Below are 113,224 nucleotides of genomic sequence, written 5' to 3' on the forward strand. Positions count from 1 at the left end.
GATCAAAGTCAAGGTCGGCTGCAGCACCCGAGTGGCCGTGGCCGAGCCCGAAACCCTGGCACGGTCCTCCGGCAAACTGCGGCGCATCTATGACAAGCGCCCACGGTGACCCTCACTCAGGGGCTACCCTTGGTGCTGACCGTGTGACGACCAGGAAAGCCCGATAAGGAGCCCCATTGGACCCCCTGTCCCCGACAGCACCGTCCACCAGCACGACCCGGAAGAACGGCAACTCGACCAGACGCGGCCGCCCTGGCTACGACCGGGAGACCCTGCTGCGGGTATGCGTAGAAGTCTTCAACCGACATGGGTACGAGGGCACTTCCATGGGTGTGCTCGCTGAAGAGCTCGGCATCTCCAAATCAGCCATCTATCACCATGTGAAGTCCAAGGAAGAGATCCTCGACACTGCACTGAGCCACTCACTGAGCGAACTGGAGCGCGTAGTGGCCGAAGCGGAGGCCCTCAACGCCGATCCCGTGGCAGAGCTGGAGACCATCATCCGCGAATCGGTCAATGTGCTCACCCGCTCGCTGCCCTATGTCACCCTTCTGCTGCGGCTGCGCGGCAACTCCGAGCTGGAGACCGCCGCCCTGCGCCGGCGCAGGGAGATCACTCTGCGCATCGCAGCCCTCATCAGGCAGGCTCAGCAGGACGGCGCCCTGCGCAGTGATATCGACGCCCGGACCGCCTCCCGGCTTGCCATGGGCATGGTCAACTCGATCGTGGACTGGTACCGTCCCGAGCGCGTGGACCCCGGCAGCCCGGTGGCAGAGACAGTGGTCCACCTGCTGCTGGGCGGCTTACGCGCACCCCGTCCCTGAAAGAGCCGGCCCTGCCGCTAAACTGGTCGGAACCCTGGGTATCCTGACACACGAGATCCGCGACCTGGCGGCAGAGGCATGAGCATCAGCAGCAGGCGCAGTAAGGCGGGTTCAAGCAATGCACGACTGGTTGATGGCGGTCCTGGTGGTGCTGGCTGTGACGCTTGCGGTGGTGGGGTGGCACTTCTATGACAAGCATGTGGGCAAACCCAGGAGCAGGCGCAAGGCGCTGGAGAGCAGCCTGGACACTTTGGCAGAGCACAACGTGGACATTGCTCATCACGGCACGAGCAAGCGCATCGAACAGGCAAAGCACCTCAAGAGCACTGATCAGCCCATTTCTGTCATCGATGTGCTGAACCGTGACTCACGGCTGAACCAGAGCGGGGACTGGAAGAAGCTCACCTTCCATGAGGGCTTTCACCAGGGCCCGTTCGCCGATGAGCTCACCGACCAGGAATGGCAGTTCGTCCATCAGCGCTATACACAGCTGATCGAGGAGAAGACCTCACACCGGGTCAAAGTCGAAACCCATCAACGTCTCCTGAAGGAGAATGAGAGCCGGGTCGACAAACTCACCAAAGCCTATGTGGAACAGGCCAAAGCCATTGCCGAACAGGGCGGTGACCACGACAGCGACACCTGGAACGACGAGTTCGAAACCCTGACCCGCGACGACGAGACACCGTAGCCAGGCTTCGAAAGCCCCCGCTAGCAGCCTGCGTCGTCCGGGAACACCACCGGGGCGTTTCTGCACACTCAGCCAGATCGTCGTGCGTGCTTGTTGTATATCTCACACCCCCTGTTATACTGAACGAACGGTCAGTAATTCGGGAGGTATGGCAATGGCAACTCACACACCACAGCTGCACGCAGTCGATGCGCCGGGTGAGCAGATCACCGCAGAGGCTCAGCGGGCCGCCGACGACGCCCGCCTGGGCTGGGAGCGCTTCCAGGAGCTCATCGAACAGGACAAGCGCGTCGAGCCGCGTGACTGGATGCCCAACAACTACCGGAAGACTCTTGTCCGGCAGGTCTCTCAGCATGCCCACTCCGAGATCATCGGCATGCAGCCGGAGGGCAACTGGATCACCCGCGCACCCTCGCTGAAGCGCAAGGCCGTTCTGATGGCCAAGGTGCAGGATGAGGCCGGCCATGGGCTCTATCTCTACTCCGCGGCAGAGACCCTCGGCACCTCCCGGGATCAGATGTACCAGCAGCTCTACACCGGACAGGCGAAGTACTCCTCCATCTTCAACTACCCCGCCCGCACCTGGGCAGACATCGGCGCCATCGGATGGCTGGTCGACGGAGCGGCCATCACCAACCAGGTCCCGCTGTGCCGCGCCTCCTACGGCCCCTACGGACGGGCCATGGTCCGCATCTGCAAGGAGGAGTCCTTCCACCAGCGGCAGGGCTGGGAGATCCTCTACACCCTCTCCCACGGCACCGAAGAGCAGAAGCAGATGGCCCAGAACGCAGTAGACCGTTTCTACGGCCCCGCACTGCAGATGTTCGGCCCGCCGGATGATGAGTCGCCAAACTCCCAGCAGTCCATGGCCTGGAAGATCAAGCGGTTCTCCAATGATGACCTGCGCCAGCGGTTCGTGGATATGATCGTCCCCCAGGCCGAGGCGCTGGGCCTGACCCTCCCAGACCCGGACCTGAAGTGGAACCAGAAGCGCGGCCACTACGACTACGGCGACCTGGACTGGGAGGAGTTCTTCAGCGTGGTCAAGGGCACAGGCCCGCTGAGCCACCAGCGGCTGGCCCACTACCGGGCCGCACGCGACGACGGCGCCTGGGTGCGTGAAGCGGCTGCGGCCTATGCGGCGAAACAGGCCGAAGCCGACCGCGGCAGCGCCCTGCTCCGCGCCTGAAACCGAGCGCGCCTGAGACCGAGCGCACCCGAAGCCTGCTGTGATCACCCCACGCACCCAAGGAGAGACTATTGATGTCCAAGCCGACCACAGACCAGGTCCCCGACGGCGGCGTCGTCGCCGAGGATCCGGCTGACCACAGCGTCTGGCCGCTCTGGGAGGTCTTTGTCCGATCGTCGCGCGGACTGTCCCACGTCCACGCAGGCTCGCTGCACGCTCCAGACCCGGCCATGGCGCTGCGCAACGCACGCGATCTCTACACCCGCCGCAATGAGGGCACCTCCCTCTGGGTAGTTCCGGCCGCCGAGATCACTGCCTCAGATCCGGACGCCAAGGGTGGGTATTTCGAATCTGCGCAGGGCAAGAGCTACCGCCACGCGACCTACTACACCCAGTCCGAGGGGGTGCCGCACCTATGAGCGAGGCGTTGGGATTCACCGCTGCTGACTCCGCCACCCGGATCTCCGCCGGTGAGGCCATCACCCCGGAGGAACTGCGCTCCGCAGGAGCACAGGCCGATGAGGACACCGCCCGCTACGCCCTCATCCTCGGCGACGACTCGCTCATTCTGGCGCAGCGCCTGGGGCACTGGATCTCCCGAGCCCCTGAGCTGGAGGAGGACATCGCGCTGGGCAACATCGCCCTGGACCTGTTGGGACACGCCCGGTTCTTCCTGACCTACGCCGGCACCGCCTGGGGCAAGACCGAAGACGACCTGGCCTATTTCCGTGAAGAAGACGAGTTCCGCTCAGCCCGGCTGGTGGAGCAGGACAACGGCGACTTCGCCAAGACCATTGCCCGGCAGCTGGTCTTCAGCTTTTACGCCCACGAGCTCTACCGGCGCCTGGTGGATTCCTCGGACCAGACCCTGGCCGCGATCGCTGACAAAGCCCTCAAAGAGGTCGCCTACCACCAGGATCACGCCGGGCAGTGGCTGCTGCGGCTGGCCGGGGGCACCGACGAGTCCCGGCAGCGCATGCAGGCCGGGCTGGAAGCCGTCTGGGCTTATGTGGAGGAGCTCTTCGCCGATGTGGAGCCTACCGCGGAGCTTGCCGGCACCGGCGTGGCCGTTCTGCCCTCCTCCCTCCGTGAGAACGTGATGAACGGTCTGCGACACCTCATCGATCAGGCCGGGCTGGAGATGCCCGATGTCAAGGCAGCCTTCGGCGCAGACCGGACCGGCCGGTTCTCTGAACAGCGCGGTCATATCCTGACTGAGATGCAGGTCCTGGCCCGGCGTCACCCCGGTGCCACATGGTGAGAGGAGCAGCGATGACCATCTCCGAAACCCCCAAGCTCGCTCCCGACGGTGTACGGCCCACCGCTGCAGCCGATGCCGCTGTCTGGGATGCTGCCGCGCAGGTCACCGATCCTGAGATCCCGGTGCTGACCATTGCCGACCTCGGCATTCTCCGGGCAGCTGCAGCCACCGACGACGACGGCGCCATCGTGGTCATCACCCCCACCTACTCGGGCTGTCCGGCCATGGAGACGATCACCTCTGATCTCCGCACAGCTCTGCAGCGGGCCGGCTATGCGCCCGTGAAGGTGGAGACTGTGCTGAAGCCGGCCTGGACCACCGACTGGATGACCCAGCAGGGGCGGCACAAACTGCGCGAGTACGGGATATCCCCGCCCAGCGGCTCAGCCCCGGTGCGGGACTCACCGGTGAAGGTGACCCTGAGCGTGAAATGCCCGCGCTGCGACTCACTGGACACCCGTGAGCTCTCCCGCTTCGGCTCCACCGCCTGCAAGGCGCTGTACCAGTGCCGCGGCTGCCTGGAACCCTTCGACTACTTCAAGGTGCTGTGATGACAGTAGACACCCCCGCTGCTGAGGCAGCCGCCGGAACCCGCCGCCGGGCGACCTTCAACACCCTTCGCGTCCGGGAGGTGCGGCGGCTGACCGCCGACTCGGTGGAGGTCAGCTTTGAGGTGCCCGAACACCTACAGGAGGATTTCGACTACGCCCCGGGCCAGTACGTGGCCCTGCGGGCCGAGATCGACGGCAAAGAGGTGCGCCGTTCCTATTCAATCTGCACCGAGCCGGAACCGGGCGAGATCCGGGTCGCGGTCAAGCGCGACATCGGCGGGATCTTCTCCACCTGGGTCAATGAGCAGCTGACCCCCGGTCATACCCTGGAGGTCATGAACCCCTCCGGGGCATTCGTCTCCAAAACGGCGATCACCTCGATGAACCACCCCGAGGAGCTGGCCGAGGATGCGGTGGCCCGGCGTCACGACGCCCGCCTGGTGGCCTTCGCCGCCGGCTCCGGGATCACTCCCATCATGGCCATCGCCCGGGCGGTGCTGCGCGCTTCGCCCTCGTCCACCTTTGAGCTGGTCTACGCCAACCGGTCGGCCTCCGAGGTGATGTTCGCCGAGGAGATCGGCGACCTCAAGGACCGCTACCCCTCCCGGTTCGCCGTCCACCACGTCCTGTCCCGCGAGCAGCGGCTGAACCCACTGCTGACCGGACGGATCGATCATGAGAAGCTCGGTGCCCTGCTGGAGCATGTGCTGCAGACCGGCACCACCGACGAGTGGTTCCTCTGCGGCCCCTTCGAACTGGTGCAGCTGGTCCGGGACGAGCTTGAGGCCAGGGAAGTGCCAGCGGACAAAGTGCGGTTCGAGCTGTTCACCACCGGCCGCCCCGACCGGCCCGGCGGACAGCAGGGCCGCAGGGTGCAGGCTGACCCCGGCGGGAAGACGGTGGAGATCGAATTCACCCTGGACGGGCTCACCGGGCAGGTGGAGACCCCGGCCAGCGCGCAGGAGACTGTGCTCAACGCGGCGCTGCGGTCCCGTTCCGATGTGCCGTTCGCCTGCGCGGGTGGCGTCTGCGGCACCTGCCGGGCCAAGGTGGTCTCCGGGGACTTCGAGATGCAGGAGAACTACGCACTGGAGTCTGATGAGGTGGAAGCCGGATACGTGTTGACCTGTCAGACCCGGCCCACCTCCGAAAAGCTTGTGGTCAACTACGACGCATGACCGCCGCCGGATTCCCAGCACACAAGGGGAGCAACTGATGATTGACCTGAATATTGACCACGGTGTGGCCGAAGTGGTGCTCAACGCCCCGAAGAAGCTGAACTCGTTGGATGAACAGGCCTTGGCCGAACTCGACGCCGCCTACCGGGAGGCCGAGGCCTCCGGCGTGCGCGCACTGCTGCTGCGTGGTGAGGGCCGCGGCTTCTGCGCCGGTCGGGACATCTCTGGTGTCACCCCGGCCGACGACGACGTCCAGGGCTACCTGGGCGAGAAAGTCACCCCGCTGCTGCGCAGGATGGCGACCTTTGAGGCTCCGACCTTTGCCGCAGTCCACGGGCCCTGCCTGGGGGTGGGACTGGGCCTGGCGATTGCCACTGATGTTGTCTATGTGGCCGAGGACGCCAGAATCGGCTCGCCGTTCGCCTCCCTGGGGGCCACCCTGGACTCCGGGGGGCACGCCCTGTTCGTGGAGCGCCTCGGCGCCCACCGCACCTTGGACCTGATCTACACCGCAGAACTGATCTCCGGGGCCGAAGCGGTGGCCTCCGGACTGTTCTCACGGGCCGTGCCGGCCGATCAGCTGGTGGAGTTCACCCGCCAGAAGGCCCGTACAGCCGCTGAAGGGGCAACCCTGGCCTTCCGGGAGTCCAAGAAGCTGGTCGCCCGGATCCGCGATGAGCGCATCGGCCTGTGGGAGTCCCTGGACGAGGAGAACCGCGCCCAGGCCGCGCTCTGCTCCTCTGCCGACTATGCCGAGGGCTTCGACGCCTTCCAGTCTAAACGCGCACCTCAGTTCCACGGAAGATAGCTCCTTGCTGATCCTGCACTACTGAGACAGCCTGAGGCTGAGCTGCACATCGCACTGCCTGCGGAGCACCGCTTAGCCGAACAGGACGACGTCTCTGTGGAGAGCCTGCGCGGGGAGCCGATGGTGTCCTACCCCAGTGACTCGGCGGTCGCGATGATCACTCATGAGCTCTGCCGCGCGGCGTGGTTCAAGCCCAAGGTGCTGCAGGTGGTTAGTGAAACCTCCACCCTGATATCGCTGGTTGCCGGCGGCAGTTGTGTGGCGGTGGTTCCTCAACCTGTTTCCGCACTGGGCACACCCGGTGTGGTCTTCCGCAGAATCAGGGGCAGTCCGAGCGTCGATCTCGCCGTCGCCTGGCGCAGTGGAGACCGGCGCCCGCTGCTCGAAGCGCTGATCGATGTCATCCGGGCCTCCGTGCAGCATGCAGAATCGGCCCATTCGTCTCCGACCCGCAGTCTTGCGTCACCCCACGGGGCGGCCGAGGCAGCAACCCCCTTCAACAATGACAGTGAGAGCCAGCGATGAAGATCACCGCTATCGAATCAGTTCCCTACACGATTCCGTCCACCCGGCCGTTGAGGTTCGCATCGGGAGAAGTCACCGAAGCTAATCATGTGTTGGTGAAGATCCACACCGACACCGGCATCAGCGGAGTATCGGACACCCCTCCGCGTCCGTTTACCTACGGCGAGACTCAGGGTTCTGTGATCTCAGTGATCCAGGACATCTTCGCCCCACAACTTGTCGGGATGAACCCCCTCGATCGGGAGAAAGCTCGATCAGTGATGGCACGCACCCTCAACAACGCCACAGCAAAAGGCTCGCTGGACATTGCCCTGTGGGATATTCTCGGCAAAATTCTCCAGATTCCAGTCAGCCAGATGCTGGGTGGCTTCACCGACCGACTGGCAGTCTCCCACATGCTGGGCTTCAAAGCAGCCGATGAGCTGGTGGACGAAGCGGTGCAGATGCGCGAAAGCTATGGCATCTCGACCTTTAAGCTCAAGGTTGGACGGAGGCCCGTCGCCCGCGATGTGGAGGCCGCCCGAGCCCTGAGGGGTTTCTTCGGTGACAAGGTTGATCTGTACATGGACGCCAACCGGGGATGGACCGCAGCCGAGACTGGGCGGGTGCTGGAACAGATCACAGAGCTGGACATTCAGTTTTTTGGAGGAACCGAACGACGCCGCCCAACATCTGGGACGCCGCTGGGTGACCTCACGTGCGGCAATCCCCATCGCCGCTGACGAATCAGCTCCCGACCTCGCCTCAGCAGCCCGCGAATTAACCACCGCCGGGGCTGATCTCTTGACGATCAAGACCGCCCGCACCGGCTTCACCGATTCCAGTCGAATCGTGGGGTTGGCAGAGATGGGCTGGGAGTGGAACTCTACATCGGCAACCAGATCGACATCCGAGTCGGCAGCGCGGCCTCGGTCGCTTTCGGCGCAGCTTTCGCGTCAAGGTCTCGACGTGCTGCAGAGCTGGCCAACTTCCTCGATATGGAAAACGACCTCATTGCCGAACCGTTGACGATCGTGAATGGCTCGATCTTGATCCGGGAGACCCCCGGCGTGGGAAACGCCATTGATGAAGACAAACTTCAGCACTATAGAACAGACTGAACCGATCCCCGTCCCGAGTGTGTGAGGAGAACTCCGATGAAGTACCTAGTACAGATGAATGTCGACATTCCCCGAGAATTGCCCGCCCAGGAACGCAGCGAGATCGTCGCCAGGGAGAAGGAGTACTCCCAGCAGCTTCAGCATCAGGGAAAATGACCAGGAATCTGGCGAGTAGTCGGTGAATACTCCAACTATTCGATCTTTGACGTCGGCGGACACGACGAGCTGCACCAGATACTGCAGGGGCTTCCGCTGTTCCGGTATATGGCTATCCGCGTCACCCCCTTGGCCCAGCATCCCTCCGACATCAAAGCTGAGGAATTATAAGGCTTTCTGCCGTCGTTGGCGCCCAGCAAGTGTCGAGCAGCCGAAAGTCTGGGGGCTCACCAGGCCCTTCGAGATCGACGGGCGGGTCAGGAGGCTGACACCAGAACCGCCGAGAACCTGCAGACCCCCTGCTGATGCACGGTGCGGGAATCATCGTAGATCTACCAGAGTGAAGAACTCTGATGTTCTCCAGCCCAGACTCGGGGCCGAGGATTCTAGAAGGGAGTCGTGCCGGTGATCGCCGCAGCGGCTTTCTCGCCGATGAGCACCGATGGCGCATTGGTATTTCCGGAGGTCACCTGCGGCATGATGGAAGCATCAGCGACTCGCAGTCCCTTCACTCCCTGTACTCGCAGTGTTTCCGGGTCAATCACAGACATTTCGCTGGTACCCATGGCGCAGGTCCCTACCTGGTGGTGATAGGTCGTCGTGGTGTTGCGGATATAGTCGATCAGCTCATCGTCGGAGTCGCCGACATCGGGGCCCGGGAAGATCTCCCGCGCTTCCCATTCGCCCAAGGCCGGCTGAGACGCGATGGACCGGCACTGGCGCAACGAGTAGAGCATCGCCTCCAAGTCCTGGGACTCGGTGTAAGCACCCAGCCGGATCTGTATCGGATCGTCGGGATCTGGCCCTGACAGCGTCAGAGAGCCGCGGGAGACCGGGCGCACAATCCCCGCCAGAAGCGAGAACCCTTCTTCCGGACCCTCCATCAGGGTTCCGGCGGTGTTGGTGTACATCGGCACAGAGAAGAAGATCGGCTGCGTATCCGGTACTGGTTTCTCAGCGCTGGACCTGTCCCAGTAATGGACTTGGGCAGCCGCGACCTCAGGGGGCGGAAGTTGCTTCTCAGTAGTGCACACCACAGGGGTGAGCAGGTGATCATGGAGGTTTTGTCCGACTCCGGGCGACTCCACGGCACTTTCTATGCCCACCTCCTGCAGGTGTTCTGCTGGTCCGATCCCGGACCGCAGCAGAAGCTCAGGAGAGCCAATGGCTCCAGCGCTCAGCACCACCTCATCAGCGGTGTAGGTGAAAACCTGACCGTCCTTGTCGAACTCGGCACCAGTCACAGCGCCGTCGCTGATCAGCAGCTTCCGCGCTCGAGTTCGAGGGTTCACGCTCAGCCTGGGGTGATCCAGCACCGGCTTGAGGTAAGCGCGCCAGGTATTGAACCTGATGCCATCTCGAATATTGAGCTGCATCCAGCCCACACCGTCAACCGAACCGGCATTGTAATCGCGGTTCTCTGGGATGCCCTCCTGGACGGTGGCTTCGTACATCGCCTTCTGGATCGGGTGACGGGGATAGTCAGTGGTGACGTCCAGCAACCCATGGCGCCCTCGCACCTGGGGATCTCCGTCTACGAAAGACTCGATGGCCTTGAAGTAGGGCAACACCTCATCCCAGGACCAGCCGGTGCAGCCAGATTCTGCCCACGCGTCATAGTCCCACCGGTCACCACGAACCCATATGGTGGCATTCAGCGCGTGTGAACCTCCCAGCACCTTGCCCCGGGGGATGTGCACTTGGCGGCCGTTGAGCTCTGGCTCAGGCTCGGTGAAGTAGTTCCAATCCTCAGGTGCGCCCCACAGCATCCCCAGTCGTGATACGTCATCGATATCAGGATTGCTGTCTTCACCGCCAGCTTCAACCATCCGGACGCTGTGTCCGGCGTCTAGGAGCCGCCGGGCCAGCACACAACCGGCCGATCCTGCACCGATGATCAGAAAATCAGTATGGGTGTCCATGGAGAGTCCCTTTCGAACGTGAACGGTGGCTACTGGCTGATGATGTGGGGTTGGCTGACTTCTTTGAGGCCTTCGAGGCCGAATTCGAGGCCGAAGCCGGATTCGCGGGCTCCGCCGAAGGGCACCCGGGGGTCGATGGCGCCGTGTTTGTTGATCCAGGTGGTGCCAGCCACCAAGCGGGAAGCCACTTCCTCAGCCCGGTCAGGGTTGGAGGACCAGACCGAGGAGCCCAGGGCCTCGGTCAGGGAGTTGGCCCATTCAATGGCCTGGTCGAGGTCGGTGTATTTGATGATCGGCAGAGCCGGGCCGAACTGCTCCTCGACCACCAGCGGGTTCTGCGGGTCAATATCAGCGATCAGTGTGGTGGGATAGAAATAACCGGCGGTGTTGCGCTCTGGCTCTGCGCCGATCAGCACCCGCGCCCCGGAGTCCTTGGCGGCGGTGACCAGACGGTCGACGATCTCCCACTGGGCTTTGTTCTGCAGCGGGCCCAGGACGTTCTGTTCCTCCAGCCCCACCCCCATGGGCATATTCTTGGCGACCTCCACCAGCGCCTGGCAGACCTGGTCATAGAGCGGCTCGGGGACATAGAGGCGTTTCAGCGCGGCACAGGTCTGACCGGTGTTGATGAACGCTCCCCAGAACAGGTCTTCGGCGATGGCCTCGGGGTCGGCATCCTCCAGCACGATCCCGGCATCATTGCCGCCCAGTTCCATAGTCAGCCGCTTCACCGTATCAGCGGCGGCCTTGATGATGCTCCTACCAGTTGCAGTGGAGCCGGTGAACATGATCTTGGCAACATCAGGGTGCCGGCTAAGCCGGTCTCCCACCTCTCCTCGGCCGGGTACGGCGATGAGCACCTCCTGCGGCAGTGCGGTGTTGAGCACCTCCACCAGGGCCAGCACACTCAGCGGGGTGTAGCCGGAGGGCTTGATCACCACGGTGTTGCCCTGACGCAACGACGGGGCGAGCTGCCAGATCGAGATCATCATCGGCCAGTTCCATGGCCCGATGGCACCCACCACGCCCAAGGGGCGCCAATGCAGAACAGCCTTACCGGAATCGTCATCGACCAGGACCTCAGGCTCCAGGGTGAACTCCGCAGTAGCACGCAGCCAGGCCACACATGCACCCACCTCAAACCGGGCGTTGGGGCCGTTGAGCGGCTTGCCCTGCTCCTGGGAGAGCAGACGGGCCAGCCCCTCAGCATGGGTCTCGATGGCATCAGCAGCAGAGTGAAGGAGCTGAGAACGCTGCTGGTCACTGCGGGCCGCCCATCCCGGCTGAGCCGCCTTGGCCCGTGCCACAGCGGCATCAAGATCCTCGACAGAGGCCTCAGGTGCGCGCCCCACCGATTCCCCGGTGGCCGGATCAAAGACCTCACGGCCGCCCTCGGCCGGCTGGACACGTCTGAACAGGTCTTGAAAGTCAGCAGTCTGCGCACTCATGAATCGGGCTCCTAACAGCGGTGTCTGTTCTGGTGATCACTCTCAGACTGTCCGACATGAAGGTCTTATTCTCGACACCTGGCGCACAGAACTGTGCTCAAGACGCATTTATGTGTTGCGCATCACAGAGCATGGAATGATGGGCAGAGCAGTAACGTCGGAGAAAGGTCAATTCACCATGGGGACCGCATCGCTCGCACCGTCATCATTCACCAGCACCTCCCTGGCCCCCGCCGAGCGGTTCGATGCATGGCAGAGTGCGGTCAGCTCCGCTTTCGTGCCGCTGAAAGCCGCCGCCCAGGATCCCGAGTCGTTTGACGGTTACCTCCGGGGTCAGGCGCTGGGCCTGGTGGCGGTCACCGAAGTCGGCGGTGACCCGGTGTACGTGAAGCGGAACCGCCAAAGCATCGCTGCGGGCAATCCCGGAGTGTACAAGTTTGCCCTGCAGCGTACCGGGACCTGCTTGGTGCGCCAAGGCCAGCGCGAGGCACTGCTGACCCCCGGAGACCTGGTCGTCTATGACACGACTCGTCCTTACGACCTCACCTTCGGCGGCCACTACAGCATGTTCGTGGTCCAGATTCCGCACGAGAATCTGGGATTGAGCCAGGAGCAGGCCGGCGCACTCATGGCTCAGAGAATTCCCGGCGGAGAAGGACTCGGAGCACTGACCTCTTCGTTGCTGACCAGTCTCAGTCAGCAGCTTGAGAAGGAGGAGATGGCCGCGGACCCACGAGCTGCGGCGGCAGTGCTGCAGCTGGTTCAGGCAACATTATTGGCATCTGTGCGGCCCACCCCAGGGGTGCCGACTCGAGACGTGGTCTATCTCGAGGCAGTCAGCTACATCGACAAGCATTTGAGAGATCCGGGGCTCTCTGTCAGCTCAGTGGCCCACTCACTGCATGTCTCGATCCGCTACCTCCAGATGGTCTTTGCCGATGAAGGCACCACATTCAGTGAGTGGGTGCGGCGGCGGCGCCTGGAGCACTGCCGCGTGGAGCTCAGCGACGCCGGTCAACGGTCTCGACCAGTCAGCGCCATCGCAGCCCGCTGGGGATACGCTGATGCCTCAAGTTTCGCCCGTTCGTTCAGAAGCGCCTACGGAACGACGCCGACGGAGTACCGTGACAGCGTCCTGGACGAGCCTTCGGAGCCGCGGCGTCATTGAGCCCAGCCAGGAGTCTCCTTGGCAACTCGGGTGAGCACATCGTAGGTGGCCACGATCTCGTCGTTCTGGTTGTGCAGCACCGTGTCCCACCGGACCTCTCCGTAGTCGTCGGTCTCCCGCGGGGTGATCTGTTTAGCAGTCAAGGTGACACGGATAGCGTCGTCGTAGGTCACCGGGGTGAGGAAGCTGAGATTCTCCAGTCCGGTGTTGGCCAGCACCGGACCCGGGGCGGGCTCCACGAACAGCCCTGCGGCCCAGGAGACTAGCAGGTAGCCGTGGGCCACCCGGCGGGGGAAGAACGGGTTCGCCGTGGCCGCCTCCTCATTGGTGTGGGCATAGAACGTATCCCCGGTGAACTCAGCGAAAGCGTTGATGTCCTCCAGCCGGACCTCACGCAGCCCGGAGGCGAACTGGTCACCGATGCGCAGCTCAGAGAGCGGTTTGCGGAACGGGTGCACAGCACTGCCGTCGGCCACAGTCGCCGGTGTGACGGTGCGCGCTTCGGCACCCCGGTGCCAGACCCCGGTAATGCCGGTGAGCAGATCCGGGGTGCCCTGGAGAGCAGTGCGCTGCATGTAGTGCTTGACTCCGCGCATTCCGCCAAGCTCCTCCCCACCGCCGGCGCGGCCAGGACCACCATGCACCAGATGCGGGAGAGGGGAGCCATGCCCTGTGGAGGTCTTGGCGTCATCGCGGTCCAGCAGGTGAACCCTGCCGTGGTGGGAGCCGATGCCACGGACGAACCGCCCGGCGATCTCCGGATCATGGGTGCACACCGTGGCCACCAGGGAACCACCGCCCAGGGCAGCCAGCTCCACGGCGTCGTCGATATCGGTGTACCCCAGCACCGAGGTGACCGGCCCGAAGGCCTCCACCTGATGCACCTCAGGGGTACGGGCATCACTGAACCTCAGGGTGGTGACCGGATAGAAGGCCCCCTCCGCGGGGTATTGACCAGTGGCCTCCGGCCCACCGAAACAGACCTCTCCCCCAGCCCCGACCAGACGCTTCACCGCCTGTGAGACTTCCTGCTGCTGATCCTTCGACGCCAGGGCTCCCACAGTGGTGGCAGCATCACGCGGGTCACCGAGCACCGCCCGGGACTCCACCCGGGTGCGCAGCGCGGTCACGACGGCGTCGACGTGCTCGCTGGGCACGATGGTGCGCCGGATCGCCGTGCACTTCTGGCCAGCCTTGACTGTCATTTCCTGCACCACCGCCTTGATGAAGGCCTCAAACTCCGGGGTGCCCGGCCCAGCATCGGGACCGAGGATAGCCGCGTTGAGGGAATCGGTCTCGGCGGTGAAGCGTACGCCCTCATCCTGCACATTCGGATGCGAGCGCAGAACGTTGGCCGTGCCCGCCGACCCGGTGAAGGCCACGTGATCACGGTAGTCCAGGTGGTCCAGCAGATCACGGGCAGACCCGGAGATCAGCTGCAGTGCCCCCTGGGGCAGCAGTCCGGAGTCCAGCATGATCCGGACACAGGCCTCTGTCACATAGGCGGTCTGGCTGGCCGGCTTGACGATAGTGGGCACTCCGGCGATGAGACTGGGGGCGAGTTTCTCCAGCATGCCCCAGACCGGGAAGTTGAAGGCGTTGATCTGTACGGCCACCCCGGTGAGCCGGGTGTAGATATGCTCGCCGATGAAGCTGCCGTCGCGGGAGAGCTGCTCAACGTTCCCGTCGATGATCACATTGGAGTTGGGGAGTTCCTTCCGCGCCTTGGATGAGTAGGCGAAGAGCGTTCCGATGCCGCCGTCGACATCGACCAGATGATCTTTTCGGGTCGCACCGGTCTTGTCCGAGAGGTCATAGAGCAGATCCTTGTGCTCACCGAGGTGAAGGGCCAGTTGCTTCAGCAGCAGTGCGCGCTGGTGGAAGGTCAGCTCCCCCAGACCACGCTGACCCACCGAACGGGCGTACTCCACCGCCGATGAGGTGCTCAGTCCGTCTGTGGAGACACGGCTGACCAGCTCACCTGTGGAGGCATCAAGGACTTCTGTGACCCGCTGCGGTTCTTCCGGGACCCACCAGCTGCCGGCGATGTAACTGGGGAGGACTCGCAAGCTCTCCGACACTGAACTGTTTGCTCGCGCTGAACTGTCGACGGTCATGTATGTCCTCATTCCACTCTTACGGCTCTCGGCACTACGCGATACCGACCAATCGGTCAGTATTTATGGCATCTTACCGTGCCCTCTGTCACATTTCGAATGAGACTGAGCAGATCAGGAGGGAAGAGGGTTCGGACCAGTATGGACATGCTGGAAGTGGTCGTCGAAGATCAGCGCCGTCTGAGTGCTCTGCACACACTGCAAGGACTGTATCCGCTCAAAGATGACCCGGCGCAGATCCTCCACTGTCCGAGTGCGGACCAGGAGAACGGCGTCATACTGTCCGCCGACCAAGGCCACATGGCGCACAGCCGGATCTTCTGCCAGTGCACTGCGGAGAACCTCCCAATCGTCCTGCTTCAACGTCACGAAGACATAAGCCGCCGTCTCCAATCCGGCGGCACGGGGGTCGATCACCGCCGTATACCCCTGCAGCACCCCGGCCGAGCGCAGACCCGCGATCCGCTCATAGGCGCTGGCCCGGGAGAGATGCAGCTCCTGGGCGATGCTTGTCACAGACTTTCGCGCATCCCTGCTCAGCGCAGTGAGGATCGCATGGTCGGTGGCGTCCAGGTCCCGCCTCGTCTTCGCCGAGCCTGTGCTAGTCGGCAACGAGGTCGCCTTGCTGTCCAGCATGCCATTCATAGTTTTGGACACTATCAGCACAGGACCACCTGATCGAATCATTTCGTCCAGATTTATCCACCTGGTAGAAGAAGAAGTCTGCTATTCGCCCAAATGGTGGCGGACACTCTGATCGATCACCCACACTTAAAAACAGCTATGAGTCAGGTCACATATGCAGACGAGAGGGCGAGATGACCGACAACACGACACCCCACGCATCACCACCCTCGGCGGACAACAGGGCCGACACCTCGCCGACGGCCGTAGACTCCGGGCCACACAGCCTGGTCTCTCCCGCTGCCGGTCACGAGAAGGCCGAGCACGCCTCCAGGATTCTGGAAGCCAGCCGGAGCTTCGGCATCACTGCGGAGCAGTACATGCTTCCGGCGCAGCAGCAGATCCGGATGCTGGACCCGGACGGCAGCCTGGTTCCCGAGGAGCAGCAGGGCACCGGCCCCGGGCACGAATACCCGATCCCGGAGGACGATGTGCTGCTGAAGGCATACACCTCCCTGGTGGCCGGCCGCCGCATCAATGATCAGAACTACGCCTTGGTCCGGCAGGGCCGGATGGCTGTCTACCCCTCCTCGCACGGCCAGGAAGCCTGCCAGGTGGGCGCCGCACTGTGCCTGGGCGAGGGCGACTGGATGTTTCCCACCTACCGCGACTCAGTAGCCGTGATCTCCCGCGGAGTGGACCCGCTGGACGTGATGGTCTCCTTCCGCGGGGACTGGCACTGCGGCTACGATCCCAAGGCCTACCGGGTGGGAGCGATGTCCACCCCGCTGACCACCCAGCTGCTGCACGCGGTCGGTGTGGCCCATGCCGCCAAGCTGCGCGGTGAGGACACCGTGGTGCTTGCCATGTGCGGCGACGGGGCCACTTCCGAGGGCGACTTCCACGAGGCGCTGAACTTCGCCGCCGTCTTCGAGGTGCCGGTGGTGTTCTTTGTGCAGAACAACGGCTATGCCATCTCGGTGCCGCTGTCCAATCAGTCCGCCGCCCCCTCCCTGGCGCATAAGGCCATCGGCTACGGGCTCGCCGGGGAGCAGGTGGACGGCAATGACATGGTGGCCGTGCTGGCCACCCTGCGCCGGGCAGTGCACCTGGCCCGGGAGAACTCCATGCCGCTGCTGCTGGAAGCCGTCACCTACCGGATGCAGGCCCACACCAACGCCGATGATGAGACCCGCTACCGCGACCGGGAGGAAGTGGAGCAGTGGAAGCGCAAGGATCCGCTGCTGCGCATGCAGAAGCTCCTCACCGCCAAGGGGCTGCTGGACGAGGCCGCCGAGACCCAGATCGCCGCAGCCGCCGAGGAGGTGGCCGCCTCACTGCGCCAGGCGATGTCCGCCGAGCCGGAGGAGGATCCGCTGGAGATCTTCGACCACGTCTACACCGAACCCACTGCCCAGCTGAGCGCCCAGCGGTCACAGCTGGCCGATGAACTGGCAGGCGTCGACGCCGAGGAGGGCACCCGCTGATGAGCACCGCGACAGCAACGGAAGCCACCACCTTCGCCTCCGCCCTGAACACCGCGATGTCTGACGCCATGGAGGAAGATGACTCCGTGGTGGTCTTCGGCGAGGACGTCGGCACCCTGGGCGGGGTCTTCCGGATCACCGACGGGCTGACCACACGCTTCGGGGAGAACCGCTGCTTCGACACCCCGCTGGCCGAGTCCGGAATCGCCGGAACTGCGGTGGGCATGGCCATCAACGGGATGCGCCCGGTGATCGAGATGCAGTTCGACGCCTTCGCCTACCCGGCCCTGGAACAGGTCTTCAGCCATATCGCCAAGATGGCCAACCGCACCCGGGGACGGGTCCGCCTGCCGATCGTCATCCGCATTCCCTACGGCGGCGGAGTGGGCGGGGTGGAGCACCACTGCGACTCCTCCGAGGCCTACTACGCACACACCGCCGGACTGAAGGTCTTCACCCCAGCCACCGTGGCCGATGCTTACCTGATGCTGCGCGAGGCCATCGACACCGAGGATCCGGTGGTGTTCTTCGAGCCTAAGAAGCTCTACTGGTCCAAGGCCGGCGAGGACCTCTCCGCGCTGCGCCAGCAGTACGAATCCTCCGCGGATACCGCCGGAGCCGAGAGTCCGCGGGTGGGACCCACCGGCAATGCCAAGGTGGTCCGTGAGGGCACCGATGTCTCGATCATCAGCTACGGGCCCTCGGTCTCCACTGTGCTGAAGGCTGCTGAAGCCGCCGCTGAGGACGGGATCTCCGCCGAGGTGCTGGACCTGCGTTCCGTGGTGCCCTTCGATGAGGAGGCCCTGGTGTCCACTGTGGAGAAGACCGGCCGCGCCGTGGTGGTGGCCGAGGCCCAGGGCTTCGTCTCAGTGGCCAGCGAGATCACCGCCCGGATCCAGGAGCGCTGCTTCCATTCCCTGGCCTCTCCGGTGCTCCGGGTCACCGGCTTCGATATTCCCTATCCGGCGCCGAAGCTGGAGGAGCACCACCTTCCCAGTGTGGACCGGATCCTCGATGCCCTCGACGAACTCCAGTGGGAGGACTGAGCATGACCACTTTCAATCTGCCCGATCTGGGCGAGGGCCTCACCGAGGCCGTGCTGCTGAACTGGCTGGTGACCGAGGGGGATCCCGTGGAGGTGGACCAGCCCATCGCAGAGGTGGAGACTGCCAAATCCGCCATTGAGGTACCTTCCCCCTATGCCGGTACGGTCCAGACCCTGCACGGCGAGGTCGGAGAGACTCTCGAGGTGGACAAACCGCTGATCACGGTCACGACAAAGGGCGACGACGCACCATCAGCTGCCGCTGACAAAGGCGCAGGTGCCTTGTCCTACCGTGAGGAGGAGCGCGCAGGCACCGCCGCGCCTGAGGAAGCTGAATCGGAAGGCTCCGGGAACGTGCTGATCGGTTACGGCACCTCAGCATCCAGCAACGGACGACGACGCCGCCGCAGACGGCAGGTGCCCACGCAGGCCGCACCGGGCGAGACTGCCCCGGGCGAACCCCAGCTGGTGGAGGCCACCCCTACTCAGACTCCACCCGTGGAGGCCACGCCCTCCGGTTCGGCCAAGGCGCCCCGGGTCTCCTCTCCCCTGGTGCGCAAACTGGCTCGGGAGCAGGGCGTGGCCCTGGACTCGCTGCCCGGCAGTGGGCCGGACGGGCTGATCATGCGCCAGGACGTGCTCACTGCCGCTGGCGCTTCCGCCGACGGGGTGGCCGGCTCTCCAAGTGAGCCTGTCGCAGCCCGGGCCGCTGGGGCGTCGTCGTCGGCTGATACCGACCCGGCCACAGGATTGGCCGTGCGTGAGCAGACCCCGGTGACCGGGATCCGCAAGGCGATCGCCACCAAGCTTTCGCAGTCACGGGCCGAGATCCCGGAGGCCACCGTTTGGCAGGACATCGATGTCACCGCGCTGCTGGACCTCCGCACACGGCTGAAGGCCTCGGATCAGGGGGCGCCCTCGGTGCTGGCGTTCCTCTCCCGGTTCGTGATCGCCGGGCTGCAGCGCCACCCTGAGCTGAACTCCCGGATCGACTCCGATGGGACTGGTGAGACCATCACCCAGTTCCAAGGGGTGAACCTGGGCTTCGCCGCACAGACGCCTAAGGGGCTGCTGGTTCCGGTGCTGCGTCACGCGGAGCAGCACTCCGCCCGGGTGCTGCATACCGAGATTCGCCGGCTGGCTGAGGCCGGCCGGGAAGGCACACTCTCCGGCACAGAGCTCTCCGGCGGTACGTTCACGGTGAACAATTATGGGGTCTTCGGCTCCGACGGAGCCACCCCCATCATCAACCATCCGGAGGCCGCGATCCTGGGCATCGGCCGCATTATGGACCGGCCTTGGGCGGTGGACGGTCAGCTTGCTGTGCGCAAGGTGACCACCTTGACCCTGGCCTTTGACCACCGCGTCTGCGACGGCGGGGCAGCAGGCGGGTTCCTGGATTTCGTGGCCACCTGCATGGAGAACCCCGCTGCCGCATTGACAGATCTGTGAGCATCCCGTCAGCTGCTTGCACTCCAGGCATCACGGCCAGGCTGCAGAGCCGTGTGATTGACGCCATAGTCAGCTCATGACAAGGTATTAGTGAACGGTCGGTCAGTAAATCGGAGGTTCTCACCGTGACTCACGCTGCTTTTCTGGTGTCAGGGACCCGCACGCCGGTGGGCCGCTACGGCGGCGCGCTCTCTTCGGTGCGGCCCGATGACCTCGCCGCCCTGGTGATCCGCCAGGTGGTAGAAGACTCCGGGGTGCCTTCGGCGGAGGTCGACGAGGTGATCCTCGGCAATGCCAACGGGGCAGGCGAGGAGAACCGCAATGTCGCCCGGATGGCCTGGCTGCTGGCCGGCTTCGAGGACTCAGTGCCGGGGATCACGGTCAACCGACTGTGCGCCTCCGGGCTCTCCGCCATCGCCGCCGCCCAGCAGATGATCGCCGCCGGGGCTGCCGATATCGTCGTCACCGGCGGGGTCGAGTCGATGTCGCGGGCACCGTGGGTGCTGGCGAAGCCGGAGAAGCCCTTCGCCAAGCCCGGTGAGCTGGTAGACACCTCCATCGGCTGGCGGTTCATCAACTCTGAGCACCTCAAACATGACAAACGCACCTTTTCTATGCCGGAGACCGCCGAGGAGGTCGCTCGGGTGGACGGAATCTCTCGGGAGGAGGCCGACGCCTTTGCCCTGCGCTCCCAACGGCGCGCCTGCGCCGCGCAGGAAGCCGGACACCTGCGCCGTGAGATCACTCCGGTCCAGGTCCCCGGCCGTAGGGGCTCGGTCACCGTGGTCGACACCGACGAAGGGCCGCGTCCTGAGACGACCGCGGAAGCGCTGGCCGGGCTGCGACCGGTGGTGGCCGGCGGAGCTGTGGTCACCGCCGGGAACTCTTCATCGCTGAATGACGGCGCCTCGGCCGTCATCGTCGCTTCCGAGCGTGCGGTGCAGAAGTACGGGCTGACTCCGCGAGCCCGTGTGGTCGGCTCTGCCAACGCCGGTGTTCCTCCCGAAGTCATGGGCATTGGCCCGGTGCCGGCCACCCAGAGAGTCTTGGAACGTGCCGGCTGGCAGTTGGAGGATCTGCAGGCCGTTGAGCTCAATGAGGCCTTCGCCACCCAGTCTCTGGCCTGCATCCGCCGGCTGGGCCTGGATGAGGAGATCGTCAACGCTGACGGCGGTGCCATCGCCCTGGGCCACCCGCTGGGGTCCTCAGGTTCACGGATCGCCCTGACTCTGCTGCGGCGGATGGAGGACGATGGCCTGACCCGGGGGCTGGCCACCATGTGCGTGGGAGTCGGTCAGGGCTCGGCCATGCTGCTGGAAAGGGTGTGACCATGACTGTGCTGGAACCCGAGAGCTTCTCCACGCTGCAGCTCAATGAGTCCGCAGACCGGGTCTATGCCCGGTTGGAACGGCCCGCCAAGCGCAATGCCATCGACTCAGAGATGATCGCGGAGCTGCACACGCTCTGCGCCTATCTGGAGGAACAGCCGAAGATCCTGGTCCTTTCGGGCACTGAGGTCAACGGCAAGGGGATCTTCGCCTCCGGGGCTGATATCGGTCAGTTGCGCGAACGCCGTCGCGCCGATGCCCTGCGGGGTATCAACTCTGCCTGCTTTGACCGGCTGGCTAAGCTTCCCATGCCAGTGATCGCCGCCATCGACGGCTATGCCCTGGGCGGCGGGGCAGAACTGGCCTGGGCCGCTGATTTCCGGGTCGCCACTTCTCGGGTCAAAGTCGGCCAGCCGGAGACCGGCCTGGGCATCATTCCCGCTGCAGGGGCCCTGTGGCGACTCAAGGAGCTCTCCGGTGAGTCTTTGGCCAAGGAGATTCTGTTCGCAGGCCTCATCCTCAGCGCCGACGAGGCGCTGGCCCACGGTCTGGTCAGCTCAGTGCACGAGCCCGACGATCTGCTCGAGGCCGCAGACGCTCTGGCAGACCGCATCGCTGATCAGGACCCGCTGGCTGTCCAAGTCTCCAAGCGGGTTTTCGCCATGCCCCGGGAGGCCCATCCGCATGTGGATGACCTGGCCCAGGCCATCCTGTTTGAGTCTCAGGCCAAGTTCGACCGCATGCAGGCATTCCTCGATCGGAAGAACACCGGCGGCACCAACTCTGACCGCCAGAAGACTGAACGCAAAGAAACATCCTCCGAGGAGTCCACAGCATGACCGCTTCACTTCCATCACATGCCGGTGTTCTGGGCGGCGGACGTATGGGCGGCGGGATCGCCCACGCGTTGCTGATCTCAGGTGCCGCCGAGGTGGTCGTCGTCGAAGTCAACGACGACGCCGCAGAGGCCGCACGTGAGCGCATCACCGCTGACGTGCAAGCTTCCCTGGACCGGGGCAAGATCTCTGGAGAGCTCACCGAGTGGTCCGGCAAGCTGACTATGAGCACCGACTACGCAGATTTCTCCCGCTGCGGACTGGTCATTGAGGCCGTGCCTGAGGATCAGGGCCTCAAAGTCGCTGCCCTGACCCGGGTGGAGCAGCAATTGGGCACAGACGCCTATCTGGCGACGAACACCTCATCGATCGCCGTCACCGACCTCGCGAAGAACCTGCAGCGTCCCGAGCAGTTCTGCGGTCTGCACTTCTTCAACCCGGTGCCGGCCTCCACACTGGTCGAGGTCGTCCTCGCCGAACAGACCGGATCCGAGCTCAAAGCCCTAGCACCCGGCTGGGTGGAGGCTCTGGGCAAGACCCCGGTAGCGGTCAAGGACGCTCCCGGCTTCGCCTCCTCCCGGCTGGGCGTAGCCATCGGCCTGGAGGCCATCCGCATGCTGGAGGAGGGGGTCGCCAGCGCTGAGGACATCGACAATGCCATGGTGCTGGGCTATAAGTTCCCCATCGGTCCCCTGGCGCTGACTGACATCGTGGGCCTGGATGTGCGCCTAGGAATAGCCGAGTACCTGCACTCCACCCTGGGTGAGCGGTTCGCGCCCCCGCAGCTGATGCGCGATATGGTCAGCCGCGGGGAGCTGGGCCGTAAGACCGGCAGAGGCTTTTACACCTACGAGTAGATCTGGGCTGGCCACCTGCATCGCCGCAAAGGTGCTGGCTCACTGGATCTGGAGCGGGCTGATTTCAGCGAGATAGCCGAAATCACGATTCCTGTGAAGCAACGGCACACCGCGCCTCAGGGCCACCGCTGCGATGAGGCAGTCAACGAGACTGCGCATCGGATGGCCGTTCCGCCTGGATGCCACGAACAATTTCGCTGAGGCACGGTAGTCAAGCCGAGAATCAACAGCGAGCATTGTCAGCCCGTCGACAAGCGTGCTGATATCGCGTTCCAACCTCGCAGTGCTGGCTCCTGCAAGCAGCTCCATCATGATCGGCTCCGTCACTGCTAGCTCGGCCTCGCCTTCGATCAGGCGAGTCAGCCGCTCCACAGACGCATCACTGGTGTCGCGGAGATACTCTACCCACACCGAGGTGTCCACGAGGATCATTCCTCCGCCCACGGATCGTCCTCCGCACGCAGCGCGTCGAGATCTCCGTCCCATCCGATACCGCGGAGATCGAGCAAGAACTCTTTGTGAAGGCTGCTGGCTCCTATGCGTTCAGTTTCTGATGGGCAGGAAGATGCCGGAGAAGAACTCGGCCAGTTCCTCGGTGGCGGTCAGCGGCAGCACCTGGGCCACATACTGGTCGGGACGGACAACGACGACGGCACCCCAACGGCTGATACTGCGCTGGTCAAAGATGTCCTGGTGCGGGTGAATGCCGAAGACGTCGTTGTAGTAGGTCAGCCGGAACGGCCCCACCTTCGGTGTGAACGCATCAGGGACAGCATTGATGTCGACTTCCGGGTGCCGCTGCTGGTAAATCACCTTGGTGTCGAAGACCGCGTCGTCGTCGCCGTCGGCAGGGGTGAACCGCACCAACGGCGAGTCTGGTGAGGTCTTGAACCATTCGGCCCAGCGGCTGAGCTGGGACTCCTCCCCGGCAGCGGGCTGATCGGCGAAGGCGTAGATCCGCCACCGACCATCGGCGGTGGCCAGATGTCCCAGATGCAGCGGGTTTCCGTCGCAGACCCGGGAGACCCGAGCAGATTTGAAGCGCTTGCCGACGGTGAAGCCCTCCGCCAGCTCCTGGTGTGCGCCGGTGCCGGTGATCATCGAGGGCTGGTACTCGGTCATGAACCCTGCGGGGAACTCAAAGGTCTTGACGTAGAAGTCCTCCAGCACCGAGGGGTCTTCCATCTCCTCGGGCTTCTTGGCCATCAGCGTAGACCACTCCTTGTCGAAGTCGATGAGGTTCTGTGCGACCACCTGGCGCTCTTCCGAGTAGGTGTCCAGCAGAGATTCGGGACTGCGACCGGTGACCACCTGACCCAGCTTCCAGGCGAGATTGAACCCATCCTGCATAGAGACATTCATTCCTTGCCCGGCCTTGGCGCTGTGGGTGTGGCAGGCGTCGCCGGCGATGAACACCCGCGGCGGGCGGCGGCCGGTCAGCTCCTCCGGGACCTCGTCGAATTTGTCGGTGACGCGGTGGCCGACCTCGTAGACGCTGTGCCAGGCCACATGCCTGACCTCCAGGGTGTAGGGGGTCAGGATCGCGTTGGCCTTGGCGGTGATCTGTTCCAGGCTGGTCTGCCGGACCTGGCCGGCGTCGCCGTCGGCGACTTCGCCCAGATCCACATACATTCTGAACAGATGGCCACCTTCGCGCGGAATGAGGAGGATGTTGCCGCCGGAGCGGGACTGGATGGCGCATTTGAGGCGGATATCGGGGAAATCAGTCTCCGCCAGGACGTCCATCACGCCCCAGGCGTGCTTTGCGGTGTCTCCTTTGAGGCTGCGGCCGATGCTGCGGCGGACCCGGCTGCGTGCCCCATCAGCGCCGAGCACGTACTTGGCCCGCACTGTCCGTTGCTGACCCTCACGCTCACCGGTGAGGTGACGGACGGTGACCTCCACCGGGTATTCAGCGTGGTCGGTGACCTTGAGGTCGAGAAACTCGACGCCGTAGTCGGGCCGCAGCCGTGAGGGGGAGCGCTCCATCGACTCAGCGAAGTAATCAAGGACACGAGCCTGGTTGACGATCAGGTGCGGGAACTCGCTGATCCCGTGCTCATCGTCCAGGGGCCGGGAGGTACGCATAATGTTATCCGGGTTCTGCGGGTCCGGCTTCCAGAAGGCCATCTCGGTGATGTGATAGGCCTCATTGCTGATTTCATCGGCGAACCCGAAGGCCTGGAAGGTCTCGACACTGCGCGCTTGGATGCCATCGGCCTGGCCGACCTCCAGACGTCCGGAGCGCTGCTCGATGATGCGGGTATGCACCTGCGGGTACTGAGCCAGCTGTGCGGCAGCGATCATCCCCGCAGGACCGGTGCCGACAATGAGCACATCCATCTGATCGGGCAGTTCCTCAGGCCTGTTCAGCCCGATGCCGGCCGGGGATTGGATGCGCGGGTCAGCAGTGACATAGCCGTGGTGGTGGAAGTGCATCATCGCTCCTTGCCGTGGGTGTTCACAGGGGTGCTGTCCGTGCCGATGAAATCCGCGGCAAGCTTCTCTGAACCGCGGGCCAGCAGCGCGACGTCAGCGCCCACCAGCACCCATGATGCCCCAGCATCGACGTAGTCTCTGGCTGCGGTGGGGTCGAAGGCGTTGACACCTGCGGGCTTACCAGACTCGGTAATGGCTGTGAAGGCGGTTGTGACGGACGCGACGACGTCAGGGTGGGTCTGCTGGCCGATCAGCCCCATGGAGGCTGCCAGGTCGCTGGGGCCCAGGAAGACGCCGTCGATCCCTTCGACTGCGGCGATCTCCGCAGCGTTGACGATGCCTTCTGCGGTTTCGATCTGTACGAAGACCGAGACGTGATCAGCACCGTTCTGCAGATAACCCTCCACGCGATTCCAGCGCCCCGAGCGGGCCAGTGCGCTGCCGACGCCGCGGATGCCGGCCGGAGGGTACTGGGTCATCGCGACGATCTCACGGGCCTGGTCAGCGGTGGAGACCATCGGCACCAGGATGTTCTGGGCACCGAGGTCCAGCACCTGCTTGATGATCACCGTCTCCCCGGCCGGGACCCGCACCACCGGGGCGGAGGGATAGCCGGAGACCGCGTGCAGTTGGGCTAGTACAGATTCCAGTCCGTTGGGGGCATGCTCCATATCGATGAGCAACCAGTCCAGCCCCGCCCCTGCCATGATCTCAGCGGCCACCGGTGATCCGGAGCAGATCCACCCGCCGTAGAGCGTGCGCTCTGCCTCGGCAAGCCGTTGTCCGAAGCTGGGCTCTAGTCGAAGCGGCATGTGACCGTTCCCATCTGTCCGTAGTCGCACAGTACAGTGTCGCCCGGCTCCACCCACATGGGGCGGGTGAAAGAGCCGGCCAGGATGATCTCTCCGGCAGAGAGGGCATCGCCGTGCTGGCTGAGCTTATTGGCCAGCCAGACCACCCCGTTGGCCGGGTGATTGAGCACTGCGGCGGCGACTCCGGACTCTTCGATGGTCTCGTTGCGGTAGAGCAGTGCGGAGACCCAGCGCAAGTCGATCTCATGGGGTTTGACCGGGTTGCCCCCGTAGACCATCGCACCCATCGCGGCGTTGTCGCTGATGGTGTCTACAATGGTGCGGCCGGCCATTTCGATCCGCGAGGAGAGGATCTCCAGGGCTGGGATCACGTAATCGGTGGCGGCCATCACGTCGAAAACGGTGACGTCTGGGCCGGTGAGGTCCTTGCCCAGGACGAAGGCCAACTCCACCTCGATGCGCACATTGGAGAACCGGCTGTGCTCCAGAGCCGCTCCGTTCTCGTAGACCATATCGGCGAAGATGGCCCCATAGTCGGGTTCGGTGATGCCGGTGGCAGCCTGCATGACCTTGGAGGTCAGCCCGATCTTACGGCCCACTGGCCTTCGTCCGGCCCCAATGCCGCGACGGCGCCATTCGTTCTGCACCGCGTAGGAGTCCTCAATGGTCATCTCCGGGTGGCGGGCGGTCAGCAGCGGGACGGTGGAACGGGTCTTCTCCGCCTCAGCCAGTTCATCTGCGATGCCGGTAATAGTGTCTTGGGAGAGCATGATGGGTCCTTACAGCTGATTGCCAAGCTTGTACTCGCCCTGTTTCCACTCGGGCATGGAATCGTCGTCGCCCTTGCGGGTGTAGGAAAACCCGTCGGCGCCGATGGTGACGTCCATCTCCGAACTGTCAGTGCGGTCGGTGGTGGGCACAGGGTTGCCCTCGAGGTCCAGCACAGTGGAGGCTTCGGTGTACCAGGAGGGCACAACCGGGTTGCCCCACCAGTCACGGCGCTGGTTGTCGTGCACATCCCAGGTCACCACCGGGTTGTCGGGGTCTCCGGTGTAGTAGTCCTGGGTGTAGATCTCCACCCGGTGGCCGTCGGGGTCGCGCAGGTAGAGGTAGAAGGCGTTGGAGACTCCGTGGCGTCCGGGGCCGCGTTCAATCCTGTCGGAGAGCCGAAGGGCGCCAAGCTTGTCGCAGATGGCCAGGATGTTGTGCTTCTCGTGGGTGGCGAAGGCCACGTGATGCATCCGGGGACCAGCTCCGCCGGTCATCGCGGTGTCATGCACGGTGGGTTTGCGGCGCATCCAGGCGGCGTAGGTGGTGCCTTGATCATCCTGGATGTCTTCGGTGACCCGGAAGCCGAGGTCCTCCATATGGGCCACCGCCTTGGGCACATCGGGGAAGACCTGGTTGAAGTGATCCAGGCGCACCAGAGCACCGGGGCTGTAGAGGTCGTAACGCCAGGCCAGGCGTTCGACGTGGTCGACCTCGTAGAAGAACTCCAGGGGGAAGCCCAGCGGGTCCTGGACGCGCACAGATTCGCCGATACCTCTGACGAAGCCTTCCTTGCTGCGGCGGACTTCGCAGCCCAGCTCAGTGTAGAAGGCCTCGGCTTTGTCCAGTTCCTGCGGGCTGCGCACCCGGTAGCTGAAGGCGGCGACAGCGGGCTGCTCGCCTTGGCGAAGCACCAGGTTGTGGTGGATGAACTCCTCCATGGAGCGCAGGTAGATGGAGTCGTCGTCCTCAGCGGTGACCACCAGATTGAGCACGTCCACATAGAAGTCCCGGGAGCGGGCCAGGTCGGTGACCACCAGCTCCATATAGGCACAGCGGAGAATGTCCGGTGCCGGCACGCTGGGGGTGGGGATGCGTTTCTCTGTCATGTCAGGCGTCCTTGCTCTGTCTGCTCTGCGGGGAGAGTCGGGAGGGTTCAGTCGGCTTTGCCGAAGACGGGGTTGTGGACCTCGCCGAGGTTGATGTGCACCGCCTGCTGGTCGGTGTAGAAGTCAATGGAGCGGTAGCCGCCCTCATGGCCGAGTCCGGAGGCTTTGACCCCGCCGAAGGGGGTGCGCAGGTCGCGGACGTTATTGGAGTTCAGCCAGACCATGCCGGCGTCGACCGCCTGGGCGAAGTTGTGCGAGCGCTTCAGGTCATTGGTCCACACATAGGCGGCCAGCCCGTACTTGGTGTTGTTCGCCAGGGCCAGGGCCTCCTCCTCGGTGTCGAAGGCGGTGATGGCGACGACTGGCCCGAAGATCTCCTCCTGGAAGATCCGGGCGGTTGGCGGTACATCGGCAAAGACGGTGGGTTCGATGAAGTTTCCGGTCTCGAAGCCTTCGGGGCGTCCCCCGCCGGCGACCAGCCGGCCCTCGGTCTTGCCGATCTCCACATAGCTGAGCACCTTCTCGAAGTGCTCGGGGTGCACCAAGGCGCCCACCTCAGTGGCAGGCTCATGCGGGAAGCCGACTTTGACCCGTTTGGCCTGGGCGGCGTAGCGCTCCACGAACTCGTCGTAGATGGTCCGTTCCACCAGGATGCGGGAGCCGGCTGTGCAGCGCTCGCCGTTGAGGCTGAAGACCCCGAAGATGGTGGCGTTCACGGCAGCTTCCAGGTCAGCGTCGGCGAACACGATGGCCGGGGACTTGCCGCCCAGCTCCATGGAGAGTCCCTTGAGGTGCGGGGCGGCGTTTGCGAAGATCAGCTGCCCGGTGCTGGATTCCCCGGTGAAGGAGATCAGCGGGACTCCCGGGTGTTTGACCAGGGCGTCGCCGGCCTGCTCGCCGATGCCGTTGACCAGGTTGAACACACCTTTGGGGAGTCCGGCCTCCTCGAAGATGCCGGCCCAGAGCGCGGCTGAGAGCGGGGTGAACTCGGCGGGCTTGAGCACCACCGAGTTGCCGGTGGCGAGCGCCGGGGCCAGCTTCCAGCTCTCCAGCATGAAGGGGGTGTTCCAGGGGGTGATGAGTCCGGCGACGCCGATGGGCTTGCGGTTGACGTAGTTGGCCTGGCGGCCGGGGACTTTGAAGGCGTCGTCGTGCTGGGCGACGATCAGGTCGGCGAAGAAGCGGAAGTTCTCAGCGGCTCGTTTGCCCTGGCTGCGTGCCTGGGTGATGGGCAGACCAGTGTCGAAGGTCTCCAGCTCGGCCAGCCGTGCCCCGCGCTCTTCGACGATGTCTGCGATCTTGTGCAGCACCCGGGAGCGTTCACGGGGCAGTGCGTTGGCCCATACACCGGAGTCGAAGGTGCGCTGTGCGGTGGCTGCAGCACGGTCGATGTCTTCTGTCTTGCCGGCGGATACTTCGATATAGGCCTCGTTGGTCACCGGGTTGAGCACTTCGAAGGTCTCACCGTCGGCGGAGTCGACGAACTCGCCGTCGATGTAGTGCTGGATCCGTTCGGGCAGCTTGGCCGGGATGGGAGCGTCGTACTGTGTCGTCTGGTGCGGTGTCATCTGGGGATCTCCTTGAAAGCCTGGACGGTGCGCCATTTGTGATGCCGCACGGTCATCTCGATCTCGGTGGGGTCTGCTGCGTCGCGGATAAGGCGCAGGATCTCGTCATGCTCGTCCACGGAGCGTGGTGCCCTCTCGGGCACGAAGCTGAAGGTGGAGCTGCGCAGCCCGGCCATCCGCTCCCAGCCGCGGTCCACCAGCGCGGAGAGGTGGGCGTTGGGGCAGCGGCCGAAGATCATGCGGTGGAACTTTTCATTCAGCGTGGTGAAGACCACCGGGTCGAAGTCGCTGAGCATGGCGCGCATCTGATCGTTGATCGCCTGGGCTCGGGCGATGTCCTCGCCGGTGATATGAGGCAGGGACAAGACAGTCGCGGCTCCCTCTAAGAAACCAAGGGTCTGCATCGTCTCGGCGTACTCGCCCTCATTGACCATGGCGACCCGTGCGCCGACATTGCGTTCGAACTCGACAAGACCCTCAGCCTCGAGGCGCCGGATGGCCTCTCGCACCGGAACCGTACTCACCTCGAGCTCACTGGCGATACTGCTGAGGACCAGGCGGTAGCCGGGGTTGAATTCTCGCCTGAGAATACGTTCACGGATCCAATCGTAGGTGCGCTGGGATTTGCTGGTGCGCTCTGTGGTCTGTGTGGGCATCAGAGTCACTGTCCTGCCTGCTCGCCCTGGTAGCGGGCGCGCCACTGCTTGTTCATGGGGAACAGCTCCTCCACGGCTCCACCCTCTTTGACCCGTTCGGCGACCCAGGCGTCCTCACTCTCTTTGGCCAGGGCGGCCTCGGCCACCTCCTCTGCCAGGTGCGGGGGGATGACGACGACGCCGTCGTCGTCGCCGACGATCACATCACCGGGCTGGACCGTGGCTCCGCCGCAGGCAATGGTCAGGTCGGTGTCCCAGGGCACGTGTTTGCGCCCGAGCACTGCGGGGTGGGCACCGACGGTGAAGACCGGCAGGTCGATCTCTGCGACAGTGGCGTAGTCGCGCACGCCGCCGTCAGTGACGACTCCTGCGGCTTTGCGGGCTGCTGCGCGCAGGGCGAGAATGTCGCCGAGTGTGCCGGAGCCGGTCTCGCCGCGGGCTTCGATGACGATGACCTCGTCCTCGTTGACGGCGTCGAAGGCGCGTTTCTGGGCGTTGAACCCGCCTCCGTGAGAGGTGAACAGGTCTTCCCGGTTGGGCACGAACCGCAGGGTCTTTGCGGTGCCCACGAGTTTGGTCCCGGGGCGAGTGGGGCGGACCCCGTCGATGGAGACGTTGTTGAGCCCGCGCTGGCGCAGCTGCTGGGAGATCCCGGCCACCGGCACCTGATGCAGTGTGGCTTTCAGCTCAGGCGTGAGTGCTGAGACCTGGGGAGCGAGCCCCGCTTTCTCCGCGGAGCCCCAGGCCTCTTCACGCTGTTTGTCGTCTGCTGCGGGCAGGCTGCCCAGCTTCGGGTCGAAGGTGTCAGGGCTCTCCATGACGGTGGAGACCAGCCGGCCGGTGCTCAGGCCCTGCTCCGGGGCGTCGACTTCGACCTCGATGGTGTCTCCGGGCTCGGCCACGGAGGCCCCGGCGGGGGTGCCGGTGAGGATCACATCGCCGGGCTGCAGGGTCAGGTGCTGGGAGAGGTCGGCGATCAGCTGGGCGAAGGGGAAGATCATCCCGGCGGTGGTGTCCTCCTGGACCAGCTCTCCGTTCTTCCAGGTGCGCAGGCGCAGAGATCCGGGGTCCAGCTGGGCCGCATCGAGAGTTTCCGGGCCCATCGGGGTGTAGCCGTCGCGCCCTTTGTTGCGGACGTTGGAGCCTTTATCCGCGCTGCGGAGGTCGTAGATCCCCCAGTCGTTGGAGGCGGTGACCGCGTGGACGTGCTCCCAGGCCTGTTCCAGCGGAACTCCCCGAGCCTCAGTGCCGATGATCAGGGCGACCTCCCCTTCGAAGGCCAGCAGCTCGGTGCCAGCCGGGCGCTCGACCACATCGCCTGAGGCAGCCACGGAGCTGGCCGGCTTGAAGAAGTACGACGGCGCCTCGGGCCGCCGGCCGCGCTCAGCCGCGCGGGACTCATAGCTGATGTGTACCGCGATGATCTTTCCGGGGTTAATCATATTTGAGATCGTATATCTTTTATAAGCGTGATGCAATGGATTGTCGTGACTCGTTTCACTATCCCGACGACGGCCCCAGCACCTCACCGCGCGCCGAAACTGTGTAGCTCCTGAACAACTGCGCAGACCACAATCCGCACTGTTGTCCAAGACCCGCGGTGTTACTGAAGCATCGTCTTATCGTCGATGACTGCACCTTTGATCTTGGCGAACTCTGCCAGGAGATCCTCGGGGGCCAGCTTGGACTTCTCCCCCTCAGGGACCTCCAGAATGATCCGTCCTTCGTGCATCATGATCAGCCGGTTGCCGACTTCCAGTGCCTGAGCCATATTGTGGGTCACCATCAGGGTTGTCAGCTGCTGTTCCTCCACGACCTTCTTGGTCAGCCGGGTGACCAATTCCGCACGCTGGGGATCCAAGGCGGCTGTGTGCTCATCCAGAAGGAGAATCTTCGGCTGCGAGAACGTAGCCATCAGCAGGCTCAGCGCCTGGCGCTGGCCGCCCGAAAGCAGTCCGACCTTGGTCTTCAGCCGGTCCTCCAGCCCGAGTTCCAGGACCTTCAGCGCCTCAGCGAAACGCTCACGCTTGGCCTTGGTCACCCCCAGAGCCAGCCCGCGGGGACGGCCCCGCTTGTCGGCCAGCGAAAGGTTCTCCTCAATGGTGAGATGGGGACTGGTGCCGGCCATGGGGTCCTGAAAGACCCGCCCCACCTGCGCCGCCCGCTGGTGCTCCTTCAGCTTCGAGACGTCACGACCGTCAAGTTCAACTTTCCCCTCATCCTGCCCGATACGCCCGGCCACGGTGTTCAGCACCGTGGACTTCCCCGCACCGTTGGAGCCGATGACGGTCACGAAATCCCCAGCAGCCAGGCCGAGATTCACCTCCACTAGAGCACGGCGCTCGTTGACGGTGCCCGGGAAGAACGTCTTGGAGACATCAGAGATACGCAGCACTGCTCAGCCCACCTTCTTACCCGGGACGTTTGCCTCTGATGTCAGCGTGGCCTCAGCCGCAGCGTCCAGAGCCGACCGGCCCTTACGCCACTGGGCGATCCGGCGGAAGCCCTTCCACTGCGGAAGCAACAGGGCGGCGATCACCAGCAGCGCCGACATCAGCTTCATGTCATTGGGGTTCAGCCCGGCGTTGAGCGCGAACTGGATGGCCAGCCGGTAGATCACCGCCCCCAGGACCACAGCCATGGTGGCCTGAATGACCACACGGGTGCCGAAGATGGCCTGCCCCACGATCACCGAGGCAAGGCCCACCAGGATCAGCCCGATGCCCATGCCGATGTCCGCGAACCCCTGGAATTGGGCCACGACCGCTCCGGCCAGACCCACCAGGCCGTTGGAGAGCATCAGGCCGATGATCTTCATCCGGTCGGTGGAGACGGCGAAGGAACGGATCATCTGCTCGTTGTCACCAGTGGCCTGCAGGGCCAGCCCTGAGTCAGTGTGCAGGAACCAGTCAAGCAGCAGTTTGAAGACCAGAGCGACGGCGACCAGCACCAGCACCGAGTTCCACCCGGTGCCAGCCACACCGCGCAGCGCGGAGATGACCGTGTCTTCGCCCAGAAGCGGAACGTTTGCCCCGCCCATAATCCTCAGATTGATCGAATAGAGTCCGATCATCGTCAGAATACCGGCCAGCAGGCCGTTGATATTGCCTTTGGTATGCAGCAGGCCGGTGATTAAACCTGCGACAGCGCCGACGACGAAGGCCGCAGCGGTCGCCAGAAAGGGGTTGACCTCGTTGACGATCAGGATCGCCGCGGTCGCGGCACCCGAGGTGAAGGAACCGTCCACAGTCAGGTCCGGGAAGTTCAGGATCCTGAACGTGAGGTACACCCCGAGTGCCACGATCGCATAGATCAGGCCCAGTTCAACCGCAGTGATCATTCGTCGTCGTCGTCATCCTCCCCGGCTTCAGCCGGGTCCTCGGGGTCCACGTCCTCGCCGACGACCACATCGGCGCGGCCCAGGACATCTTCGGGCAGCTCGATCCCCATGGCTTCAGCCGCCTCAGGGTTGACGGTGAGCTCCAGCTCGGACTGGGTCTCCACCGGCATCGTTGCCGGGTCCTCACCGCCGACCAGGATGCGGACGGCCATCTCCCCGGCTTGGTAGCCCAGCTGCTGGTAGTCGATGCCGTAGGTGGCCACCGCGCCGCGGACCACCGAGTCGGCCTCGGCGGCGAGCACGGGCACCTCGTTCTGCTGCCCGTACTGGATGACCGACTCCAGGGCGGAGACCACCGCATTGTCCGTCGGGACATAGATGGCATCGGCGTTGAGGGACTCAACACCCTGCTGCACCTCGGCCGAAGCGGAGATGGTGGCTTCCTGAACCTCGATGCCCAGCTCAGCCGCGGCCTCGTTGAGCAGGTCCACCTGGACCTCGGAGTTGGCCTCTCCCGAGGAGTAGACCACACCGACGGTCTCTACATCCGGGACGATCTCCAGCAGCAGCTCAAGCTGCTCAGCCACCGGGTTCATGTCCGAAGCACCCGTGACGTTACCGCCCGGCTCATCCCAGGAACCGACCAGACCAGCATCCTCGGGATCAGTGACCGAGGAGAAGACGATCGGGATATCGGTGATCTGCTGGGCTGCGGCCTGGGAGGTGGGGGTGGCGATGGAATGGACCAGATCCAGCCCCGCGGTGGCGAAGGTCCCGGCGATGTTAGACGCCGTCTCCTGCTCGTTCTGAGCGTTCTGCTCATCCCAGTCGACCTCTATGCCGGCGTCGTCGAAGGCTTCCTTGAACCCTTCACGGGCGTTGTCCAGCGCTGGGTGCGAGACGATCTGGGTGATGCCGATGGAATAGCTCTCCGCAGCCTCCCCAGCGTCGCCGTTGGCGTCCTCGCCGTCGCCGTTTCCGTCATCCCCATTTCCGTTGCAGGCGGTCAGCAGCAGAGCCGCAGCTGCTGCGGTCGCCGCGATCGTCCTGGGCGTCCTCACAGTGAACATCATTCTCCTCACAAACACGGTCAGTGCACAGTCAGTGCGTGATCAGTCGGACTTCAGCTTTGGGGTTATCTGGAGCTCCTCACGATCACTGTCATCGTGAAGATTGATGCCCTGCAGCTTCTTCGGCACCAAGGAGACGGCGATGAACGACATAATAGCCAGTCCGGAGATGTAGACCCCGATCAGCCACGACTGGCCGGTGCCGTCGAGGATCGCTTGAGCGATCAAGGGGGCGAATGCGCCGCCGATGATCGAACCGAAGGCATAGCCGATGGAGACCCCGGAGAACCGGATGGAGACCGGGAACATCTCTGCGTAGAGCGCTGACTGCGGACCGTAAGAGGGGCCGAGACCCATGGTGAGAATGACGATGGCCAGGGCGAATATCCACACCACTCCGGTGTCGAGCAGGAACCACATGGGGATCGCCCAGACGATGATGATGCCGTAGCCGATCTGGAAGGTCAGCACCCGTCCGATCCGGTCGGAGATCCAGCCGCCGAACATGGTGAAGATGAACCAGCCCACGCCGCCGATCAGCGATGCGCTCAGAGTCTGGGTGCGGGTCATGCCCAGTTCGGCAGCACCGTAGGCGGCGAAGAACGCGATCACCAGGTAGCCGGCGGCGTTGTTCGCGGCGAAGATCAGAGCGGCCAGGAAGGTGTACTTCTTATGCGTGGTGACCAGTTCTTTCAGCGGTGCTGAGGACTCGCGCTTCCGCTCCTTCATCTCAGTGAAGACCGGGGACTCCTCAACTCTGCGCCGGATTTCGAACGCCACGATGATCAGCACAAAGGAGAAGATGAACGGTATGCGCCAGCCCCACTCCAGGAACTGTTCCTCGGTGAGCAAGGCGTTGAGGCCGAACATGAAGACTGTGGCCAGCAGCATGCCCAGCGGCACCCCGATCTGCGGGTACATGCCGAACAGTCCGCGCTTATGCCGGGGTGCGTGCTCCACGGACAGCAGTGCGGCTCCGCCCCACTCACCACCTGCGGAGAGACCTTGGATGATACGCAGACAGATCAGCAGCACCGGCGCGGCAATGCCCATGGTGGCGAAGGTGGGCAGGACACCGATGAGGAACGTGGCACCACCCATACCCATCAGAGTGATCACCAGGACGATCTTGCGTCCGAACCGATCGCCCAGCCAGCCGGCAAGGATGGCACCCAGCGGGCGGAAGAGGAACGAGATTCCGATGGAAGCCCAGGCGACCAGCTGCGCCAGGGCCTGGTTCTCCTCCCCCAGAGGCTCAAAGTAGAGCACTGCCAGCACGAAACCTGCGGCTTGCGCATAGATGAAAAAGTCATACCACTCGATAGTGGTTCCCACCAGGGTCCCCGCGAGAACCTTCTTCTCTTCGCGGGTCATTTCATGGCCCTCTTTGCTGAGGTATGCCTGCTGGCTCATTATTCCTCCACGGATACTGTCTTCAGAACAGATAGTGATTCGGTGCCTTCTCTGTGCAGGCAATGCTGTGATACGCATCACCATGACGGAAACTGTAACAGAATTACCGACCATTCGGTAAGTAAGTGTTCTTATCCCCTGATAAGTTGGCTGATATGAGCAGCATCACCCCCGATAAGGCATACTTTCACCCCCTCGGCGAGGGCCGGTATGAAGCGACCGAGGTCACCGGCGGAGCGTGGAACCCGCAGGAGCAGCACATCGCTCCCACCTTGGGCCTGCTGGTCCATTCCCTGGAGCAACGCCCTGAACCTGGGAATCTCCAACTCGCGCGCCTGTCCTTTGACATCTACGGCACAGTGCCGATCGGCGAGGTGGAGATCTCCACCAGCGTGCTGCGCCCCGGACGCACCATCGAGCTCAGCGAAGCCACACTGAGCCACAATCACAGGTCGGTCGCAGTGCTGCGGGCCTGGTCGCTGGCAGCCTTTGACACTTCTGATCTGGAGATCTCCCCGCTGCCGGAGCTCCCACCCCGGGACGCCATGGACCCCTGGAGTCCGGGCGAGACCTGGCCGGGCGGATTCATCCGAAGCTTCGAAAGCTACCGCAGGGTCTTGGGCCCTGGCCGCGCCCAGGCGTGGCTGCGCCCGGAGGCCAAACTGGTCAGCAGCCAGGAGGTCAGCCCGCTGGCCCGCTACATCGGAGTCGTCGACGTCGCCAACGGACTCTCGCTTGCCGTGGATCCGCGCACAGCCGCATTCCCCAACGTGGACTCCACAGTCTCCCTCGTCCGTCAGCCTCGGGGCGAATGGGTCGGACTGGACACCACCCAGTCTGCCGGGCCCGGCGGCATCGGGCTCACCCAGACCGTTCTGCACGATGAGCACGGCCCCGTCGGCACTCTGACCCAGACACTGACCATCCGCCGCGCCGCCACCAGCGCCTGACTCTGAGGAACGAGGCCAGCCCCATGCCACACAGCGCCACCACTGACCACTCAGCCCCAGTCCTCGAGGAGCTCATCGCCGCACTGGGCGAGAAGATCATCACTGAGCCGGAGCTGCTGAGCAGCAACGCGCATGACCGCTCCTACCACCGGTGGGAGTCTCCCCTTAGCCTGGTACAGGCCACCAGCACCGACGATGTCTCCACCGCTCTGAGAATCTGCCACAAGCACCAGACACCGGTGGTTCCGCGAGGATCGGGAACCGGACTCGAAGGCGGCGCCAACACCAGCACGGGCAGCATCTGCCTCGACCTCTCCAGGATGACGAAGATCACCACCATCGCTGCTGATGATCTCTACGCCACCGCTGAAGCAGGCGTGATGAAGTCTCAACTGAATGCGGCGCTGAAGAACCACGGCCTGCACTTTGCCGCAGGCCCCGGCGTCGATGCCAGCGTAGGGGGTATGGCTGCGACCTCAGCAAGCGGCACCACCGCAGTCCACTACGGCACGCTCAAGGAGAACACCCTGGCACTGACCGTGGTGCTGGCCGACGGCACGGTAATCACCACCGGATCCACCACCAAGAAAAGCTCCTCTGGGTATGACCTCACCCATCTCTTCGTCGGCTCAGAAGGCACCCTGGGCGTGATCACCGAGGTCACGCTGAGACTCCATCCGCTGCCTAAGGCGGCCAAGGTAGGAGTCTGGTCCCTGCCGTCACTGGAGGCCGCTGTGCAGCTGGTGCTGGCTTCGCTGCGTGCCTCACTGCCGCTGGCCCGGGTCGAACTGCTGGATGAGATCACCATCGAGGCGCTGCAGAAGTACAACGGCTACACCGCCGCGGTGACCGAGACCCTGATGATCGAGTTCGTGGGCAATGCTCCCGAGGTCCAGACCAACTACGCACAGTTCGCCGAACTGGCCGCCGCCTACGACGCCGCCGAATACGCCGCCACCACCGACCCGGCCGAGTCAGCCCGTATCTGGCAGGCCCGCCACGACGCCCTGCCAGCGGCAGTCGCCCTGGTGCCAGGCTCGCGGCCGCTGGCCACTGACGTCTGCGTGCCGGTCTCCCAACTCCCCCGATGCATCCTGGACACCAAGGCAGATCTTGAGGCCACAGGCCTGCTCGCTCCCATCGTCGGCCACGTGGGCGACGGCAACTTCCATCTGGCGATCCTGCTGCCCCCGGATGACCCGGCGGCATGGACCAAGGCCACGCAGCTCAGCCAGAGGCTGGTGGACCGCGCCCTGGCCTGCGGCGGGACCTGCACCGGTGAGCACGGGGTCGGGATCGGCAAAGTCGCGTCCATGGCTCAGGAGCACGCCTCCGCGCTGGCGGTCATGCGAGCCATCAAGGACTCATTGGACCCGTCCGGCATCATGAACCCCGGCAAAGTGCTGGCCGCACCGGTTTCATGAACCAGCGACTCGAGGCGCGAAGCAGCAGAGTCAGCTGCTGAGGCCCGCTGCGGCCAGCACCTCTGCTGCGGCAGCATCGGCATCGGCCAGCGTGCGCGCCGTCCCCTGGTGATCACCGCCAGCCTCGGCGGCGATGGCCGTTCCCCACTGCACCGAGGACAGCTGCAGACCCAGCACGTAGATCCGGCCCGCTGATCCATCGGCAGTGACCAGCCGGTGCGGCTGCTCTGTGACCTCGAAACCCTTGTGCACATGCGCCTGACCGCCTGACTCGATCGTTGCCGGCACGGCCAGCCCCTCCTCCAGCAGCCCGCGCAGCAGCGGCGAACGCGCCTGGGTCACCCGGTTCGGCGGCATCATGGCCTCAAGGAGATGTTCGGCGCGGTACCTGGCGCCCTGCACTGCGGCGGAGTCAGCGATGAACGCCTCGCGAGCACCATCGACCCCGAAGGCCGGCTCGGGGCCCAGGAATTCGACGACACCGGCGCGTGCCAGAGCGGCCAACTCCTCGATCCGCTGCAGCGGCGGGCCTGAGGCCAGCCCCTCCACCAGGGGTTCGAACCAGCCCTCCACATCGCGCAGCACGGATTCCGGGCGGATCAGTTTCTCCGTGACCAGGCGCTTGATCTTCAACCGGGCTGCGTGCAGCGCATTGACCGCCATCTTCTCCGGCGAGCTGGCGCCTGCGGCTGAGGCGGCGGCATCGTGCTCCAGCCAAGCGAGCATAGCCTCCTGGTACTTAGCGGGTGAGCTCCAGTACCTGCCCTGGAAGGGCCGGGCGAAGGCCCTGATGTCGAACTCATCCTCTCCGCCGAACTGCGCATAGGTGGCGGCGACGTCCTGTTCGACGAGCGGCCAGAGGTGGGAGCTGAAGTCCAGCCCCGGCAGCTGACCACCTGCGTGCTGCTGAACCAGCCTGTGGATGGCCTCATCGCTCAGATGCACCAGCTCGATCCCCTGGGGCACGAACCCGGGGGCAACGGTCTTGGACCGGTAGGGCGTGCCGCGCCGGGACCCGGCGATCAGCCGCGGCTCGTCCCCGGACGGGAGGTAGCTGTAGCGATGCCCGGGCTCAGCATCCTCATTGACCCGGAATTCACCGCCCCGGCCGGCGCTGACCTGGATCATCAGGTCGAAGAAGTTCAGCCCCATACCCCGGACCAGGACTGTCTCCTGCGCTCCGAGGCTCCGGTAGTCCACTGCTGTGGGAATCGCCGGGCCCTGATAATGCAGTCCCAACTGTTCTGCCTGGTCGGCCAGATGCGCTGGGCCGGAGGCCAGCTCAGCCTCCAGATGGCCTACTGCGAGGATGACCGCATCGGCCCTGTTCTTGGTAAGGGAAGTGGTCACGGAATACCTGTGGCCCTCGTGCCGCAGACCGGTGACTTCGGAGCAGATGTGGTCCACGGTGACCCCGCGTCCGCGAAGATGCGCTGACACCTCTTTGCTGAGCCAGGTGAGATAGGTCCCGTAGTCGCTGCGAGCTGGGTAGGCCGCGTCCTCGTCCTTCAGCCCGTGGGTGCGGCAGTACTCCAGAAAGCTGACAGAGCACGACGACGCCGGCAGCGTCCCCTGAGTGCCCGCAGAGGGCGCGGCAGTGGGGTAGGAGGCAGGGGTGTTCATGAGGTAGAGCCTGGACTGCTCCGGGTCCCAGACCCGGCCTGGTCCGTGCGGAGCAGGGTCGAAGACCATCACCCGCAGCTTGCGGCGCTTACCCGGGCTGCTGCGCTCCACCCGAGCGAGCAGGCGTTCCATGAAAGAGGTCCCCCGCGGCCCCGCACCGATCACAGCGATGACGTATTCATGCTCATTGCTCACCCGCTCCACACTACCGGCTGGCGGCAGTGCGCGTGCTGGTGTGCTGCTTTGATCTGAGAGCCTGGGACCGCTACCCTGGATAGGCGCGTCAACAGCGAAAACTGCCTGTGACGTGCAAGGGTCGTTCTCGACCCGAAGGAGGCGTGCCGGAGCGGCCGAACGGACTTCACTGCTAATGAAGGATCCTCTTAATCGGGGATCGGGGGTTCAAATCCCCCCGCCTCCGCCCATTCAAGTCCCTGCCTGACTATGAGTTTTCTAGTTCAGGCGGGGTTCTTTCACTCAAACACCAGCAAGTCAATGCTCAGCTGCTCTGCGCCTTGTCGAGCAGCTCCAGCAGCTTCAGCGTTGACTTCAGATTGCGGATCGTCAGCGTTGCGTAGACCGGTTGACCGACGATTTTGCTGAAGCGGCTCCTCCCTGCGTTTTGGCTCGACAGCGCCGGATGGCGGTAATAGACAACGCCCCGCCCCTCCCATGCGGAGTCAATATCAGGACGCACAGGAATCTGACCGAAGACCTCATTCGCGTTGCGGTCCATGCAGAAGATCACGTCATACCGGTAGGCGCCATAGTCTGCACCGAAGTCCTCCGGGGAATGCTGAACCACCTCTCGCAGCAGCGCGGCTTTCAGCTTAGCTGGAGAGCACCGCCCCGCCTCTCTCCGCTGACCGGAGCGGTCGCCAGAAGTTCAGGCCGCCGTAGCGTGCCGTTTACATACCAATGGTTAGATAAGTCACAGATCACCCTTGTCGCACTTTGGCCGAAGAGAGTTCCCACATGCCTGCTCAGACCGATGCCTCCCGGCGCTCCCTGCCCCTGCCCCCACCCCGCCTGGCGAAGACTATCGCCGGCCTCAGCCTGATCGGGGCGCTCCTCACAGCCTCCCTCGCACCCGCCTCAGCCGAGACCGCACCACCAGTGACGGCCGAGGCTGACGATTGTGTGGTGATCTCCGAGGTCAACACCCGCGGCGGCAGCGGCGCCTCCCCCTACCAGCGCTATGTGGAGCTGGAGAACAGCTGCGACGACGATGTAGACATCACCGGCTGGTCGGTTCAGGGGTATCAGGCCAACGGCACCCCCTACAGCGGCGGCACACCGCAGCTGAGCGGATCCATCCCCGCTGAGGGCAGCTATCTCATCACCGGGTCGGGGGTCACCGGCCAGGCCGAGCTGAACTACGACCACCATGCCGGCAATGCGATCAACGTCGCAGGAGCCAACGCCTCAGTGGTGCTCTTCACCACCGAGCCCGTCGAGGTCTCCGGAGACGTCTCCGGAGTGGAGGAGGTGGCCGACGCCGTGGCCTGGGGCTCCGGCACCGTGGGCCTCGGCTCACCAGCCTCCGCCCCAACCACCGCGCTGTCCCTGCTTCGCACCGGCAACACCGGGGACAACGCCGCCGACTTCACCACCGGGGAGCACACCCCGCGCTACACCGGCGGTGACGCAGTGGTTCAGGACGAGGACGACGAGGATCCAGGGGATTCCGAGCAGCACCCGGATGCCAAGTGCCTGGCGATCAGCGAGGTCAACACCCGCGGCGGCAGCGGAGCCGCGCCGTTCCAGCGCTACGTGGAGCTGGAGAACAGCTGCGAGACCGACGTCGACCTCTCCGAATGGTCGCTGCAGGGCTACCAGGCCAACGGCAACCCCTACTCCGGCAACCCGCAGCTGACCGGCTCTATCCCCGCCGGCGGACACTACCTGGCCGTCGGCAACGGCGCCGCCGGCCAGCAGGAGCTCAGCTACGACATCGACCTCGGCGGAGTGTTCAACTACGCCGGCGCCAACTCCTCGGTGGTGCTGTTCTCCTCCCCGGAGCCGGTGAGCGTCACCGGCGATGTCACCGAGCTCCCCGAGGTGGTGGACGCCCTGGGCTGGGGTTCAGCGGCGATCAGCATGGGGGAGACCGCCAGCTCCCCGAACCCGCCGGCGACCCTGCACCGGGTGGACTCCACCGGGGTCAACTCAGCCGACTTCGCCGCCGGTGACCCCAGCCCCCGCTACACCGGCGGCAGCGCAGCCGAGAACGACGATGACGAGGAGCCCGGCGAGCCGGAGGACCCGGAGCTGGTCACTGTGGCTGAGATCCGGGGTGAGCCCAGCCTGGACCCGGCCGATGCGGACCTCTACGGCGAGGACGTCGTCGTACGCGGTGTCATCACCGGTTCCTATTTCCGCGGTTCCACTGAAGGCCGCGGCTACGACGGCTACTACCTCCAGGATCCCGGTGCCTGTGGTGAGGAGGAGTTCGAGGGCGTTCCCGAGGTCTCCTGCGCGATCTTCGTCTACAGCGGCAGCTGGGGCGGGGCCGCCGGAGGCCATCAGTTCAGCACCGGTGACTTCGTGGAGATCACCGGCGAGGTGACCCAGTTCAACGGGCACCTACAGCTGGACGGCTTCACCGAGCTGGTCGAGGACCAGGAGATCATCGACCAGCACTACGCCGAGGTCGTGGCCTTCCCCTACTCAGGCGACTTCCGCACCGAGGAACGCACGGCCCTGCTGGGCATGGTCGTCGAGCCCCAGGGCGACTGGACGGTCACCGACAACTACGGCCTGATGCACAGCAACCCCAATTCGATCGGCGGCTGGGTCACCCTGACCGACGGCCCCGATCCGTTGCTGCTGCCCACCTCCCTGCATCACCCGCAGTCTGAGGAGCGCGCCTCGCTGGCTGCCTCCAACCAGGAGCGGATGATCACCCTGGGCCACGGCGGGCAGACCCGGTGGACCAACTGGGCCGAAGCTGACCGGCCGCTGCCCTACCTCCGTCCGGACTCCCCGCTGCGTGTGGGTGCCGGGGTAGACTTCACCGACGCCGTGGTCCTGGACCACCGGCTGGAGCATTGGATGTTCGAGCCGCTGTCCACCGTGATCGGCAACCCCGAAGCCGAGCCAGCAGACTTCGAGAACACCCGCGAGCAGGTCAGCCTGCCGCAGCGTGAGGGTGATCTGCGAATGGCCAGCTTCAACGTGCTCAACTACTTCCCGCACTACGGCGAGCTGGACCCGACCTGCTCGGAGAGCATGACCTACACCGACATCGACGGCAACCCGACCACCCTCAACGGCTGCACCAGCCGCGGCGCCTGGAGCCAGGAGCTCTTCGAATACGGCGAGGCCAAAGTGGTGGAGGCGATTCTGGGCATGGACGCTGACCTGATCGCCCTGCAAGAGATTGAGAACTCCTTGGCATTCGGCCAAGACCGCGATTGGGCGCACCAGCAGCTGGTGGATGCGGTGAACTCCGCAGCGGACACCGATGTATGGGACTATGTGGCCCTGCCTGAGGGCCGTGAGCACCCCCAGAACGAAGATGTCATCCGCAACGGCTACCTCTACCGCACCGATCAGCTCGAGGTGGTCGACGCCATGATCCTCTTCGAGGACGGCATCGATCACCTGGACCTCAGCTACTTCGATGAGATCGGCGATATCGACCAGGTCTACTCGAACGCCCGGGAGCCCTTCGCCGCACTCTTCCAGCCGCTGGAGGGGACCGAGGACGACCAGTTCGCCGTGATCGTCAACCACCTGAAGTCCAAGCGCGACGACGGGAATGTGGTCAACCCCGGTGACGAGGACCAGGGGGACGGCGCAGGCAGCTACAACTACACCCGCACTCTGCAGGCTGAGGCCATGGTCGCCTTCACTCTTGCCCTGGAGGAGTTCTACGGTCTGGACAAGTTCTACCTGACCGGGGACTTCAACTCCTACGCCGCCGAGGACCCGGCGGTGACCATTGAGAACGCCGGGTACACCAACCTGGGCAAGGAGGCCGGAACCTCCTATGTGTTCGGCGGCGAATCCGGCTCCATTGACCACCTGTTCGCCTCCCCCGGCGCGGTTGACACGGTGCTGAACACCGTGAAGTGGCAGATCAACTCTCCGGAGCCGATCGCCCTGGAGTACACCCGCTTCAACTCCACCGGCACCCCCGGGCTCAATGACAGCCTCGAGACCAGCGGCGGACCCTTGAACGGCTACTGGCGCTCCTCGGACCATGACCCGGTGATCAGCGACATCGCGCTCTCCGACGGCTCCACCGACCCGGAAGAGCCTGAGCACCAGCAGTGGGATCCCAGCGCGGTCTATACCGGCGGGGAGGCCGTGGAGTATGACGGCCGCCTCTTCGAGGCCCTGTGGTGGACCCAGAACCAGGAGCCCGGCGCCTCCCCGTGGAGCGCCTGGTCGGAGATCGGCGCGCCCACCGAATGCGACTCCGTGACCTACCCCGCCTGGGCGGCCAGCACCAAGTTCACCGGTGGGGAGACCGTAGTCCATGACAGCACCGTCTACACCGCCAAGTGGTGGACACGGAACCAGGAGCCCGGAGACCCATGGGGTCCCTGGGAGGAGAGCGGCGACTGCTGAGCGGCGGAGGCAGCGCTCACGGAGCTGAGCGACTCGTTTCCCGCCCCGTGACCCGGGGTTTGCCGGCACGTCACCACAGGTTCAACTCACCCTGATCGACTGCAGAGGATCGGTCCAGCAATTCAGACCTCAGCGGACTGATGCGGATACCGATGCTTTAGCTGCAGTCACTCGATGAGGAACAGATGAACACTGAAAACTCTCCCTTGATGTCATCACCCCGGAGTCGTGCCTTACGAACCCTCACGGGTTTCGGCCTGATCGGTGCCCTGCTGGGCCTCGGCACTGCCCCGGTCACAGCCGGCACCGGGCCTGAGCCGCCCCTGCCGGATGTTCCCCAGCTGGCGGTGTCGGTGGTGGGCGATGGGGTGCGCACCGCAGATGAAGGTGTGCCGGTGAGCATCCACCTCTTCGACGCCGACGGCACGCACAACGGGATCACCGGGATCCCCTACGCCGGCGATGAGGAGGGTCAGCACAGGTTCGTGGTCGGTGCCGACCGTGACCAGGCCGCGGCGCTGCGGCTTTCTGAGGATGAGTCCACATTGGTGATCGGCGGCTATGACGCCGACCCCGGCGCGAACACCAACTCCGCACTGACCGAACTGGGCACTGAACGGGTGATCGCCGCGATTTCCGCCGACGGCTCCGTGGATGTCTCCACCAGCCTGGCCGGGGCGTTCAGCGGCAGCCACATTCGTGGGGTCGCCGCGCTGGACGCCACTCGTTTCTGGGCCGGTGGTCACGGCAACAGCGACGCCCAGGAACCCTATGCCGCCGGTGTCCTGACCGTGGAGGTCGGCGGAGACGATCCGAGCGTCGTCGTTCCCGGCAACTCGGGGCAGCTGCGCAACCACCGCGTGCCTGGCTTCCACGAGGGTCAGCTCTACGTCAGTTCGGACCGGTCGAACTACAGCGGCATCGTCAAAGTCGGCGAAGGCGCCCCGACTGAGACCATTGACGAGGACGGCTTCGTGGTGGTCGCACCCACCCCCGAAGGAAGGGACACCCCGCACGATTTCGCGTTCGCCGGAGACCACCTCTACGTCGCCTTCACCGACGGCGACGAGCCGGCCTTGGTCCGCTACGCCCAGACCAACGGCGCCTGGGAGGCAGTCGATGCCTACCCCGGTGAGTTCTGGGGTGTGGAGGCCGCTGTGGCTGACGGAGGCGTGGCGATCTACGCTACCCGCGGATCCGGCTTCGGCAACGAGCTGGTCCAGCTGCTCGACACCGGTGAGCTGGCTGAGGCTGAGGAGAGCGTCATCGCCACCGCCGAGGAGAACTATGCCTTCCGCGGCGTCGCGTTCGCACCGGAGTTCGAGCCCGGCGGTGGCATCGAGGTCGAACAACCCGAACAGTTCCCCGCAGAGATCGAATGGGTGTCCCAGGTGCCTTACGGCAGCGGAGACGCGCTTTCGGCTGTGATCGGTGCCGAGACCAACCCGCAGGCAGTCTTTGGGCTCAGCAGTGCCGAGATCCCCGGGTTCGACGGCGTCGAGTTCGAGATCGCCTCGGCCAACACCGAGGTGATCACTGCTGAGGCGGTGAGCATCGAACCGCGCGACGACGGCCAGTACACGCTCTCCGCCACTCCGGTCGGCACCGGCACCACGGAGCTCAGCATCAGCGCCCAGCTGGACGGCGAGACGATTGCCGCCGCTGACTTGACCTACTGGGTCTCCGCCGCGCTCGAGGCTGAGTCCGCCTACGCCCATGTGGGCATGTCGGATGCCTCAACTGCTCAGGATGTCGGGGATGGTCACTTCCTGACTGCGGATGATGACAGCCTCGGTATCAGGCTCTACGGCCCCAGCTTCGATGTTCCGATCAACTTCTTTCCCATCCAGGGTGAGGACCACGAGCTGATCTCCTATGAGCGTCAACCCGGCGAGACCTGGGACACCGAAGCGTCTGCCCGCATCGATGACACGATCTTCTGGATCGGCTCTCAGGGCAACTCCCGCTCCGGCAATCTGCGGCCGGACCGCGAAACCATCGCGGCCACCCGGGTCACCGGGGAGGGTGCCGGCACTGAGCTGGAGACTCTCGGCTACGCCCGCGGGTTCCAGCAGGCGCTGGTCGACTGGGATGCAGCGGACGGTCACGGTCTGGGCGCTGGCGCGCTCGAATTCGCACGCGCCGTCGAGGAGGGCTACTCGGCAGAGGGACCCAACAGCCTCAACGTTGAAGGTGCGGCGATCGCCCCTGATGGTGAGTCGCTGTGGTTGGGCTTCCGCTCCCCTCTGGTCGACCCCGGCACCGGTGTCGGCAGCAATGATGAGCCGGGCTCCGAAGGTGATCACGCGCTGATCATCGAGATCGGAGACATCTACAACGTGGTGGTCGACGATGCAGAGATCGAAATCACTGACTGGCACACCCTGGACCTGGACGGCCGGGCGATCCGCGCGATGACCAATACGGAAGACGGCCACTACGCCATCCAGGGCGGTTCCGCCGATGACGCGGGCGACTTCGCGATCTTCGGCTGGAGCGGTGACCCTGAGGACGCTCCGGTGCAGTCTCAGAACCCGCTGAATCTGGAGGGATGGACCGGATCCTACGAGTCGCTGCCGCTGGTGCCCAACCTGGAGGACGGCACCGCGGTGCGCGTGCTGCAGGACGCCGGCACCGTGGACATCTACGGCAACGACCTGGAGGCACAGGCTCTTGACCCCGAACTGATGAAGTTCATCAGCCATGACTACGTACTCGACTTCGACGGCGCGTTCGAAGGTGACGGCGAAGACGAGGACGACACACAGCCGGGACCCACTGACGAGCCGAGTCCAACGGATCCCTCAGCGTCGGCTGACGGGGAAAGCACGAGCAGCCAGAGCCCTGGTGCGTCCTCATCCCTCGTCCCTGCCGAGGGTGAGTCACCGTCAGCCGCTCAAACGGCCGAGGCCGGCGGCACCGGCAACGGCTTGGCACACACCGGCAGCACAGCAGTGGCATTCGGCGCCAGTGCTCTTCTTCTCCTGCTGCTGGGTCTGATGCTCCATCAGCGAGCGCGCCGCGACCATCAGCAGACCGGCTGAGTCAGCTGCTACGGAGGCGAGGTGGGGCGGAGCCAGACTGTCCTGGGACAGTGCTCGGACTCAGGTTGTAGTGGCGCAGCCGGGCTTGGCTGAGATCTTCGGTGACGAGGTCGAGCACAGTCAGGCTGGCTGCGGCCACTGGAACGATCTGATCGATGCGCAAACCTACCAGCGCGTGAAGGGCGGCCCGGATCACCCCGCCATGGGTCACGATCAGCACGTTCCCCGGAACCGCTGCCGCGTCCTGTAAGAAGGACTTGACACGGTCGACGACGGTCTCCCGCGGCTCAGCGCCAGGCGGCAGGACAGTCCCTGCCCGCCAAGCCAGGTAGTCAGCACCGATCTCCTCAGCGGTTCGTCCCTCCCACTGTCCCAGATCGGCTTCCTTGAGGCGGTCGTCATAGACCGGCTCAAGCGGACTCAGTATCTGCGCGGTCTGGGCAGCGCGCTGGGCAGGTGAGGAGAGGACTGACTCTGGGGCGAACTCCTGCACAGAGGGACGCAGCGCTGCGGCCTGCTCCCTGCCAGTCCCATTGAGCGGGATGTCGGTCTGGCCCTGGAGCCTGTGCTCAACCGTCCAGGGGGTCTGGCCGTGCCGAACCAGCAGCAGCCGGGTCAGCTCACTCATGCCAGGTGGTCCCAGCGGCGGCCCTCAGCGTCGAACAGTGCTGCAGGCTCTTCGGGAAGCACCAGCCTCAGGCGAGCGCCCACTGGATAGCGGGTTTCACTGACCACCGCGATGCGCTTGGCTCCCCTTCGGACGGTGACCACAAAACGTCCTGCGCTCGGCGTCGACTCCAGCACGGTGATGTCCACGCCGGTGCCATCCTGCTCAGCCAGGCTGATCGCCTCCGGTCGGTACATGGCCGACAGTGTCTCTCCGTCAGGAAGCGGCACAGCTGCCGCCAGAGCAATACCTTCATGCATCAGCTCCCCGGAGGCGACCGTGCCCTCGATGAGCACAGCGGCCGGACTGCCCAAAAACTCGGCCACGAAGGCCGTCTGCGGGTTCTCCAGCAGCTCGTCCGGGGTGCCGAACTGTTCCAGCCTGCCTTCCTTGAGCACCGCGATGTGGGTGGCCATGGCCAGCGCTTCGATCTGATCATGGGTGACGTAGACGCTGGTGGCCCCGGACCTGCGGTGGACCTCCACCAGCTCAGCTCGTGTGTCCACACGCAGCCGGGCGTCCAGATTGCTCAGCGGCTCGTCGAACAGCAGCACCTGAGGCCGCGGCGCCACAGTCCGGGCGATCGCCACCCGCTGCTGCTGACCGCCGGAGAGCTGACCGGGATAGCGCTCGGCCAGGTGGTCGATGCCCAGCATGCCCAGCACTTCCGCCGAACGTCTCCTACGCTCAGCAGTGCCCCATCCAGCCACCTTCAGCGGCCACTCAACGTTGGCGCGTACGGTCATATGCGGCCACAGTGCGTAGGACTGGAACACCATGCCGATGCCGCGCTTCTCAGCAGGCACTGCGGCTCCGGAGTCGCCGTCGGCCATGGTCTTGTCCCCGAACCGGATCCGCCCGCCGCTGGGGTCCTCCAGGCCGGCGATCATGCGCAGGGTGGTGGTCTTGCCGCAGCCTGAGGGCCCCAGCAGGACCAGCAGTGCCCCTGCCGGGAGGTCCATGGACACCTCATTGACGGCACGCTGATCCCCGAAGGACTTCACCAGCCTGTCCACGGTGATCGAAGCACCCCGGCCCACATCCGGCGTCGTGGTCTCTGTCATACGTCTCTCCCTAGATTCTTCGGGCCGCGAGGAGCCCCGATTCCGAGCCATTCATCTGTTCCAGGGCTGATCCGCCCCTTGGAGCCGCCGGGCCAGGAGGGTGGCGGTCACCGAGACCGCGGCAATGATGAGCGTGATCGCATTGGCGTGCTGGGTGAACCCCTCCTCCGCGTAACGGAACGTCTCCACCGCCAGCAACGGCGTGGCCGGGGTGACCAGCAGCACCACCAGCGAGAGGTCACGGACGGTGGTGACGAACACCAGCATCGCCCCGCCTGTCACCCCGCGTGCCGAGAGCGGCAGCAGGATGCGGGTGATCCTCCGGCCGGTACCGGCGCCGACCACGACGGCGGCCTCCTCCAGCTCACCGCTGACCTGGCCCAGAGCAGACTTTGAGGTCTGGAAGGCGTACGGGACAGAGGCTGCGATGCCGGCGAGCACCAGGATCCAAAAGGTGCCGTAGAGATTGGGCAGCGGACTGGATGCCGAGCCGAAGAGCGCGATGAACGCCGCGCCCAAGGCGATTCCCGGGATGAGGAACGGCACATAGCTGAGGAAGCTGATGCTGCCGATCACCGCGGTGGAGCCACTGCGGCGTACCGCATAGGCCGCCAGCATGCCCAGCACCACGGCACCTGCAGCGACTGCAAGGCCATAGGCAATGGTCGTGCCGGTGGCGTCCATCAGCCTGTCGTTGCGGAAGACCCCGGCCATACCGTGGGAGACGCCCGGATCAGACTCTCCGACCCAGTAGTGGAGGGTGAAGCCGTCGTCGAACCGGTGGGAGCGCCGGCTGAAGGTGGTCAACGCCAGAACGGCCAGCGGCAGGATCGTGGTGGCGGCCACCAGCCCCGAGGCCAGCGTGAACACCGGCCATGCGGCTGCGCCGAGTCTGACGGTACGCGGGCGGGTGGCCTTGCCGGTGATGACCGCGAAGCTGCGCCCGGCGGTGACCCGGTTGCCCACGTAGAGCACGGCAGCTGCCACGATGACCAGGAGGATAGCCAGCACATATCCGCGCTCCACGTTTCCGGTGGAGATGGATCCGTAGAGCCGGGTGGACAGTGTCTGGAACCGCACCGGCAAGCCCAGCAGAGCTGGTGAGGCGAAATTGGACACGCCCTCGGCAAAGGCCAGAAGGAAGCTGGAGAGCAGCGCAGGACTGACGGCGGGAATCGCGATGCTGGCTGCCACCCGCAGCTTGGAGGCTCCGGTCAGTTCAGCCGCCGCGAGCAGATCCCCGCCGAGGCCAGCCAGGGCAGCGGCGATGATGATGAAGCTCAGGCTGAAGTAGTGGGCCACCAGGGCCAGAGTCACCGGCAGCGCACCCCACGCCAGCCAGTCGGGCACCTCGACACCCATCCCTGCCAGGATTCCCGGTGATCCTCCCACTCTGCCGTTGCGGAAGACCGAGGACCAGGCCAGAGCAATGGCGAAGCTGGGCAGAGCGAAGGGGATGGTGGCCAGCACCGCGATGATCTTCCGGCCGGGGGCATCGGAGAGGACCACCACCCAGGCCAGGAAGGCGCCGAGCACCGTGGAGAGGACCGCTGTTCCCAGCGCCACCAGCAAAGAGTTCTGCAAGGGGGTCCAGAACAGGTTCACGGCCATGGGGCTGGTGACCACATCTGGCCAGGAGCTGCCGGCGAAGTCCCCGTCCGCCGGGATGGTGGCGGAGACCAGCGAGACCAGCGGCGCGGCCACCAGTATGCCGAGCACGGCTAGGACCAACCCTGTCAGGACAGTCACGGGGCGGGTCAGTCTCCGCAGGATTGTCTGCCTCATTCGACGGTGAGGATGAAGTCGTTGACCTCACCGCGAACCGCAGCAGACTCTTCTGGGGCGAGCAGCCAGGCGTTGAACTCCTCCAGCGGCAGTGCCTCCTCAGGAGTGGCGAGATCGCTGCGGGTGGGATAGTCACCGGGAACGTAGAACGGCGCGTAGGCGGGGCCGCCGTCGGAGGAGTCATCACCCATCATGAAGTCGATGAGCAACCGGGCCGCTGCCGGGTTCTGCGCCTCAGCGGTGATCCCGAGCATGGCCGGGAAGATGATGCCGGGACCGGGGGCGACGTCGTTGGCCACCTGCAGCGCCCAGCCTTCGTCCTCGTTGTCCCGCCGGTCGGAGTAGGTGGCGAATCCGATGGGCGGATCCTGCTGACCGACTGCGCCCACGGCTTCGTTGACGTCGTCAGTGGAGGACACCAGGATCGCATCGTTGGCGTAGAGATCGGCGATGAACTGGTACCCGGCGTTCTCGACGCCCTCATCAAGCTCTATGGGCTCGCCGAAGTACTCCTGGTAGGTGGTCTCCATCTCATCGGCGCGCAGCACGATCTCAGTCATCAGGTCCAGGTAGTCTCCGCGGCCGGTGGGGTCGACCATCACCACCTGGGACTGCCACTGAGGTTCGGTGAGTTCCCACAGGTAGTCCACCGGGGCACCGTCGGGGTGAGCCTCCTCGTTGTACATGAGCACCTTCGTGGAGAGCCGGTTGGTCAGCAGCGGCTCCTTGTACTGCTCGTCGAGCAGGTCCTCTACGCGTTCAGGGATGTAGCGCAGCAGGACCTCCTGTTGCAGGAGCTCGTTCCATACCACCGGGGCGTCGGAGACATAGGCGACATCGGCGGTGTCGGCACCGGCTTGATGCTCGGAGCGGAGACGTTCGATCAGTTCGGTGGAGGAGACATCGTGCTCCACGATGTCGATGCCGGGGTACTGGGCCCGGAACTCCTCGGCCACCGTGGCGATGCGGGAGGTGAAGGAGTAGACCACGACTTCGCCATCCTCCTCGGCGGCGGCCACGAGCTGCTCGTGAGTCATCTCGTCGAACTCTGGATGGGCCTGGTCGGCGTCAATGCTCTCACTGTCTGCATCGGCTTCAGAGGCGCCTGCGCAGGCGGCCAAGGCCAGCAAAGTGAGCGTCGCACAGCTCAGTTTCAGGGTGGTGTTCATGACGGTTCTCCTTCGTGAAAGGGTGTGGGCATGGTTGCGGTTTCTTCGGGTCAGGCCTCGAAGTGCTCAAGGATCCCGCCCAGTCGGTCAAGGGATCCCAGAGCTATGTCCGGGTGACGCCGGGCGATGGTGAGCACCAAGGCATTGCAGATCGCCATCGGCACTGTCAGTGAGAGGAACTCGCTGCTGCGTCCACGGGGTGCGGCGATGATGGAGTCCGGGTCCGGCCGCATGGTCAGCAGGTTGTCGGTGAGCACTGTCGAGTGAATGTCCTCCTTGACTGTCATCTCCAGGACCTGTGACAGCGAATCGGGCATCCTGCGAAAGGCGAAGGCCAACAGGGCATCACCGCTGCGCATGGGTGCAATCCGCTCTGCCACATCACGCCGAGAGCCGATGAGCTGGGTGGAGCGGATGCCGAAACGGTTGAGGCGCCTGGCGAGCTGCTCGACCAGCACAATGGAGTTGCCCTGGCCGAAGAGATAGACCACATCCGCAGCGACGATCCGGGCAGCCAATGAGTCCAGGTCACCCTGGGCCACATGCCGTGGAAGCTCTTCCAGCGCCTTGATCTCGCCGTGGACCAGTTCCTGGAGCTCGTGCCCCTCCTCGCTGCGGTCCAGGTGACCACGAATCCGCTGGGAGGGCCCGTCGGAGCCCAGATAGTCCTGGCGCAGGGTTTCGCGCAGCTCAGGGTATCCGGAGAACCCGAGCCGCTGGGCTAGGCGGGTGGCCGATGACTGGTGAAGTCCCAACGGAGAAGTCAGCTCCTGCGCACGCCAGAATGCGGCTTCTGCAGGCCGAGACTGAAGCACTGCAGTGAGCTTTCGGTCCGTCTCGGTGAGTCGGTGGCCGCGCGCTTTGACCAGATCAGTGATGAGCACGAGCCACACGCTAGAGGGAATTTCACTTGCATATCCCGCAACTGGGGGAATTTCATGTGCTGTTCATCGAACGTTCATCGCTTTGAAGGCAACGAGTGACGAAAACGGGGTGTTGCTGCCGCCTTCGGACCCACGCGGTAAAGTCTTATGGGTGAGCACCGCCCTGTACCGCCGCTACCGCCCTGACACCTTCACCGACGTCATCGGCCAGGAGCATGTCACCGGCCCGCTGGCCACCGCGCTGGGCAAGGATGCGGTCTCACACGCCTATCTCTTCTCCGGGCCGCGCGGGTGCGGAAAGACCACCTCCGCACGGATTCTGGCCCGCTGCCTGAACTGTGAGCATGGTCCCACCGGCAGCCCCTGCGAACAGTGCGCATCCTGCCGGGACCTGGCCACCGGGGGGTCGGGCTCACTGGACGTCATTGAGATCGACGCCGCCTCCCACGGCGGTGTCGACGACGCCCGCGACCTGCGCGAGCGCGCCACCTTCGCCCCGGTGCGGGACCGGTACAAGATCTTCATCATCGATGAGGCCCATATGGTCACAGCCGCAGGCTTCAACGCCCTGCTGAAGATCGTGGAGGAACCCCCGGAGCACATCAAGTTCATCTTCGCCACCACAGAGCCGGACAAGGTCATCGGCACCATCCGTTCCCGGACCCACCACTACCCTTTCCGGCTGGTTCCCCCGGAGCCGCTGCTGGACTATCTGGAGCGGCTCTGCGGCGCGGAGAACGTGCAGGTGGCCCCCGGGGTGCTGCAGCTTGTGCTGCGCGCCGGCGGCGGCTCGGTCCGCGACACCCTCAGCGTGCTCGACCAGCTCATCGCTGGTGCCGGTTCCGATGGGCTCGACTACGACCGGGCGGTCGCCCTGCTGGGATTCACCCACACCGCGCTGCTGGACCAGGTGGTCGACGCCGTGGCCGCACTGGACGGGGCCACCGCGTTCCAGGTGGTCGACCGCGTGGTGCAGTCCGGGCAGGACCCCCGCCGGTTCGTCGAGGATCTGCTGGAGCGGCTGCGGGACTTGATCATCGTCAAATCCGTCCCCGAGTCCCCGCAGGCCATCCTGCGCGGGGTGCCGGAGGACCAGATCCGCGTCATGCAGAACCAGGCCGGAACCATCGGCGCCGCGGAGCTTTCCCGGGCCGCTGACATCACCGCCACCGCGCTGACCGAGATGGTCGGCGCCACCAGTCCGCGGCTGCACCTGGAACTGCTGATGGCCAGGCTGCTGCTGCCCCACGCCGAGTCCGGACACGCCAGCATCGCCGCCCGGCTGGAGCGCCTGGAACGGCGCCTGGACTTCACCTCAGGGGCCGGCACCACACCTGCCGGGGAAGCACCGCGCGGATCGCAGGCCCAGCAAGCACCGACGGCGCCCGCCGAACCCGCTGCGCCGCAGGAGTCCAGCGGCACGGGGGCCCAGGAGCACTGGAGCGCCCCAGGAGTCAGCAGCCCGCGGCCCGCTGAACAGCAGCCTCCAGCGACCTCAGACGCCGACTCAGCCACGAACCCCCGCGGTCCACGCTCCCAGCAGACTGCTCACCCCGAACCCTCACCCACCGTGCCGCCTGCCAGGACGGCCACTCCCCCTGCCGGAGGCGGCCAGACCGAACGTATGCAGCAGGCCTGGCCGGATGTGGTCGAGGCGATGAAGTCCCGGTCTCGCATGCTCTGGATGCTGGTCAAGGGCAATGTGCAGGTCACCGGATTCGACGGGCAGACTCTGACGCTGTCCTTCAGCAACGAGGGCGCACACGCCACGTTCACCAACCGCGGCGGCGACAAGGCGCTGGCGGATTCCATTCAGGAGGTCGTCGGCATCCAGGTCCGGTTCCATCTCATCGGACAGGACGGACAGCCTCAGCAGCCCGCAGCGCCCCCAGGAGGTGGGCCTCCCCCAAAAGCTGAGGGCCGGGCTGAGGCATCAGCTCCGGCCCAGCCCCGGTCGACGTCCGCTGCTCAGCCGAGCACCGCAGGGACGCCGCAGCATTCCCCTGAGTCGCTCTCCATCCCGACGCCGCCTGACGACGGCTGGGTGCCGCCTACGGAGGAGCCGCCGGACCTCCCTCCGCCTGATCTCCCCCCGGGCCCACGGCACGATGAGGCCCCTGGCCCGTCGCCGAGGTCAGAACAGGACACGCCCGCCGAACACCGTACCGGGCCGCAGAGCCCTCCCGAGGCGGCCCGGCGAGTACCCGACAAACCTGTGGTGCCTGCGTTCGCACGGCGGGCGGGGGGTTCGCCGCAGACAGGCTCGGCGCCTGCCGGTGACCCGGCACCCGCTCGGGGCAGTGCACCGTCGCCGTTTAACGGGGCAGGGGCGGCGATCCGCAACCGCCTGGCCTCGCGCGGTGCCGCCGCCCCCTGGGACACCTCAACGAGCCCGGCGCAGTCCACCGACCAGGAATACGACGCCTCTCCCCCGCCGGACTGGGCTGAAGCTCAGCCGCCGACCGCAGAGTCCGATGATGTGGCCAGCGAGGACGACGCCGACCTCGAGCACTCAGGCGTCTTCGGCCGCAAGGCGATTGAGCGGATCCTCGACGGCGTGCTGATCGAGGAACACCGCCTGGACGCCCCTTCACCGTAGACTGGGCGATTGTGTATGAAGGCGTAGTCCAAGACCTGATCGATGAGCTCGGCCGGCTACCCGGCATCGGCCCCAAATCGGCTCAGAGGGTGGCCTTTCACATCTTGGAGGCCGATGCCGACGATATGCGCCGGCTGGCCGAGGCGATCCGCACCGTGAAGGACAAGGTGCAGTTCTGCGACACCTGCTTCAACGTCTCTGAGGAAGCCCAGTGCCGGATCTGCCTGGACACCCGCCGCGACGGCTCGGTGCTGTGCGTGGTCGAGGAGTCCAAGGATGTGATGGCCATCGAACGAACGCGCAGCTACCGGGGCCGCTATCACGTGCTCGGCGGGGCCATTAACCCGATCGCCGGCGTCGGGCCCGACCAGCTGCGGATCCGGGAGCTGCTGAACCGACTCTCCGATGAGTCGATCCAGGAGGTCATCCTCGCCACGGATCCCAACCTGGAGGGCGAAGCCACAGCGACCTACTTGGTGCGGATGCTCGGCTCACTGGGCATTCGGATCACTCGGCTCGCCTCGGGACTGCCGGTGGGCGGTGACCTGGAATACGCCGACGATGTCACCCTCGGCCGGGCCTTCGAGGGCCGCACCTCAGTGGGCTGAGCTCCACCACACTCTGCCGGGAAGTGGCAGCAGTGGGACCGCCCTGCATCGCCTTAGCCTGAGCGCTGCTGCCGAGAATCATGCGATCGGCGTCACAACGGAGGCATCGGTGAAATATTTATCGACTTGTGATCTGGGACCGGTGGATAGGTTTCTGTCTGGTACATGCCACTGCCCCACTTGCCATACATCGCGGGGATGCGAGCTCGGGCGGGGAAAACCCCATAACATCTCCAGGCGGGACGCTTGCGTGTCATTTCTTCCACTGAGCGAAAGAATCCAGCTTGTAAAAGCTCTGTAAAACCTTAGCGTAGGGGTAGATGTTGCTGATCGACGGTCGTAGGATTGTTGACAACCTTACGTAAGGTGAGGCGCATCCTCTCGCATAACCCATACGAGGAAACAAGAGGTACCAACTGATGAGCTTTAAGACTCACGCACTGCGCGCTGGTGCATTCAGCGCTGCCGCCCTGCTCGCCCTGACCGCCTGCGGCAACGGCGACGACAACGGAGACGAGCCCGATGACGACAACGGTGCCGCTGAAGAGAACGGCGACAACGGCGAGGCCACTGCCGAGGGCGATACCCTGACTCTCGCCCTGTTCGGCGAGGAGCCCTACTCCTGGCTCGACGAAAGCGGTGAACCCACCGGAGCAACCATTGCCGTGGCTGAGGAGATCTTCAGCAACCGTCTCGGCTACGACCTTGAGGTCGAACAGACTGACTGGGGCAACCTCATTACTGGGCTCAACGCCGGCCACTGGGATGTGGTCTCGGCCGGCATGTCCATCAACGCCGAGCGCTGTGCAGAGGCTGCCTTCGGTGAGCCCGAACTCATCTATCAGACCGCGTTCCTGCTTGAGGAGGGCAATCCCGCCGATGTCCATACGTTCGAGGATCTGATCGATGCCGACCTCGACGTCGTAGCCCTCAGCGGAGGCGTTGAGTCTCCCTGGCTGGGGGAAGTCGGTGTCGACCATGACACCGTCGACAACGCCCAGGACGGCATTGACTTCGTCGAAGGCGGTCGCGCAGATGTCTTCGCCCTGACAGCCGCCTCACTGCAGGCGATGGCAGGGGACAGCCCCGGCCTAGAGGTCACTGATCCTTTCACCCATGAATTCTCCGTGGGCGCACACACGTTCCGCACTGAGGATCAGGATCTGATCGATGAGTTCAATGAGGAACTCGCCGACCTCATGGAGTCTGGCGAGTACCTGGACATCGTCGGTGAGTTCGGATTCACCGAGGATCAGATCCCGCCCATCGAGCTGACCGCTCAGGAGCTCTGCGAGCAGGACGCTGACGAGGTGGCCGCAGAATACGGCCTCGACGACTGATCCTCGCAAACCACTAGAGACTCTGCGGCCGCTTCCCTACGGGATCGGTCGCAGAGTCTCTCACCGCACTGATCCGAGAGGGGCCCATGGACTTCTTCGAAGACTGGCCAGATTACTTCGAGGTGGTGATCAACTGGTCAGACCGACTCCTCGAGGGTCTCTGGACGACGATCCAGCTGACGATATTCGGCGGAGCACTGGCCTTCGTCATCGCCATTGTGCTGGGACTCCTGGCAGGGTCATCCAGCCTGTGGCTGCGCGGGCCCGCCCGAGTCATCATTGAGTTCTTCCGCGGGATCTCCCTGGTGGTGCTGCTGTTCCTTCTGCTGTATGTGCTGCCGCAGCTGTGGATGCGGAACCCGGACCTTCCGTTCGAAGGCCTGGTGAGAAACACTTTCCTGCTCGCGGTCATAGCTCTCGGCATTAACTACGGAGCCTACGGCGCCGAAGCTGTCCGTGCCTCACTGACCACTGTCCCCAAGAGCCAGTGGGAGGCCACTACCGCCTTGTCCATGTCCTGGCCGCATAAGATCCGGCGGGTCATCTTTCCCCAGGCCTGGGCTCTGATGCTGCCCTCTCTGACGAATCTCTGGGTGCACCTGCTCAAAGGCAGCGCAATCGCTTATATCATTCCCTTCGTCAACGACTTCACCTTCGAACTCAACAATCTCCGCCGACCCACCGACATCTGGTTCTCCCATGCCTTCATTGGGCTGGTGGTCTACTTCATCCTCGCCCTCATCCTCACCCTGTTCATGCAGGTGCTTGAGGCACGGGCCAAAAACAAACTTGGCCGCGGCCCCTCACTGCGCGAGATTTTCTCGCCGGACCCCAAAACCACCCCACCGGACGCCTCACTCCCTGATCCCAAAGACATGACCGGGCCTGGAGGCGGGCCGAAGCAACCGGCCTCCGGCGCTGGGGCTCATCCTGGAGGTGCCCGATGATCACCACCGTCTCCGGAACGCTCCTCGCTGAGACCATTGACGACCCGACCCTCGTTGACGAAGAGGAAGTGCGCCAGAGCCCCTTCTGGGACTGGGAGTTCGCCTTCGAGGCCTTCCCTGAGATGTTCATGGCTTTTTTGCAGGTCACTCTGCTGGTCACCGTTCTCGGCACCATCATCGCCGCAGTGCTGGGTCTGGTCATCGCCATTCTGCTGCGGATACTTCCCAAACCACTGGCCTGGATTGTTCGCTGGGTGGCCAACTTCATCCGCATGACGCCCCTGGTGGTCCAGCTGATCTTCGTCTTCTGGACCTTCCTGTGGATGGACGCACTGACTGTGGGCATCATTGTCTTCGGGGTGCACTACGCCACCTATATGTCCGAGGTCTATCGGGCCGGCATCGACTCAGTCCCCAAGGGGCAGTGGGAGGCCACCACTGCCCTGTCGATGTCGGCAGTGCGCACCTGGCGGAAGGTGGTCATCCCCCAAGCGCTGCGCTCCACCGTCCCCTCACTGGGCAACTACGCCATCTCCATGTTCAAGGACACGCCGTTTCTCCTGGTCATCTCCGTGGCAGAAATGGTGACCGTCGCCGGTGAGATCGGTGCCCCAACATTCCGCTACACCGAGGTGTTCACCATTGCGGGCCTCATCTTCTTGGCCGCCAGCTACCCCACAGCCGTTCTCGTCAACCGATTGGAGAAGCGTCTTGCCTACGCCCACTGACGCTGCCGGCACTCAGCCGGCCCCTGCCCCGTCGTCGTCATCACCCTCGAACCCGGTGATCGAATTCGTCGACGTCGAGAAGCGCTTCGGCGACAACATCGTGCTCAAGGACCTCAACTTCCAGGTGGCACGGGGAGAGCGGGTGACCCTCATCGGGCCCTCAGGCTCGGGAAAGACCACTATCCTGCGCCTGGTGATGACCCTGGAGGAGCTCACCGGGGGGTATATCTACATCGACGGCCAACCGCTGACCCATGAGAATCGCGACGGCAAGCGGGTGCCGGTGTCCAAGAAGCAGCAGAAGTCACTGCGCACCCGGATCGGCATGGTCTTCCAGCAGTTCAACCTCTTCCCCAATATGACGGTGCTGGAGAACATCATCGAGGCCCCCGTCCACGTCCTGGGCCGGCCCAAGAAGGATGCGGTGGCCAAAGCACACTCGCTGCTGGAGCAGGTGGGACTGCCGGATAAGGCCAACGCCCACCCCACCTCCCTCTCCGGCGGTCAGCAACAGCGGGTGGCGATCGCCCGCGCCCTGGCCATGGACCCGGAGATTCTGCTGCTGGACGAGGTGACCTCCGCCCTGGACCCCGAGGTGGTCGACGATGTGCTCAACATCCTGCGGGAAGTCGCCGACACCACCAACGTGACCATGCTGATCGTGACCCATGAGATGGGCTTTGCCCGCGATGTCAGCCACAAAGTCATGATGTTCGACGGCGGGCATGTGATCGAAGAAGGCCGCCCGGAGAAGATCTTCACCAACCCGGATCAGGAACGCACCAAGAAGTTCCTCGGAGCCGTGCTCGGCGACTGAGCCGTCCACGGAACCATATCCCGCCACCGCGTACACTAGCTGATGCTAACTGCGCTGCCTTTGTCCGCACTGCCCAATCTCACTGAGGAATGAGCAACGACACCTATGAGCCTGATCGTTCAGAAGTACGGCGGATCCTCCGTCCAGGACGCCGAATCCATCAAACGCGTCGCCCGGCGCATTGTGGACACCAAGAAGGCCGGCAACCAAGTAGTGGTGGTGGTCTCCGCCATGGGCGATACCACCGACGATCTGCTGGACCTCGCCGCCGATATCTCCTCAGCCCCGCCGCTGCGTGAGATGGACATCCTGCTCTCCTCCGGTGAGCGGATGTCCATGGCGCTGCTGGCCATGGCCATCCACGAACTCGGCGAAACAGCCCAGTCCTTCACCGGCTCCCAGGCTGGGATGATCACTGACGCCATCCACGGCAAAGCCCGCATCATTGAGGTCTCCCCCCAACGGGTCCAAGAGGCTGTCGATGAGGGACATGTGGGCATCGTCGCCGGTTTCCAGGGCATGAGCCGGGAGTCCAAGGACATCACCACCATGGGCCGCGGCGGCTCCGACACCACCGCTGTGGCCCTGGCTGCGGCCTTGGGCGCTGATGTCTGCGAGATCTACACCGATGTGGACGGGGTCTTCACCGCCGATCCGCGGGTCGTGCGCACCGCCCGGAAGATCGACACCATCTCCAGTGAGGACATGCTGGAGATGGCTGCCGCCGGCACCAAAGTGCTCCACCTTCGCAGCGTGGAGTACGCCAGGCGCTTCGGCGTGAAACTCCATGTGCGCTCCTCCTTCTCCGACCAGGCCGGCACCTGGGTCATCCCCGACGACTCCGACAAAATCACCATCAAGGAAGGCGAACCCTTGGAACAGCCCATCATCTCCGGCATCGCCCACGACGCCTCCGAAGGCAAACTGACCATCACCGGTGTTCCGGATGTCCCCGGCAAGGCCGCCGAGATCTTCAACCACATTGCCGAGGCCGGCATCAACATCGACATGATCGTCCAGGACGTCTCCCTGGAGACCAAGACCACCAACATCTCGTTCACCCTGCCCGGCTCCGACGGCGACAAGGCCCAGCGCATCCTGCTGGAGCATAAGGACGTCATCGGGTTCACCGGACTGGACTTCGTGCCCCAGGTGGGCAAAGTCTCCCTGGTCGGCGGCGGTATGCGCAACCACCCCGGTGTCTCCGCACGGTTCTTCACCGCGCTGCGCGATGCCGGCATCAACATCGGGCTGATTTCCACCTCGGAGATCCGGGTCTCGGTCATCACCGACGTGGAGCTGCTGGACAAGGCGGTGCAGGCCATCCACACCGCCTTCGACCTGGACTCGGACGAAGAGGCGAAGGTCTACGCCGGCACCGGTCGCTAACCCCCGATGCGCTGAATGCTGCTGTTCCTGGCTTAAACGGTCGATTGTGGGCCTCTTCTGCGAAGGAACAGCCGCACTCAGCGAGGTTGCCGGCACCCTCAGCAACGACTGAGGGCGACAGGCTCCCGGTCGGGGGACTCCTGCCGCCCTCAGTTTCAGGTGCGAGTCAACACTTTTCAGTGTAGCGTCCCATCAGCGAAACGTCAGCTGTTTCCAGGGTTTGGCATCAAGTCTGAGCACTGGCCGTACGCGAAGGCAACGTCCTCGATGCGGTCGAGTTCGGCAAGAATCCGCCCCCGGAGGGCATTGGCCTCTTCTGCGAAGCCGCGCTGAGCCCGTGCATACTGCGCACGGCCGGCAGGACTCTCGATCCGCACCGGCTCATACCCCCACTGGCGCAGATCATACGGTGAAGCACGCATATCCAGCTCACGGATCCGCCAGGCGAGGTCAAAGCACTCCAGCAGCAGGTCACTGCCCACAACAGGCACCAGTTTGTAGGCCCATTTGTAGAGATCCATATTGGCGTGCAGGCATCCCGGCTGCTCCAGCTCAGCCTGCGTCTCACGGCTGGGCTGCAGAGAGTTGAGCTGCCGCGCCGAAGGCGTATAGAACCGAAACGCATCGAAGTGAGTGCACCGGATGTTCAGCGAGTCGACCACCTCGTCAGTTCCCTCAGGGCCCAGACGCAGCGGAACTTGATCGTGACGCTGTCCGTGGTCAGCTGCGCGGTAGACCATGGCCCATTCGTGCAGCCCGAAACAGCCCAGCTGAGCCGGACGCGCGGCGGTGGCACTGAGCAAGCGGCGCGCAAAGCCGATGATCGGGGCCCGCTCCGTGCGGAATCGATCCACATCCACCGCTGCCCCACCTGCTGGGCTGCCGTCGGGCACAGTGACGTAGAACCTCCTGCCGACCCAGTCCGATGCACCCATGCCCTGCAGAACGTATCCTGCACCGGGATGCCAGCGCGCCAGCCGGCCAGGTGTGAAGGAGTAGTAGGTGAAGAGAAAGTCCTCCACCGGGTGCTTCACCCCGGCGTGGCGCCGCTCCAGAAAGCCCTCCGTGTAGGCGCGAACCGCCCGGTGGTGCGCGGCGGCTCGCTCACCGTGCTCCTCCGCGGAGATCAGGGTCGGGGCAGCAGGCGCAGACATAGCGGATCCAGGATACCGGGGAGGGGAGCCCAGCGCACTGGCCGCCATGGAGTTCACGTCTCAGACGCCGGCCAGCACCCGCTGGCACTGCTCCAGCAGTCCTGTCATCTGCTCAGCGGTGTGGCGACCGTTGAAGATCTCAGTTCCGTTCTCAAAAGCCTTGCCTGCTGAGAGCGCTCCGGCGTCCACGGCATCGTAGCCGAGCGAGTCGATGAAGGCGGCCACCAGCTGCTTGGCGTCGTCGTCATCTGCGGCCAATGCCAGCGCACGCCGTCCCGGGGTACCCGCCGGGTGGGAGTCGACCTCCAGATCCCCGTAGCCAATGTGGTTCAGGGTCTTGACCAGGCGCACATCACCGAAGAAGTCTGCCACGACCTCCGAGGTTGAGCGGCCAGACTCGAACTCCTGCATCACCCCGTCCACCGGCGCCCAGTAGTTCATGGTGTCGATGACTACGTGGCCCTGAAGAACCTCGGTGTCGATGCTGCGGTATTTGTGCAGCGGTACGGCGACCACGATGATGTCCGAGCCACGCAGCTGATCCTTGTCCACGGCTTCTGCGCCGGGGACGATGACCTCGGTGAGCAACTTGATCTCATCAGCCGGCTTGTCAGTGGCGATCCGCACTCTATGCCCGGCACGGACGGCCTGCCTGCCGACAGCTGTGCCGACACGTCCGGCTCCCAGAATGCCGATGCTGAGCTGCTGGGTCACGAGGATCCCCTTTCGCTGCGTGTTTCAAATTTGAATTACCAACCCCTGCAACGCTGCTTTGCTCCTACCTCTTCCCAGCGATGACCCGCTGTGGTCAATGCCACTCCAGTCCGCACCCTGCTCCACTCGCCCCGCGATCCCTTGCTCCAGGCTGGTCGCGCACCGTCAGTTCATCCGTCAAATCTCGGCGCTACACCGCCCCAGCCGGCCTGGATAACGACGATATTCGCCGGATCGTTGCGGAGACTTGCATTCGGTCGCTAATTTGCTAGCATACTCGCATGAGCGAGAAGAAGACCCAGTTCAATGTCTACCTCCCCCCGGAGCTGGTCCGGGCGGTCAAGCACCGCTGCATCGACGAAGGGCTGTCCCTCTCCGCGTTTGTGGAGCGCATCCTCACCGACTACATAGAGTCCGCGAGCAAGGAGGAGAAAAAATGACAAAGACGCCGGTCCCCACTCTCACCGTCCAACCGATCCATTTCACCTCCGAATACGTCACATGGAAGCAGTTCTACCTGCAGCTCGGACTGCGCGAGACAGAAGCCGATGACCCCATGACCACCATCCTGGCGGCTGATTCCGGCCAGCTGATGCTCGGCGAGGTTCCTGAGGACAGCCATCTCAACGGGATCCGTCTTGTGGAGTTCACCGTTGACGACCTCGATGTCTACGCTTCGGCGTTGGAAGCCGCCGGCACTGAGGTGAACCGCGTCGAGCTCACCCATGATCGCAACACCATTGCCGTGGACCTCCCGCAGGGCAGGGTTCACATCGGAGAGTCCGCTGTCAGCGCCGGGACCGCACGGTTCGACCCCACCGGGCTCAGCATCGGCGCCCTGCTCTACACCCCTGCTGAGACTGTCACCATTGGAGCCCATGCACTGGCACCCTATGGGCTGACACCGAGGATCGCCAGCAACAATGGCGGCTGGACTGACCTGATCGGCCACGGCGTGTTCGCCTTCCACGAGGGCACACTCAGGACCGTGGACAACGATGCGCCCTACCAGCCAGTCATCAGCCTCTTTGCAGAGACCGGCGACGTCGAGAAGTACATGGCCGAGCTTCAGCCCCGCGGAGTCGAGGTCTCCCTCATCGATGAGGCCTACGGCCGGACACTGAACATCACCCAGCCTGACGGCGGCATCCTCACCGTCAATGAGAGCCAGCAGGACCTCTACGGCTACCACCGTCTGGATCCATGACCACCGAGATGCTCTTGATCCGGTCAACGCCCCCAGCTATGCCGCCTCATGGAAGGCATCGGCAGCGACCCGGACGCTGAGGAATCCCAATACCGCGCCGGTGACGGCGTCGAGCGTGCGCCGTACCGAACGGCGCTGCCACCAGGCCGCTGCCTGATCCACCAGCACGGCGATAACCAGCAGCGGCAGAGTGCCCAACACCGGCAGGGTCATCGTCAGCAGCACCAGCGCCCAGAAGTCCATCCCCGGCGTCATGAACTGCGGGAACAGCGCAAGGAAGAACATCAGCACCTGGGGATTGGTGAGATTCGTCAGATACCCCTGCAGGAAACCTCGCCTCTTCATCGCAGCCGGTGGCAGCGCCGGCCGCGCATACTCGCCCTTCCACGCCGAGCGCAGCGACTGGAAAGCCAGCCAGGCAAGATACACCGCCCCGACCCAGCGGATGACCTGCAGTGCGGTCTGCGACTGCGCCACGATGATCCCGAGTCCCACGGCGGCGAGCACAGCCTGTGTGCTTCCGGCGAAAAACACTCCCATTGCGGTGGCAAGCCCGCCACGCCGCCCGCCCATCAGCGAATTCTTCAGCACCACGGCTGTATCCGCTCCGGGCGTCAGCGCCACAGCAATCGCAACCGCCACAAAACTGAGGTACAGGCTCCACTCCATGAACACCAGTATCCACTGGTTCGCTCCATTGCGGTTCAGCCATCAGGCCCGCGTTGGGTGATCCGGTCTCCATGGGGTGCTGATAGCCCAACAATGCCCTGAAAACCCATAACGGCGCGGAAGAGGTGGTCCAGGTAGGATTGTGAACCGGTCCGAACTGAACATCAGCCCCAGGAGACATACGTGCCTACGATCCTCGTCGAGGTCATGCCCAAGCCCGAGATCCTCGACCCGCAGGGCAAGGCCATCGCCAACGCACTGCCCCACCTCGGCTTCACCGGCTTCTCCGGAGTCCGCCAGGGCAAGCGCTTTGAACTGACCGTCGAGGGCGAGGTCACCGAGGAGATCCTCGACTCCGCCCGCACCGCCGCCGCGGAGATGCTCTCCAATCCGGTGATCGAAGACGTGGTCTCGGTGACCGTGGCCGAGGACCTGTAAGCGGCGATGAGCACCGAAACCCCTCTCATCGGCGATATCAGCGCCACACCAGCACAACCGCTCGACGGCGCCCGCATCGGCGTGGTCACCTTCCCCGGCACACTGGATGACCGCGACGCCGCCCGCGCGGTCAGGCTCGGCGGCGGAACCCCGGTCCCGCTGTGGCACGACGAGAGGTCCCTGCGCGGGGTGGATGCGGTCATCCTGCCCGGCGGGTTCAGCTACGGTGACTATCTGCGCGCCGGTGCCATCGCCCGTTTCGCTCCGGTGATGGACACGATCGTCAGGGCCGCCGGTGCTGGCTCCTCAGGCCCCGGAGCGGCGTCGTCCTCTGCCCTGCCGGTGCTGGGTATCTGCAACGGCTTCCAGATCCTCACCGAAGCCCACCTGCTGCCCGGCTCGATGATCAAGAACGACCACCTGAAGTTCATCTGCACCGACCAGGTGCTGCGGGTGGAGAACACCAGCACCGCCTGGACCAGCCAGTTCACAGATGATGAGCTGATCACCGTCCCCATGAAGAACCAGGACGGCCAGTACGTCGCCGACAGCGCCACTCTCCAGACGCTCGAGGATGAGGGCCGGGTGGTCTTCCGCTATGTGGGCGAGAGCCCCAACGGCTCACGCAACAACATCGCCGGGATCAGCAACGAGCGCGGCAATGTGGTGGGCCTGATGCCGCACCCCGAGCACGCGGTGGAGGCCGGCTACGGGCCCGACGACGCCACCGGTCTGCGCGAGGGCACCGATGGGCTGACCGTCTTCACCTCGGTGATCTCATCACTGGCAGGAGGGGCAGCATGAGCACTTTCAACATCGACACCGTGGAGAACGCCTCCACCACCCCGGACACCGAACTCCCCTGGGCGGAGCTGGGCCTGAAACAGGACGAGTACTCCCGGATCGTGGAGATTCTTGGCCGCCGGCCCACCGCAGCAGAGCTGGCCATGTACTCGGTGATGTGGTCCGAGCACTGCTCCTACAAGTCGTCGAAAGTGCATCTGCGCCAGTTCGGCGAGAAGGTCACCGAGGAGATGACGAAAGACCTGATGGTCGGCATCGGCGAGAACGCCGGTGTCACCGATCTGGGTGACGGCTGGGCGGTGACCTTCAAGATCGAGTCGCATAACCATCCCAGCTATGTGGAGCCCTACCAGGGCGCGGCCACCGGGATCGGCGGCATCGTCCGCGACATCATCTCCATGGGTGCCCGGCCGGTCGCGGTGATGGACCCGCTGCGCTTCGGCGACATCGACCACCCGGACACCCAGCGGGTACTCCCCGGAGTGGTCTCCGGCATCGGAGGCTACGGCAACTCCCTGGGACTGCCGAACATCGGCGGCGAAGTGGTCTTCGACTCCGTCTACCAGCAGAACCCGCTGGTCAACGCGTTGGCGGTCGGGGTGCTCAAACATGAGGACCTGCGCCTGGCCAGGGCTGACGGTGTCGGCAACAAAGTGGTGCTCTTCGGCGCCCGCACCGGCGGCGACGGCATCGGCGGGGCCTCCGTGCTGGCCTCGGAGTCCTTCGACGACACCAAGCCCTCCAAGCGGCCCGCAGTCCAGGTCGGCGACCCCTTCGCGGAGAAGGTGCTCATCGAGTGCTGCCTGGAGCTTTTCGGTTCCGAGCTGGTAGAAGGCATCCAGGACCTCGGTGCGGCCGGCATCAGCTGTGCCACCAGTGAACTGGCCTCCAACGGCGAGGGCGGCATGCATGTGGAGCTGACAAATGTGCTGCTGCGTGACCCCACGCTGACTCCTGGGGAGATCCTCATGTCAGAGTCCCAGGAACGCATGATGGCCGTGGTCACCCCGCAGAACGCTGAGGCCTTCGAAGCCGTGATGAGCAAATGGGACGTCGAGTATTCCTGGCTCGGCGAGGTCACCGGCACCGGACGGCTGATCATCGAGTGGGACGGCGAGACCATTGTGGACGTCGACCCCCGCACCGTGGCCCATGACGGGCCGGTCTACGAGCGTCCCTACCACCGGCCGGCCTGGCAGGACGACCTGCAGGCCGACTCCTTCCGCGCCTCCGAGGAAGGTCAGCACCTGCCCTCCACCGCTGAGGAGCTGGGCGGGGCCGTCGTCGAACTCATGTCGAGCCCGAATATGGCGGATAAGTCCTGGATCACCGACCAGTACGACCGGTTCGTCGGCGGCAACACCGCGCTGTCGGCACCTGATGACTCCGGTGTGATCCGTGTGGATGAGGAGACCGGACTCGGTGTGGGCCTGGCCACCGACTGCAACGCCCGCTACGCCTACCTGGATCCCTACGCCGGTGCCCAGCTTGCCCTGGCTGAGGCCTACCGGAATGTGGCCACCGCCGGAGCGGTGCCGATGGCGGTCAGCGACTGTCTGAACTTCGGCTCCCCGGAGGACCCGGAGATCATGTGGCAGTTCGCCGAGGCCATCCGTGGTCTGGCAGACGGCTGCCAGACCCTAGGGATCCCGGTCACCGGCGGGAATGTGAGTCTCTACAACCAGACCGCCGGCCGGGCCATCCATCCCACTCCGGTGGTCGGGGTGCTGGGCAGGTTCGACGACGTCGCCCGCCGCACTCCCTCCGGCTTCCAGCGGTGGGCCGACGGGCAGGCGATCTACCTGCTGGGCACCACACGCGATGAACTGGACGGCTCAGAGTTCGCCCGGCTGCGCGGACACCTGGGGGGCCATCCGCCGCAGGTGGACCTGGCTGCGGAGAAGACCCTGGGCGAGATCCTGATCAACGCCTCCCGGGACGGCATGATCGACGCCGCCCACGACCTCTCCGAGGGCGGGCTGGTTGCCGGGCTGGCGGAGATGAGCCTGCGTTTCGGCGTCGGCTCCCGGATATCGGTGGATGCGCTGTGCGAGCGCGACGGCGTGGATGTCTTCACCGCCCTGTTCAGCGAGTCTCAGGCCCGTGCGCTGGTGGCGCTGCCGCGTTCGGAGGAGCTGCGGTTCACCGATATGACCACCGCCCGGGGCTTCCCCGCCCTGCGGCTGGGGGTGGTGGATGCGGTCTCCGGCGGCATCGAGGTGGCCGGAGACTTCGACGGCGGAAGCTTCGGCATCGGCCTGGACGAGCTCAAGGAAGCCTGGAGCGCAACGATCCCCGCCCGCTTCGGCGCTGGTTCCGCCGGCGGGGAGACCCCGCTCGGCTCTCGGCCAGCTGACGCTGGCCATCACGCCTAAAGACGCTGGTTCCGGTCTGAACCCCGGAGGCCGGCACTTGTCGTAGGGCTTTCGGCTTTGCGTAGCTCTATAGCCCTACGACAAGTCGAAAGCCCTACGAAAATTGAGGCTATTCCCCGTACCAGCCCTAGAACGCCCGTATTCAACGCGTCCTCGAAGAAGACCTCCCACAGCTCGAATCGTTCGACTTCGACGCCGCTGTTGAAGCCGGGGAGTATCACCGGCTCGGTGTTGAAACCGTCATCGCCGACGTTCGCACCGCGTGTGGGGACTTGGCTGACTTCGCGACTCTGACGCCTGATGCCACCAGCCATCCATTGGCACCGTCTGACCTACCAGGACGGCCGAGATCTCACCCTGCAGCCAACTGGTGCAGGGCTCGCCGGTAGGCACCCGGGCTGGTTCCTGCTGCAGTACGGAAGTCAGTGGTGAGATGCGCCTGATCGGCATAACCGAGTTCTGCGGCAATCGCGGCGAGATCCTCTTCATCACGGAACGCGATGGCTTGGGCAGCCTGCTGCAGCCGCATACGGCGAGCCACCTGCTTCGGCCCGCTTCCCAATGTCGCGGCCAGCGCACGTTGGATCGTACGGTCGCTCACCCCGAAGCGCGCGGCCAGCGGCCGCCCCGTGCTGGCTGCGGGCCCCGACCGTAGTTCGTCGACGATCCGGTTGGCCAGCAGATGCGTGGGGCGCGGGGGCCTGAGCTGAAGCCGGGCTGCGATGAGCTCATCAGCGGCCTGGGCACGTTCAGCCGGTGATGTCCGATCGGCGATGCCGGTCATGAGGCGATAGAGCTCGCCGTCGAGATGCGGCGTCAGCGGCACTGTGGCGTCCCTGAGCGAGGCAGGGCCCAGGGCGCTGAGCACGGCTAGCCCTGCTGGCCTGAGGCGGATAGCGAAAACCTCACCTGTGCCGACGATCCGGCGATGCCATGCCTGACGGTGCAGCCCGGTGACAACGAGTCCAGCTGGCACCTCTCCCTGTTCAACGGTGAGAGTAACGGCGGGAAAGTCGATGATCGCCTGCTCGATGGCTTCGCCCTCGCCCATATGCCATCGGACATACCAGTACTGGTCCACTACGTCCCGGACAGCAGGCGCTGGCTCGATCCAGTGCGCGTCATAGCGGTTCAGATTGTCCGGATGCAGCACGCCGGTCTGCTCGTCACCCCGGATTGGGCGCTCGGCCTGAGCCTCCATGATGAGCCCTCTGTTTGTCGGATTTCTTCAAGAGTAATAGGACAGAACCCTTGATCATGGTGTGCATGACCACGACGAACTACCGCGAGACTTTCATTCAGGTTGCCGTCGACTGCCCGGTGGAGCAGGCGGAGGTGCCACCGGCTCGGGGGGCATCACAGACGGTGGCGCAGCAGCAGTACGAGTTGATCGGGAATGAACCCTACGCCCACACCTCCGACGATGTACTCTTCGCGGTCCACGCCGCACGCAAAGGACTCACCGAGAATCTCGATGCGGAGCGTGAAGCGCTTTTCGCCAAGCCCCAGGCCTGCCTGCGCTCCTCACCCCTGGCGAAGCGCTACGGCTGGGGCATCCATCACGACGCGCGGAGCCGCGTCGCGCTCATACCGCTGGGCAGTGACGACTACCGCCGGCTCAGCGAGGATGCTTCCATAGCCCAGCTGACCGCCTTACGCTCCAGGCGGGGGTGAGCAGGCGATGAGCAGCTGAGCTGAGCTGCACCTGGTGAGGCATTCGACCGGTCTTCACTTTCCCAATGCCACCGGGGTGGATACGCTCATCTCATGACGTCCTACTGCGCATTGCTGCGGGGCATAGGCCCCGGCAACCCGAACATGCGCAATGACCGGCTGCGGGAGGTCTTCGAGCATCTCGGCTTCGCCGATGTCGCCTCAGTACTCTCCAGCGGCAATATCCTCTTCAGCACCGAAGACGGCACCGCCGCGCCTGAGCTGGAGGACCGCATCCAGTCCGCGCTGCATCATGAGCTGGGCATCGGCGGCGGGACGATCCTGCGCAGCCGGGCTGAGCTCGAGACGCTCGTTGCAAGAGAGCCCTTTGGCGGACTCGGGCACAGCAAGCAGACCTATCTGACGGTCACCTTCCTCAAAGAGCCCCTTGACCCTGCTCCTGCGCCGTTTCCGGTACCCGATACAGACCAGGTGCGGATACAGGGCTACGACGCCGCGACTCGCGCTGTCCTGGCCGTCGTCGACACCACCGGCATCAAGACCCCGGACTACATGTCCTGGCTGGAACGTACCTTCAGCAACGGGATCACTACCAGGACCTGGAACACCGTCACCAAGATCCTGAAGAAACTCCCCGCCGGATAAGCGCAGGCGCCTCAGACACCATCACCCGTCAGGAGCCGGCTTTCAGGTGATCCATCAGGGCAGCGAGGAACCTGTCGGCGTCGTCGTCGCTGGTGTAGGGAGCAATCCCGATGCGCAGTCCGGCCTCATCCTCCACGCCGAGCCGACCGAAGGTCTCATAGGCGTAAAAAGAGCCCGCTGGGGCATGGATACCCTGGGCATGCAGCGTTCGGGAGACCTCCTTCGAGCTCCTGCCGGGGAAGGTGAGGAACAGCGTAGGTGTGCGCTGGGCCGCCCGCGAGTGCACCACCACCTGGTCCCCCAACTCCTCCTGAATTGTGGTCAGAATCCGGTGTGCCAGCTGCTGCTCATGCTGACTAATCATCGCATGGGCGAGCCGCAGACTCTCGCGTCGGCTCCCGGATCCTGAGCCGGCTTCGGCAAGGAAATCTACTGCCGCGGTGGCACCGGCCATCAGCTCATACGGGAGGGTACCCAGCTCGAACCGTTCCGGAACCTGATTCGGAGAGGGCAGGAGCTTATCCGGGATGATGCTCTCCAGCAGGTCAGGGTCGGCCGCGAGCACCGCGCAGTGCGGCCCCAGAAACTTATACGGGGAGCAGACGAAGAAGTCCGCGCCCAGCGCAGAGATGTCGACCAGAGAATGTGCGGTGTAGTGCACCCCGTCCACGTAGACCAGTGCCCCTGCCCGGTGCGCCTGCTCCGCCAAGAACGCCACATCAACAATGGTGCCAATCAGGTTCGAGGCCGCAGTCACCGCCACCAGGCGTGTGCGCGCATTGATGAGGGTGTCCGCCTCAGAGAAGTCCAGCCCACCGGTGGACGGGTCCAGGTCGATCCACCTGACCGTGGCCCCGGTCCGCTCGGCGGCCTGCACCCAGGGCCGCACATTGGCGTCGTGGTCCAGCCGGGTGACCACCACCTCATCTCCAACACCCCAGGTTCTGGACAGGTGCCGGGAGAAGTCATAGGTGAGCTGGGTGGCGCTGCGGCCGTAGACCACTCCGCGGGGGTCGGCACCCAGCAGGTCGGCGTAGGCGCGGCGGAACTGCCCCACAGCATTCTCCGCGTTGAGCTCAGAGACTGACTGAAGACCCCTGTTGGACAGAGGCCCCGTCAGTGTGGCGGCCACGGCTTCGCCCACCGGCCGCGGGCTCTGGGTGCCTCCGGGTGCGTCCAGGAACACGACTCCGGACTCCAGGGAGGGGAAGCAGCCGCGGAAGCTCTCCAGGTCGAACACGCTCATGGGCCGCGGCGCTCAGTTCACCCCGTAGGCCAGCAGCCCGTGTGCCCAGTCTTCGATGGCCGGCCAGTCGCGGAAGTCCGCGTCGCTGGGCGCCTTGGCGACTTTGAGCTGGAGCTTCTCGAAGAAGCTGAGCTTTTCGGCATCCATGGCACCGCGGAAGTAGACGAGGTCGCGGTGCGGGAACCGCCGCAGAGTCGCCACCAGCTTCTCATTCAGGCTCGGCCCGCCGCCCACGGCGAAGAGGAACAGCGGCTTTCCTGCGAGTTCCGTCCTATGCGCCTCCAAAAACAGTGTGGCCTCGCCCAGCAGCTTCTGCCGGTACACCGGGATGCCCATCACCACATTCGTGGTCTCATACAGCCACTGCCCGGCCTCCCCCACCTCTTTGACATGTGCCTTGACCCCACGGGCAGACAATGTCGAGGCGATGCGCTCGCCGATCTCAGCAGTGGAGCCATGCTTGCTCGCCACAACGACCATGGTGGTCATAGGTTCACGCGCCTTTCGCCTGGGTGCAGAGCTATGTCTACGAGCCTATCCAATTCTGACGCCGTTCGTGCTCATGGACTCCCGGCCGTCACGATGGTGTCTGCGGATACCTCCTGAGGATGATGTCCCCCGCAGGATGCCGCAGATAGAGTGCAGTGCGGAAATGGTTCATCAGGGCTCACACACATTAGGGGGATCGGAACACATGCTGGAACTTCATGACATGTGCCGGTCGTTCTCCGGCAAGCAGGTGCTCCACGACGTCAGCTTCACCGCTGACCGGGGCCAGCTGACCGGGTTCGTCGGCGGCAACGGTGCTGGCAAGACCACGACGATGCGGATCATCCTGGGCGTGCTCGCCGCCGACTCGGGCACCATTGTTCTGGACGGGTCGCCGCTGACCAGCACCTCCAGGTCACGCTTCGGGTATATGCCCGCCGAGCGCGGCCTGTACCCGAAGATGAAGATCGCCGAGCAGATCACCTATCTGACCCGGCTGCACGGCTTCTCCAAGGATGAGGCCATCTCCCGCGCGGAAAGACTCCTGGAGAGCCTGGGGCTGGCCGACCGGATGAAGGACCCCCTGGAGACCCTGTCCACCGGCAACCAGCAACGGGTGCAGATCGCCGCCGCACTAGTCCACGACCCGGATGTGCTGATCCTGGACGAGCCGTTCTCCGGTCTCGATCCCTTGGCGGTCGACCAGATCCTCGCAGTACTGACCGAACGCGCCGAGGCCGGCTCTGTGGTGCTGTTCAGCTCACATCAGCTCGATGTGGTGGAGCGGCTCTGCAACGATCTGGTGATCATCGGTGACGGCAGAATCCTAGACTCAGGAGACCGCGAGGACCTGCGGCGCCGCCACGGAACCCTGCGTTACGAACTCACCTCAGAGACCGACCTGACCTGGGTCAGGAGCCGTCCGGGTGTGGAGGTCGATGAAGCGGCTCCAGCCAAAGTCCTCTTCCGGGCCGAACCTCCCGCGGCTCAATCATTGCTGGCCGAGGCCGTGCAGCGGGGCACCGTGCAGAGCTTCAGACCGGTGCTTCCGAATCTCAGTGAGATTTTCCGAGAGTTCACCGCCGACAAGACCCAGCAGGAGAGTCCAGTATGAGTGCTGCGAACCAGACGTCCGCCCCGACCAGCCCGCTGGGCACCGCTGCGGCCACACGGCTGGTCGCCGAACGCGAAGTCAGCACACAGGTGAAGTCCAAGTCCTTCATCATCTCGACTCTGGTCACCGTGGTGATCATCGTCGGCGGCATCATCGCTCTGGACTTCTTCACCGGCAACGACGATGATCAGTTCACCGCGGCCACAGTCGATGTCGTCACCGAGGGCCAAGCCCACCTGGAGACCGCTGGCTTTGATGTATCCGACACCTCTTCTATCCAGGAGGCAGAGGAGCTGCTGCGCGAGGGCGAAGTCGATGTGATCGTCACTGCAGATCCCGACTCCCCCTTGGGTCTGCAGCTGATCGGTTTGGACAGCATCCCCATGGAAGAGGCCCAGCTGCTCTCGGTGATGCCCACTATGGACGTCCTGGACGGCGATGCAGCAGACGAGGGGCTGCGCTACATCGCCGCCATGGGCTTTGGCCTGGTGTTCATGATCGTGGCCATGGGCTCCGGCATGATGATTCTGCAGAACACCATTATGGAAAAGCAGAACAGGATCGTGGAGATTCTGCTGTCGGCCATCTCGGCACGGGCTCTGCTGGCAGGCAAAATCGTCGGCAATTCCATTGTCGCGCTCGGTCAGGCGGTGGTGATGGCGGCCTCGGCTGCACTGGGCCTGGCAGTCACCGGGCAGCTGGACTATTTGGAGATGCTGTCCTGGCCGATGCTGTGGTTCGTGGTGTTCTTCATCCCTGGCTTTGTTCTGGTGGCCTCTGTGTTCGCGGCCTCGGCCTCGCTGGTCTCACGCCAGGAGGACTCCGGAAGTGTGATGACTCCGGCGATGATGATGGTGATGCTGCCGTACTTCGTGGTGATCTTCATGCTCAACAACGACCTGGTGATCACCATCGCCTCCTATGTGCCCTTTAGCGCTCCGGTGGCGATGTCCCTGCGGCTCTTCGACGGCGACGTCGCCTGGTTCGAGCCGGTGGTCTCCATGGGCATCCTGCTGCTGACCACCGCCCTGGTGATGGCTCTGGCGGCGAAGATCTACAGCCGCTCGCTGTTGCAGATGGGCCAACGCGTCAGACTCTCCGCAGCCCTGAAGTCCTCGGGCTGAAACAGGGCACGTTCCAGCACTACTGCTTGACATCTCTGTTCGCCGAGTTTTACATTTAAGCAATCACCTAATTAAGGAGATTGTTTAATGAGGGCGGACGACCGACTGAGCCGAGTGTTCGCCGCGCTCGCAGATCAGACCCGGCGGGAGATCCTGGCACAGCTGTCCCAGGGCTCCGCCAGCGTCGGCGAGGTGGCCTCGAGGTTTGACATGAGCGCCCCTGCGGTCTCCCAGCATCTCAAGGTGCTCGAACGCGCCGGGCTCATCACCCGCACCGTGCAGGCACAGTGGCGGACACTGTCTATGCGAGCTGAACCTCTCGACGAGGCCTCAGCCTGGATGGAGGAGCAGCGCCGCACATGGAACCTGCACCTCGACGCCCTTGATGAGCACCTCGGAAGCATGAAAAAGGACATATCGAACCCACAAGACTCCAAGGAGACAAAACCATGAGCGCCTCAGATGCAACAACCCCGGAGTTCACGATCACCCGAGTCTTCGACGCCCCGCGTGGATTGGTGTGGCGGGCGTGGACTAAGGAGGCCGAACTCGCCCAGTGGCTGCGCCCCTTCGGCGTCACCACCGATTCGGTGTCCTTCGACGTGCGTGTCGGCGGCCACTACACCTACACCATGACCAACGACGAGACCGGAGAGAAGTTCCCCACCGGCGGTGTCTTCCTCGAGGTGGAGCCTCTCAGCCGCTTGGTCTTCACCTGGGGAGAGCCTGGTGCCCCAGTCGAGGCCGCGCCGGTCATCACGCTGACCTTCACCGCACAGGGCGAACGCACTGAACTCGTATTCCATCTGCGCGGATACGACGGCGCACCGGGCGATGGCTTCGTCTACGACGGCTGGGATGAGGCGCTGACGAACTTCAGCCGGCACCTGGTGGTGAATCGCTGAGCTGAGAGACCCAGCGCACGGTCTATCTGTTCTCAGATGACAGAGCACAGACTCAGCACAGGGCAAGAGCCTTGAGATTCTCGGCACCCTGCTGGGCCGCCAGATGCCGGAGAATCATATATGCACAGGGCCCTGCCAGCGCCAGGTAGATCAGAACGCGGAGCCCCAGGTTTCCCTGTGAGGCCCATACGTCGGCCAGAAAGGCCAGAGTGACTGCGCTGAGGAATGAGGTCCAGAAGGGTGGGAAGCGACGTGGCCGCTGGTCCTCATTCTCCACCTGTTACTTCACCCCGCGCAGATCGAGGTTAAGCGCCGTGTCCCCACCCGGGTCGAGAACCACCGGGATCCCCCAGTCCTGCTGGTAGAGGTGGCAGGCCGCGTGCATGGGGATGTCCTCACCGGGGGCACCGTCGCAGGCCGCTGCCCGTGCGGTGATGTGCAGAACCCCCTCAGAGATGTCAGGGTTCAGGGTCAGGGTCCGGTTCAGCCCCTCAGTGGTGCCTGCGCCGCCGGAGATGAGCTCCGGCGGGGTGGAGCTGACCTGCAGCTGGGTGGGGTCGCCCCAGCGGTCGTCCAGCTTCTGATCGGTGGGGGCGGAGAAGCTGACGCTGAGTCCGAACTCACCCGGGGCCACCGGGGTGCGCGGCCGCTGAGTCTGGGTCGCTCCCTCGTCGACGGTGAGGAACTCCTCAGGCACCGCGATGCGCACCAGCTGGTGGGCATTGGTCTCCACTACCAGCAGGGACTCGCCGCCGTCGATGTCACCGCCCAGCAGCACATCTGAGGGCTCCTTGAGCCCACGGGCCACGGTGGAGACCCCGGCCGGGACCAGGCTGCCGTCGGCAGCGGTGTGCTCGGCCCGGTACCGGCGGATGGCCCCGTTATAGGTATCGGCCACCAGCACGGAGCCGTCCGGCAGGGCGGTCACGCCCAGCGGGTGCTGCAGCCTGGCCTGCCCCGGGTCACCGTCGCGGAACCCGAAGTCGTAGAGCCCTTCGCCGATGACAGTCTCCACCGCCGGGGCCTCAGCACTCTGCGAGGTGCGCAGTACGCGCAGCGAGGAGGTCTCGGAGTCGGCGATCCAGATGTCACCAGCTGCGTCCTGGGCCAGCCCCGAGCTCTGGGCGTACCAGGCCTCACCGGGTGCCCCGTCGACCAGTCCTTCGATGCCGGTGCCGGAGTAGACCGCCAGCTCGCCGGTGGCCGGGTCGAAGCTGAAAATCTGATGGCTTCCGGCCATCGCGACCACGACCCCGCCCACCGTCTCCGACCAGAGCACATCCCAGGGTGAGGACAGCGAGACCTCCAGCGGGTCGGTGCCCAGACTACCTACCACCACCGCACCTTCACGGGTGCGCTCGGCGTCCAGCAGGCGCTGCACCCCGTTGCCGGCCAGAGTCGTCACCTCGCCGGTGGTGATGTTGATGCCGCGCAGCCGGTGGTTGACGGTGTCGGCGACGACGATGTCATAGCCCACCTGCTCTGCCAGCTCTGCCGGCAGGAGAGTCAGCCCCTGAGGTTCGTTGAACTGTGCTGATCCCGCGCCCCCATCGGCATAGCCCTTCTCGCCGGTACCCCAGGCCTGGAGCACTGTCTCCAGATCTGCGGCGAGCTGGACGATCCGGTGATGGCCGGTGTCGGCCACCAAGAAGGTGCCGACGGCCGCGTCGCTCCCCAGGGGACGGCTCACTGACACTGCCTTGCCGGGGAAGCGCAAGGTCCGGCTGACCGGCTCGGGGGCCACATAGGGACCGTCGCCCCGGTGCAGGGTGCCCTTGGCCCCGTGCTCGGCGACCAGCTCCTCCACCAGCGAGCTCAGCCCGGCCACATGCCCCTCTCCGGAGAGACTGGCGGCGATGTAACCCTCCGGGTCGATGACCACCAGAGTGGGCCAGGCCCGGGCGGAATAGGCCTGCCAGGTGATCAGCTCCGGGTCGTCGAGCACCGGATGCTCGATCTCGTAGCGTTCGACCGCAGCGGCGATCGCCTCCGGATCGGCCTCATGCTCGAACTTGGGTGAGTGGACCCCCACAGTGACCAGCACATCGGCGTACTGCTCCTCCAGCGGGCGGAGCTCGTCGAGCACATGCAGGCAGTTGATGCAGCAGAAGGTCCAGAAGTCCAGGATGACGATCTTCCCGCGCAGCTGCTGCAGACTCAGCTGCTCGCCTCCGGTGTTGAGCCAATTGCGGCCCAGCAGCTCCGAGGCGCGCACTCGCGAGCTGCGCTGAATCGTCTCAGTCATCGATGGGCTCCTCCTGGCGGGCTGGCGGCGCGCTCTGGCGGCCGCGGACGTCGTCGTGATCTTCTTGCGTCAACCAGGCTCAGCCTAAATCTGTTCCGGGCCCGCCTGCTGTGTGTATGACCCCGTGTGACCTGCGCCTGAACCTCACCTGGGCGGCTTTCCCCGTTCGGCCATCTGCTCGAACATCTGATTGTAGGCCTCCAGCTCGGCGTCGCCGGTGCGGTCGGCCTCGCGGTCCAGCCGCTTCATCTCCCGCTTGTCATCTGTGGCCCATTGGATACAGACGATCACCCCCAGCAGCACTGCGGGAATCTCACCGAGCCCCCACATCAGCTCCCCGCCGGTGTGCTGGTCATCGATGGCCGGGAACCAGCCGTGACCCATATTGCCGAACCAGTCGGGCTGGATCAGCTGCTCAGCCGACATCAGGGCCACCGCGAAGAACGCGTGGAAGACCATGGTGGCCAGCAGGATGATCACCCGCAGGAAATGCGGCGGGCGGTTCGGCAGCGGGTCACGGCCAATGAGCACCAGGGCAAAGATGTAGCCGGTGAGCAGGAAGTGCACCGTCATGAAGATATGTCCCAGGTGGTACTCCAGCGCCCAGCCGAAGACCGGTGTGTAGTAGAACAGCAGGATCGAGCCGGCGAAGTTCGCCGCGGCGACGATCGGGTGGGTGACGATCTTGGACCAGGTCGAATGCACCAGCCAGAGGATCCATTCGCGCGCTCCGCGGGTGCCGTCGCTCCGGACCGGCAGTGAGCGCATAGCCAGAGTCACCGGAGAGCCCAGAACCAAGAAGATGGGTGCGACCATGGTCAGGGTCATGTGCTGGATCATATGTCCGGAGAAGGTCACCATTCCGTAGACGGCGGGACCGCCGGAGGTAATCCAGAACAGCACCCCCAGCCCGAAGATCCAGGAGACGGCGCGCATGATCGGCCAGCTGATCCCGCGGCGGCGGACCTGAATCACCGCACGGAGGTACCACAGCCCCAGGAACAGGACCACAGCCACCCAGAGCCAGTCGAAGCGCCAGAGGGTGAAGAAGTGGGCCAGACCCGGCTCCGGCGGCAGGTCGTAACCGGTGAGCATCCGTGCGGCATTCGCATCAGACGAGTGATGTTCCGGTACCGGGGGCGGGGTGCGGCCCAGCACGGCGCTGATCCCGATCACCGTGGTCATGATGGCGACCTCGACCAGGATCAGCTGCCAGAGCACCCGCGTGGTGGAGAGGGAGGATGAGGCGGTCATCCGCGGGATCAGCCAGCTGCGGTGAGCGAAGCCGATGGCTGCCAGAGTCAGGGTGCCTGCGGTTTTCGCCACCAGCATCAGACCGTAGTCTGTGCCGAACAGGTCACCGGGGCTGCCGATCCGCAGGTCCGCATTGATCAGGCCGGAGGCCGCCACCGTGACCAGCGCCAGACCGGCCAGGACCGAGTAACGACGCAGCAGGGTGCCGAGAATCTCAGGTCCGCCCTGGTCCCGGGCTGTGAGCGTCCGGGCGGTGCGTGCGATCTCCGGGGACAGCAGGGCCAGTACGATGAGTCCTCCGACCCAGATCACTACGCCCAGCAGATGCAGGCCCAGCGAGTTCACCGCGGCCATGTGGTCATCTCCGGAGGCCGAATGGCCCACCATGGCCATGGGGACGATGGCACACAGCCCCAGGATCCCGATGAAACCTATTCCGGCCGGATGCCGGACTGCTGCCAGCAGGGTGGCGCAGACCGCGGCGATGAGGACCACCGCCAGCCACGCCTGCCCGGTGGGGATGTTCAGCGCATAGTCGAAGAAGCCCTCAGAGAAACTGGGGTCCGCCGAGACCGGAAGGCCGGCAAGTGAGGAGAACGTGAGCACCAGCACCGCGATCGCCGCCACCGTCCAGACCACGGATGCTGCCATGGCGATCTGCAGGGTTCGGCAGTAGAGAGGATGCTCCTCGCCGGAACTGCGGTCCTGCCTGTTGCGGGGGCCGCTGCGGAAGGGCACGGCCACCGCGGCCAGAATCGCCGCGCCGATGGCGGTGGCCATCGCGATGTGGTGGATATAACGGGCCGCGGGAAGCCCCCACCTGGTGAGCGCACCGGGATCGGAGATGGCTCCTGACTGACCAACACCGGTCAGCACTCCGGCAATGATCAGGGCAAGAAGGCCCACCGTCAGCACCACGGCGGTGATCGGAAGCGGTGCGGCCCATGGGCCGCTGGCGGAGCCCCTGCTGCCGGTGCCGGTCTTCGCCGCGCTGGAGCTGTCAGTTCTGATCGTGGTCATCCTGCGGATCGTCGTCGCTGCGCCACTGCTCGGACTGTTTGAGCTTCTTCCACATGAGAACCAGCACCACTGCCACCACGGCAAAGGCACCGGCGGCGAAGACAAGGGGTGCCCAGCCCGGAGCATCGACCTGAAGGTCAGACGCTGCGAGCAGCTGCTGGATCAGGACCGAGGACATAAGAGAATTCTACAATGCGTCGAAATAGACGACGGTCCCCGCCTCTTGTGAAGAGGCGGGGACCGTTTTCGTGGCCTGAAAGCGCATCGCGCTGCTCAGGCAGTGCTCACTTGCCCGAGGCAGCAGCCTTCAGCTTGGAGCCAGCGGACAGCTTCACGGAGTAGCCGGCCGGAATCTGGATGGTCTCACCGGTCTGCGGGTTGCGGCCGGTGCGGGCGGCACGCTCGGTGCGCTCCACAGAGAGCCAACCAGGAATGGAGACCTTCTCGCCCTTGGAAACCTGCTCGGTGAAGACCTCGAAGACGGAATCGAGCACGCCGTTGACGGCTGCCTGGGAATTGCCGGACTTCTCTGCGACTGCTGCGACGAGTTCGCTGCGGTTCAGTGCCATGTGTTTGTCCTCCTGGACTGATTCATCTGTTGTCCCAGCGGGCCGAACTTCCGCATGATTCCGCGGATCAGCGGCCGTTCTGGGCTTCCAGTCTGGCAACTTACCACGCAGAAACGTCGAACTCCGTGCGAAACGTCAGTTTTGGGCGTGTTTCCAGGACTTTTCCCTCTGAGCGTACTGAAATACCGGGGCCGCAGAGCGTCCCAGCCACCATCCTGCCCGGCCTCGCCGTCTTGATCCCGCGCGGACTTGCACCCTCAGATTGCCATTTTCCGGCCAGATCAGGCAGGTTCTGGCAATCTCACTGTGCAGATGCAGCTCTTGTTGCTCGCACAGGCGAAAGGCTGCGCACAAAAAAGTGGGGCCTCCCAAGAAGGGAGCCCCCACTTTTAGCGAAGATCAGTGGACCAATCGGGTCACCAAGAGGACTTGGTGATTCCTGGCAGTTCGCCGCGGTGGGCCATATCGCGGAAGCGGATACGGGAGATACCGAACTTCTGGAAAGTCCCGCGCGGGCGGCCGTCGATCGAGTCGCGGTTGCGCACGCGCACCGGGGAGGCGTCGCGGGGAAGCTTCTGCAGGCCCACCCGAGCAGCCTCGCGGTCCTCATCTGAGGCTCCTGCGTCGATGAGGGTCTTCTTCAGCTGGGCGCGCTTCTCGGCATAGCGATCAACGATGACCTTGCGCTGCTCGTTCTTTGCGATCTTGGACTTCTTAGCCATGATCAGCGCTCCTCTCGGAAGTCGACGTGCTGACGGACGACCGGATCGTACTTCTTCAGCACGATGCGGTCAGGGTTGTTGCGGCGGTTCTTGCGGGTCACATAGGTGAAGCCCGTCCCGGCAGTCGACTTCAGCTTGATGATGGGACGTACGTCCTTGTCCTTGGCCACTAGAGCTTCTCACCTCGCTTCAGCAGATCAGCGACGACCGCGTCAATGCCGCGTACATCGATAGTCTTGATGCCCTTGACGGACAGGTTCAGTGTCACTTTGCGGCCCAGGGAAGGAACCCAGTAGGTCTTCTTCTGGATGTTCGGGTCGAACCGGCGCTTGGTGCGGCGGTGCGAGTGCGAGATCTGGTGGCCGAACTGCGGCCCCACTCCCGTCACCTGGCAACGTGCTGCCATGATCACTCCTCTTGAGTTTCAGTACATAGATGCGGTTAAAGGCCCGCAGGCGCGGACCATTTCACTGACACCGGTACGAGGACGACCAGGCTGGGTGAGATCCAACCGAAGTTGCCTACGGACACGCGGAGACCGCGTGGACGGTGCAAAGTTTTGGCGGCGCTTGAGCTGTTTTCCGGCGCCGAACCCATAAACAGGCACAGCACAGCCAAGCAGACGAAAGACAACTATAGCCGGAGCAACGACGATGACGCAAAGTCAGGATACTCCCCTCCATAGCTGATCCCACACACCTCAACCATGGTGTCAAGGTGCGCAGTGTCCAGCCTCAGAAGCTGAGTTTCGTCACGATCGGGCTGCTCAACAGGATCGGCGTCACGCATGGACGCACCCTGAGCACCGTGCTCATGCACCGTTCCCTGTGAGCCCAACCGGTGATTTCCAGGAGTCGGCGGGAGGCGTCATCGATAGTGCACTGCCAGGGAAAGAACAGCTCGCGGTGGCTTACTGGCTGTAGGCCTCGGACAGAGAGCGCGGATCCACCGGCCCTGGGTTCTCCACCCCGAGTGAACGCGCCAATTCCTCGACCCTCCCCTTGATGTCATCGCGGATCCGCCGCACGGCAGCCAGATCCTTTCCGGCGGGATCCTCCAGTGTCCAATCCTCATAGCGCTTGCCGGGATAGTAGGGACAGTCATCCCCGCAGCCCATGGTGATGACCGCGTCGGACTCCTGAAGCATGTCTGCTGAGAGCTCGTTGGTGCTGCGCCCGGTGATGTCGATGCCGAGCTCGGCCATGGCCTCGGCGGCAACGGGATTGATCTGATCGGCCGGCTGGGTGCCGCCGGAGTAAACCTGGACGTGGTCGCCGCCGAGTTCGCGCAGGAACGCGGCGGCCATCTGCGAGCGCCCAGCGTTGTGCACGCAGACGAAGGTCACAGTGGGCAGGTGAGGCTGCTGTGCGGTGTCGGCTGGGGGGATCATGGCGTTCTCCTGAGGTAGGCGTCGGGGGTGGAACTCTTGGCGACAGGGCGGACAGATTGAGTCTGCGGCGGCACTGCGGTCTGGGGGAAGAAGCGGCGGGCCCAGAGGGCCACGTAGACTAGTCCCACCAAGACGGGGACTTCGATGAGCGGGCCGACCACTCCCGCCAGAGCCTGGCCGCTGGCAGCACCGAACGTGGCGATGGACACCGCGATGGCCAGCTCGAAGTTATTGCCCGCTGCGGTGAAGCTCAGCGTGGTGGAGCGTTCGTAGCCCAGCCGCAGCAGCCAGCCGATCAGCATGGAGGCACCGAAGGTCACCACGAAGTAGATCAGCAGAGGCACCGCGATCCGGGCGACGTCGAAGGGACTGCTCAGCACCTGCTGGCCCTGTAGCGCGAAGAGCAGCACGATGGTGAACAGCAGCCCGTAGAGCGCCCAAGGCCCGATCCTGGGAAGCAGTCTCGACTCGTAGGCAGCCCTGCCCATTCGGGCTTCGCCGACAGTGCGGGTGATCAAGCCGGCAGCCAGCGGGATACCCAGGAACACCAGCACCGAGACCGTGATCGCCCAGACGGAGAACTCCGCGGAAGTGGTCTCCAGGCCGAGCCAGCCCGGCAGCAGCTGCAGGTAGAACCAGCCCAGCACCCCGAACATGAAGACTTGGAAGACGGAGTTGACCGCCACCAGCACCGCGGCGGCCTCCCGGTCCCCGCAGGCTAAGTCGTTCCAGATCAGCACCATGGCGATGCACCGGGCGAGCCCCACGATGATCAGTCCGGTGCGGTACTCCGGCAGATCCGGCAGGAAGAGCCAGGCCAGAGCAAACATGAACGCCGGGGCCAGCAGCCAGTTGATGACCAGGGAGGTGACCAGCAGCTTCTTGTCACTGACCACCTGTCCGGTCTCGTTGTAGCGGACCTTGGCCAACACCGGGTACATCATGACCAGCAGTCCGATGGCGATCGGTACCGAGACCCCGGCAATCTCCACCGCGTGCAGCACCTGGCTCACGCCGGGGGCGACGACGGCGATCAATAGTCCCAGCCCCATCGCGCCCAGGATCCAGACCGGCAGAAACCTGTCCAGCACGGAAAGTCGCTTCAGCACCACACCGGCATCCGATGGGGGCAAATCAGGGCGATGGGTCACGGGCACCTCAGAGGTTGGTAGCGGACTGCCTTAAGCATCGACAAACTTCGATATGCTGAGTATCGTCAAATATATCGATAGTTGTCAATCTATTGAGCGTTCCACAGAAAGGCGCCCATGACTGAGACGGCCACGCCCCCGACAACCTGCTGCTCGCCACCACCTGCACAGACCTCATTGGACGACGACACCGCGGTGGAGCTGGCTACCCGGTTCAAGGCCCTCGGCGACCCGAACCGCCTGCTGCTGCTGGCCACCATCGCTGCCGGCGATACCTCCGAGGCATGCGTCTGCGACCTCACCGAACCGCTGGGCCTGGGCCAGCCGACTGTCTCGCATCACCTGAAGATCTTGGTAGACGCGGGTTTCCTCACCAGGGAGAAGCGCGGCACCTGGTCCTACTACTCGGTGGTCCCGGGCACGCTCAAGAACTTGTGCCAGAGCCTCTGCGCCGAATCTGCCCTCGGCGGCATGATGGACTCCGGCGCCTCCGCACAGAAGGAGGCCTGCTGCTGATGACCGGAGTGCTCTTCGTGTGCGTGAAGAACCGGGGTAAGTCGCAGATGGCAGCCGGCCTGTTCGAGAGGGAGCTCGCAGAGGCGGGGAGGCCCGACGCCGTCCGGGTGAGTTCGGCGGGGACCCAGGCAGGCACCACCATCAACGCGCTCTCCGCCGAGGTGCTTGCCGAGCTAGGAGTGAATATCTCTGGCCGAAGGCCGACCCAGCTCACCGAGGAGGCGATGCGGGACGCCGGGCTCGTCGTCGTGCTGGGTGCGGAGGCGCAGGTGCCAGACGTTTATGGCGTGACCGTCGAACGCTGGGAGACCGACGAGCCCTCGCTGCGCGGCATTGACGGCCGCGAACGCATGGAGCTGGTCCGCGACGATATCCACGCCCGGGTCAGGGAGCTCGCCGCCCGCATAGCCGGCTAAGCCGGGGGCAGAGGCGCAGGCAATTGGTCCCATGATCTTCCACCATCCCGCACCGGGTGAACAGGCACCCTGTGAAGGACCTGCTGGCGGGTTTCAGTCCTGGTGCGAGCGGGCGAAGGTGAGCTTCTCGCCGCGAGCCCCGTCCATCCAGATGGACTGACAGGCCTGGGCCAGCTCATCCAGTCCCTCCACGATGGTGGCGAAGACATTGCCTGGCACCCAGCCCTGATCACCGTTGATCAGCAGATTGTTCCGCCCGTAGAACACCGCCAGATCGATGATCGCTTTGGCGCCGGCCGGCTCGGGAGCCCGCACATCAGCTTCCTGCTCGTAGCCGTAGGCGGGATTGCCCAGATCATCGGAGTCGAAGGAGAAGTAGCAGACGTCCCCGGGGATCGGAGTCACCGTGGTGTTCTCCTTGCCAGGTTCAACCGAGGCGAAGGCGGGCACCAGGTGATAGATCTCATTGCGCGCGTACTTGCCGTGATAGACCTGCCCAGACTGCGGCAGGGCCTCCCAGACGGCGGCGCAGGTGCGCGGGGCGGCGTCGTCGAGCAGTACGGCCAGGGCGGTGACCCCGCGCTTCTCCAGCGTGATGGTGAGGTACCGTGCCACTGACACCGCCGTTCTCAGCCCGCCGCCGAGGCGGCGTGGGGCGGCACGGGCCGGGCGAAGGCCTCTCCAGAGGCTTTTTCATAGGCACGGGCCGCGCGCAGCACCAGCTGGTCCTGAGTACGGGCACCTACGAACTGCAGTCCCACCGGCAGCCCGTCAGAGGCCACACCACAGGGCACTGAGGCCGCCGGCTGCTGGGTCATATTGAAGGGGTAGGTATAAGGGGTCCAGGAGGTCCACAGGTCCGACTTCCACCCTAGAGGCGCCTGGCGGGTGCAGTCGAACGCCGTGATCGGCATGGTGGGGGTGACCAGCAGGTCGTACTTCTCATGGAAGGCGCCCATCAGCACCCCAAGGTCCATGCGCACCGCAGTGGCCTCCAGGAAATCCAGCGCTGTGGAGTCGGCATACTGCTCGATGCCGGCTCTGAGATCAGGGTCCACTTTGCTGAGCGCATCTGGGCCGTAGGCAGCCACCACTTTCGCTGCGCCGGTGAACCAGAGCACGTGGAAGGGCTCCACCGGGTCCTCGAACCCCGGGTCGACCTCCTCGATGACGGCACCGGCAGCCTCCAGGACCTTCACCGCCTCACGCACCAGGCGCTCCACCTCGGGGGCATTCTCGCCGAATCCGAGTGTCGGGGAGAACGCGATGCGCAGTCCCTCCACGCCATCCTCGAGCCCAGCACTGTACGAACCACTGGGCGTGGGCAGCGCATGCCAGTCCCGGGAGTCGAAGCCGGTGATGACGTCCATCAGCATCGCCGCGTCCTTCACCGTACGGGTCATCGGGCCTGCGTGAGCCAAAGTGCCGAAGGGGGAGGCCGGGAACATCGGCACTGTGCCGAAGGTCGGCTTCAGCGCAAAGGTACCGGTGAAGGAAGCAGGGATGCGCACTGATCCGCCCGCATCAGTACCCACTGACCACGCCCCCATCCCGGCACCGACTGCCGCGGAAGAGCCTCCCGAGGATCCACCGGCGGTGGTGGCCGGGTTCCAGGGGTTGCTGGTCGGCCCGTAGCGGATGCTGTCGGTGGTGCCCTTCCAGGCGAATTCGGGGGTGGTGACCTTGCCCAGCAGCACTGCACCGGTCCCACGCAGCCGGGCTACACAGGGAGCGTCAGCGTCCCACGGCCCAGCGTCATCGATCAGGGTGGAACCGCGCAGAGTGGGCCACCCCTTGGTGATGAAGATATCCTTGATCGAGGTCGGGACACCATCGCCGATGCCCAGGGTCTCTCCTGATTTCCAGCGGGCGGCCGATTCCTCGGCTGAGGCGAGGGCTGACTCCCGGTCCACCAGCACAAAGGCGTTGAGGTCGCCGTCGCGCTCCTCGATCCGGTCCAGGGCCGCCTCGGCGGCATCCACGGGAGTGAACTCCCCGGCGGCGTAGCCCTCCACCAGCTCTGCAGCAGTCAGATCCGCGAGATCTGTCGGCGTGGTCTCCATGGGTCAGTTCCTCCCTCACTCCGTATTGCGTGGACGTATCTTTATGGTGTTGATCGGCTGTCAGAGCCTCAGTCAGAACTATAGGGCCACGCCCATCATGTGGAGGGCCGGGGCACATATCCCTTGGACTTGTCCACCACGTTGACCAGGCCCTCTCCGTCCAGCCAGCGCTCAGCGTTGCTGAGGAACAGCTCCGCCAGGGTATCCCGCCAGCCGTGCACATCGCCGGACATATGGGCTGCGATCATCACATTGTCCAGACCCCAGAGCGCAGACTCAGCCGGCAGCGGCTCCTGGGCGAACACGTCCAGGGAGGCGAACCCCAACGGCCCCTCCCGCAGGGCCTCGACCAGCGCCTGCTCATCCACTGAGGCGCCGCGGCCAATGTTGATCAGATGCGCCCCGGGCTTCACCGCGGCAAGGGTGACCGGACCGATCAGCCCGGTGGTGGCAGCAGTCAGGGGGGCGGCGTTGACGATGATGTCGAACTCCCCCACGTGCTCCTGCAGGGTTTCGGAGAGCACGACGACGCCGAAGTCCTGGTCCTCGTCCCGCGCGGTGCGGCCTGCCCCGGTCACCTCGATGCCCACTGCCCTGAGCAGCCGGGCGATCTCCCGGCCGATGGCTCCGGTGCCGATCACCAGGGCCTTAGCCCCTTGAACTCGCTTGGTCTCACGGTGGTACCAGGTGGCGGCGGCCTTGTGGCGGTAATTGCCGGCGAAGTCTTTGGCCTCGGCCAGCACAGCCCCCAGCACCCATTCGGCGATGGGCCGGTCGAAGACTCCCTGCGCATTGGTCACCACGACCTCTGAATCACGCAGGTCATCAAAGATCAGGGTGTCTACCCCTGCGGCCGCGACATGGATCCACTTCAGCCGGTCGGCCGCCGGCCATGCCTTCTGCAGCGCCCCGGAGAAGAAGTCCCAGAGGAACAGGGCGTCGGAGCCGGCAATGTCCTCAGCAAGGTGCTCGGCGTCGGTATAGCGGATGTCAGAGCGGTCAGCGATCCTGTCGAGCCCGGGAGGGGTCCGGTGCGGCGAGTCCGGGTCGGAGGGACGAAGCACCGTGATGACCGGACGAGACTCTGACATGGGTGCTACATTAGGAACTCAATCTGCAGATTGTCAACAATCCTGCAGCACATGTTCCCGCCACACGTGAGGGGTCCACTGTGACGCACTTCCACAGCACACATCCCGGCGGCACAGACACTCCGCTGGCAGTGCCAGTGGGCACCGTTGTGCCCTACGACATGGCCCTGGACCGGGAACTTCGGCAGTTCTCGCGGGACCGCTACGGGTTCGAGCAGTTGGACCTGCTGTTCACCCGCACTCCGTTCGAACCGCTGGCGGTGACCGTCGAACAGGCGCGGGAGATCTCCCGGCCCGAGCTGATCACCGCTGCAGTGCGTGCGGTCTCCGCCGCAGCCCCGGCCGGCTATATCTACGGCTGCACCTCAGGCAGCTTCGTGCGCGGACTGGCCGGCGAGCGCCGGTTGACCGAGGCGATCTCCGAAGCAGGCAGGGAAGCGGCTTCGGCCGCCGCGTTCGCCGTGGACACCGCCGGCGCCTATGAGTCGCCCTCCCCCGCGCCCGATCCCTCCCAGCCGCCGGCCGCCCTCACCACCTCCGGGGCGCTGTTGGAGGCTGTCCACGCCCTAGGAGCGCGAAGTGTCGCTGCGGCCACCCCTTACGACCAGGCGGTCGGTGCTCTCTTCGGACGGTTCTTCGCCGAGGCCGAGGTGGAACTGGTGCACACTGCGAATCTGGGGCTCAGCGGCAGGATCTGGACTGTCCCCTGGGAGGACACCTACGAGTTAGTCCGCCGCGCCGACTCCCCTGACGCCGATGCGGTGCTGATCTCCTGCACCAACCTTCCCACCTACGAGGTGCTTGATCAGCTGGAGCAGGACCTCGGCAAACCGGTCATCTCGGCCAATCAGGCCACGGTATGGGCTGCGCTGCGGCAGGCCGGCCGGGAGTACTTCGGCCCTGGCGCAGCGCTGCGCCGAGCATGCCTGGGTGAGAACGCCCGCGGAGCCGGTCCGGACACGGCCTGTGCGGCCGCCCGGTCATTCGACTCCCAAGGAGCAGCACACCCATGAACAACCCCGTCACCGTCGGCATCCTCTACCCCGGCCATGCCGCCGAGGATGACTATCCTGCCTTCGAAGCCGTCCTGGAGGCCCACCGCGCCCCACCCGCTGTCCACCTGCCGGTCAGCATCACCACTATCGGGGTGGATGAGCACACCCCTGAGGCGCTCCTGGAGACCGGCTCCGCTGCCCGGCTCGCCGAGGGCGCCGGCCGACTCCTGCAAGAACAGCCGGTCGACTCGATGATGTGGGCCTGCACCTCCGGGAGCTTCGTCTACGGGTGGGAAGGTGCTCATCAGCAGGCCCAACAGTTGTCAGAGGCATCGGGCCTTCCGGCCTCCTCGACGTCACTGGCCTTCGCGCGCGCCCTGGAGGCTCTCGGCGTCTCCACCGTGGCGGTGGCGGCGTCGTACCCGGAGGAGCTGGCCTCCTATTTCCGTAAGTTCCTGCGGGCAGGCCGGATCGAGGTGGTAGCCTTTGCCGCCCATGGGGTCTTCACCGCCCACGCCGTGGGCCGGATGGGAGGCAAGGAGATCATGACCATGGTCCAGGCGGTGGACGTGCCGGAGGCCGAGGCAGTGCTGGTGCCGGACACTGCCATGCACTCCCTGCTGTGGATCGAATCGCTCGAACAGGCGTTGGGCAAGCCGGTGCTGACCGCCAACCAAGTCACCATCTGGGAGGGCATGCGGACCGCCGGGGTCGCCCAGCCGCAGCTTCCCAGACTGGGCTCGCTGTTCAGCGCCGAGGGCGCCGCCGAAGAAGACACCGCCTAAAATTTGATTGTCAACAATCCCTGAATCGGAGCGTCCATGTCCAGTCCCCAGCCGTTCACACGGGTCAACCGCGAATCCACCGCCGGTCTGATCACCCGTCAGCTCCGTGAGGCGATCATGTACGGCAGGCTGGCTCCCGGGGCCCAGCTCTCCGAGGCTGCCCTGGCGGCCCAGTTCGGGGTGAGCCGGGGGCCGCTGCGTGAGGCCACCCAGCGTCTGGTCCAGGAAGGGCTGGTCCACGCTGAACCCAACCGGGGACTGTTCGTCAAGGAGCTCAACGACCACGAGATCAAGGATCTCTACGCTGCACGGATCGCCATTGAGACTGCCGCCGGACGCAGCATCATCCGTGAGCAGCGGCAAGAGGCCGTGACCGCACTGCGGGCCGCCTACGAGGCCATGCAGACCGCGGCGGAGAAAGGCGACCTGGAGGAGCTCTCCGATGCGGACCTGCATTTCCACGAGGTGCTGGTCGCCAGCGCCGGCAGCCCGCGGCTGCACCGGATGCACCAGACCCTGATGGTGGAGACCCGGATGTGCCTGACCGCGCTCCAAGGCACATACCGCGACCCGGAGGATCAGGTGGCCGAGCACCGCCGGATCGCCGAGGCCATCGCCTCCGCGGATGCAGAAGGCATGGTCGAGGCGGTGGAGTCGCATATGCAGGAGGCGCTGGACAGGCTGAGCCACAGCCAGGGTGCTGCGCCGAAGGCCAAGGTATAGGGGTGACCGGCGTGCCATCCCAGGCCACGCGCCCGCACTTCGGGGATGGGCCGTGGGACAGACTGCTCGATGAGCTGGCCCATGACGACTCCATTCTGGAGCAGACCGTGCGGAGGATCCGCGCGACCGTTCCTGGATACGACGATGTTCCCACCGAGGCACTCCAGGCCTCAGTGCGCAGAAACCTCGCGCTGAGCATCCGCACGATTCGCACCGGCGCCCAACCCCGTCCTGAGGATGTCGACGAAGCCGATTCCTTGGCCGCGGAGCGGCACGCCCAGGGTGTGCCGATCGGCAGTATGCTCGCTGGGTTCCGGATCTGCATGTCCGGAATCCTGGACAAGCTGGTGCACCGTGCACCGTTGGCCGGGATTCCCACCGATCAGGTGCTGGACTCCTCGATCCTCTTATGGTCCTTGGGTGATGCCTTCTCCTCACGCGCAGGAGTGGTGTACCAGGAGCGGGAAGTCTCACGGATGCTGGCAGACTCCTCCCGCCGGACCGAATGGATCGGCAATGTGGTGGCCACCCAGATGGATCCGGCAGAACTGCTGCGCGGGGCGGCTCTCTACAACGTGCCCACCACAGAGCCGGTGTGCGCCGTCGTCGTCAACTCCACCGCCGAGCAGAGCCGGCAGCGGCTGCACCGATGGGCGGACTCGACCGGGACGGAGCTGCTGACCGCCGTGCGCGCCGGCTCTCTGGTCGGGATCATGCTGGGCACTCCTGTGCCTTCTGTCCAACCCAAGGGCATCACCGTGGGCATCGGTCATCTGGTGACCCTGGAGTCACTGCCCAAGTCGTTCGAAGCGGCCTCGCTGGCGCTCAAGGGTGCTGAATGCACAGGGCAGACCGGCGCGGTGGACGTGGAGCGGCTCTCCTGGCGCCTGGCCGTTCATACCACTCCGGAAGTCACCTCCATGCTCTGCGAGCAGTATCTGCAGCCATTGGAGGACCAAGGAGCCTTCGGGGAGAACATGCTCGAAGCAGTGCAGGCCTACCTGCGCCATCGGATGAACATCCCGGCAGCGGCCCAGAGCATCCCGGTGCACGTCAACACGCTGCGCTACCGCCTGGAGCGGTTCAGAGCGTTGGTCGGTGCTGATCTCGGTGACGTCGACACCTTGGTGGAACTGTCGTGGGCCCTGGCTGCACGCGCTGGAACTGGGAACAACCACCCTCCCCATTCGTAGCCAGCTACAAAATTCTGCACTGACCATTGAACGCACAGATGTAGCGCCGCACGCCTCATTGGCAGCATGCTGAACGTTAATGAGATCCCGATCACACTGTCGACGCTGATCGGTTCCGCAACCGCATTCTGTTCTGCTGGCGTCCTGACGCCCACTACCCTCCGAGGAGAACCCATGACCGTGGCCATTATCGGCATCATTGCCTCATTGGTGCTGCTGATCACCCTGGCCTATCGAGGGGTTCCTGTGATCATCGCCGCCCCGATAGCATCCGTCGTTGCTGTGGTGTTCTCAGGAGCGCCCATTCTCGCCTCCTACACCGAAATCTTCATGCCCGCGATGGCTGACTTCGTCGGCAGCTGGTTCCCGGTGTTCCTCACCGGCGCGATCTTCGGTGTGCTGATGACCATCACCGGCTACGCGGAGAGCATCGCCCGCACAGTCACCCAGCTGGTCGGCGCCCGGAGCGCCATCGCTGCCACCGTGGTCACCTCGGCTCTGATGACCTACGGCGGCATCAGCTTGTTCGTGGTCGCCTTTGTGATGTACCCCCTGGCACGGGAGCTGTTCCGCGTGGCCGATATCCCACGCCGGCTCATTCCCGCCACCATCGCGCTGGGCATCTTCACCTTCACCATGACAGCCCTTCCCGGCAGTCCCCAGGTGCAGAACATCATCCCCGGCCAGTTCTTCGACACCGGGTCCTTCGCAGCCCCAGGCATCGGCCTGCTCGGGGGTCTGATGATCTTCGGACTCGGGATGACCTGGCTGGAGTACCGGCGGCATGCCCTGATGAAGAAGGAGGAGCGCTTTGACAGCCCGCAGAGCCGGCAGATCATCGGCGGCCCCTCTGACGACGGCGCAGCCGGCGAGGTCAAGACCCTGGCACCGCCTCACCAGCTGGTCCCGTTCCTGCCGCTTCTGACCGTCTTCGCAGTCAACTTTGCCTGCACCCTGGTGATCTTCCCCCGGCTGGACTGGAGCTACCTGCAGGAAGACCAGTTCGGCGGAATCGTGATGGACTCACGGGCCGGGCTGTGGGCGGTGCTGCTGGGCATCGTCTCTGCGATTCTGCTGATCCTCGCCCTGAACTTCCGGAACCTGAACGAACTGCGCATCGGCTTCACCGACGGCGTGAAACGCTCCATGCTGCCGATCTTCAGCACCGCCTCCGAGGTCGGCTACGGCGCGGTGGTCGCCTCGGTCGCAGCATTCGCGGTAGTGCGTGACTCAGTGTTCAACATGGGCCTCAACGCCCTGTGGACCTCGGTGATGACCGTCTCCATCACCGCTGGCCTGACCGGGTCCTCATCAGGAGGCATGACCATCGCCCTCAACGCCTTGGGTGAGGACCTCCGGGAACTGGCGGTCAATGATGGAGTCAGCCTGGAAGCCATGCACAGGCTCACCGCGATGGCCGCCGGCGGACTCGACACCCTCCCCCACTCAGGTGCCGTGGTCACCCTGCTGATCGTCTGCGGACTCACCCACCGGCAGGCCTATAAGGACCTGGGCATCGTGACCATCGGGGCCCCGGTGCTGACTGTGCTGATCCTGGGCGGGCTGGTCACCGCCGTCGGAAGCTTCTGATCCAGGATTCAGCAGCCCTGCGCCGGATCACCCCACACCACTCAAGGAGAAACGATGACCTCGAACCCCACCTCTATCTTTTCCGCACACACGCTGCAAGGCCGCCGCGCTCTGGTCACCGGCGGAGCCTCCGGCATCGGAGCCGCCTGCGTCAGGGCTTTCGCCGAAGCCGGTGCCACGGTGACCGTCGCCGACCTGGACGGCGAGGCAGCACGCCGGGTGGCCGCAGAAACCGGAGGTGAGGCCTGGGCGGTTGACCTCGCGGACACCACCGCCCTGGACGAGCTCAGCCTGGACATCGACATTCTGGTCCACAACGCCGGAATTCAACGGGTCTCCGCCATCGAAGAGTTCGATCCCGAAGCCTGGCGGCTGATCCACCGGCTGATGGTCGAGTCCCCGTTCCTGCTGACCCGGGCGGCGCTTCCAGGGATGTACCAGCGGGGATTCGGCCGGATCATCAACCTCTCATCGGTCCACGGACTGCGTGCCAGCGCCTTCAAATCAGCCTATGTGGCGGCCAAGCATGCTCTGGAAGGGCTCTCCAAGGTCACCGCATTGGAGGGCGCACAGCACGGAGTGACCTCCAACTGCATCAACCCCGCCTATGTCCGCACTCCCTTGGTGGAGAAGCAGATCGCCGACCAGGCCCGGATCCACGGCATCGCGGAAAGTGAGGTGGTGGAGAAGATCATGCTCACCGAGGCTGCTGTGAAACGGATGGTCGAACCCGAAGAGGTCGCTTCACTGGCGCTCTGGCTCGCCTCAGACGCCGCCGGTATGGTGACCGGAGCCTCCTACACCATGGACGGCGGCTGGAGCGCAAGCTGAATCAGACCCCCACACCACCTCAGATCGAACGCATTCACAGGAGGATACGTTGAGTTTCGATAAGACCATGGCAAGCGCAGCCGAGGCGGTTGCCGACATACACCACGGAGCCTCGCTGGCAGTCGGCGGGTTCGGCCTCAGCGGAAACCCGATCCAGCTGATCGAAGCCCTGTTGGAACAGGGCGCCTCAGACCTCTCCGTCGTCTCCAACAACTGCGGGGTCGACGGCTGGGGGCTGGGTGTGCTGCTCGCCGCCGAGCGGATCACGAAGATGACCTCCTCCTATGTGGGGGAGAACCGCGAATTCGCCCGCCAGTACCTTGAAGGAGAGCTGGAGCTGGAACTGGTCCCACAGGGCACACTGGCGGAGAAGATGCACGCCGGCGGGGCGGGAATACCGGGTTTCTACACCCGCACCGGAGTCGGCACCCAGGTCGCCGATGGCGGAATACCAGTCAGGTACGACGCCGCAGGCAACGTGGTCGAGGAGTCCGCACCGAAGGAGGTACGCCGCTTCCGCACCCATGAGGGAGAGGAGCTGGAGTACGTCCTGGAAGAGTCCATCGTCACCGACTACTCTCTGGTGCACGCCCTGCGCGGGGACCGCCACGGCAACCTGGTGTTCAACAAGTCCGCCAGGCAGTTCTCCCCGGCTGCGGCGATGTCAGGACGGGTCTGCATCGCCCAGGTGGAGGAACTGGTGGAACCGGGACAGATCGATCCCGACCAGGTGCATCTTCCTGGGGTGTTCGTCCACCGCATCGTCGAAGTGGGCTCCGAGATCGACAAACCGATTGAACGGCGCACGGTGACCACCACCGAGTCCGCAGAGCAGGCCTGAGCCGCAGAAGGAGGAACACCATGGAGACGACAACTTCCCAAGGCTGGACCAGGGACCAGATGGCCGCACGCGCAGCCCAGGAGCTGGTGGACGGATCCTACGTCAACCTAGGCATCGGCATGCCCACCCTGATCCCCAATCACATTCCGGCAGGACGCACCGTGGTGCTGCAGTCAGAGAACGGAATACTCGGCGTGGGGCCCTATCCCACAGAGAACAACGTCGATCCCGACCTGATCAATGCCGGCAAAGAGACGGTCACCGTCAACCCCGGTGCCGCGTTCTTCGACTCAGCGCTGAGCTTCGGCATGATCCGCGGCGGCAAGATCGACATCGCGGTACTGGGCGGGATGCAGGTGGCGGCCAACGGAGACCTCGCCAACTGGATGGTCCCGGGCAAGATGGTCAAAGGGATGGGCGGGGCGATGGACTTGGTGCACGGTGCCAAGAAGGTCATCGTGCTGATGGACCATCTCGCCAAAGACGGTTCGGCCAAGATCCTTCCCCGATGCACGCTGCCGCTGACCGGCCGGGCAGTGGTGGACCAGATCATCACCGACCTGGCCGTCATCGAGGTCACCGGCTCCCCGGAGGAGCCCAGGCTGCGCCTGGTGGAGACCGCCCCCGGTATCAGTGAGGCTCAGGTGCGGCAGTCCACCGGGGTTGAGCTGGTCTGAACCGGCAGCCAGGGCGGGTGCCCCTCCGCAGCGGGAGGGCACCTGCCCGCTGAACGCGACATCGCCGGCGTTCAGCGGTGTTGAGGTCTGAACAGTCGTTCAGCTAACGTCGTGATCCAGAGGCTGAATGCCTGTTCAGCCACAGATCTGCGGTCTCGGGGTGAGGTGACAACGTTGGTTTATCACTACGGCGGTGCCCGAGGCGCCTCAGCTGCGAAACGCGAGGCCAAGCAGCGCATCATCGATGCCGCCATCGAGCTCTACGCAGAACACGGCCTCGGCGCGGTCACCCTCAAGCAGATCGCAGCACTGGCCGAGGTCTCCGCCCCGCTGGTGATCCACCACTTCGGTTCCACGTCAGGGCTGCGCACCGCCTGTGACCAGGAGGCTGCCCGCCGGATATACGCATACAAGACCATGGCGGTGGCCATGGGAGAGCAGTTCACGTTCGAAGCGATGCTGCGGCAGTCCGCCGCTCATCGTCCGCTCCTGCGCTACCTGACCCAGGCCCTGATGGCCGGAGGCGAGGAGGTCGATGCGCTCATGGATCAGCTTGTAGACGATGCGGTGGCCTATACCACCGATGCAGTGGAGCAGGGCCTGGTCAGACCCAGTCCGAACGAGCGGCACCGGGCGGCCATGCTCCTGCTCCAAGGGCTCGGGGCGATGATGCTGCACCGCCAGATGAAGCGGCTGATCGGCACCAGCCCCATGGACGACCCGCCAGAGGAGTGGGGGCCATACATCCTCACCGTCTTCGACATCTACGCCCACGGTGTCTTCACACCTGGCGCCTATGACCATGCGCTGAGCCAGATCACCGCCCCGTCCGAAGCGCCCTCTGCACCACCACAGACCTCACAGAGAGGACCTGACTCATGAGCGAATCGCCACCGGTCATCCGCACCCAAGACCTGGTCAAGGAGTTCGGCCCGGTCCGTGCGCTGGACCATCTGAGTCTGAGCATCGCCCCAGGTGAGGTACACGGCTATCTGGGCCCCAACGGGGCCGGGAAGTCGGTCACCATGCGCATACTGCTGGGACTGCTGCGCCCGGACTCCGGCAGCGTGGAAGTCTTCGGCCGTGACCCATGGCGCGACGCGGTCTCCTTGCACGAGCGCCTGGCCTATGTGCCCGGCGACGTCGAGCTCTGGCCCAATCTCACCGGCGGCGAGGTCATCGATCTCTTCCTGCGGCTGCGCGGGCCCTATGACAAGGTCCGCCGCGATGAGCTGGTCGAGCGCTTCGGCTTGGACCCGCGGAAGAAGACCCGCACCTACTCCAAGGGCAACCGGCAGAAGGTCGCGCTGATCGCCGCACTGGCGGCCGACGTGGATCTGCTGCTGCTCGATGAGCCGACCGCAGGGCTCGACCCCCTGATGGAAGCGGTCTTTCAGGAGGTCGTCAAGGAGCTGAAGGACCAGGGCCGCTCAGTGCTGCTCTCCAGCCATATCCTGGCCCAGGTGGAGGCGCTCTCCGACCGGATCTCCATCATCCGCGCCGGTCATATTGTAGAGTCCGGCACGCTCTCCGAGCTGCGGCATATGACCCGGACCACCATCGAGGTGGAGACCGACCGCTCCGCTGAGTCCGTCGCAGGGCTCAGCTTTGTGCACGATGTCCACACCGAGGCCGAGCGCACGGTGTTCGAAGTGGACGGCGACCATGTGGGGGAGGTCATGAGCCTGCTCGCCGATCTGGGCATCCGCTCCATCGTGGCCCACCCGCCGACTCTCGAGCAGCTGCTGATGCGGCACTACGGCGATGACCTCTCCCAGCGCGGGGTCAGCAGCGGCACAGGAGCCGCGACGTCAGGGACCCGTGCAGACGCGGATGCGTCTGTGCGGGCCACGACGCGGACGAAGAAGGTGTCGTAGATGTCTGCTCCCGCGCTCTCCTCTGAAGCCCGGCGCGCGCCCAGCACAGCCTCTGAGCAGGCCACATTCGCCGGCACCGGCACGCTACTGGGGTTCATGCTGCGTCGCGACCGGATCCGCACCACTGCCTGGGTGCTGGGCATCACCCTGGCGGGCTTCTACTTCGCCCATGCAGTCAGCGTGGTCGCCGAGACTGAGGAGGATCTGGTCAGCCTGGCCTCGCTCTACGCCGACCCGGTAGGCCGGATGATGGTGGGGCCCGGGTTCGGTATGGATGCCCCCACCTATGAGCGCTTCTACGCCAGCGGCTACGCGTTGTTCATCTACGTTCTCATCGCCCTGTTCAGCATCTTCACCGTGGTCCGGCACTCTCGCGCCGAGGAGCAGGCCGGACGGGCCGAGCTGGTCCGGGCCAATGTCGTGGGGCGCCACGCCACTCTTACCGCAGCCCTGATCCTCACCCTCACGGCCAATGCGCTTGCTGCCGGCCTGGTCCTGGTGGCTGGGGTGAGCGCTGACTACGACGCCGCCGGCTCGACTCTGGTCGCGGCCTCTGGGCTGGCAGTGGGTCTCTTCTTCGCCGGGGCCACAGCGGTCACCGCCCAGCTCAGTGAGTCCTCGCGGGGTGCCTCCGCTTTGGCCGGCGGCCTGTTGGCGGTGGCCTATCTGGTGCGCATGGGAGGGGACGCGGCCGAGGTCGGCGGTTCGGGGCTGTCCTGGGCCTCACCACTGGGCTGGTCCCAGCAGACTGCACCCTTCGTGCTTGACCGCTGGTGGCCGCTGCTGCTGCTGATCGGCAGCGGAGCGGTGTTCATCGCGGCCGGCTACTGGCTCTCCACCAAGCGCGACATTGACGCCTCGCTGCTGCCCGGCAGGCTGGGCCGGGCTGAAGCCAAGCCGTCCTTGGGCACCCCGGCGGGCATGGCGTTCAGAACACTGAAGGGCGGGCTGCGCGGCTGGGGCATCGCCCTTCTGCTGGCCGGGCTGATGTTCGGCAGCTACGCGCAGACGATCCTCGACGCCGCTGACAGCCTGCCCCCGGAGATCTCCCAGATATTCGCCGGGGAAGATATGATGCTCGGCTACCTGGCGTATATGGCGGTGTTCATGGCCGTCTTCATCGCCGCCGCGGGCGTCAGCGGGCTCGGTCAGTTGCGCGGTGAGGAGACAAAGGGGCGTGCTGAGTACGGCATGTCCGCTCCGGTGAGCCGGCTCCGCTGGCTGGGATCGCATCTGCTGGTCCTGGTGGTCAGTCTGCTGCTGATTCTCTGCCTGGTGGGCCTGGGCATGGGCGTGGGGGCTGCGGCCACCTTGGAGCAGGACGGCGGTCAGTACTTCGGTCAGCTCTTCCTGGCCGGAGCGCTCCAGGCCCCGGCGGTGCTCGCGGTGATCGGCATCGTGACTGCCCTGTTCGGCTGGCTGCCGCGCGCCGCCACCGCCGTGGGCTGGGTGATCATCGGATTCGGCGGGGTGATGACGGCTTTCGGAGGGCTTTTGGACATCCCAGATGCCCTTGCCGAGCTCAATGTCTTCGGCCACCTGGCCGAGTACCCCGTGCAGGACATTGAATGGACACCCATTCTCTGGCTGAGCCTGATCTGCATGGCCGGCATCGTCCTCGGACTGATCGGCTTCCACCGCCGGGAGATCAACCGCGTCTGAGCCGGCTCCGCAGCCGCTGCAGCGTGTGCTTCAGCTGGACTCCGCGCCTTCTCGGATGGCTTCAAGGGTGGCCTCCATCATCGGGTCCATGGTCTGCTCCACAAAGGACTCCACCGCGGAGCGCAGCAGGCCGGTGGTGGGCATCAGCGAGTAGGTCCAGCTGAGCCGGGTGCCATCCCCTTCGGGAAGATACCTAAACTCAGCCACTCCGTGATCTACAGCCACCCGCTGGGTGGGTCGGGTGAAGCCCCAGATCATGTACTGGAACCGCTCTGGGCTGTCTACCAGCATCTCCTCAGCCAGGTAGTGACCGTCTTCGAACTCCACGCGACGTCGGAACCCTGCGCGCTCACCAATCTGTTCACTCCCCATCAGGGGCTGCGTGCCAACCACGGCGGGAGTTCCGTCCTCGAATTCGACCAAGTCCTCCAGGTTGAGCGAAGGATCATTGGCCCAGGTGTAGACCGTCTCCGGCGCTGTGTCGATGAACACCAAATGCGTGGTGGAGACATACCCTTCCTGCTGCAATGCGGGCCGCTCGCCCGGATAGCTGAGCGGGCTCAGTGGGGGCGTGAGGAACCACCACGCTCCTGCGCCGAGGGAAAGCGCTAAGGCGGAACCGATGATGAGTACTGTACGACGACGCGGCATGTAATCCTCCAGAATCAGCAATGCATTGTTGACACTGTCAACCTAAAGCTGTTTGGTTGACGTTGTCAACTGCATCGAGCAGCGCTCCGTTGGATAGGATCACAGAATGCCGAGTACTCGCGAAGCTCTCGTCACCGCCGCAACGGAACTGATCGACGCCGGGGGCGCGGAAGCCGTCACCCTGCGGGAGGTCGGACGGCGCGCAGGGGTCTCGCACAACGCTCCGTATAAGCACTTCCAGCACAAAGAGGCGCTGCTGGCGGCTGTGGCTGCTGAGGAACTGGGCGTCTATTCAGGCCTGCTCACCCTCGCCTCCGGTGCCGCACCGGCCCTCGATGAAGCGCTGCAGCACTATGTGGAACGCGCACTAGCCTATCCGGAACGCTTCCGCCTGGTCTACCGGAGGTGGAACACCGAGTCCGAGGAGCTTGCCCAGGCGGCCGCACTGGCCACGAGAGTCCTCGACGCTCTCATCGCACCGGCCCAGCAGGTGGGGCTGCTGCCAGCCGGGCCTGTGGAGCGCCAGGCCGATCTGCTGCGTGCGGTCACCCATGGCGCCATCGAGCTCACGCTCACCGGGCATCTGGGCAAACGGGGCGAGGCCCGCACCCCCGACCAGCTCGTCTCCGACTTCCTGGATATCCTTCGCGCCAACTCAGGCGCCTAGAAACCGCAGCTGCCCTGGAGCAGCATCCCGAGGAGACAGAACTCATCCCTCCCTCAGTCGGCGCGGGGCGCCCGGATGCCTCGAATGAGCAGATAGCCGATGGTCCAGAACTCGCCGATCGTGGCGGGGATAGTCAGCATATCGAGCAGCGGTGCGGGAAGCCCTGGAGCGGCAGCGGAAAGCAGGGCGTTGAGCACATAGCCGATGCCGCCCGCCATCAGTATCCAGCCGAGCACCGGCGGCATTCGCCGGGTGGAGACCATGAACCATCCCATGGGCATCAGCCATAGGCCGAAGAATACTGAACCGACGGCCCAGAACGCATCGGCAGCACTGAAACCGAGCGCGACGGCCGCCGCAGCGTCGTTGCCCGGAGCCAGCCCGGGGTCAGCCGCCACCTGCGAGGCCAAAATCAGGAATGCAGCGCTGCCGAGAATCGTGACCGCATTGGTCATGCCAAAAGCCGCCACGGCATAGGCTGCAACAGGCCGTTCAGCACGGAACAGTGCGTAGAGGCCGAGGGCGGCGGCGGCCTGTGCAATGACGATCAGCAGCTCGAAGGCGATTCCGAGATGTCCGAGCCAGGCCTGCTCCACGAGGTTGATAGAGGTTGCCGCAGGATCTTCCTCGCTGTGCAGCCGAGGACGAATGACCAGGAAGCCCACCACTCCGAACAAGGCGAGAGCGAGATATGCGGTTCCTGTCCACCGCGCAATGCGAACATCCGGAGACATGAGTCCTCCTGAGGTGTAAAATATTTTTCACATTCAAAGTAGACTCAGTCCAGCGATATGTCAATAATTTTTTACAGCAAGACTGTGAAGTGAGGCAACGTGATGGGGTACGCAGAACGCAACACATGGGCCCAGGTGATCACCAGCATCATCGCAGCGGCTGTCTATGCCGCCGTTCTGGTTCGGCGGCTGCGCATCCAGGCGACGCACGAGGTTCAGTGGGTGCAACCGATGCTGTGGACCATCGGTGCCACCATCGTGGCCGCCATCCTGCTGAGCATCGGCATTGGTATCGTCGCAGGGATGATCAACTCGGACACCGAGCACCGAGCCGATCTGCGCGACCTAGAGATCGACCGGTTCGGCAACCGCATCGGGCAGGCGTTTCTCCTTGCCGGAAGCCTCGGCGCCCTGATCCTTGCCATGGTCCGTGCTGACTGGTTCTGGATCGGCAATACCCTCTTCGCCGGGCTCTTCCTCTTTGCCGTGGTCGGCGGGATCGCGCGCCTTATCGCCTATCGACGAGGTTTCCAGTAGTGACCAAACCCACCCGTGTCACCAACTCCATCCGAGAGTTCCGCACCTCAGCAGGTCTGACCCAGATCGAACTCGCCGCACGCATCGGGGTCACCCGTCAGACGCTGATCGCCATCGAGAAGGGTAAGTACTCCCCATCCCTGGAGATGGCATTCCAGATCTCACGCGTCCTGGACACACCGCTGGATCACCTGTTCCACTACCCCGATGAATGAGCCATCAGCACAAGACGACCGGATCGCCGGAAGAGATGCTCCCCGGGGCGACGACACCAGCGTAAACTGCGGCGCACAGCTCCCTGTGCTCGCCGAGTAGCTTCAGCAATGCGCCCTCCGCCTCAGCACCGTCCTGGTTGATATCGATCATGCGGCAGCGCGGAATCCGGCGTTCGACCTCCAGGCGGACCTCCCCCACTGCCAGTTCGCAGCCGGCCCAGGTCTCCTCCACGAAGGGCTCTTCAGTGGCCAACACCAGGTTCACCCTCAGGCGCCTGGGGTCGGCATTGACGCCCCACCGCTCAACCATCCAGTCCAGTGTCGCGCTGCCGATGAGGGAGACCGCTCCTCCGTCATAGTGCGGGACTGCGGATTCCGCCCTCACCGTCACCGGAACGCCGAAGACTCCCGAGAGCTCGTCGTTCAGCTCGGGCTCGCCCACGGCCCAGGTGCACCCAGCACCGGTGATCTGCACTGAGGTCCCATACGTGGAGGCACTGTAACCGAAGACGGCGTCATGGCGGCGAAACCTGGTGCCGTTCTTTCCCGAGGCGAGTTTCCCGTCCTGGTCAGTCACCGCGTACCAGCGGTCGCCAGCCAACCCACGCGGGTCCACCTCTACAGTGCTCAGCGACTCCCCGCCCATGGATTTCACCGGGTACCGCCGGATCGACCTGATGCTCAGCTCCATAGTGTCACTTTATCCGGCGGGCAGCTCAGAAGTTTAGATGCGGGGCGGGCTTGCGGGAGGCCGGCAGGGCGAAGTCGCGGCGCCATGCCTTGAGATCCTCACTGACCTCGAAATTCTCCGGCGCCGGGTGGCCGCTTTCGGCAGCCATCTCCAGGATCTCCTCGATGGTGGCCGGACCGTTTGTGCCGATCAGCCGTCCGGCCACGTGGGCCCGGACGTAGATTTCGCCGTCAACCACCACACGGTGCTCGATGTAGAAGCACCGCTCGTCCACCCCGATCAGCTTGGTGTAGATCTGGAACTTGGTCCAGAAGTTCACCGATTTGCGGAAGGTGATCTGCTCAGCCTGCACCACCGGGTGCCAGCCGCGCTTCTTGGCGCCCTCCCAGAGCCCGGAACGGGCCATCATGTCATAGCGGCCCAGGTCGAAGAGGCTGAAGTACTGCCCATTGTTGATGTGCATCAGGATGTCCACATCGGTGGGCAAGGCCCGCAGGGTGATCTCGGCGGCCTCCCAGGGGGAGATGCGGGGGCGTCGTCGTGCCTTGAGCAGAATCAGCAGGGTGCGGAAGATCACGTGCATAGGACCAGGTTACTACTACTCGGTAGCTTGGGATTCACACCCGGGCCTCGATCTTCAGCGCAGCCACCAGATCCCGGTAGAACTCGGTGCTCCGCAGCAGCTCTTGGTGGGTTCCACGGCCGATGATGCGGCCGGAGTCCATCACCAGGATCTGGTCCGCCTCGATCACCGTGGAGAGCCGGTGGGCAATGGTCACCACCGCAGACTCCTGCGAGATCTCCGCAATCGCCTGCTGCACCGCGGACTCGGTGATGCCGTCCACCTGGGCGGTCGCCTCGTCCAGCAGCAGGATCCGCGGCCGAGCCAGCAGGGCGCGGGCCAGGGCAATACGCTGACGCTGACCTCCGGAGACATTGGTCTCGGTCAGCGGGGTGTCCAGACCCTCAGGCAGCTCGGAGATCTTCTCCGCCAGCCGGAGCCGCTGAAGCACCTCCTGCACCTCGGACTCAGTGGCCTCCGGGCGGGAGAACAGCAGGTTCTGCCGGATGCTCCCCGGCACCACGGGGGTCTCCTGCTCCACATAGGCGAAGGCTGCCCGCACCTGCGCGTGGTCGAGCTGCCCGTAGGGCACTCCGGCCAGCCGAATCTCTCCGGACTCAGGCTCCAGGAAACGCATCATGAGCGAAAGCATGGTGGTCTTGCCGGCCCCAGATGAGCCCACCAGCGCAAGGTGGCCGCGATGCGGGACACCGAGACTGACCTGCTCCACCGCGGACGTCGCGTCCTCTGAGTAACGAGCGGTGACGGCGTCGAACTCGATCAACGGCAGCTCCCCTGCGGTGCTGGCGTAGTCGATGCTGCTCTGCGTGGCTCCAATGGATCCGACGTCGCTCAGCTTGGCCTCGGCGGCCTGCAGGTCAGCGCCGTCGCGCCGCTCGGCAAGGATCCTGACATCGGCATCCCGGGACTCAACCTCCATCGTCTCAATCTGGGCGATCCGGCCAGCAGCAGCCATTCCGGACTGCAGTGTGGTCAGGTTCTGGGTCAGCTCGGACACCGGCCCCATCAGCCCCCAGACGTAGAGCAGGAAGGCAATCAGCGCGGAAACCGTGAGCTCACCGATCGAGACCCGGTAGGCGCCGAAGATCAGCACCATGATCACAGCACCTTCGACCCCCGTCCAGGCAGTGGTCCAGGCACCAGCCTGGATGCGCACCGACTTCAGGCTGAAGCGACGGGACTCGGAGACATGGTGCATCAGTGCGTCGAAACGCCGAGGTTCCGCTGAGGAGGATTTCACCGTCTTGATGGCACGCACGGTTCCTTCCAGCTCAGACCCCAGATCACTGAGAGCCGCCTGCGCTTTCTCCTCGACCTTGGAGATCTGCGGCATAAGCACCACGAAGGCGAGGAACACCACCGCCACCGCAGTCAGGGTGGCCCCCAGCAGAACAAGGTCCAGCCGGGCCATCAGCACCAGCGAGCCAATGATCATGATGGTGCCGTTGATCAGCCCGATGATCGAGTTCGACGCCGCCTGGTTGAGCAGTACGGTGTCTGAGGTGACCCGGGTGACCAGTTCACCGGGACCGCGGGAGAGCAGGGCGAAGACCCGCGCCCCGAGGTAGCGCAGGATCATCCGCTTCCGGGCGTCGAAAACGATATCCTCAGCCAGTCTTCCCAGCAGGATCCATTGGAACCAGCCGACGACCGCACCCAGAACCAGCAGACCGAGGAGCACCAGGACTGGATCACGCATGGAGCCTCCCAGGGCCAGGGTGTCGAGGATCCATTTGGTCACCATCGGGCTGGCCAGACCCATGGCCGAAACTGCCAGTGAGAGCACAAGCCCGAGCATCAGGACGTGGAGATAGGGACGCGCGAAGGACCACAGGATGCTCAGGCGTTGAGAGGTGGATGAGACGCTTATTGGATCGCTCATGGTCACTATTGAGACATATTTGTCTCATTATTGTCAACCAATAAGTCACTGTGCGCCTGAAAAGTCTTGTACTCTGTACACGTCAGGTGAGCCGGAGCTCGGCTCAGCGCGCCGCGACGAGAAGGGGAGCGAGCAAACAATGCCGGAGACCACACCTGCCGCCGAGCGCACTCGTCGAGCGATCCTGGAAGCGGGGATCGAGGTGCTTGCCTCCAACCCTGGGGCACCCCTGGCGGAGGTGGCCGCCGCAGCAGGGGTCTCGCGCAGCACCTTCCACCGGTACTTCTCCGACCGCAGCGCCCTGAAGAAGGCGGCCAATGAGCTGGCCGTCGAAGACTGGGCGGCTGCCGTGCAGCGCGCGAGACTCGGCGAGGGCACCGGCCTTGAGGCCTACCGCCGGCTCTGCGCGGAGCTCATGGACCACCTGCCCGCCCTGGTCTGGTGGATGAGCATCGCCGGCTCAGAGGATGCCCCCGCGGAGTATCAGGACGAGGATGAGACCGACCAGCAGATTGCGGCGATGCTGCGACGCGGCCACCAGGACGGCAGCATCGACCCAGAGCTGAGCGTGGAGTGGATCAGCAACTCGGTCTGGGCCATGCTCTACGCCGTCTACTTCATACCCGCCGAGGCGAAGATGAGCCGCTTCGACGCCCGCCAGCAGGCCCTACGCACACTGATCAAGGCCGCCGCAGCCGACCCCTCAACCGCCTGATTCCCGGGCACACTCCCTGACACGCAGAGCCCGCATGCTTCCGCTTAACGGAAAGCTAGTGACGATTCGGTAACTTTTTGTGACCTGACTCACATGTGGTGCTATGTTTTACCCTCAACAGTCCGAAATGTGAGGGAGGACACATGCAAAGCTGTGTGCTGAGTGCCAGCCTCTGCCGGGAGCCCACGTGCTGAGGGTCAGCAATGTCGAAGTCGTCTACAACGACGTCATCCAGGTGCTGCGCGGGGTGAGCCTCACTGCCGAACAGGGACGCATCACCGCCCTGCTCGGCGCCAACGGTGCCGGAAAGACCACGTTGCTGCGAGCGCTCTCAGGCCTGCTGGACATTCATGACGGAAAGGTCACCAAAGGCGAGATTCGGCTGGGCGAGCAGGCCATCCACACCTGGAACGCGCCGAAGATCGTCTCCGCGGGACTGGGACAGGTGCTGGAGGGCCGCAGAGTCTTCGCCGAGTTCACCGTCGAGGAGAACCTGCGGATCGGCGGGCACACCCGCCGTGGAGGACTCAGCGAATCCATCGACGAGATCTACGAGCTCTTCCCTGTGCTGGCTGAGCGGCGCCGTCGCACCGCCGGCTACCTCTCCGGCGGTGAGCAGCAGATGCTGGCCATGGGACGGGCTCTGGTGGCGCATCCGGAGGTGATTCTGCTCGATGAGCCCAGCCTGGGACTGGCCCCACGAATGGTCCAACAGGTCAAGGACCTGGTGGTGCGGGTCAACCAGGAGCGCGGCACCACCGTGCTGCTGGTGGAGCAGAACGCCATGATGGCCCTGTCAATCGCCAGCCACGGCTATGTCATGGAGCAGGGCAAGATCGTGATGGACGACGAGGCCCAGAACCTCCTGAACAATGAGGACATCCGGGACTTCTACCTGGGCCGGGGCGAGCTGTCCACCTCCTACCGCAATCTCAAGCATTACAAGCGCAGGAAGAGGTGGCTTTCGTGACAGCACAGGAGATCTGCGCAGTCGAGAATGTCGAGCTGAGCTTCGGCAGGGTCAAGGCCCTCAACGGAGTCAGCCTCAGCATCCGCGAGGCAGAGCTGTTCGCCGTCATCGGCCCCAACGGCGCGGGAAAGACCTCCATCTTCAACGTGCTCTCCGGGGTCTACCGGCCGCAGAAGGGATCGGTCACCTTCGGCGCGGAGTCCATCCTGGGCACCAAACCCCACCGAATAGCGCGCCGAGGCATGGCCCGCACCTTCCAGAACATCGAGCTGTTCGAGAACCTGACAGTGGTGGACAACCTGATGCTGGGCAGGCACCATCACCTGAACTACCAGTGGTTTGAATCCATCATCTGGTGGGGACGCACCCGCAGCAGCGAGCTGGCCAACCGGCGCAGGGTCGAGGAGATCATCGATTTCCTGGAGATCGAGGGGTACCGGGACCTGCCGGTGGGCATGCTGCCCTACGGCATCCAGAAACGAATCGAGCTGGGGCGGGCGCTGGCCATGGAGCCGAAGCTGCTGCTGCTGGACGAGCCGGTGGCCGGCATGAACGCAGAGGAGACCGAGGACATGGCCCGGTTCATCCTGGAGATCAGGTCGGAGCTGAAGATCCCGATGATTCTGGTCGAGCACGATATGGGCCTGGTCATGGACTTAGCAGACCGGGTGATGGCCATGGACTTCGGCACCCCGCTGGTCACCGGAACCCCGGAGGAGGTCCAGAACCACCCGGATGTGATTCGCGCCTACCTGGGCCCAGTCAGTGAAAAGACCATCACCGATGTCACCGACGAGGCGCCGTAAGGAGGACCGATGAGCACTGCTGAGACACTGGCCCTGCGCATCCGCGAACACGCCCGGAGAACCCCTGAGGCTGTGGCCATGCGAGACAAGAACTTTGGGCTCTGGGAGCAGGTGACCTGGCGGGAGTACTGGGACACCTCGGTCCAGGTCGGCCATGCCCTGCTCTCGCTGGGCATCGGCGTCGGCGACCGGGTGGCCATTCACAGTGAGAACCGCCGCGAATGGCTCTTCAGCGACATCGGCACCGTAGCCGTCCGCGCCGCCACGGTAGGGGTCTATCCCACCAACCCGGCCCATGAGGTGCTGCACCTGCTGCGTGATTCCGGCTCCAGCGTGCTGATCGCTGAGGACCAGGAACAGGTGGACAAGGCCTTCGAGATCCTCGAGGAGCTTCCCCGGCTGCGGCATATCGTCTACATCGAACCGCGCGGCATCGCCGGGCACTACACCGATGAACGCCTGATGAGCTGGCCGGAGTTCCTGGCCCGCGGCGCCGAGCACGCCCGAGCACATCCTGATGCTGTGACCGATCTGGCCGAGGCTGCTAAGCCCGGCGATCTGGCCACTTTGATCTACACCTCAGGCACCACTGGGCCGCCCAAGGGCGCGATGCTGACCATCGACAATATCGAGTTCGCCATCGAGCGGGTCAGCCAGGAGGGCGCCTTCTTCGACCCTCCGGCCACCAGCAAGGATCTGCTGGTCTCCTACCTCCCGCTGTGCCATGTGGCCGAGCGCTGCTTCACCACCTGGCTCAACGCCGGAGTCGGCACTCAGGTGAACTTTGCTGAGTCCATCGAGACGGTCACCACCGCGCTCCGGGAGGTCCAGCCCACGGTGGTCTTCGGTGTGCCACGGATCTGGGAGAAGATCGTCGCCGGCATCCATATCCGGATGAGCGGAGCCAGCTGGTTCAAGCGAAGGGTCTTCGCCGGGTTCATGAGACTTGCCGATTGGATCGGCGACTGCCTGGTGAAGAACAGAGGCCGTCACACTGTCGCCACCCGGCTGGTGTACCTGGTCTGCTGGGTGGTCTGCTTCCGGGCGCTGCGTGAGCGGCTGGGTCTGCGGCACACCCGGTACGCCGCCTCAGGTGCAGCTCCCATCGCCCCTGAGGTGCTGAAGTTCTTCATGGGCATCGGGGTGCAGATGCATGAGGTCTACGGCATGACCGAGAATTCCGCGATGGGAACGGCGAACCTTCCCGGCAGAGTCCTGCTGGGCACCGTCGGCGAACCTCACCCTGGTGTGGAGATCACCGTCGATGAGGGCACCGGAGAGATTCTGACCCGCCATCGCGGCAATTTCGTCGGTTACTGGAAGCGCCCGGACGCCACGGCCGAGACTCTCGACGCCGAAGGGTGGCTGCACACCGGAGATGTCGGCGAGTGGGCCCGGGGCACGCACCTGAAGATCACTGACCGGATCAAGGACATCATCATCACAGCAGGTGGGAAGAACGTCTCGCCCTCGGAGCTGGAGAACAGCCTGAAGGCCTCCCCCTATGTCAAGGAGGCCGTCGTCATCGGGGACGGCCGTAAGTTCCTCACCGCCCTGATCGGCATCGAATTGGACACCGTCGGCGAGTGGGCCCAGCGCAGGCGCCTGGCATTCACCACCTACCGGGACCTCTCCGCCAAGCCTGAGGTCCAGGAGCTCATCCAGGAGGTCGTCGATGAGACCAATGAGAAGTTCGCACAGGTGGAGACCATCAAGAGGTTCAGCCTGATGCCCAAGGAACTGGACCACGACGAGGGCGAGCTGACCGCCACCCAGAAGGTGAAGCGGACAGCGATCACCGAACAGTTCGCCTCCACGATCGCCCAGATGTACGGCGAACGAACCCCGGAAACGGCGGCATCATGACCACTTTCGCTCAAGCGATACTCTCCGGCACCGCACAGGGGGCCATCTACGCGCTGCTGGCTCTGGGCTTCGTCATCATCTACAAGGCCACCCATGTCATCAGCTTCGCCCAGCCGGCACTGATGGTCTGCGGCGGGCTGTTCAGCTACCACTTCTCGGCGGTGCTGGGCTGGCCGTTCTGGCCCTCCCTGTTCATCGCGATCCTGCTGGGCGCGGCCCTGGGGATGGTGATCGAACGGCTGGCGCTGCGCCCGATGGTGGGCAAGCCGGTGTTCACCCTGGCGATCATCACCATCGGTGTCGATGTGGTGCTGCGGGTGCTGGCCAACCGTTACATCGGCGCCGACTCGCGCGCACTGCGCTATCCCGGCGGTGGCGAGCGCTATGAGCTTCTGGGGCTGGCCCTGAGCCACCGGCAGGTCACCATCATCGCGGTCACGGTCATCACCGTGGTCTCACTGGCGCTGTTCTTCCGCTATGCCAAGGCGGGCCTGGCGGTGCGGGCCACCGCACTGGACCAGGAGACCGCACTGGCTCAGGGCGTCCGGGTGGGCGCGATGTTCGCCCTGGCCTGGGCGATCGCTGGCGGGCTGGCCGCCATTGCCGGCACCTTCATCGCCACCGGCTCCGGAGGCATCGAGCAGGACACGTGGATCATTGCGCTCAAGGCGCTGCCGGCGATCATCATCGGCGGGCTGGACAGTCTCCAGGGCGCGGTGATCGGCGGACTGCTGGTGGGCATCGTGGAGCAGGTCACCGCGGTCTATCAGGCCGCCTATCTTCCGTTCCTGGGCGCGAACTTCTCTCTGGTGGCTCCCTACGCGCTGATGCTGCTGGTGCTGCTGATCAGACCCTATGGCCTCTTCGGCACGAAGGAGGTGGAGCGGGTATGACCACCACCCCCGTCCCCGGCTCCGCGCCGCACGGACCACGGCCGCCCCGGGGCCGGCCGCTGCTGCGTACTTCATACGCCCAGCACATGGGTCTGCTGAACACCCCGGGCAAACGCTGGTCCACCCTGGTCCTGGTCATCGTCGGGTTCTGCGCCCCGCTGCTGTTCACCGACGACCTGCTGCAGGTGTTGACCCTGGGCCTGTTCGCCGCCATCGGCGCCATCGGTCTGAACCTGGTGACCGGATACGCTGGGCAGGTCTCGTTGGGGCATGCCTTCTTCATCGGCCTGGGAGCCTACACAGCAGCTGTGGTAGGCGGCGACACCGATGGCCGCCTGCTCGGCCTGGGCATGCCGATGTACATCTGGCTTCCCGCCGCGGGCCTGGTGACTGCTGCCGCCGGGCTGCTGATCGGCCCGCTGGCGGTTCGGCTGCGCGGACTCTACCTGGCGATCGTCACCCTCGGTGTAGTGTTCCTGGGGCTGCATATCTTCCGTGAGGCGAGCAACCTCACCGGCGGGCCCGGCGTCGGCCGACGGGCGCCTGATGTGGAGCTCTTCGGCATCAACGCCTCGGTCTCCGGAGGACTTCCGGGGCTCGACTGGACCCGTGACCAGCAGCTGTTCGTCGTCGCCCTGATCTTTCTGATCATCTTCGCCGTGGCGGCCCGAAATATTGCCCGCTCCGGTGTCGGCCGGGCTTTCGCAGCCATCCGTGACCGGGATGTGGCCGCCGCGGTGATCGGCGTGGACCTCGCCGGGTATAAGCTGCTGGCCTTCGCGCTGTCCTCGTTCTACGCAGGCATCTGCGGGGCGTTGTACTACACCGTGGTCAGGGTCATCGAGCCGACTTCCTTCGACCTGCTGCTGAGTGTGCAGTTCCTGGCCATGGTGCTCATCGGCGGGGTGTCCACGATCTCCGGGTCCATCATGGGCGCGCTGTTCATCACCGCCCTGGGCCGGATGGCCATCGAAATCGCCCACTATGTTCCGTTCGTCAGCACCTCGGTGACAGGCGGCGGACTGCTCAACGTCTTCCAGCTCGAAGGGATCCTCTATGGGCTGTTGATCATCGGCTTCCTGATCGCTGAGCCACGAGGGCTCTACGGGATCTGGATACGGGTCCGAAACTATTGGAAGGGCTGGCCCTTCTCCTATTAGAAGCTCGCACGAGAACAGAGGAAAGGCAAGGAATGACCATGAGACACCGAGGAATGCTTCCCCGCACAATGGCTGGTGCTGCGATCGCTGCCCTGGTTCTGACCGGCTGCCGCGGAGGTGGGGGCGACGACGCCGAGGGCTCGGGTCCCGGCGTCAGCTCCGACCCCTGTCCGGAGGCGGTCAACGAGGACAACGGCTGCATCACCTTAGGGATCATCTCTGATCTCTCGGACACCTTCTCCGCCGTGGCGGTACCGCTGACCGAGGCACAGGAGGCCTTCTGGGACCGAGTCAATGAGAATGGTGGTGTGGGCGGCTATGACGTCCAACTCGTCATCTCAGACGCTGAGTACGATCCCCAGCTGACCAGCCAGCGCTACCAGGAGATGCGCACCGATATCCTGGCCCTGGGCCAGGCTCTGGGCTCCTCCCAGGTGATGGCGATTTTGGAGGATATGCGCGACGACAATGTCATCGCAGCTCCGGCATCCTGGAACTCAGCCTGGAACTTCGAACCGCTGATCGTCCAGTCCGGCGCCAACTACTGCTTCGAGGCGATGAACGGCGTGGACTGGGCAATGGAGAACCGCGGGGAGATCGAGTCCGTGCTGGCCATCGGCTACCCGACCGACTTCGGCGAGGATGCCGCAGTCGGCGCGGCTGCCGCTGCTGAGGCCAATGGGCTGGACTACGCCCAGATCACCACTCCGCCGGGCCAGGACAATCAGGCCGAAGCGGTCTCCCGGGTGGTCCAGGAGGATCCGGACCTCCTGGTCATCACCGCCGGTCCTACTGAGACCGCCACGATCGTCGCTGGTGCCGCCTCCGAAGGCTGGGAGGGAACCGCAGTGGGTTCCAGCCCCACCTGGAATCCGGGTCTGCTGCAGTCTGAGGCGGCCGGCGCGCTGGAGGCCATGTATTTCCAAGCCTCGGCCTGGGGCAACTGGTCCTCTGACACTCCGGGCCATGAGGCAATGCGTGAGGCGCTGGGGGATGTCTCCCCCAGCGACGGGTATGTGGCCGGCTGGGTCTGGAGCTATCCCATGCTTGCCGCGCTGGAGCACGCCGCAGAGCTCGACGGCGGCATCACCCGCGAGAACCTGGTCGCCGCCGCCGAGAATCTGGAGGAGGTGGACTATGAGGACATGCTCCCGGCAGAGGCAGGCACCAAGGTCGGCGATCCGAACGAGACTGCCTACCGGGCCAGCGTGATCAACTCCGTGGACGCGGAGTCACCGGGTGGGACGGTCATGGAACAGGATCTGACCGTCGGCCCCACCGCTGAAGGCTATAGCCTCGACGCACCCTGCGCCGCACTGGACTGAGC

111 protein-coding genes, 1 tRNA gene and 2 pseudogenes (1 of these 114 running past the window's edge) are annotated in these 113,224 nt (G+C 64.7%); 67 read left to right on the forward strand and 47 right to left on the reverse strand.

Features of this window, described 5'->3' with window-relative positions:
- The 14 genes and pseudogenes from DVO78_RS05215 to catC form a co-directional block, all read left to right on the forward strand.
- A protein-coding gene (locus DVO78_RS05215; RefSeq protein WP_120003758.1) for a phenylacetate--CoA ligase family protein crosses the window boundary here: on the forward strand, positions 1-109 show its end. The gene continues 1,280 nt to the left of window position 1, outside the view; 109 of the gene's 1,389 nt are visible here — the last part of the coding sequence; the start codon falls outside the window, past its left edge; its stop codon occupies positions 107-109.
- 76 nt (positions 110-185) lie between these two features.
- Entirely contained in the window at positions 186-824 is a 639-nt protein-coding gene (locus tag DVO78_RS05220; protein ID WP_120003991.1) for a TetR/AcrR family transcriptional regulator, read from the forward strand.
- A 118-nt stretch (positions 825-942) separates the two neighbouring features.
- On the forward strand, positions 943-1,515 hold the full coding sequence (locus DVO78_RS05225) for a hypothetical protein (protein WP_120003759.1): 573 nt from the start codon (positions 943-945) through the stop codon (positions 1,513-1,515).
- 148 nt (positions 1,516-1,663) lie between these two features.
- Positions 1,664-2,704, forward strand: coding sequence for a 1,2-phenylacetyl-CoA epoxidase subunit PaaA (gene paaA, locus DVO78_RS05230; RefSeq protein ID WP_120003760.1), 1,041 nt, complete (start codon positions 1,664-1,666; stop codon positions 2,702-2,704).
- Between the two features lie 74 nt (positions 2,705-2,778).
- A complete protein-coding gene (gene paaB, locus DVO78_RS05235; RefSeq protein WP_120003761.1) occupies positions 2,779-3,123 on the forward strand; it encodes a 1,2-phenylacetyl-CoA epoxidase subunit PaaB in 345 nt (114 codons plus the stop codon).
- Positions 3,120-3,965, forward strand: a complete 846-nt coding sequence (paaC, locus tag DVO78_RS05240) for a 1,2-phenylacetyl-CoA epoxidase subunit PaaC (RefSeq protein WP_120003762.1) — start codon at positions 3,120-3,122, stop codon at positions 3,963-3,965. Before paaB ends, paaC begins: the two co-directional genes overlap by 4 nt.
- 11 nt (positions 3,966-3,976) lie before the next feature.
- Positions 3,977-4,516: a 1,2-phenylacetyl-CoA epoxidase subunit PaaD gene (paaD, locus tag DVO78_RS05245; RefSeq protein WP_120003763.1), complete on the forward strand. Its 540-nt coding sequence runs from the start codon at positions 3,977-3,979 to the stop codon at positions 4,514-4,516.
- Positions 4,516-5,694 carry a 1,2-phenylacetyl-CoA epoxidase subunit PaaE gene (gene paaE, locus DVO78_RS05250; protein ID WP_120003764.1) on the forward strand — a complete coding sequence of 393 codons (1,179 nt, stop codon included), beginning with the start codon at positions 4,516-4,518 and terminating at the stop codon, positions 5,692-5,694. The genes paaD and paaE overlap by 1 nt, the downstream gene beginning before the upstream one ends.
- A gap of 37 nt (positions 5,695-5,731) precedes the next feature.
- A complete protein-coding gene (locus DVO78_RS05255) occupies positions 5,732-6,502 on the forward strand; it encodes an enoyl-CoA hydratase/isomerase family protein (protein WP_120003765.1) in 771 nt (256 codons plus the stop codon).
- A gap of 48 nt (positions 6,503-6,550) precedes the next feature.
- Entirely contained in the window at positions 6,551-7,027 is a 477-nt protein-coding gene (locus DVO78_RS05260; protein ID WP_274380739.1) for a LysR family substrate-binding domain-containing protein, read from the forward strand.
- A complete protein-coding gene (locus DVO78_RS05265) occupies positions 7,024-7,749 on the forward strand; it encodes a mandelate racemase/muconate lactonizing enzyme family protein (RefSeq protein WP_338016566.1) in 726 nt (241 codons plus the stop codon). Before DVO78_RS05260 ends, DVO78_RS05265 begins: the two co-directional genes overlap by 4 nt.
- A pseudogene (locus tag DVO78_RS18225) lies at positions 7,715-7,813 on the forward strand (hypothetical protein); the annotation flags it as partial. The gene DVO78_RS05265 and the pseudogene DVO78_RS18225, both read left to right, overlap by 35 nt.
- A 71-nt stretch (positions 7,814-7,884) precedes the next feature.
- Positions 7,885-8,127 (forward strand): enolase C-terminal domain-like protein, encoded by a 243-nt coding sequence (locus DVO78_RS18230; RefSeq protein ID WP_338016567.1) that lies wholly within the window; start codon positions 7,885-7,887, stop codon positions 8,125-8,127.
- Between the two features lie 36 nt (positions 8,128-8,163).
- A pseudogene (gene catC, locus DVO78_RS05270) lies at positions 8,164-8,454 on the forward strand (muconolactone Delta-isomerase).
- Between the two features lie 215 nt (positions 8,455-8,669).
- Here catC and DVO78_RS05275 read toward each other — a convergent pair.
- On the reverse strand, positions 8,670-10,205 hold the full coding sequence (locus DVO78_RS05275; protein WP_120003767.1) for a GMC family oxidoreductase: 1,536 nt from the start codon (positions 10,203-10,205) through the stop codon (positions 8,670-8,672).
- A gap of 29 nt (positions 10,206-10,234) precedes the next feature.
- A complete protein-coding gene (locus tag DVO78_RS05280) occupies positions 10,235-11,653 on the reverse strand; it encodes an aldehyde dehydrogenase family protein (protein ID WP_120003768.1) in 1,419 nt (472 codons plus the stop codon).
- A 178-nt stretch (positions 11,654-11,831) separates the two neighbouring features.
- Between DVO78_RS05280 and DVO78_RS05285 the strand changes: the two genes are divergently transcribed.
- Positions 11,832-12,821, forward strand: a complete 990-nt coding sequence (locus DVO78_RS05285; RefSeq protein WP_162301567.1) for an AraC-like ligand-binding domain-containing protein — start codon at positions 11,832-11,834, stop codon at positions 12,819-12,821.
- On the opposite strand, the gene paaZ is transcribed toward DVO78_RS05285, so the two are convergent.
- Positions 12,815-14,938 carry a phenylacetic acid degradation bifunctional protein PaaZ gene (paaZ, locus tag DVO78_RS05290; RefSeq protein WP_120003770.1) on the reverse strand — a complete coding sequence of 708 codons (2,124 nt, stop codon included), beginning with the start codon at positions 14,936-14,938 and terminating at the stop codon, positions 12,815-12,817. The genes DVO78_RS05285 and paaZ overlap by 7 nt on opposite strands.
- Before the next feature lie 114 nt (positions 14,939-15,052).
- Positions 15,053-15,550 (reverse strand): Lrp/AsnC family transcriptional regulator, encoded by a 498-nt coding sequence (locus DVO78_RS05295; RefSeq protein WP_238385155.1) that lies wholly within the window; start codon positions 15,548-15,550, stop codon positions 15,053-15,055.
- Positions 15,551-15,756: 206 nt separating this feature from the next.
- Here DVO78_RS05295 and pdhA point away from each other — a divergent pair, with 206 nt between their 5' ends.
- From pdhA to DVO78_RS05325, 6 genes are all read left to right on the forward strand, one after another.
- The gene (gene pdhA / locus DVO78_RS05300; protein WP_120003772.1) at positions 15,757-17,049 is read left to right on the forward strand and encodes a pyruvate dehydrogenase (acetyl-transferring) E1 component subunit alpha; all 1,293 of its coding nucleotides are present in this window, start codon (positions 15,757-15,759) and stop codon (positions 17,047-17,049) included.
- Positions 17,049-18,095 carry an alpha-ketoacid dehydrogenase subunit beta gene (locus DVO78_RS05305; RefSeq protein WP_120003773.1) on the forward strand — a complete coding sequence of 349 codons (1,047 nt, stop codon included), beginning with the start codon at positions 17,049-17,051 and terminating at the stop codon, positions 18,093-18,095. Before pdhA ends, DVO78_RS05305 begins: the two co-directional genes overlap by 1 nt.
- A 2-nt stretch (positions 18,096-18,097) precedes the next feature.
- Positions 18,098-19,546 carry a dihydrolipoamide acetyltransferase family protein gene (locus tag DVO78_RS05310; protein WP_338016568.1) on the forward strand — a complete coding sequence of 483 codons (1,449 nt, stop codon included), beginning with the start codon at positions 18,098-18,100 and terminating at the stop codon, positions 19,544-19,546.
- A 125-nt stretch (positions 19,547-19,671) separates the two neighbouring features.
- Positions 19,672-20,874, forward strand: a complete 1,203-nt coding sequence (locus DVO78_RS05315; protein WP_120003774.1) for an acetyl-CoA C-acyltransferase — start codon at positions 19,672-19,674, stop codon at positions 20,872-20,874.
- Positions 20,875-20,876: 2 nt separating this feature from the next.
- Positions 20,877-21,713, forward strand: a complete 837-nt coding sequence (locus tag DVO78_RS05320) for an enoyl-CoA hydratase/isomerase family protein (protein ID WP_120003775.1) — start codon at positions 20,877-20,879, stop codon at positions 21,711-21,713.
- Positions 21,710-22,567 (forward strand): 3-hydroxyacyl-CoA dehydrogenase family protein, encoded by an 858-nt coding sequence (locus tag DVO78_RS05325; protein WP_120003776.1) that lies wholly within the window; start codon positions 21,710-21,712, stop codon positions 22,565-22,567. Before DVO78_RS05320 ends, DVO78_RS05325 begins: the two co-directional genes overlap by 4 nt.
- 39 nt (positions 22,568-22,606) lie before the next feature.
- On the opposite strand, the gene vapC is transcribed toward DVO78_RS05325, so the two are convergent.
- The 12 genes from vapC to DVO78_RS05385 all read right to left on the reverse strand — a co-directional run bounded on the left by vapC (position 22,607) and on the right by DVO78_RS05385 (position 35,742).
- Positions 22,607-22,990 (reverse strand): type II toxin-antitoxin system VapC family toxin, encoded by a 384-nt coding sequence (gene vapC, locus DVO78_RS05330; protein WP_157983881.1) that lies wholly within the window; start codon positions 22,988-22,990, stop codon positions 22,607-22,609.
- A 120-nt stretch (positions 22,991-23,110) separates the two neighbouring features.
- Positions 23,111-25,006 (reverse strand): FAD-binding monooxygenase, encoded by a 1,896-nt coding sequence (locus DVO78_RS05335; RefSeq protein ID WP_120003778.1) that lies wholly within the window; start codon positions 25,004-25,006, stop codon positions 23,111-23,113.
- On the reverse strand, positions 25,006-25,818 hold the full coding sequence (locus tag DVO78_RS05340) for an HpcH/HpaI aldolase family protein (protein WP_120003779.1): 813 nt from the start codon (positions 25,816-25,818) through the stop codon (positions 25,006-25,008). Before DVO78_RS05340 ends, DVO78_RS05335 begins: the two co-directional genes overlap by 1 nt.
- Positions 25,803-26,588 carry a 2-oxo-hept-4-ene-1,7-dioate hydratase gene (gene hpaH, locus DVO78_RS05345; protein WP_120003780.1) on the reverse strand — a complete coding sequence of 262 codons (786 nt, stop codon included), beginning with the start codon at positions 26,586-26,588 and terminating at the stop codon, positions 25,803-25,805. Before hpaH ends, DVO78_RS05340 begins: the two co-directional genes overlap by 16 nt.
- A 9-nt stretch (positions 26,589-26,597) precedes the next feature.
- The gene (gene hpaD / locus DVO78_RS05350) at positions 26,598-27,695 is read right to left on the reverse strand and encodes a 3,4-dihydroxyphenylacetate 2,3-dioxygenase (RefSeq protein WP_120003781.1); all 1,098 of its coding nucleotides are present in this window, start codon (positions 27,693-27,695) and stop codon (positions 26,598-26,600) included.
- 47 nt (positions 27,696-27,742) lie between these two features.
- A complete protein-coding gene (gene hpaE / locus DVO78_RS05355) occupies positions 27,743-29,263 on the reverse strand; it encodes a 5-carboxymethyl-2-hydroxymuconate semialdehyde dehydrogenase (RefSeq protein WP_120003782.1) in 1,521 nt (506 codons plus the stop codon).
- On the reverse strand, positions 29,260-29,919 hold the full coding sequence (locus tag DVO78_RS05360) for a GntR family transcriptional regulator (RefSeq protein ID WP_120003993.1): 660 nt from the start codon (positions 29,917-29,919) through the stop codon (positions 29,260-29,262). The genes hpaE and DVO78_RS05360 overlap by 4 nt, the downstream gene beginning before the upstream one ends.
- Before the next feature lie 5 nt (positions 29,920-29,924).
- Complete coding sequence (locus DVO78_RS05365) at positions 29,925-31,361, reverse strand: fumarylacetoacetate hydrolase family protein (RefSeq protein ID WP_120003783.1); 1,437 nt, start codon at positions 31,359-31,361, stop codon at positions 29,925-29,927.
- A gap of 161 nt (positions 31,362-31,522) precedes the next feature.
- Entirely contained in the window at positions 31,523-32,314 is a 792-nt protein-coding gene (locus DVO78_RS05370) for an ABC transporter ATP-binding protein (protein WP_120003784.1), read from the reverse strand.
- A 3-nt stretch (positions 32,315-32,317) separates the two neighbouring features.
- Positions 32,318-33,259, reverse strand: a complete 942-nt coding sequence (locus DVO78_RS05375) for an ABC transporter permease (protein ID WP_120003785.1) — start codon at positions 33,257-33,259, stop codon at positions 32,318-32,320.
- Positions 33,256-34,332, reverse strand: a complete 1,077-nt coding sequence (locus DVO78_RS05380) for an ABC transporter substrate-binding protein (protein WP_420799055.1) — start codon at positions 34,330-34,332, stop codon at positions 33,256-33,258. Before DVO78_RS05380 ends, DVO78_RS05375 begins: the two co-directional genes overlap by 4 nt.
- Positions 34,333-34,371: 39 nt before the next feature.
- Positions 34,372-35,742 (reverse strand): MFS transporter, encoded by a 1,371-nt coding sequence (locus tag DVO78_RS05385; protein WP_120003787.1) that lies wholly within the window; start codon positions 35,740-35,742, stop codon positions 34,372-34,374.
- 155 nt (positions 35,743-35,897) lie between these two features.
- On the opposite strand from DVO78_RS05385, the gene DVO78_RS05390 reads away from it, so the two are divergent.
- Both DVO78_RS05390 and DVO78_RS05395 read left to right on the forward strand, forming a co-directional pair.
- Positions 35,898-36,692 (forward strand): thioesterase family protein, encoded by a 795-nt coding sequence (locus DVO78_RS05390; RefSeq protein WP_120003788.1) that lies wholly within the window; start codon positions 35,898-35,900, stop codon positions 36,690-36,692.
- Between the two features lie 23 nt (positions 36,693-36,715).
- On the forward strand, positions 36,716-38,116 hold the full coding sequence (locus tag DVO78_RS05395; RefSeq protein ID WP_120003789.1) for an FAD-binding oxidoreductase: 1,401 nt from the start codon (positions 36,716-36,718) through the stop codon (positions 38,114-38,116).
- 30 nt (positions 38,117-38,146) lie between these two features.
- Here the strand turns inward: DVO78_RS05395 and DVO78_RS05400 are convergent, their stop codons facing one another.
- Complete coding sequence (locus tag DVO78_RS05400; protein ID WP_120003790.1) at positions 38,147-39,934, reverse strand: FAD/NAD(P)-binding protein; 1,788 nt, start codon at positions 39,932-39,934, stop codon at positions 38,147-38,149.
- A 137-nt stretch (positions 39,935-40,071) separates the two neighbouring features.
- Between DVO78_RS05400 and DVO78_RS05405 the strand changes: the two genes are divergently transcribed.
- Positions 40,072-40,160: transfer RNA gene (locus DVO78_RS05405), tRNA-Ser, on the forward strand.
- Between the two features lie 78 nt (positions 40,161-40,238).
- On the opposite strand, the gene DVO78_RS05410 is transcribed toward DVO78_RS05405, so the two are convergent.
- Positions 40,239-40,544 (reverse strand): hypothetical protein, encoded by a 306-nt coding sequence (locus DVO78_RS05410; protein WP_120003791.1) that lies wholly within the window; start codon positions 40,542-40,544, stop codon positions 40,239-40,241.
- Positions 40,545-40,714: 170 nt separating this feature from the next.
- Between DVO78_RS05410 and DVO78_RS05415 the strand changes: the two genes are divergently transcribed.
- Both DVO78_RS05415 and DVO78_RS05420 read left to right on the forward strand, forming a co-directional pair.
- Positions 40,715-44,317, forward strand: a complete 3,603-nt coding sequence (locus DVO78_RS05415; RefSeq protein WP_120003792.1) for an ExeM/NucH family extracellular endonuclease — start codon at positions 40,715-40,717, stop codon at positions 44,315-44,317.
- Between the two features lie 185 nt (positions 44,318-44,502).
- Complete coding sequence (locus DVO78_RS05420; protein ID WP_120003793.1) at positions 44,503-47,361, forward strand: hypothetical protein; 2,859 nt, start codon at positions 44,503-44,505, stop codon at positions 47,359-47,361.
- Position 47,362: 1 nt separating this feature from the next.
- Here DVO78_RS05420 and DVO78_RS05425 read toward each other — a convergent pair whose 3' ends face one another.
- Genes DVO78_RS05425 through DVO78_RS05445 form a run of 5 tightly spaced genes read right to left on the reverse strand, consistent with a single transcriptional unit; the run spans position 47,363 to position 52,930 of the window.
- Positions 47,363-47,989 carry a histidine phosphatase family protein gene (locus DVO78_RS05425; RefSeq protein ID WP_120003794.1) on the reverse strand — a complete coding sequence of 209 codons (627 nt, stop codon included), beginning with the start codon at positions 47,987-47,989 and terminating at the stop codon, positions 47,363-47,365.
- Positions 47,986-49,092, reverse strand: a complete 1,107-nt coding sequence (locus tag DVO78_RS05430) for an ABC transporter ATP-binding protein (protein WP_120003795.1) — start codon at positions 49,090-49,092, stop codon at positions 47,986-47,988. Before DVO78_RS05430 ends, DVO78_RS05425 begins: the two co-directional genes overlap by 4 nt.
- 51 nt (positions 49,093-49,143) lie before the next feature.
- Positions 49,144-50,877: an ABC transporter permease gene (locus DVO78_RS05435; RefSeq protein ID WP_157983882.1), complete on the reverse strand. Its 1,734-nt coding sequence runs from the start codon at positions 50,875-50,877 to the stop codon at positions 49,144-49,146.
- Positions 50,874-52,046, reverse strand: a complete 1,173-nt coding sequence (locus DVO78_RS05440) for an ABC transporter substrate-binding protein (RefSeq protein WP_120003797.1) — start codon at positions 52,044-52,046, stop codon at positions 50,874-50,876. Before DVO78_RS05440 ends, DVO78_RS05435 begins: the two co-directional genes overlap by 4 nt.
- A gap of 50 nt (positions 52,047-52,096) precedes the next feature.
- The gene (locus tag DVO78_RS05445; RefSeq protein ID WP_157983883.1) at positions 52,097-52,930 is read right to left on the reverse strand and encodes a MurR/RpiR family transcriptional regulator; all 834 of its coding nucleotides are present in this window, start codon (positions 52,928-52,930) and stop codon (positions 52,097-52,099) included.
- A 151-nt stretch (positions 52,931-53,081) separates the two neighbouring features.
- Here DVO78_RS05445 and DVO78_RS05450 point away from each other — a divergent pair, with 151 nt between their 5' ends.
- The 7 genes from DVO78_RS05450 (at position 53,082) to DVO78_RS05480 (ending at position 61,358) form a co-directional block, all read left to right on the forward strand.
- Positions 53,082-55,529 (forward strand): DNA polymerase III subunit gamma and tau, encoded by a 2,448-nt coding sequence (locus DVO78_RS05450; RefSeq protein WP_238385156.1) that lies wholly within the window; start codon positions 53,082-53,084, stop codon positions 55,527-55,529.
- Between the two features lie 11 nt (positions 55,530-55,540).
- On the forward strand, positions 55,541-56,137 hold the full coding sequence (recR, locus tag DVO78_RS05455; RefSeq protein ID WP_120003799.1) for a recombination mediator RecR: 597 nt from the start codon (positions 55,541-55,543) through the stop codon (positions 56,135-56,137).
- A 419-nt stretch (positions 56,138-56,556) separates the two neighbouring features.
- Complete coding sequence (locus DVO78_RS05460; RefSeq protein ID WP_120003800.1) at positions 56,557-57,477, forward strand: transporter substrate-binding domain-containing protein; 921 nt, start codon at positions 56,557-56,559, stop codon at positions 57,475-57,477.
- Positions 57,478-57,563: 86 nt separating this feature from the next.
- Positions 57,564-58,424 carry an amino acid ABC transporter permease gene (locus DVO78_RS05465; RefSeq protein WP_120003801.1) on the forward strand — a complete coding sequence of 287 codons (861 nt, stop codon included), beginning with the start codon at positions 57,564-57,566 and terminating at the stop codon, positions 58,422-58,424.
- Positions 58,421-59,152, forward strand: a complete 732-nt coding sequence (ehuD, locus tag DVO78_RS05470) for an ectoine/hydroxyectoine ABC transporter permease subunit EhuD (protein WP_120003802.1) — start codon at positions 58,421-58,423, stop codon at positions 59,150-59,152. The genes DVO78_RS05465 and ehuD overlap by 4 nt, the downstream gene beginning before the upstream one ends.
- A complete protein-coding gene (locus tag DVO78_RS05475; RefSeq protein ID WP_120003803.1) occupies positions 59,136-59,969 on the forward strand; it encodes an amino acid ABC transporter ATP-binding protein in 834 nt (277 codons plus the stop codon). Before ehuD ends, DVO78_RS05475 begins: the two co-directional genes overlap by 17 nt.
- Positions 59,970-60,074: 105 nt before the next feature.
- Entirely contained in the window at positions 60,075-61,358 is a 1,284-nt protein-coding gene (locus DVO78_RS05480; RefSeq protein ID WP_120003804.1) for an aspartate kinase, read from the forward strand.
- 203 nt (positions 61,359-61,561) lie between these two features.
- Here the strand turns inward: DVO78_RS05480 and DVO78_RS05485 are convergent, their stop codons facing one another.
- Entirely contained in the window at positions 61,562-62,512 is a 951-nt protein-coding gene (locus DVO78_RS05485) for a 3-methyladenine DNA glycosylase (RefSeq protein ID WP_120003805.1), read from the reverse strand.
- A gap of 60 nt (positions 62,513-62,572) precedes the next feature.
- The gene (locus tag DVO78_RS05490) at positions 62,573-63,226 is read right to left on the reverse strand and encodes an NADPH-dependent F420 reductase (RefSeq protein ID WP_120003806.1); all 654 of its coding nucleotides are present in this window, start codon (positions 63,224-63,226) and stop codon (positions 62,573-62,575) included.
- 281 nt (positions 63,227-63,507) lie between these two features.
- Between DVO78_RS05490 and DVO78_RS05495 the strand changes: the two genes are divergently transcribed.
- Together DVO78_RS05495 and DVO78_RS05500 are read left to right on the forward strand one after the other, a co-directional pair.
- Positions 63,508-63,666, forward strand: a complete 159-nt coding sequence (locus DVO78_RS05495; protein ID WP_120003807.1) for a ribbon-helix-helix domain-containing protein — start codon at positions 63,508-63,510, stop codon at positions 63,664-63,666.
- The gene (locus DVO78_RS05500) at positions 63,663-64,433 is read left to right on the forward strand and encodes a VOC family protein (RefSeq protein ID WP_120003808.1); all 771 of its coding nucleotides are present in this window, start codon (positions 63,663-63,665) and stop codon (positions 64,431-64,433) included. The genes DVO78_RS05495 and DVO78_RS05500 overlap by 4 nt, the downstream gene beginning before the upstream one ends.
- Before the next feature lie 36 nt (positions 64,434-64,469).
- Here the strand turns inward: DVO78_RS05500 and DVO78_RS05505 are convergent, their stop codons facing one another.
- Positions 64,470-65,102 carry a LysE family translocator gene (locus DVO78_RS05505; protein WP_157983884.1) on the reverse strand — a complete coding sequence of 211 codons (633 nt, stop codon included), beginning with the start codon at positions 65,100-65,102 and terminating at the stop codon, positions 64,470-64,472.
- Between the two features lie 183 nt (positions 65,103-65,285).
- Between DVO78_RS05505 and purS the strand changes: the two genes are divergently transcribed.
- Genes purS through purL form a run of 3 tightly spaced genes read left to right on the forward strand, consistent with a single transcriptional unit; the run spans position 65,286 to position 68,719 of the window.
- The gene (purS, locus tag DVO78_RS05510) at positions 65,286-65,540 is read left to right on the forward strand and encodes a phosphoribosylformylglycinamidine synthase subunit PurS (RefSeq protein WP_120003810.1); all 255 of its coding nucleotides are present in this window, start codon (positions 65,286-65,288) and stop codon (positions 65,538-65,540) included.
- A gap of 6 nt (positions 65,541-65,546) precedes the next feature.
- Complete coding sequence (gene purQ, locus DVO78_RS05515; RefSeq protein ID WP_120003811.1) at positions 65,547-66,344, forward strand: phosphoribosylformylglycinamidine synthase subunit PurQ; 798 nt, start codon at positions 65,547-65,549, stop codon at positions 66,342-66,344.
- Positions 66,341-68,719, forward strand: coding sequence for a phosphoribosylformylglycinamidine synthase subunit PurL (gene purL / locus DVO78_RS05520; RefSeq protein ID WP_120003812.1), 2,379 nt, complete (start codon positions 66,341-66,343; stop codon positions 68,717-68,719). Before purQ ends, purL begins: the two co-directional genes overlap by 4 nt.
- Before the next feature lie 352 nt (positions 68,720-69,071).
- Here purL and DVO78_RS05530 read toward each other — a convergent pair whose 3' ends face one another.
- Positions 69,072-69,920, reverse strand: coding sequence for an AraC family transcriptional regulator (locus DVO78_RS05530; RefSeq protein ID WP_120003814.1), 849 nt, complete (start codon positions 69,918-69,920; stop codon positions 69,072-69,074).
- Between the two features lie 65 nt (positions 69,921-69,985).
- Here DVO78_RS05530 and DVO78_RS05535 point away from each other — a divergent pair, with 65 nt between their 5' ends.
- Both DVO78_RS05535 and DVO78_RS05540 read left to right on the forward strand, forming a co-directional pair.
- Entirely contained in the window at positions 69,986-70,393 is a 408-nt protein-coding gene (locus DVO78_RS05535; RefSeq protein WP_120003995.1) for a DUF6157 family protein, read from the forward strand.
- 93 nt (positions 70,394-70,486) lie between these two features.
- Entirely contained in the window at positions 70,487-71,038 is a 552-nt protein-coding gene (locus DVO78_RS05540) for a DUF1697 domain-containing protein (RefSeq protein WP_120003815.1), read from the forward strand.
- Between the two features lie 28 nt (positions 71,039-71,066).
- On the opposite strand, the gene DVO78_RS05545 is transcribed toward DVO78_RS05540, so the two are convergent.
- Together DVO78_RS05545 and DVO78_RS05550 are read right to left on the reverse strand one after the other, a co-directional pair.
- Positions 71,067-72,284 (reverse strand): cysteine desulfurase-like protein, encoded by a 1,218-nt coding sequence (locus DVO78_RS05545; RefSeq protein WP_120003816.1) that lies wholly within the window; start codon positions 72,282-72,284, stop codon positions 71,067-71,069.
- Positions 72,285-72,296: 12 nt separating this feature from the next.
- On the reverse strand, positions 72,297-72,773 hold the full coding sequence (locus DVO78_RS05550) for a flavodoxin domain-containing protein (RefSeq protein ID WP_120003817.1): 477 nt from the start codon (positions 72,771-72,773) through the stop codon (positions 72,297-72,299).
- 205 nt (positions 72,774-72,978) lie between these two features.
- Between DVO78_RS05550 and DVO78_RS05555 the strand changes: the two genes are divergently transcribed.
- The 4 genes from DVO78_RS05555 to DVO78_RS05570 all read left to right on the forward strand — a co-directional run bounded on the left by DVO78_RS05555 (position 72,979) and on the right by DVO78_RS05570 (position 75,916).
- The gene (locus tag DVO78_RS05555) at positions 72,979-73,887 is read left to right on the forward strand and encodes an ABC transporter ATP-binding protein (RefSeq protein ID WP_120003818.1); all 909 of its coding nucleotides are present in this window, start codon (positions 72,979-72,981) and stop codon (positions 73,885-73,887) included.
- A complete protein-coding gene (locus tag DVO78_RS05560) occupies positions 73,884-75,011 on the forward strand; it encodes an ABC transporter permease (RefSeq protein WP_120003819.1) in 1,128 nt (375 codons plus the stop codon). The genes DVO78_RS05555 and DVO78_RS05560 overlap by 4 nt, the downstream gene beginning before the upstream one ends.
- A gap of 87 nt (positions 75,012-75,098) precedes the next feature.
- The gene (locus DVO78_RS05565) at positions 75,099-75,464 is read left to right on the forward strand and encodes an ArsR/SmtB family transcription factor (protein ID WP_120003820.1); all 366 of its coding nucleotides are present in this window, start codon (positions 75,099-75,101) and stop codon (positions 75,462-75,464) included.
- The gene (locus DVO78_RS05570; RefSeq protein ID WP_120003821.1) at positions 75,461-75,916 is read left to right on the forward strand and encodes an SRPBCC family protein; all 456 of its coding nucleotides are present in this window, start codon (positions 75,461-75,463) and stop codon (positions 75,914-75,916) included. The genes DVO78_RS05565 and DVO78_RS05570 overlap by 4 nt, the downstream gene beginning before the upstream one ends.
- 52 nt (positions 75,917-75,968) lie before the next feature.
- Here the strand turns inward: DVO78_RS05570 and DVO78_RS05575 are convergent, their stop codons facing one another.
- From DVO78_RS05575 to arsB, 10 genes are all read right to left on the reverse strand, one after another.
- Positions 75,969-76,193, reverse strand: coding sequence for a hypothetical protein (locus tag DVO78_RS05575; protein ID WP_120003822.1), 225 nt, complete (start codon positions 76,191-76,193; stop codon positions 75,969-75,971).
- Between the two features lie 3 nt (positions 76,194-76,196).
- Positions 76,197-78,161, reverse strand: coding sequence for an NHL domain-containing thioredoxin family protein (locus DVO78_RS05580; protein ID WP_120003823.1), 1,965 nt, complete (start codon positions 78,159-78,161; stop codon positions 76,197-76,199).
- 144 nt (positions 78,162-78,305) lie between these two features.
- Positions 78,306-80,435, reverse strand: coding sequence for a bifunctional copper resistance protein CopD/cytochrome c oxidase assembly protein (locus tag DVO78_RS05585; RefSeq protein WP_120003824.1), 2,130 nt, complete (start codon positions 80,433-80,435; stop codon positions 78,306-78,308).
- Positions 80,416-80,613 carry a hypothetical protein gene (locus tag DVO78_RS05590; RefSeq protein WP_120003825.1) on the reverse strand — a complete coding sequence of 66 codons (198 nt, stop codon included), beginning with the start codon at positions 80,611-80,613 and terminating at the stop codon, positions 80,416-80,418. Before DVO78_RS05590 ends, DVO78_RS05585 begins: the two co-directional genes overlap by 20 nt.
- A 106-nt stretch (positions 80,614-80,719) precedes the next feature.
- The gene (locus tag DVO78_RS05595) at positions 80,720-81,004 is read right to left on the reverse strand and encodes an HU family DNA-binding protein (RefSeq protein WP_120003826.1); all 285 of its coding nucleotides are present in this window, start codon (positions 81,002-81,004) and stop codon (positions 80,720-80,722) included.
- Between the two features lie 416 nt (positions 81,005-81,420).
- Positions 81,421-81,726 carry a 30S ribosomal protein S14 gene (rpsN, locus tag DVO78_RS05600; protein ID WP_120003827.1) on the reverse strand — a complete coding sequence of 102 codons (306 nt, stop codon included), beginning with the start codon at positions 81,724-81,726 and terminating at the stop codon, positions 81,421-81,423.
- Between the two features lie 2 nt (positions 81,727-81,728).
- Positions 81,729-81,896 (reverse strand): 50S ribosomal protein L33, encoded by a 168-nt coding sequence (rpmG, locus tag DVO78_RS05605; RefSeq protein ID WP_120003828.1) that lies wholly within the window; start codon positions 81,894-81,896, stop codon positions 81,729-81,731.
- Complete coding sequence (gene rpmB / locus DVO78_RS05610) at positions 81,896-82,132, reverse strand: 50S ribosomal protein L28 (RefSeq protein ID WP_120003829.1); 237 nt, start codon at positions 82,130-82,132, stop codon at positions 81,896-81,898. Before rpmB ends, rpmG begins: the two co-directional genes overlap by 1 nt.
- Before the next feature lie 504 nt (positions 82,133-82,636).
- Complete coding sequence (locus tag DVO78_RS05615) at positions 82,637-83,116, reverse strand: arsenate reductase ArsC (RefSeq protein ID WP_120003830.1); 480 nt, start codon at positions 83,114-83,116, stop codon at positions 82,637-82,639.
- Positions 83,113-84,267: an ACR3 family arsenite efflux transporter gene (gene arsB, locus DVO78_RS05620; protein ID WP_238385157.1), complete on the reverse strand. Its 1,155-nt coding sequence runs from the start codon at positions 84,265-84,267 to the stop codon at positions 83,113-83,115. The genes DVO78_RS05615 and arsB overlap by 4 nt, the downstream gene beginning before the upstream one ends.
- Positions 84,268-84,384: 117 nt before the next feature.
- Here arsB and DVO78_RS05625 point away from each other — a divergent pair, with 117 nt between their 5' ends.
- Together DVO78_RS05625 and DVO78_RS05630 are read left to right on the forward strand one after the other, a co-directional pair.
- Positions 84,385-84,783, forward strand: a complete 399-nt coding sequence (locus tag DVO78_RS05625) for an ArsR/SmtB family transcription factor (RefSeq protein WP_120003832.1) — start codon at positions 84,385-84,387, stop codon at positions 84,781-84,783.
- On the forward strand, positions 84,783-85,199 hold the full coding sequence (locus tag DVO78_RS05630) for an arsenate-mycothiol transferase ArsC (protein WP_120003833.1): 417 nt from the start codon (positions 84,783-84,785) through the stop codon (positions 85,197-85,199). The genes DVO78_RS05625 and DVO78_RS05630 overlap by 1 nt, the downstream gene beginning before the upstream one ends.
- Positions 85,200-85,292: 93 nt before the next feature.
- Here the strand turns inward: DVO78_RS05630 and DVO78_RS05635 are convergent, their stop codons facing one another.
- The 3 genes from DVO78_RS05635 to DVO78_RS05645 form a co-directional block, all read right to left on the reverse strand.
- Positions 85,293-85,814 carry a DUF3830 family protein gene (locus DVO78_RS05635; RefSeq protein ID WP_120003996.1) on the reverse strand — a complete coding sequence of 174 codons (522 nt, stop codon included), beginning with the start codon at positions 85,812-85,814 and terminating at the stop codon, positions 85,293-85,295.
- A 14-nt stretch (positions 85,815-85,828) separates the two neighbouring features.
- Positions 85,829-87,262 carry an amidase gene (locus tag DVO78_RS05640; protein WP_120003834.1) on the reverse strand — a complete coding sequence of 478 codons (1,434 nt, stop codon included), beginning with the start codon at positions 87,260-87,262 and terminating at the stop codon, positions 85,829-85,831.
- Positions 87,263-87,357: 95 nt separating this feature from the next.
- Positions 87,358-88,353 (reverse strand): D-2-hydroxyacid dehydrogenase, encoded by a 996-nt coding sequence (locus DVO78_RS05645; RefSeq protein ID WP_120003835.1) that lies wholly within the window; start codon positions 88,351-88,353, stop codon positions 87,358-87,360.
- An 80-nt stretch (positions 88,354-88,433) separates the two neighbouring features.
- Between DVO78_RS05645 and DVO78_RS05650 the strand changes: the two genes are divergently transcribed.
- The 11 genes from DVO78_RS05650 to DVO78_RS05700 all read left to right on the forward strand — a co-directional run bounded on the left by DVO78_RS05650 (position 88,434) and on the right by DVO78_RS05700 (position 99,527).
- Positions 88,434-89,366 (forward strand): maleate cis-trans isomerase family protein, encoded by a 933-nt coding sequence (locus DVO78_RS05650; RefSeq protein WP_202912094.1) that lies wholly within the window; start codon positions 88,434-88,436, stop codon positions 89,364-89,366.
- On the forward strand, positions 89,363-90,133 hold the full coding sequence (locus DVO78_RS05655; protein ID WP_120003836.1) for a maleate cis-trans isomerase family protein: 771 nt from the start codon (positions 89,363-89,365) through the stop codon (positions 90,131-90,133). Before DVO78_RS05650 ends, DVO78_RS05655 begins: the two co-directional genes overlap by 4 nt.
- Positions 90,134-90,169: 36 nt before the next feature.
- Entirely contained in the window at positions 90,170-90,856 is a 687-nt protein-coding gene (locus DVO78_RS05660) for a GntR family transcriptional regulator (RefSeq protein ID WP_120003837.1), read from the forward strand.
- Between the two features lie 2 nt (positions 90,857-90,858).
- Positions 90,859-92,049, forward strand: a complete 1,191-nt coding sequence (locus tag DVO78_RS05665) for a PucR family transcriptional regulator (protein ID WP_120003838.1) — start codon at positions 90,859-90,861, stop codon at positions 92,047-92,049.
- Positions 92,050-92,223: 174 nt separating this feature from the next.
- Positions 92,224-93,639 (forward strand): GntP family permease, encoded by a 1,416-nt coding sequence (locus tag DVO78_RS05670; RefSeq protein WP_120003839.1) that lies wholly within the window; start codon positions 92,224-92,226, stop codon positions 93,637-93,639.
- A 54-nt stretch (positions 93,640-93,693) separates the two neighbouring features.
- Positions 93,694-94,470, forward strand: coding sequence for a 3-hydroxybutyrate dehydrogenase (locus DVO78_RS05675; RefSeq protein WP_120003840.1), 777 nt, complete (start codon positions 93,694-93,696; stop codon positions 94,468-94,470).
- Positions 94,471-94,519: 49 nt separating this feature from the next.
- Positions 94,520-95,311 carry a CoA transferase subunit A gene (locus tag DVO78_RS05680; RefSeq protein WP_238385158.1) on the forward strand — a complete coding sequence of 264 codons (792 nt, stop codon included), beginning with the start codon at positions 94,520-94,522 and terminating at the stop codon, positions 95,309-95,311.
- 20 nt (positions 95,312-95,331) lie between these two features.
- Positions 95,332-95,988, forward strand: a complete 657-nt coding sequence (locus tag DVO78_RS05685) for a CoA transferase subunit B (protein WP_120003842.1) — start codon at positions 95,332-95,334, stop codon at positions 95,986-95,988.
- Between the two features lie 165 nt (positions 95,989-96,153).
- Complete coding sequence (locus tag DVO78_RS05690) at positions 96,154-96,870, forward strand: TetR/AcrR family transcriptional regulator (RefSeq protein WP_157983885.1); 717 nt, start codon at positions 96,154-96,156, stop codon at positions 96,868-96,870.
- Positions 96,867-97,865 (forward strand): ABC transporter ATP-binding protein, encoded by a 999-nt coding sequence (locus DVO78_RS05695; RefSeq protein ID WP_120003844.1) that lies wholly within the window; start codon positions 96,867-96,869, stop codon positions 97,863-97,865. The genes DVO78_RS05690 and DVO78_RS05695 overlap by 4 nt, the downstream gene beginning before the upstream one ends.
- Positions 97,866-99,527: an ABC transporter permease gene (locus DVO78_RS05700; RefSeq protein WP_120003845.1), complete on the forward strand. Its 1,662-nt coding sequence runs from the start codon at positions 97,866-97,868 to the stop codon at positions 99,525-99,527. It abuts the gene before it with no gap.
- A gap of 30 nt (positions 99,528-99,557) precedes the next feature.
- Here DVO78_RS05700 and DVO78_RS05705 read toward each other — a convergent pair whose 3' ends face one another.
- Positions 99,558-100,178 carry an SRPBCC family protein gene (locus tag DVO78_RS05705; protein ID WP_120003846.1) on the reverse strand — a complete coding sequence of 207 codons (621 nt, stop codon included), beginning with the start codon at positions 100,176-100,178 and terminating at the stop codon, positions 99,558-99,560.
- Positions 100,179-100,284: 106 nt separating this feature from the next.
- On the opposite strand from DVO78_RS05705, the gene DVO78_RS05710 reads away from it, so the two are divergent.
- On the forward strand, positions 100,285-100,845 hold the full coding sequence (locus DVO78_RS05710; protein ID WP_120003847.1) for a TetR/AcrR family transcriptional regulator: 561 nt from the start codon (positions 100,285-100,287) through the stop codon (positions 100,843-100,845).
- A gap of 53 nt (positions 100,846-100,898) precedes the next feature.
- On the opposite strand, the gene DVO78_RS05715 is transcribed toward DVO78_RS05710, so the two are convergent.
- Positions 100,899-101,579 (reverse strand): DUF4386 domain-containing protein, encoded by a 681-nt coding sequence (locus DVO78_RS05715; RefSeq protein WP_120003848.1) that lies wholly within the window; start codon positions 101,577-101,579, stop codon positions 100,899-100,901.
- A gap of 102 nt (positions 101,580-101,681) precedes the next feature.
- On the opposite strand from DVO78_RS05715, the gene DVO78_RS05720 reads away from it, so the two are divergent.
- Together DVO78_RS05720 and DVO78_RS05725 are read left to right on the forward strand one after the other, a co-directional pair.
- Entirely contained in the window at positions 101,682-102,116 is a 435-nt protein-coding gene (locus DVO78_RS05720; protein WP_120003849.1) for a hypothetical protein, read from the forward strand.
- On the forward strand, positions 102,116-102,331 hold the full coding sequence (locus DVO78_RS05725) for a helix-turn-helix transcriptional regulator (protein ID WP_120003850.1): 216 nt from the start codon (positions 102,116-102,118) through the stop codon (positions 102,329-102,331). Before DVO78_RS05720 ends, DVO78_RS05725 begins: the two co-directional genes overlap by 1 nt.
- A 4-nt stretch (positions 102,332-102,335) precedes the next feature.
- Here DVO78_RS05725 and DVO78_RS05730 read toward each other — a convergent pair whose 3' ends face one another.
- Genes DVO78_RS05730 through DVO78_RS05740 form a run of 3 tightly spaced genes read right to left on the reverse strand, consistent with a single transcriptional unit; the run spans position 102,336 to position 105,487 of the window.
- Positions 102,336-103,022: an MOSC domain-containing protein gene (locus DVO78_RS05730; protein ID WP_120003851.1), complete on the reverse strand. Its 687-nt coding sequence runs from the start codon at positions 103,020-103,022 to the stop codon at positions 102,336-102,338.
- A 25-nt stretch (positions 103,023-103,047) separates the two neighbouring features.
- Complete coding sequence (locus DVO78_RS05735) at positions 103,048-103,605, reverse strand: thioesterase family protein (protein ID WP_120003852.1); 558 nt, start codon at positions 103,603-103,605, stop codon at positions 103,048-103,050.
- A 34-nt stretch (positions 103,606-103,639) separates the two neighbouring features.
- On the reverse strand, positions 103,640-105,487 hold the full coding sequence (locus DVO78_RS05740; protein WP_120003853.1) for an ABC transporter ATP-binding protein: 1,848 nt from the start codon (positions 105,485-105,487) through the stop codon (positions 103,640-103,642).
- A 139-nt stretch (positions 105,488-105,626) separates the two neighbouring features.
- Here DVO78_RS05740 and DVO78_RS05745 point away from each other — a divergent pair, with 139 nt between their 5' ends.
- The 7 genes from DVO78_RS05745 to DVO78_RS05775 all read left to right on the forward strand — a co-directional run bounded on the left by DVO78_RS05745 (position 105,627) and on the right by DVO78_RS05775 (position 113,222).
- Positions 105,627-106,202, forward strand: a complete 576-nt coding sequence (locus DVO78_RS05745) for a TetR/AcrR family transcriptional regulator (protein ID WP_157983886.1) — start codon at positions 105,627-105,629, stop codon at positions 106,200-106,202.
- 187 nt (positions 106,203-106,389) lie between these two features.
- Positions 106,390-107,172: an ABC transporter ATP-binding protein gene (locus DVO78_RS05750; protein WP_120003855.1), complete on the forward strand. Its 783-nt coding sequence runs from the start codon at positions 106,390-106,392 to the stop codon at positions 107,170-107,172.
- Complete coding sequence (locus DVO78_RS05755; RefSeq protein ID WP_202912095.1) at positions 107,169-107,978, forward strand: ABC transporter ATP-binding protein; 810 nt, start codon at positions 107,169-107,171, stop codon at positions 107,976-107,978. The genes DVO78_RS05750 and DVO78_RS05755 overlap by 4 nt, the downstream gene beginning before the upstream one ends.
- 9 nt (positions 107,979-107,987) lie before the next feature.
- On the forward strand, positions 107,988-109,844 hold the full coding sequence (locus DVO78_RS05760) for an AMP-dependent synthetase/ligase (RefSeq protein ID WP_120003857.1): 1,857 nt from the start codon (positions 107,988-107,990) through the stop codon (positions 109,842-109,844).
- The gene (locus DVO78_RS05765) at positions 109,841-110,737 is read left to right on the forward strand and encodes a branched-chain amino acid ABC transporter permease (protein ID WP_120003858.1); all 897 of its coding nucleotides are present in this window, start codon (positions 109,841-109,843) and stop codon (positions 110,735-110,737) included. The genes DVO78_RS05760 and DVO78_RS05765 overlap by 4 nt, the downstream gene beginning before the upstream one ends.
- Complete coding sequence (locus DVO78_RS05770; protein WP_120003859.1) at positions 110,734-111,897, forward strand: branched-chain amino acid ABC transporter permease; 1,164 nt, start codon at positions 110,734-110,736, stop codon at positions 111,895-111,897. Before DVO78_RS05765 ends, DVO78_RS05770 begins: the two co-directional genes overlap by 4 nt.
- A gap of 38 nt (positions 111,898-111,935) precedes the next feature.
- The gene (locus DVO78_RS05775) at positions 111,936-113,222 is read left to right on the forward strand and encodes an ABC transporter substrate-binding protein (protein WP_202912096.1); all 1,287 of its coding nucleotides are present in this window, start codon (positions 111,936-111,938) and stop codon (positions 113,220-113,222) included.
- Positions 113,223-113,224 lie beyond the last annotated feature (2 nt).

This window comes from Nesterenkonia muleiensis, assembly GCF_003600155.1.
Classification (GTDB): domain Bacteria; phylum Actinomycetota; class Actinomycetes; order Actinomycetales; family Micrococcaceae; genus Nesterenkonia; species Nesterenkonia muleiensis.

Excerpts from the sequence above, each read along its gene's own strand:
- DVO78_RS05380 (WP_420799055.1), bottom strand. The coding sequence starts at position 34,332 with ATGATGTTCACTGTGAGGACGCCCAGGACGATCGCGGCGACCGCAGCA.
- DVO78_RS05705 (WP_120003846.1), bottom strand. The coding sequence starts at position 100,178 with ATGCCGCGTCGTCGTACAGTACTCATCATCGGTTCCGCCTTAGCGCTT.
- DVO78_RS05305 (WP_120003773.1), top strand. The coding sequence starts at position 17,049 with ATGAGCACCGCGACAGCAACGGAAGCCACCACCTTCGCCTCCGCCCTG.
- DVO78_RS05465 (WP_120003801.1), top strand. The coding sequence starts at position 57,564 with ATGGACTTCTTCGAAGACTGGCCAGATTACTTCGAGGTGGTGATCAAC.
- DVO78_RS05715 (WP_120003848.1), bottom strand. The coding sequence starts at position 101,579 with ATGTCTCCGGATGTTCGCATTGCGCGGTGGACAGGAACCGCATATCTC.
- DVO78_RS05770 (WP_120003859.1), top strand. The coding sequence starts at position 110,734 with ATGACCACCACCCCCGTCCCCGGCTCCGCGCCGCACGGACCACGGCCG.
- rpsN (WP_120003827.1), bottom strand. The coding sequence starts at position 81,726 with ATGGCTAAGAAGTCCAAGATCGCAAAGAACGAGCAGCGCAAGGTCATC.
- DVO78_RS05660 (WP_120003837.1), top strand. The coding sequence starts at position 90,170 with ATGTCCAGTCCCCAGCCGTTCACACGGGTCAACCGCGAATCCACCGCC.
- DVO78_RS05435 (WP_157983882.1), bottom strand. The coding sequence starts at position 50,877 with ATGAGGCAGACAATCCTGCGGAGACTGACCCGCCCCGTGACTGTCCTG.
- DVO78_RS05740 (WP_120003853.1), bottom strand. The coding sequence starts at position 105,487 with ATGAGCGATCCAATAAGCGTCTCATCCACCTCTCAACGCCTGAGCATC.
- DVO78_RS05415 (WP_120003792.1), top strand. The coding sequence starts at position 40,715 with ATGCCTGCTCAGACCGATGCCTCCCGGCGCTCCCTGCCCCTGCCCCCA.
- DVO78_RS05760 (WP_120003857.1), top strand. The coding sequence starts at position 107,988 with ATGAGCACTGCTGAGACACTGGCCCTGCGCATCCGCGAACACGCCCGG.
- DVO78_RS05590 (WP_120003825.1), bottom strand. The coding sequence starts at position 80,613 with ATGTCCTCGGTCCTGATCCAGCAGCTGCTCGCAGCGTCTGACCTTCAG.
- DVO78_RS05645 (WP_120003835.1), bottom strand. The coding sequence starts at position 88,353 with ATGTCAGAGTCTCGTCCGGTCATCACGGTGCTTCGTCCCTCCGACCCG.
- DVO78_RS05485 (WP_120003805.1), bottom strand. The coding sequence starts at position 62,512 with ATGTCTGCGCCTGCTGCCCCGACCCTGATCTCCGCGGAGGAGCACGGT.
- DVO78_RS05710 (WP_120003847.1), top strand. The coding sequence starts at position 100,285 with ATGCCGAGTACTCGCGAAGCTCTCGTCACCGCCGCAACGGAACTGATC.
- rpmB (WP_120003829.1), bottom strand. The coding sequence starts at position 82,132 with ATGGCAGCACGTTGCCAGGTGACGGGAGTGGGGCCGCAGTTCGGCCAC.
- DVO78_RS05580 (WP_120003823.1), bottom strand. The coding sequence starts at position 78,161 with ATGACTGAGACGATTCAGCGCAGCTCGCGAGTGCGCGCCTCGGAGCTG.
- DVO78_RS05685 (WP_120003842.1), top strand. The coding sequence starts at position 95,332 with ATGGAGACGACAACTTCCCAAGGCTGGACCAGGGACCAGATGGCCGCA.
- DVO78_RS05365 (WP_120003783.1), bottom strand. The coding sequence starts at position 31,361 with ATGATTAACCCCGGAAAGATCATCGCGGTACACATCAGCTATGAGTCC.
- DVO78_RS05500 (WP_120003808.1), top strand. The coding sequence starts at position 63,663 with ATGACAAAGACGCCGGTCCCCACTCTCACCGTCCAACCGATCCATTTC.
- DVO78_RS05615 (WP_120003830.1), bottom strand. The coding sequence starts at position 83,116 with ATGATCCCCCCAGCCGACACCGCACAGCAGCCTCACCTGCCCACTGTG.
- DVO78_RS05775 (WP_202912096.1), top strand. The coding sequence starts at position 111,936 with ATGAGACACCGAGGAATGCTTCCCCGCACAATGGCTGGTGCTGCGATC.
- DVO78_RS05255 (WP_120003765.1), top strand. The coding sequence starts at position 5,732 with ATGATTGACCTGAATATTGACCACGGTGTGGCCGAAGTGGTGCTCAAC.
- DVO78_RS05460 (WP_120003800.1), top strand. The coding sequence starts at position 56,557 with ATGAGCTTTAAGACTCACGCACTGCGCGCTGGTGCATTCAGCGCTGCC.
- DVO78_RS05570 (WP_120003821.1), top strand. The coding sequence starts at position 75,461 with ATGAGCGCCTCAGATGCAACAACCCCGGAGTTCACGATCACCCGAGTC.
- DVO78_RS05480 (WP_120003804.1), top strand. The coding sequence starts at position 60,075 with ATGAGCCTGATCGTTCAGAAGTACGGCGGATCCTCCGTCCAGGACGCC.
- pdhA (WP_120003772.1), top strand. The coding sequence starts at position 15,757 with ATGACCGACAACACGACACCCCACGCATCACCACCCTCGGCGGACAAC.
- DVO78_RS05390 (WP_120003788.1), top strand. The coding sequence starts at position 35,898 with ATGAGCAGCATCACCCCCGATAAGGCATACTTTCACCCCCTCGGCGAG.
- DVO78_RS05440 (WP_120003797.1), bottom strand. The coding sequence starts at position 52,046 with ATGAACACCACCCTGAAACTGAGCTGTGCGACGCTCACTTTGCTGGCC.
- DVO78_RS05335 (WP_120003778.1), bottom strand. The coding sequence starts at position 25,006 with ATGCACTTCCACCACCACGGCTATGTCACTGCTGACCCGCGCATCCAA.
- DVO78_RS05565 (WP_120003820.1), top strand. The coding sequence starts at position 75,099 with ATGAGGGCGGACGACCGACTGAGCCGAGTGTTCGCCGCGCTCGCAGAT.
- DVO78_RS05395 (WP_120003789.1), top strand. The coding sequence starts at position 36,716 with ATGCCACACAGCGCCACCACTGACCACTCAGCCCCAGTCCTCGAGGAG.
- DVO78_RS05700 (WP_120003845.1), top strand. The coding sequence starts at position 97,866 with ATGTCTGCTCCCGCGCTCTCCTCTGAAGCCCGGCGCGCGCCCAGCACA.
- DVO78_RS05765 (WP_120003858.1), top strand. The coding sequence starts at position 109,841 with ATGACCACTTTCGCTCAAGCGATACTCTCCGGCACCGCACAGGGGGCC.
- hpaH (WP_120003780.1), bottom strand. The coding sequence starts at position 26,588 with ATGCTCTCCCAAGACACTATTACCGGCATCGCAGATGAACTGGCTGAG.
- DVO78_RS05375 (WP_120003785.1), bottom strand. The coding sequence starts at position 33,259 with ATGATCACTGCGGTTGAACTGGGCCTGATCTATGCGATCGTGGCACTC.
- DVO78_RS05630 (WP_120003833.1), top strand. The coding sequence starts at position 84,783 with ATGACCGGAGTGCTCTTCGTGTGCGTGAAGAACCGGGGTAAGTCGCAG.
- DVO78_RS05595 (WP_120003826.1), bottom strand. The coding sequence starts at position 81,004 with ATGGCACTGAACCGCAGCGAACTCGTCGCAGCAGTCGCAGAGAAGTCC.
- paaD (WP_120003763.1), top strand. The coding sequence starts at position 3,977 with ATGACCATCTCCGAAACCCCCAAGCTCGCTCCCGACGGTGTACGGCCC.
- DVO78_RS05360 (WP_120003993.1), bottom strand. The coding sequence starts at position 29,919 with ATGCCCACACAGACCACAGAGCGCACCAGCAAATCCCAGCGCACCTAC.
- DVO78_RS05695 (WP_120003844.1), top strand. The coding sequence starts at position 96,867 with ATGAGCGAATCGCCACCGGTCATCCGCACCCAAGACCTGGTCAAGGAG.
- DVO78_RS05545 (WP_120003816.1), bottom strand. The coding sequence starts at position 72,284 with ATGAGCGTGTTCGACCTGGAGAGCTTCCGCGGCTGCTTCCCCTCCCTG.
- DVO78_RS05430 (WP_120003795.1), bottom strand. The coding sequence starts at position 49,092 with ATGACAGAGACCACGACGCCGGATGTGGGCCGGGGTGCTTCGATCACC.
- paaB (WP_120003761.1), top strand. The coding sequence starts at position 2,779 with ATGTCCAAGCCGACCACAGACCAGGTCCCCGACGGCGGCGTCGTCGCC.
- paaZ (WP_120003770.1), bottom strand. The coding sequence starts at position 14,938 with ATGACCGTCGACAGTTCAGCGCGAGCAAACAGTTCAGTGTCGGAGAGC.
- DVO78_RS05585 (WP_120003824.1), bottom strand. The coding sequence starts at position 80,435 with ATGACCACGATCAGAACTGACAGCTCCAGCGCGGCGAAGACCGGCACC.
- hpaE (WP_120003782.1), bottom strand. The coding sequence starts at position 29,263 with ATGACACCGCACCAGACGACACAGTACGACGCTCCCATCCCGGCCAAG.
- DVO78_RS05325 (WP_120003776.1), top strand. The coding sequence starts at position 21,710 with ATGACCGCTTCACTTCCATCACATGCCGGTGTTCTGGGCGGCGGACGT.
- paaE (WP_120003764.1), top strand. The coding sequence starts at position 4,516 with ATGACAGTAGACACCCCCGCTGCTGAGGCAGCCGCCGGAACCCGCCGC.
- DVO78_RS05655 (WP_120003836.1), top strand. The coding sequence starts at position 89,363 with ATGAACAACCCCGTCACCGTCGGCATCCTCTACCCCGGCCATGCCGCC.
- DVO78_RS05340 (WP_120003779.1), bottom strand. The coding sequence starts at position 25,818 with ATGCCGCTTCGACTAGAGCCCAGCTTCGGACAACGGCTTGCCGAGGCA.
- DVO78_RS05420 (WP_120003793.1), top strand. The coding sequence starts at position 44,503 with ATGAACACTGAAAACTCTCCCTTGATGTCATCACCCCGGAGTCGTGCC.
- DVO78_RS05495 (WP_120003807.1), top strand. The coding sequence starts at position 63,508 with ATGAGCGAGAAGAAGACCCAGTTCAATGTCTACCTCCCCCCGGAGCTG.
- DVO78_RS05550 (WP_120003817.1), bottom strand. The coding sequence starts at position 72,773 with ATGACCACCATGGTCGTTGTGGCGAGCAAGCATGGCTCCACTGCTGAG.
- DVO78_RS05310 (WP_338016568.1), top strand. The coding sequence starts at position 18,098 with ATGACCACTTTCAATCTGCCCGATCTGGGCGAGGGCCTCACCGAGGCC.
- DVO78_RS05225 (WP_120003759.1), top strand. The coding sequence starts at position 943 with ATGCACGACTGGTTGATGGCGGTCCTGGTGGTGCTGGCTGTGACGCTT.
- DVO78_RS05675 (WP_120003840.1), top strand. The coding sequence starts at position 93,694 with ATGACCTCGAACCCCACCTCTATCTTTTCCGCACACACGCTGCAAGGC.
- DVO78_RS05285 (WP_162301567.1), top strand. The coding sequence starts at position 11,832 with ATGGGGACCGCATCGCTCGCACCGTCATCATTCACCAGCACCTCCCTG.
- paaC (WP_120003762.1), top strand. The coding sequence starts at position 3,120 with ATGAGCGAGGCGTTGGGATTCACCGCTGCTGACTCCGCCACCCGGATC.
- DVO78_RS05720 (WP_120003849.1), top strand. The coding sequence starts at position 101,682 with ATGGGGTACGCAGAACGCAACACATGGGCCCAGGTGATCACCAGCATC.
- hpaD (WP_120003781.1), bottom strand. The coding sequence starts at position 27,695 with ATGACAGAGAAACGCATCCCCACCCCCAGCGTGCCGGCACCGGACATT.
- DVO78_RS05540 (WP_120003815.1), top strand. The coding sequence starts at position 70,487 with ATGACGTCCTACTGCGCATTGCTGCGGGGCATAGGCCCCGGCAACCCG.
- ehuD (WP_120003802.1), top strand. The coding sequence starts at position 58,421 with ATGATCACCACCGTCTCCGGAACGCTCCTCGCTGAGACCATTGACGAC.
- DVO78_RS05730 (WP_120003851.1), bottom strand. The coding sequence starts at position 103,022 with ATGGAGCTGAGCATCAGGTCGATCCGGCGGTACCCGGTGAAATCCATG.
- DVO78_RS05320 (WP_120003775.1), top strand. The coding sequence starts at position 20,877 with ATGACTGTGCTGGAACCCGAGAGCTTCTCCACGCTGCAGCTCAATGAG.
- paaA (WP_120003760.1), top strand. The coding sequence starts at position 1,664 with ATGGCAATGGCAACTCACACACCACAGCTGCACGCAGTCGATGCGCCG.
- DVO78_RS05385 (WP_120003787.1), bottom strand. The coding sequence starts at position 35,742 with ATGAGCCAGCAGGCATACCTCAGCAAAGAGGGCCATGAAATGACCCGC.
- DVO78_RS05670 (WP_120003839.1), top strand. The coding sequence starts at position 92,224 with ATGACCGTGGCCATTATCGGCATCATTGCCTCATTGGTGCTGCTGATC.
- purQ (WP_120003811.1), top strand. The coding sequence starts at position 65,547 with ATGAGCACCGAAACCCCTCTCATCGGCGATATCAGCGCCACACCAGCA.
- DVO78_RS05530 (WP_120003814.1), bottom strand. The coding sequence starts at position 69,920 with ATGGAGGCTCAGGCCGAGCGCCCAATCCGGGGTGACGAGCAGACCGGC.
- DVO78_RS05505 (WP_157983884.1), bottom strand. The coding sequence starts at position 65,102 with ATGGAGTGGAGCCTGTACCTCAGTTTTGTGGCGGTTGCGATTGCTGTG.
- DVO78_RS05535 (WP_120003995.1), top strand. The coding sequence starts at position 69,986 with ATGACCACGACGAACTACCGCGAGACTTTCATTCAGGTTGCCGTCGAC.
- DVO78_RS05625 (WP_120003832.1), top strand. The coding sequence starts at position 84,385 with ATGACTGAGACGGCCACGCCCCCGACAACCTGCTGCTCGCCACCACCT.
- DVO78_RS05275 (WP_120003767.1), bottom strand. The coding sequence starts at position 10,205 with ATGGACACCCATACTGATTTTCTGATCATCGGTGCAGGATCGGCCGGT.
- purL (WP_120003812.1), top strand. The coding sequence starts at position 66,341 with ATGAGCACTTTCAACATCGACACCGTGGAGAACGCCTCCACCACCCCG.
- DVO78_RS05425 (WP_120003794.1), bottom strand. The coding sequence starts at position 47,989 with ATGAGTGAGCTGACCCGGCTGCTGCTGGTTCGGCACGGCCAGACCCCC.
- DVO78_RS05265 (WP_338016566.1), top strand. The coding sequence starts at position 7,024 with ATGAAGATCACCGCTATCGAATCAGTTCCCTACACGATTCCGTCCACC.
- DVO78_RS05640 (WP_120003834.1), bottom strand. The coding sequence starts at position 87,262 with ATGGAGACCACGCCGACAGATCTCGCGGATCTGACTGCTGCAGAGCTG.
- DVO78_RS05555 (WP_120003818.1), top strand. The coding sequence starts at position 72,979 with ATGCTGGAACTTCATGACATGTGCCGGTCGTTCTCCGGCAAGCAGGTG.
- DVO78_RS05560 (WP_120003819.1), top strand. The coding sequence starts at position 73,884 with ATGAGTGCTGCGAACCAGACGTCCGCCCCGACCAGCCCGCTGGGCACC.
- DVO78_RS05735 (WP_120003852.1), bottom strand. The coding sequence starts at position 103,605 with ATGCACGTGATCTTCCGCACCCTGCTGATTCTGCTCAAGGCACGACGA.
- DVO78_RS05280 (WP_120003768.1), bottom strand. The coding sequence starts at position 11,653 with ATGAGTGCGCAGACTGCTGACTTTCAAGACCTGTTCAGACGTGTCCAG.
- DVO78_RS05745 (WP_157983886.1), top strand. The coding sequence starts at position 105,627 with ATGCCGGAGACCACACCTGCCGCCGAGCGCACTCGTCGAGCGATCCTG.